Annotated in this window: 116 protein-coding genes, 1 tRNA gene and 3 pseudogenes (1 of these 120 cut by a window edge); 63 read left to right on the plus strand and 57 right to left on the minus strand. The window is 62.3% G+C overall.

Going from position 1 to position 111,920, the window contains the following annotated elements; all coding sequences use genetic code 11:
• Window positions 1-185 precede the first annotated feature (185 nt).
• Both upp and NMG70_RS04610 read left to right on the plus strand, forming a co-directional pair.
• Window positions 186-815, plus strand: coding sequence for a uracil phosphoribosyltransferase (upp, locus tag NMG70_RS04605; RefSeq protein ID WP_029348092.1), 630 nt, complete (start codon window positions 186-188; stop codon window positions 813-815).
• 107 nt (window positions 816-922) lie between these two features.
• A complete protein-coding gene (locus tag NMG70_RS04610; RefSeq protein ID WP_254023559.1) occupies window positions 923-1,486 on the plus strand; it encodes a TIGR02281 family clan AA aspartic protease in 564 nt (187 codons plus the stop codon).
• 81 nt (window positions 1,487-1,567) lie between these two features.
• Here NMG70_RS04610 and deoA read toward each other — a convergent pair whose 3' ends face one another.
• The 6 genes from deoA to NMG70_RS04640 form a co-directional block, all read right to left on the minus strand.
• Window positions 1,568-2,887: a thymidine phosphorylase gene (gene deoA / locus NMG70_RS04615; protein WP_254023434.1), complete on the minus strand. Its 1,320-nt coding sequence runs from the start codon at window positions 2,885-2,887 to the stop codon at window positions 1,568-1,570.
• A complete protein-coding gene (locus tag NMG70_RS04620; protein WP_254023435.1) occupies window positions 2,887-3,705 on the minus strand; it encodes a purine-nucleoside phosphorylase in 819 nt (272 codons plus the stop codon). The genes deoA and NMG70_RS04620 overlap by 1 nt, the downstream gene beginning before the upstream one ends.
• Window positions 3,706-3,718: 13 nt before the next feature.
• Entirely contained in the window at window positions 3,719-4,114 is a 396-nt protein-coding gene (gene cdd / locus NMG70_RS04625) for a cytidine deaminase (RefSeq protein ID WP_495663984.1), read from the minus strand.
• Window positions 4,115-4,248: 134 nt separating this feature from the next.
• Window positions 4,249-5,220, minus strand: coding sequence for an ABC transporter permease (locus NMG70_RS04630; RefSeq protein WP_254023437.1), 972 nt, complete (start codon window positions 5,218-5,220; stop codon window positions 4,249-4,251).
• A 1-nt stretch (window position 5,221) separates the two neighbouring features.
• A complete protein-coding gene (locus NMG70_RS04635; protein WP_254023438.1) occupies window positions 5,222-6,361 on the minus strand; it encodes an ABC transporter permease in 1,140 nt (379 codons plus the stop codon).
• The gene (locus tag NMG70_RS04640) at window positions 6,358-7,890 is read right to left on the minus strand and encodes an ABC transporter ATP-binding protein (protein ID WP_254023439.1); all 1,533 of its coding nucleotides are present in this window, start codon (window positions 7,888-7,890) and stop codon (window positions 6,358-6,360) included. Before NMG70_RS04640 ends, NMG70_RS04635 begins: the two co-directional genes overlap by 4 nt.
• A 164-nt stretch (window positions 7,891-8,054) precedes the next feature.
• Between NMG70_RS04640 and NMG70_RS04645 the strand changes: the two genes are divergently transcribed.
• Window positions 8,055-8,264 (plus strand): SlyX family protein, encoded by a 210-nt coding sequence (locus NMG70_RS04645; protein WP_254023440.1) that lies wholly within the window; start codon window positions 8,055-8,057, stop codon window positions 8,262-8,264.
• Window positions 8,265-8,545: 281 nt separating this feature from the next.
• On the opposite strand, the gene NMG70_RS04650 is transcribed toward NMG70_RS04645, so the two are convergent.
• From NMG70_RS04650 to NMG70_RS04660, 3 genes are all read right to left on the minus strand, one after another.
• Window positions 8,546-9,535 (minus strand): BMP family lipoprotein, encoded by a 990-nt coding sequence (locus NMG70_RS04650; protein WP_254023441.1) that lies wholly within the window; start codon window positions 9,533-9,535, stop codon window positions 8,546-8,548.
• A 208-nt stretch (window positions 9,536-9,743) separates the two neighbouring features.
• Window positions 9,744-10,406, minus strand: a complete 663-nt coding sequence (gene msrA, locus NMG70_RS04655; RefSeq protein ID WP_254023442.1) for a peptide-methionine (S)-S-oxide reductase MsrA — start codon at window positions 10,404-10,406, stop codon at window positions 9,744-9,746.
• An 83-nt stretch (window positions 10,407-10,489) separates the two neighbouring features.
• The gene (locus NMG70_RS04660) at window positions 10,490-10,807 is read right to left on the minus strand and encodes a hypothetical protein (protein ID WP_254023443.1); all 318 of its coding nucleotides are present in this window, start codon (window positions 10,805-10,807) and stop codon (window positions 10,490-10,492) included.
• A gap of 426 nt (window positions 10,808-11,233) precedes the next feature.
• Here NMG70_RS04660 and NMG70_RS04665 point away from each other — a divergent pair.
• Window positions 11,234-11,323, plus strand: a tRNA-Ser gene (locus NMG70_RS04665).
• Between the two features lie 767 nt (window positions 11,324-12,090).
• Complete coding sequence (locus NMG70_RS04670) at window positions 12,091-12,408, plus strand: hypothetical protein (protein ID WP_254023444.1); 318 nt, start codon at window positions 12,091-12,093, stop codon at window positions 12,406-12,408.
• Window positions 12,409-12,532: 124 nt separating this feature from the next.
• On the opposite strand, the gene NMG70_RS04675 is transcribed toward NMG70_RS04670, so the two are convergent.
• The 6 genes from NMG70_RS04675 to NMG70_RS04705 all read right to left on the minus strand — a co-directional run bounded on the left by NMG70_RS04675 (window position 12,533) and on the right by NMG70_RS04705 (window position 16,614).
• Window positions 12,533-12,775 (minus strand): hypothetical protein, encoded by a 243-nt coding sequence (locus NMG70_RS04675; RefSeq protein ID WP_254023445.1) that lies wholly within the window; start codon window positions 12,773-12,775, stop codon window positions 12,533-12,535.
• Between the two features lie 27 nt (window positions 12,776-12,802).
• Window positions 12,803-13,102: a DUF1236 domain-containing protein gene (locus tag NMG70_RS04680; protein ID WP_254023446.1), complete on the minus strand. Its 300-nt coding sequence runs from the start codon at window positions 13,100-13,102 to the stop codon at window positions 12,803-12,805.
• A gap of 491 nt (window positions 13,103-13,593) precedes the next feature.
• A complete protein-coding gene (locus NMG70_RS04685; protein ID WP_254023447.1) occupies window positions 13,594-13,875 on the minus strand; it encodes a DUF982 domain-containing protein in 282 nt (93 codons plus the stop codon).
• Window positions 13,876-14,567: 692 nt separating this feature from the next.
• Complete coding sequence (locus NMG70_RS04695; RefSeq protein WP_254023449.1) at window positions 14,568-14,735, minus strand: hypothetical protein; 168 nt, start codon at window positions 14,733-14,735, stop codon at window positions 14,568-14,570.
• 146 nt (window positions 14,736-14,881) lie between these two features.
• Complete coding sequence (locus NMG70_RS04700; RefSeq protein ID WP_254023450.1) at window positions 14,882-15,232, minus strand: hypothetical protein; 351 nt, start codon at window positions 15,230-15,232, stop codon at window positions 14,882-14,884.
• 485 nt (window positions 15,233-15,717) lie between these two features.
• Window positions 15,718-16,614, minus strand: a complete 897-nt coding sequence (locus tag NMG70_RS04705; protein ID WP_254023451.1) for an ATP-dependent DNA ligase — start codon at window positions 16,612-16,614, stop codon at window positions 15,718-15,720.
• 71 nt (window positions 16,615-16,685) lie between these two features.
• Between NMG70_RS04705 and NMG70_RS04710 the strand changes: the two genes are divergently transcribed.
• Window positions 16,686-16,874: a DUF3606 domain-containing protein gene (locus NMG70_RS04710; RefSeq protein WP_254023452.1), complete on the plus strand. Its 189-nt coding sequence runs from the start codon at window positions 16,686-16,688 to the stop codon at window positions 16,872-16,874.
• Between the two features lie 227 nt (window positions 16,875-17,101).
• Here the strand turns inward: NMG70_RS04710 and NMG70_RS04715 are convergent, their stop codons facing one another.
• From NMG70_RS04715 to NMG70_RS04725, 3 genes are all read right to left on the minus strand, one after another.
• A complete protein-coding gene (locus NMG70_RS04715; protein WP_254017801.1) occupies window positions 17,102-17,557 on the minus strand; it encodes a YybH family protein in 456 nt (151 codons plus the stop codon).
• 212 nt (window positions 17,558-17,769) lie between these two features.
• A complete protein-coding gene (locus tag NMG70_RS04720; RefSeq protein ID WP_254023453.1) occupies window positions 17,770-18,021 on the minus strand; it encodes a hypothetical protein in 252 nt (83 codons plus the stop codon).
• Between the two features lie 126 nt (window positions 18,022-18,147).
• Entirely contained in the window at window positions 18,148-19,038 is an 891-nt protein-coding gene (locus tag NMG70_RS04725) for a LysR family transcriptional regulator (RefSeq protein WP_254023454.1), read from the minus strand.
• Window positions 19,039-19,162: 124 nt separating this feature from the next.
• On the opposite strand from NMG70_RS04725, the gene NMG70_RS04730 reads away from it, so the two are divergent.
• The 14 genes from NMG70_RS04730 (at window position 19,163) to NMG70_RS04800 (ending at window position 31,922) form a co-directional block, all read left to right on the plus strand.
• Window positions 19,163-19,888: an SDR family oxidoreductase gene (locus NMG70_RS04730; RefSeq protein ID WP_254023455.1), complete on the plus strand. Its 726-nt coding sequence runs from the start codon at window positions 19,163-19,165 to the stop codon at window positions 19,886-19,888.
• A gap of 97 nt (window positions 19,889-19,985) precedes the next feature.
• Window positions 19,986-20,390: a carboxymuconolactone decarboxylase family protein gene (locus tag NMG70_RS04735; RefSeq protein ID WP_254023456.1), complete on the plus strand. Its 405-nt coding sequence runs from the start codon at window positions 19,986-19,988 to the stop codon at window positions 20,388-20,390.
• A complete protein-coding gene (locus NMG70_RS04740; protein WP_436798350.1) occupies window positions 20,387-20,740 on the plus strand; it encodes an Atu4866 domain-containing protein in 354 nt (117 codons plus the stop codon). The genes NMG70_RS04735 and NMG70_RS04740 overlap by 4 nt, the downstream gene beginning before the upstream one ends.
• 86 nt (window positions 20,741-20,826) lie before the next feature.
• Complete coding sequence (locus tag NMG70_RS04745; RefSeq protein WP_254023457.1) at window positions 20,827-21,588, plus strand: NYN domain-containing protein; 762 nt, start codon at window positions 20,827-20,829, stop codon at window positions 21,586-21,588.
• 538 nt (window positions 21,589-22,126) lie between these two features.
• Window positions 22,127-22,387, plus strand: coding sequence for a DUF982 domain-containing protein (locus tag NMG70_RS04755; RefSeq protein WP_254023459.1), 261 nt, complete (start codon window positions 22,127-22,129; stop codon window positions 22,385-22,387).
• Between the two features lie 425 nt (window positions 22,388-22,812).
• Entirely contained in the window at window positions 22,813-23,001 is a 189-nt protein-coding gene (locus NMG70_RS04760) for a DUF3606 domain-containing protein (protein ID WP_254023460.1), read from the plus strand.
• Complete coding sequence (locus tag NMG70_RS04765; RefSeq protein WP_254023461.1) at window positions 23,001-23,183, plus strand: hypothetical protein; 183 nt, start codon at window positions 23,001-23,003, stop codon at window positions 23,181-23,183. Before NMG70_RS04760 ends, NMG70_RS04765 begins: the two co-directional genes overlap by 1 nt.
• 496 nt (window positions 23,184-23,679) lie before the next feature.
• Window positions 23,680-23,769, plus strand: coding sequence for a K(+)-transporting ATPase subunit F (locus NMG70_RS04770; protein WP_036266998.1), 90 nt, complete (start codon window positions 23,680-23,682; stop codon window positions 23,767-23,769).
• A 34-nt stretch (window positions 23,770-23,803) separates the two neighbouring features.
• Window positions 23,804-25,507 carry a potassium-transporting ATPase subunit KdpA gene (gene kdpA / locus NMG70_RS04775; protein ID WP_254023462.1) on the plus strand — a complete coding sequence of 568 codons (1,704 nt, stop codon included), beginning with the start codon at window positions 23,804-23,806 and terminating at the stop codon, window positions 25,505-25,507.
• Window positions 25,508-25,531: 24 nt separating this feature from the next.
• On the plus strand, window positions 25,532-25,774 hold the full coding sequence (locus NMG70_RS04780; RefSeq protein ID WP_254023463.1) for a hypothetical protein: 243 nt from the start codon (window positions 25,532-25,534) through the stop codon (window positions 25,772-25,774).
• Window positions 25,771-27,864, plus strand: a complete 2,094-nt coding sequence (kdpB, locus tag NMG70_RS04785; protein ID WP_254023464.1) for a potassium-transporting ATPase subunit KdpB — start codon at window positions 25,771-25,773, stop codon at window positions 27,862-27,864. The genes NMG70_RS04780 and kdpB overlap by 4 nt, the downstream gene beginning before the upstream one ends.
• Before the next feature lie 12 nt (window positions 27,865-27,876).
• Window positions 27,877-28,446, plus strand: a complete 570-nt coding sequence (kdpC, locus tag NMG70_RS04790) for a potassium-transporting ATPase subunit KdpC (protein WP_254023465.1) — start codon at window positions 27,877-27,879, stop codon at window positions 28,444-28,446.
• A gap of 69 nt (window positions 28,447-28,515) precedes the next feature.
• Window positions 28,516-31,233 carry a DUF4118 domain-containing protein gene (locus tag NMG70_RS04795; protein WP_254023466.1) on the plus strand — a complete coding sequence of 906 codons (2,718 nt, stop codon included), beginning with the start codon at window positions 28,516-28,518 and terminating at the stop codon, window positions 31,231-31,233.
• Complete coding sequence (locus tag NMG70_RS04800; RefSeq protein ID WP_254023467.1) at window positions 31,230-31,922, plus strand: response regulator transcription factor; 693 nt, start codon at window positions 31,230-31,232, stop codon at window positions 31,920-31,922. Before NMG70_RS04795 ends, NMG70_RS04800 begins: the two co-directional genes overlap by 4 nt.
• A 210-nt stretch (window positions 31,923-32,132) precedes the next feature.
• Here NMG70_RS04800 and NMG70_RS04805 read toward each other — a convergent pair.
• Window positions 32,133-32,509: pseudogene (locus tag NMG70_RS04805) on the minus strand (IS5/IS1182 family transposase); the annotation flags it as partial.
• A gap of 224 nt (window positions 32,510-32,733) precedes the next feature.
• Between NMG70_RS04805 and NMG70_RS04810 the strand changes: the two are divergent.
• From NMG70_RS04810 to NMG70_RS04830, 5 genes are all read left to right on the plus strand, one after another.
• Complete coding sequence (locus NMG70_RS04810) at window positions 32,734-33,960, plus strand: CAP domain-containing protein (RefSeq protein WP_254023468.1); 1,227 nt, start codon at window positions 32,734-32,736, stop codon at window positions 33,958-33,960.
• Between the two features lie 78 nt (window positions 33,961-34,038).
• On the plus strand, window positions 34,039-35,799 hold the full coding sequence (locus NMG70_RS04815; RefSeq protein ID WP_254023469.1) for a type I secretion system permease/ATPase: 1,761 nt from the start codon (window positions 34,039-34,041) through the stop codon (window positions 35,797-35,799).
• Window positions 35,800-35,990: 191 nt separating this feature from the next.
• Entirely contained in the window at window positions 35,991-37,250 is a 1,260-nt protein-coding gene (locus NMG70_RS04820) for an HlyD family type I secretion periplasmic adaptor subunit (protein WP_367185499.1), read from the plus strand.
• Between the two features lie 316 nt (window positions 37,251-37,566).
• Window positions 37,567-37,863 carry a hypothetical protein gene (locus NMG70_RS04825; protein ID WP_254023471.1) on the plus strand — a complete coding sequence of 99 codons (297 nt, stop codon included), beginning with the start codon at window positions 37,567-37,569 and terminating at the stop codon, window positions 37,861-37,863.
• 119 nt (window positions 37,864-37,982) lie between these two features.
• Window positions 37,983-38,492 carry an NUDIX hydrolase gene (locus NMG70_RS04830; protein WP_254023472.1) on the plus strand — a complete coding sequence of 170 codons (510 nt, stop codon included), beginning with the start codon at window positions 37,983-37,985 and terminating at the stop codon, window positions 38,490-38,492.
• Here NMG70_RS04830 and NMG70_RS04835 read toward each other — a convergent pair.
• From NMG70_RS04835 to NMG70_RS04855, 5 genes are all read right to left on the minus strand, one after another.
• The gene (locus tag NMG70_RS04835) at window positions 38,468-39,319 is read right to left on the minus strand and encodes a citryl-CoA lyase (protein ID WP_254023473.1); all 852 of its coding nucleotides are present in this window, start codon (window positions 39,317-39,319) and stop codon (window positions 38,468-38,470) included. The two genes, NMG70_RS04830 and NMG70_RS04835, sit on opposite strands and share 25 nt — an antisense overlap.
• Window positions 39,320-39,332: 13 nt before the next feature.
• A complete protein-coding gene (locus NMG70_RS04840) occupies window positions 39,333-40,517 on the minus strand; it encodes a CaiB/BaiF CoA transferase family protein (protein WP_254023474.1) in 1,185 nt (394 codons plus the stop codon).
• A gap of 15 nt (window positions 40,518-40,532) precedes the next feature.
• Window positions 40,533-42,056 (minus strand): tripartite tricarboxylate transporter permease, encoded by a 1,524-nt coding sequence (locus tag NMG70_RS04845; RefSeq protein WP_254023475.1) that lies wholly within the window; start codon window positions 42,054-42,056, stop codon window positions 40,533-40,535.
• Between the two features lie 4 nt (window positions 42,057-42,060).
• Window positions 42,061-42,597: a tripartite tricarboxylate transporter TctB family protein gene (locus tag NMG70_RS04850; RefSeq protein ID WP_254023476.1), complete on the minus strand. Its 537-nt coding sequence runs from the start codon at window positions 42,595-42,597 to the stop codon at window positions 42,061-42,063.
• Window positions 42,598-42,726: 129 nt separating this feature from the next.
• Window positions 42,727-43,695: a Bug family tripartite tricarboxylate transporter substrate binding protein gene (locus NMG70_RS04855; protein ID WP_254023477.1), complete on the minus strand. Its 969-nt coding sequence runs from the start codon at window positions 43,693-43,695 to the stop codon at window positions 42,727-42,729.
• A 192-nt stretch (window positions 43,696-43,887) separates the two neighbouring features.
• On the opposite strand from NMG70_RS04855, the gene NMG70_RS04860 reads away from it, so the two are divergent.
• Entirely contained in the window at window positions 43,888-44,673 is a 786-nt protein-coding gene (locus NMG70_RS04860; protein ID WP_254023478.1) for an IclR family transcriptional regulator, read from the plus strand.
• Between the two features lie 45 nt (window positions 44,674-44,718).
• Here NMG70_RS04860 and NMG70_RS04865 read toward each other — a convergent pair whose 3' ends face one another.
• Complete coding sequence (locus NMG70_RS04865; protein WP_254023479.1) at window positions 44,719-45,258, minus strand: GNAT family N-acetyltransferase; 540 nt, start codon at window positions 45,256-45,258, stop codon at window positions 44,719-44,721.
• Window positions 45,259-45,484: 226 nt separating this feature from the next.
• On the opposite strand from NMG70_RS04865, the gene NMG70_RS04870 reads away from it, so the two are divergent.
• Window positions 45,485-45,940, plus strand: coding sequence for a DUF2214 family protein (locus NMG70_RS04870; protein WP_254023480.1), 456 nt, complete (start codon window positions 45,485-45,487; stop codon window positions 45,938-45,940).
• Here the strand turns inward: NMG70_RS04870 and nth are convergent.
• Window positions 45,934-46,737 (minus strand): endonuclease III, encoded by an 804-nt coding sequence (gene nth, locus NMG70_RS04875; RefSeq protein ID WP_254023481.1) that lies wholly within the window; start codon window positions 46,735-46,737, stop codon window positions 45,934-45,936. The two genes, NMG70_RS04870 and nth, sit on opposite strands and share 7 nt — an antisense overlap.
• 22 nt (window positions 46,738-46,759) lie before the next feature.
• Between nth and NMG70_RS04880 the strand changes: the two genes are divergently transcribed.
• Window positions 46,760-47,254: a DUF2244 domain-containing protein gene (locus tag NMG70_RS04880; RefSeq protein WP_254023482.1), complete on the plus strand. Its 495-nt coding sequence runs from the start codon at window positions 46,760-46,762 to the stop codon at window positions 47,252-47,254.
• On the opposite strand, the gene NMG70_RS32620 is transcribed toward NMG70_RS04880, so the two are convergent.
• A complete protein-coding gene (locus tag NMG70_RS32620) occupies window positions 47,251-47,373 on the minus strand; it encodes a hypothetical protein (protein WP_301555125.1) in 123 nt (40 codons plus the stop codon). The two genes, NMG70_RS04880 and NMG70_RS32620, sit on opposite strands and share 4 nt — an antisense overlap.
• Window positions 47,374-47,483: 110 nt before the next feature.
• On the opposite strand from NMG70_RS32620, the gene NMG70_RS04885 reads away from it, so the two are divergent.
• From NMG70_RS04885 to NMG70_RS04900, 4 genes are all read left to right on the plus strand, one after another.
• Window positions 47,484-48,362: a methylated-DNA--[protein]-cysteine S-methyltransferase gene (locus tag NMG70_RS04885; RefSeq protein WP_254023483.1), complete on the plus strand. Its 879-nt coding sequence runs from the start codon at window positions 47,484-47,486 to the stop codon at window positions 48,360-48,362.
• Window positions 48,363-48,467: 105 nt separating this feature from the next.
• Window positions 48,468-49,376, plus strand: coding sequence for a ribokinase (locus NMG70_RS04890; RefSeq protein ID WP_254023484.1), 909 nt, complete (start codon window positions 48,468-48,470; stop codon window positions 49,374-49,376).
• A gap of 9 nt (window positions 49,377-49,385) precedes the next feature.
• The gene (locus NMG70_RS04895) at window positions 49,386-50,834 is read left to right on the plus strand and encodes an amidase (protein WP_254023485.1); all 1,449 of its coding nucleotides are present in this window, start codon (window positions 49,386-49,388) and stop codon (window positions 50,832-50,834) included.
• 96 nt (window positions 50,835-50,930) lie between these two features.
• Window positions 50,931-51,545, plus strand: coding sequence for a LysE family translocator (locus NMG70_RS04900; RefSeq protein ID WP_254023486.1), 615 nt, complete (start codon window positions 50,931-50,933; stop codon window positions 51,543-51,545).
• Between the two features lie 42 nt (window positions 51,546-51,587).
• On the opposite strand, the gene NMG70_RS04905 is transcribed toward NMG70_RS04900, so the two are convergent.
• Window positions 51,588-52,529: a nucleoside hydrolase gene (locus NMG70_RS04905; RefSeq protein ID WP_254023487.1), complete on the minus strand. Its 942-nt coding sequence runs from the start codon at window positions 52,527-52,529 to the stop codon at window positions 51,588-51,590.
• 143 nt (window positions 52,530-52,672) lie between these two features.
• Here NMG70_RS04905 and NMG70_RS04910 point away from each other — a divergent pair, with 143 nt between their 5' ends.
• Together NMG70_RS04910 and NMG70_RS04915 are read left to right on the plus strand one after the other, a co-directional pair.
• Entirely contained in the window at window positions 52,673-53,098 is a 426-nt protein-coding gene (locus NMG70_RS04910; protein ID WP_023797450.1) for an Hsp20 family protein, read from the plus strand.
• A gap of 63 nt (window positions 53,099-53,161) precedes the next feature.
• Window positions 53,162-53,419: a BQ00720 family protein gene (locus tag NMG70_RS04915; RefSeq protein WP_254023488.1), complete on the plus strand. Its 258-nt coding sequence runs from the start codon at window positions 53,162-53,164 to the stop codon at window positions 53,417-53,419.
• A gap of 94 nt (window positions 53,420-53,513) precedes the next feature.
• Here the strand turns inward: NMG70_RS04915 and ptsN are convergent, their stop codons facing one another.
• From ptsN to lptC, 6 genes are all read right to left on the minus strand, one after another.
• Entirely contained in the window at window positions 53,514-53,978 is a 465-nt protein-coding gene (ptsN, locus tag NMG70_RS04920; RefSeq protein WP_023797448.1) for a PTS IIA-like nitrogen regulatory protein PtsN, read from the minus strand.
• An 83-nt stretch (window positions 53,979-54,061) separates the two neighbouring features.
• Window positions 54,062-54,646, minus strand: coding sequence for a ribosome hibernation-promoting factor, HPF/YfiA family (gene hpf / locus NMG70_RS04925; RefSeq protein WP_254023489.1), 585 nt, complete (start codon window positions 54,644-54,646; stop codon window positions 54,062-54,064).
• A 286-nt stretch (window positions 54,647-54,932) separates the two neighbouring features.
• On the minus strand, window positions 54,933-56,459 hold the full coding sequence (gene rpoN / locus NMG70_RS04930) for an RNA polymerase factor sigma-54 (RefSeq protein ID WP_254023490.1): 1,527 nt from the start codon (window positions 56,457-56,459) through the stop codon (window positions 54,933-54,935).
• Between the two features lie 319 nt (window positions 56,460-56,778).
• Complete coding sequence (lptB, locus tag NMG70_RS04935; RefSeq protein WP_254023491.1) at window positions 56,779-57,597, minus strand: LPS export ABC transporter ATP-binding protein; 819 nt, start codon at window positions 57,595-57,597, stop codon at window positions 56,779-56,781.
• Complete coding sequence (locus NMG70_RS04940) at window positions 57,597-58,226, minus strand: LptA/OstA family protein (protein WP_254023492.1); 630 nt, start codon at window positions 58,224-58,226, stop codon at window positions 57,597-57,599. The genes lptB and NMG70_RS04940 overlap by 1 nt, the downstream gene beginning before the upstream one ends.
• Entirely contained in the window at window positions 58,213-58,926 is a 714-nt protein-coding gene (gene lptC / locus NMG70_RS04945) for an LPS export ABC transporter periplasmic protein LptC (protein WP_254023493.1), read from the minus strand. The genes NMG70_RS04940 and lptC overlap by 14 nt, the downstream gene beginning before the upstream one ends.
• Window positions 58,927-59,247: 321 nt before the next feature.
• On the opposite strand from lptC, the gene sppA reads away from it, so the two are divergent.
• The 11 genes from sppA (at window position 59,248) to olsB (ending at window position 70,054) form a co-directional block, all read left to right on the plus strand.
• Entirely contained in the window at window positions 59,248-60,201 is a 954-nt protein-coding gene (gene sppA, locus NMG70_RS04950) for a signal peptide peptidase SppA (protein ID WP_254023494.1), read from the plus strand.
• A gap of 68 nt (window positions 60,202-60,269) precedes the next feature.
• Window positions 60,270-60,554: an integration host factor subunit beta gene (locus NMG70_RS04955; protein ID WP_023797441.1), complete on the plus strand. Its 285-nt coding sequence runs from the start codon at window positions 60,270-60,272 to the stop codon at window positions 60,552-60,554.
• 82 nt (window positions 60,555-60,636) lie between these two features.
• Entirely contained in the window at window positions 60,637-60,969 is a 333-nt protein-coding gene (locus tag NMG70_RS04960) for a DUF1049 domain-containing protein (protein ID WP_254017755.1), read from the plus strand.
• Between the two features lie 277 nt (window positions 60,970-61,246).
• The gene (gene lhpI / locus NMG70_RS04965; RefSeq protein WP_254023495.1) at window positions 61,247-62,224 is read left to right on the plus strand and encodes a bifunctional Delta(1)-pyrroline-2-carboxylate/Delta(1)-piperideine-2-carboxylate reductase; all 978 of its coding nucleotides are present in this window, start codon (window positions 61,247-61,249) and stop codon (window positions 62,222-62,224) included.
• 207 nt (window positions 62,225-62,431) lie between these two features.
• Window positions 62,432-62,917, plus strand: a complete 486-nt coding sequence (locus tag NMG70_RS04970; protein ID WP_254023496.1) for a DUF1772 domain-containing protein — start codon at window positions 62,432-62,434, stop codon at window positions 62,915-62,917.
• An 87-nt stretch (window positions 62,918-63,004) separates the two neighbouring features.
• Entirely contained in the window at window positions 63,005-64,048 is a 1,044-nt protein-coding gene (locus NMG70_RS04975; protein ID WP_254023497.1) for an RsmD family RNA methyltransferase, read from the plus strand.
• On the plus strand, window positions 64,049-64,906 hold the full coding sequence (locus tag NMG70_RS04980; protein WP_254023498.1) for a TrmH family RNA methyltransferase: 858 nt from the start codon (window positions 64,049-64,051) through the stop codon (window positions 64,904-64,906).
• Between the two features lie 8 nt (window positions 64,907-64,914).
• Window positions 64,915-65,415 (plus strand): signal peptidase II, encoded by a 501-nt coding sequence (lspA, locus tag NMG70_RS04985; RefSeq protein WP_254023499.1) that lies wholly within the window; start codon window positions 64,915-64,917, stop codon window positions 65,413-65,415.
• 77 nt (window positions 65,416-65,492) lie between these two features.
• On the plus strand, window positions 65,493-66,482 hold the full coding sequence (gene acuI / locus NMG70_RS04990) for an acrylyl-CoA reductase (NADPH) (RefSeq protein ID WP_254023500.1): 990 nt from the start codon (window positions 65,493-65,495) through the stop codon (window positions 66,480-66,482).
• A gap of 230 nt (window positions 66,483-66,712) precedes the next feature.
• A complete protein-coding gene (locus tag NMG70_RS04995; protein WP_254023501.1) occupies window positions 66,713-69,001 on the plus strand; it encodes a response regulator in 2,289 nt (762 codons plus the stop codon).
• 177 nt (window positions 69,002-69,178) lie between these two features.
• On the plus strand, window positions 69,179-70,054 hold the full coding sequence (olsB, locus tag NMG70_RS05000) for a l-ornithine N(alpha)-acyltransferase (protein WP_254023561.1): 876 nt from the start codon (window positions 69,179-69,181) through the stop codon (window positions 70,052-70,054).
• 112 nt (window positions 70,055-70,166) lie between these two features.
• On the opposite strand, the gene grpE is transcribed toward olsB, so the two are convergent.
• Complete coding sequence (gene grpE, locus NMG70_RS05005) at window positions 70,167-70,802, minus strand: nucleotide exchange factor GrpE (protein WP_254023502.1); 636 nt, start codon at window positions 70,800-70,802, stop codon at window positions 70,167-70,169.
• A 238-nt stretch (window positions 70,803-71,040) separates the two neighbouring features.
• Between grpE and NMG70_RS05010 the strand changes: the two genes are divergently transcribed.
• Together NMG70_RS05010 and NMG70_RS05015 are read left to right on the plus strand one after the other, a co-directional pair.
• Window positions 71,041-71,274, plus strand: a complete 234-nt coding sequence (locus NMG70_RS05010) for a hypothetical protein (protein WP_254023503.1) — start codon at window positions 71,041-71,043, stop codon at window positions 71,272-71,274.
• Window positions 71,275-71,425: 151 nt separating this feature from the next.
• Window positions 71,426-72,448 carry a fatty acid desaturase gene (locus tag NMG70_RS05015; protein ID WP_254023562.1) on the plus strand — a complete coding sequence of 341 codons (1,023 nt, stop codon included), beginning with the start codon at window positions 71,426-71,428 and terminating at the stop codon, window positions 72,446-72,448.
• Window positions 72,449-72,527: 79 nt separating this feature from the next.
• Here the strand turns inward: NMG70_RS05015 and NMG70_RS05020 are convergent, their stop codons facing one another.
• The 6 genes from NMG70_RS05020 to cysG form a co-directional block, all read right to left on the minus strand.
• Window positions 72,528-73,148, minus strand: a complete 621-nt coding sequence (locus NMG70_RS05020) for a DJ-1/PfpI family protein (RefSeq protein WP_254023504.1) — start codon at window positions 73,146-73,148, stop codon at window positions 72,528-72,530.
• 135 nt (window positions 73,149-73,283) lie between these two features.
• Window positions 73,284-73,820, minus strand: coding sequence for a DUF934 domain-containing protein (locus tag NMG70_RS05025; RefSeq protein WP_254023505.1), 537 nt, complete (start codon window positions 73,818-73,820; stop codon window positions 73,284-73,286).
• Between the two features lie 187 nt (window positions 73,821-74,007).
• Window positions 74,008-74,772, minus strand: coding sequence for a phosphoadenylyl-sulfate reductase (locus tag NMG70_RS05030; RefSeq protein ID WP_254023506.1), 765 nt, complete (start codon window positions 74,770-74,772; stop codon window positions 74,008-74,010).
• Complete coding sequence (locus NMG70_RS05035) at window positions 74,747-76,417, minus strand: nitrite/sulfite reductase (RefSeq protein ID WP_254023507.1); 1,671 nt, start codon at window positions 76,415-76,417, stop codon at window positions 74,747-74,749. The genes NMG70_RS05030 and NMG70_RS05035 overlap by 26 nt, the downstream gene beginning before the upstream one ends.
• A 47-nt stretch (window positions 76,418-76,464) precedes the next feature.
• Window positions 76,465-76,770 (minus strand): DUF2849 domain-containing protein, encoded by a 306-nt coding sequence (locus NMG70_RS05040; RefSeq protein WP_254023508.1) that lies wholly within the window; start codon window positions 76,768-76,770, stop codon window positions 76,465-76,467.
• Window positions 76,767-78,218: a siroheme synthase CysG gene (gene cysG / locus NMG70_RS05045; protein ID WP_254023509.1), complete on the minus strand. Its 1,452-nt coding sequence runs from the start codon at window positions 78,216-78,218 to the stop codon at window positions 76,767-76,769. Before cysG ends, NMG70_RS05040 begins: the two co-directional genes overlap by 4 nt.
• A gap of 435 nt (window positions 78,219-78,653) precedes the next feature.
• Between cysG and NMG70_RS05050 the strand changes: the two genes are divergently transcribed.
• Window positions 78,654-79,103, plus strand: coding sequence for a baeRF12 domain-containing protein (locus NMG70_RS05050; RefSeq protein ID WP_254023510.1), 450 nt, complete (start codon window positions 78,654-78,656; stop codon window positions 79,101-79,103).
• 198 nt (window positions 79,104-79,301) lie between these two features.
• Window positions 79,302-81,092 (plus strand): cation:proton antiporter domain-containing protein, encoded by a 1,791-nt coding sequence (locus NMG70_RS05055; RefSeq protein WP_254023511.1) that lies wholly within the window; start codon window positions 79,302-79,304, stop codon window positions 81,090-81,092.
• A gap of 109 nt (window positions 81,093-81,201) precedes the next feature.
• Here NMG70_RS05055 and NMG70_RS05060 read toward each other — a convergent pair whose 3' ends face one another.
• Both NMG70_RS05060 and NMG70_RS05065 read right to left on the minus strand, forming a co-directional pair.
• A complete protein-coding gene (locus NMG70_RS05060; RefSeq protein WP_065010150.1) occupies window positions 81,202-81,954 on the minus strand; it encodes an SDR family NAD(P)-dependent oxidoreductase in 753 nt (250 codons plus the stop codon).
• A 206-nt stretch (window positions 81,955-82,160) separates the two neighbouring features.
• A complete protein-coding gene (locus tag NMG70_RS05065; RefSeq protein ID WP_254023512.1) occupies window positions 82,161-84,416 on the minus strand; it encodes a transglycosylase domain-containing protein in 2,256 nt (751 codons plus the stop codon).
• 474 nt (window positions 84,417-84,890) lie between these two features.
• Here NMG70_RS05065 and NMG70_RS05070 point away from each other — a divergent pair, with 474 nt between their 5' ends.
• Complete coding sequence (locus tag NMG70_RS05070; protein ID WP_254023513.1) at window positions 84,891-85,517, plus strand: GDSL-type esterase/lipase family protein; 627 nt, start codon at window positions 84,891-84,893, stop codon at window positions 85,515-85,517.
• A gap of 207 nt (window positions 85,518-85,724) precedes the next feature.
• Here NMG70_RS05070 and NMG70_RS05075 read toward each other — a convergent pair whose 3' ends face one another.
• The 6 genes from NMG70_RS05075 to NMG70_RS05100 form a co-directional block, all read right to left on the minus strand.
• Window positions 85,725-86,114: a hypothetical protein gene (locus tag NMG70_RS05075; protein WP_254023514.1), complete on the minus strand. Its 390-nt coding sequence runs from the start codon at window positions 86,112-86,114 to the stop codon at window positions 85,725-85,727.
• Between the two features lie 207 nt (window positions 86,115-86,321).
• Entirely contained in the window at window positions 86,322-86,468 is a 147-nt protein-coding gene (locus tag NMG70_RS05080) for a hypothetical protein (RefSeq protein ID WP_254023515.1), read from the minus strand.
• A gap of 26 nt (window positions 86,469-86,494) precedes the next feature.
• A complete protein-coding gene (locus tag NMG70_RS05085) occupies window positions 86,495-86,749 on the minus strand; it encodes a GlsB/YeaQ/YmgE family stress response membrane protein (RefSeq protein ID WP_254023516.1) in 255 nt (84 codons plus the stop codon).
• Window positions 86,750-86,850: 101 nt separating this feature from the next.
• Window positions 86,851-87,099 carry a hypothetical protein gene (locus NMG70_RS05090; RefSeq protein WP_254023517.1) on the minus strand — a complete coding sequence of 83 codons (249 nt, stop codon included), beginning with the start codon at window positions 87,097-87,099 and terminating at the stop codon, window positions 86,851-86,853.
• A 50-nt stretch (window positions 87,100-87,149) separates the two neighbouring features.
• Window positions 87,150-87,770: a ribonuclease D gene (locus tag NMG70_RS05095; protein WP_254023518.1), complete on the minus strand. Its 621-nt coding sequence runs from the start codon at window positions 87,768-87,770 to the stop codon at window positions 87,150-87,152.
• A gap of 131 nt (window positions 87,771-87,901) precedes the next feature.
• Entirely contained in the window at window positions 87,902-89,287 is a 1,386-nt protein-coding gene (locus NMG70_RS05100; protein ID WP_254023519.1) for a M20/M25/M40 family metallo-hydrolase, read from the minus strand.
• Between the two features lie 403 nt (window positions 89,288-89,690).
• Here NMG70_RS05100 and polA point away from each other — a divergent pair, with 403 nt between their 5' ends.
• Window positions 89,691-92,657 (plus strand): DNA polymerase I, encoded by a 2,967-nt coding sequence (polA, locus tag NMG70_RS05105; RefSeq protein ID WP_254023520.1) that lies wholly within the window; start codon window positions 89,691-89,693, stop codon window positions 92,655-92,657.
• 153 nt (window positions 92,658-92,810) lie between these two features.
• On the opposite strand, the gene NMG70_RS05110 is transcribed toward polA, so the two are convergent.
• The 8 genes from NMG70_RS05110 to NMG70_RS05145 form a co-directional block, all read right to left on the minus strand.
• A complete protein-coding gene (locus NMG70_RS05110; RefSeq protein WP_254023521.1) occupies window positions 92,811-93,215 on the minus strand; it encodes a Fur family transcriptional regulator in 405 nt (134 codons plus the stop codon).
• Window positions 93,216-93,437: 222 nt separating this feature from the next.
• The gene (mgrA, locus tag NMG70_RS05115) at window positions 93,438-94,484 is read right to left on the minus strand and encodes an L-glyceraldehyde 3-phosphate reductase (RefSeq protein ID WP_254023522.1); all 1,047 of its coding nucleotides are present in this window, start codon (window positions 94,482-94,484) and stop codon (window positions 93,438-93,440) included.
• A gap of 385 nt (window positions 94,485-94,869) precedes the next feature.
• Window positions 94,870-96,033, minus strand: coding sequence for a Gfo/Idh/MocA family protein (locus tag NMG70_RS05120; protein WP_254023523.1), 1,164 nt, complete (start codon window positions 96,031-96,033; stop codon window positions 94,870-94,872).
• Window positions 96,034-96,045: 12 nt separating this feature from the next.
• Complete coding sequence (locus tag NMG70_RS05125) at window positions 96,046-96,792, minus strand: sugar phosphate isomerase/epimerase family protein (protein ID WP_254023524.1); 747 nt, start codon at window positions 96,790-96,792, stop codon at window positions 96,046-96,048.
• Between the two features lie 67 nt (window positions 96,793-96,859).
• The gene (locus tag NMG70_RS05130) at window positions 96,860-97,957 is read right to left on the minus strand and encodes an ABC transporter ATP-binding protein (protein WP_254023563.1); all 1,098 of its coding nucleotides are present in this window, start codon (window positions 97,955-97,957) and stop codon (window positions 96,860-96,862) included.
• A gap of 2 nt (window positions 97,958-97,959) precedes the next feature.
• Window positions 97,960-98,895: a carbohydrate ABC transporter permease gene (locus NMG70_RS05135; protein ID WP_254023525.1), complete on the minus strand. Its 936-nt coding sequence runs from the start codon at window positions 98,893-98,895 to the stop codon at window positions 97,960-97,962.
• Window positions 98,888-99,781 (minus strand): carbohydrate ABC transporter permease, encoded by an 894-nt coding sequence (locus NMG70_RS05140; RefSeq protein WP_023797405.1) that lies wholly within the window; start codon window positions 99,779-99,781, stop codon window positions 98,888-98,890. Before NMG70_RS05140 ends, NMG70_RS05135 begins: the two co-directional genes overlap by 8 nt.
• 101 nt (window positions 99,782-99,882) lie before the next feature.
• Window positions 99,883-101,115: an ABC transporter substrate-binding protein gene (locus NMG70_RS05145; RefSeq protein ID WP_254023526.1), complete on the minus strand. Its 1,233-nt coding sequence runs from the start codon at window positions 101,113-101,115 to the stop codon at window positions 99,883-99,885.
• Between the two features lie 389 nt (window positions 101,116-101,504).
• On the opposite strand from NMG70_RS05145, the gene NMG70_RS05150 reads away from it, so the two are divergent.
• From NMG70_RS05150 to NMG70_RS05200, 12 genes and pseudogenes are all read left to right on the plus strand, one after another.
• The gene (locus tag NMG70_RS05150) at window positions 101,505-102,554 is read left to right on the plus strand and encodes a LacI family transcriptional regulator (protein ID WP_254023527.1); all 1,050 of its coding nucleotides are present in this window, start codon (window positions 101,505-101,507) and stop codon (window positions 102,552-102,554) included.
• A gap of 417 nt (window positions 102,555-102,971) precedes the next feature.
• Window positions 102,972-103,205 (plus strand): twin-arginine translocation signal domain-containing protein, encoded by a 234-nt coding sequence (locus tag NMG70_RS05155; RefSeq protein WP_254023528.1) that lies wholly within the window; start codon window positions 102,972-102,974, stop codon window positions 103,203-103,205.
• Window positions 103,205-103,978: an ABC transporter substrate-binding protein gene (locus NMG70_RS05160; RefSeq protein WP_367185498.1), complete on the plus strand. Its 774-nt coding sequence runs from the start codon at window positions 103,205-103,207 to the stop codon at window positions 103,976-103,978. The genes NMG70_RS05155 and NMG70_RS05160 overlap by 1 nt, the downstream gene beginning before the upstream one ends.
• A gap of 550 nt (window positions 103,979-104,528) precedes the next feature.
• A pseudogene (locus NMG70_RS05165) lies at window positions 104,529-105,029 on the plus strand (hypothetical protein); the annotation flags it as partial.
• Between the two features lie 23 nt (window positions 105,030-105,052).
• Window positions 105,053-105,100: pseudogene (locus NMG70_RS32830) on the plus strand (hypothetical protein); the annotation flags it as partial.
• Between the two features lie 18 nt (window positions 105,101-105,118).
• The gene (locus NMG70_RS05170; protein ID WP_301555126.1) at window positions 105,119-105,568 is read left to right on the plus strand and encodes a histidine kinase dimerization/phospho-acceptor domain-containing protein; all 450 of its coding nucleotides are present in this window, start codon (window positions 105,119-105,121) and stop codon (window positions 105,566-105,568) included.
• A 141-nt stretch (window positions 105,569-105,709) separates the two neighbouring features.
• Window positions 105,710-106,717, plus strand: a complete 1,008-nt coding sequence (locus tag NMG70_RS05175) for an ABC transporter substrate-binding protein (RefSeq protein ID WP_254023531.1) — start codon at window positions 105,710-105,712, stop codon at window positions 106,715-106,717.
• A gap of 46 nt (window positions 106,718-106,763) precedes the next feature.
• The gene (locus NMG70_RS05180; protein WP_254023532.1) at window positions 106,764-107,759 is read left to right on the plus strand and encodes an ABC transporter substrate-binding protein; all 996 of its coding nucleotides are present in this window, start codon (window positions 106,764-106,766) and stop codon (window positions 107,757-107,759) included.
• Between the two features lie 163 nt (window positions 107,760-107,922).
• Window positions 107,923-108,339 carry an SCO family protein gene (locus NMG70_RS05185; RefSeq protein ID WP_301555127.1) on the plus strand — a complete coding sequence of 139 codons (417 nt, stop codon included), beginning with the start codon at window positions 107,923-107,925 and terminating at the stop codon, window positions 108,337-108,339.
• Window positions 108,305-110,959, plus strand: coding sequence for a GAF domain-containing protein (locus tag NMG70_RS05190; protein WP_254023534.1), 2,655 nt, complete (start codon window positions 108,305-108,307; stop codon window positions 110,957-110,959). The genes NMG70_RS05185 and NMG70_RS05190 overlap by 35 nt, the downstream gene beginning before the upstream one ends.
• Entirely contained in the window at window positions 110,956-111,321 is a 366-nt protein-coding gene (locus NMG70_RS05195) for a response regulator (protein WP_254023535.1), read from the plus strand. Before NMG70_RS05190 ends, NMG70_RS05195 begins: the two co-directional genes overlap by 4 nt.
• Before the next feature lie 13 nt (window positions 111,322-111,334).
• Window positions 111,335-111,920, plus strand: partial view of a response regulator gene (locus NMG70_RS05200; protein WP_254023536.1) — the 5' portion only. Its footprint extends 563 nt past the window's final position; 586 of the gene's 1,149 nt are visible here — the first part of the coding sequence; its start codon is at window positions 111,335-111,337; its stop codon lies beyond the right edge, outside the window.

Below are 111,920 nucleotides of genomic sequence, written 5' to 3' on the forward strand. Positions count from 1 at the left end.
GACAATGGTGAATGGTGAATGGTGAATGGTGAATGGTGAATGGTGAATGGTGAATGGTGAATGAATGGTTCACCCGGCGCTTCGGTCCGTCAACCGCGAGTTTTCCGCTGAACCAAGGACTCGCAAACCTATCCACTATTCACTATTCACCATTCACCATTCACCTGCGCAGCTAGGAGAACACCATGCAGGGCGTCACCGTCGTCGACCACCCGCTTGTCCAGCACAAGCTGACCATCATGCGCAAGAAGGAAACCTCGACGGCCGGGTTTCGGCGGCTGTTGCGGGAGATCTCGCTGCTGCTCGGCTACGAGGTCACGCGCAACCTCGAACTGACGACGACGACGATCGAAACGCCGATCGAGACGATGGAAGCGCCGACACTGGAGGGCAAGAAGCTGGTTTTCGCCTCGGTGCTGCGCGCCGGCAACGGCCTGCTCGAAGGCCTGCTCGACCTGGTGCCGGCGGCGCGCGTCGCCCATATCGGTCTCTACCGCGACCACGAAACGCTGGAAGCGGTCGAATATTTCTTCAAGGCGCCGAGCGATCTCGCCGACCGGCTGGTGATCGTCGTCGATCCGATGCTGGCGACCGCCAATTCGGCGATCGCGGCGATCGACAAGTTGAAAGGGCGCGGCGCCACCAACATCCGCTTCCTCTGCCTGCTGGCGGCGCCAGAAGGCCTCGAGCGCTTCATCAAGGCGCATCCCGATGTCCCGGTCTTCACCGCTTCCATCGACCGCCAGCTCAACGAGAAGGGCTACATCATGCCCGGCCTCGGCGATGCTGGCGACCGCATGTACGGGACCAAATGACCGTGCCGCTCGTTTACCGATCGTTTACGCAAACGGCCGCTTTCCGCATCTGTTAAAGTGGCAAACACCATGCCGCGATAAGCATGGGCTTTCACGAAGGCCGGACCATGCTGCGCAATTTTCTCATCCTTGGCGTGCTCGCCGTAGCATCGGCGTCGTTCCCGATGCTCTATCAGTCGAATCCGCAGATGTTCGAAGGCCTGCTGAAATCGGCGGTCGGGGCCAGGCCGGAGGTCGAAACGCAAACGGACCTGAACCTGGCTGCGGTTCCCGACAGACCGGCGGCGCCGCAGCCGCTTGGCCGCAAGGTCGTGGTCACCGCCGACGCGCGCGGGCATTTCACGTCTGCGTTCAAGCTCAACGGCCGTCAGGTCGACGGCATGATCGATACCGGCGCGACGCTGGTCGCCATCAACGGTTCGACGGCGCGCAGGATCGGAATTTCGCTGAACGCATCGGACTTCAAACACCAGGTCAACACCGCCAACGGCGCGATCAAGGCTGCCCTGGTGACCGTCGACCGGCTGCAGATCGGCAAGATCACGGTCGACGGCGTTCAGGCGGTGGTGCTCGACGACAAGGCGCTGCGCACCAACTTGATCGGCCTGAGCTTTCTCCAGCGGCTGGAAAAATACCAGGTCGAGAACGGCGCGCTGCTGCTCGTCCAGTGAACCATGATCCCGAACCGCAGGTCCGCGTCAGCGAAAAGTGGAAACCGGTTTTCGGAAAGATCATGGTCCAACAAAAGCGGATCACCCGCGCGGCAGGATCCGCCGGATGACGGTCTTTTCCGCGGGCGGCTTCGAAGCGCCGATCGCATAGGCCGAAAGCACGGCGGCCGCGGCCGCCTCGGCATCCCCGGCATTGCGGGCATGGACCAGCGCCAGCGCCTCGCCGGCCCGCACCTCCGCGCCGACCGGCAGCAGCCGGGTGATGCCGACCGCATGGTCGATCCTGTCGTCCGGCCGTATGCGCCCGCCGCCAAGCCCGACCACGGCGAGGCCGATGTCGCGGGTGGCGATGCCGGTGACAAAGCCGTTTTCGGTCGCCTCGACCGCAAACTCCGTCGCCGCCTTCGGCAGGTATTTTTCCGGATTCTCGACAAAATCGACCGGACCGCCGAGCGCCGCCACCATGCGCGCGAAGACCGCGGCGGCACCGCCGCCGGCAAGCGTCTCGGCGGCGCGCCGCATGCCGTCCTGGTTGGACGACACCAGCCCGGCCGACTGCAGCATGTCTGCGGCCAGTGCCAGCGTCACGTCCTCGAGGCGCCGGTCGCGGAAGCGGCCGGTGAGGAAATCGACGGCATTGCGCACCTCGACCGCGTTGCCGGCTGCCGACGCCAGCGGCTCGTTCATGCCGGTGACCAGTGCTGAGGTCTTCAGGCCGGCGCCATTGGCGACTTCGACCAGGCTATTCGCCAGTGTCGTTGCGTCGCGCGACCTTTCCATGAAGGCGCCGTTGCCGACCTTTACGTCGAGTACCAGCGACTGCAGGCCGGCGGCCAGTTTCTTCGACAGGATCGAGGCGGTGATCAGCGGCACCGATTCGACGGTTCCCGTCACGTCGCGGATCGCATAGAGCCTGCGGTCGGCGGGCGCGAGATCGGCGGTCTGGCCGATGATGGCGCAGCCGGCTTCAAGCACCGCCTTGCGGAAGCCCGCCACATCCGGCTGGCTGATATAGCCTGGGATGGCATCCATCTTGTCCAGCGTGCCGCCGGTATGGCCGAGACCGCGGCCGGAAATCATCGGCACATAAGCGCCGCAGGCGGCGACGATCGGCGCCACCATCAGCGAGACATTGTCGCCGACGCCGCCTGTCGAATGCTTGTCGGTGACCGGGCCCGGCAGGTCGGACCAGTCGAGCACGTCGCCGGAATCGCGCATCGCCAGCGTCAGCGCCACCGCCTCGTCGCGGCTCATGCCGTTGAAGAACACCGCCATGGCGAAGGCCCCGACCTGCCCGTCCGAGACAGTGCCGGCGGTCACGCCTTCGATGAAGCTGGCGATCTCCTGCGTCGACAGTTTTTGGCCGTCGCGCTTGCTGCGGATGATTTCCTGGGGAAGCATCAGGCCGGGACCTTACGCCCCGGCAGCCCGTCCTGGAAAGCACGCTGGAGGATTGTCGCCAGCCGCGCGCCGCCGACCGGCGCCATGTCCTTGGTCTCCTGGTGCGAAAGCTCCGCCCCGGTCATCCCGGCGGCGAGATTGGTGATGACCGAGCAGGCGGCGACGCGCAGGCCGAGGAAACGGGCGAGAATGACCTCCGGCACGGTCGACATGCCGACGGCATTGGCGCCCATGACGCGCGCCATGCGGATCTCGGCGGGCGTCTCGAAGCACGGCCCGGAAAACCACATATAGACGCCCTTGTGCAGCGCGGTAGCAGTCGCCTCCGCGGCCGTCTCGATCGCCGCGCGAAGGCCGGCATCATAGGCTTCGGTCAGGCCGACGAAGCGGCGGTCGCTCGGCTCGCCGATCAGCGGATTGGAGCCCGAGAAATTGATGTGGTCGGTGATCAGCATGACCGAGCCCGGCCCCATCTCCGGATCGACCGAGCCGGCTGCATTGGTGAGGATCAGTTGCGATATGCCGAGGCCGGCGAGCACCTCCAGCGCCGGCCGCATCGCAGCCGCGTTGCCGTGCTCGTAGTAGTGGGCGCGGCCGGACAGCATCAGCACAGGCGTGCCGGCAAAACGCCCCGCCACCACCTCGCCGGCATGGCCGCTGACGCCGCTTATGGGAAAGCCCGGCAATTCGCCATAGGGAATGCGGACGGGATCCTCGACCTGCTCGACAAGCCCGCCAAGGCCCGAACCCAGCACCAGCGCTGTGGCGGGCGCCAGCCCGTCCAGCCTTTCGACAAGACGATCAAGCGCTTCCTTCATTTCAACCAGCTCTTCATTTCAACATATCGCCCTGAAAGGCGTAGGGCAGCATCTCGCCCATGGTCACGGTCTCGACCACGCCGGCATCATCGCAAAGATAGAGCCTGGTTTCCGGCTGGCAGAATTCGGCCAGCCGCTGCCGGCAGCCGCCGCAGGGTGAGCACTTCGCCATGCGCTCGGCGATCACCGCGATCTCCGTTATCCTGCCGCCGCCGGCCATGATGTAGTGGCCAAGCGCCGTGGTTTCGGCGCACCAGCCTTCCGGATAGGAAGCGACTTCGACGTTGGCGCCGGTAAAGATGCGGCCGTCCTCGGTGCGCAGTGCCGCCCCGACAGGGAATTTCGAATACGGCGCATAGGCCTTGGCCATGGCGGCCCTGGCCGCTTCGAACAGATCATGCGACATGATTTTTTTCTCGCATGATCTTGTCCGAAAACCGGCTTCCACTTTTCGGGATCATGCTCATGTTTTGCCTCGCATGAGCTTGTCCGAAAACCGGCTTCCACTTTTCGCTGACGCGGACCTGCGGTTCGAAATCACGCTTAGCGTTCCTTGACATAGGGCACGCCGCCGGCGCGCGGCGGGATCGCCTTGCCGATGAAGCCGGCGAGCAGGATGACGGTGAGGATATAGGGCAGCGCCTGCATGAGCTGCACCGGCACCTTGCCGATCAGCGGCAGCGGCGTGCCCTGCAGGCGGATCGACAGCGCGTCGAGGAAGCCGAACAACAGGCAGGCGAACATGGCATTGACCGGCTTCCACTTGGCGAAGATCAGCGCGGCCAGCGCGATGTAACCCTTGCCGGCGGTCATGTCCTTGACGAAGCCGCCATTCTGCACCATCGACAGATAGGCGCCGGCAATGCCGGTGAGCACTCCGGTGCAGATCAGCGCCCGGTAGCGCAGCCAGGCGACCGAGATGCCGGCGGTGTCGACAGCGGCCGGGTTCTCGCCGACCGCGCGCATGCGCAAGCCGAAGCGGGTGCGGAACAGCACCCACCAGGTGAACGGAACGGCGAGAAACGCGACATAGACCAGCACGGAATGGCCGGAGATCAGTTCCGAATAGATCGGGCCGAGGATCGGCACGCCCCTGACCGCATCCGCACCCGGCCAGATGATCGCCCCGAACCGCTCGTCCGAGGCAAGGGCTGGGGTGCGACCCCCTTGCTGGAACCAGGCCTGGCCGAGCATGATCGTCGATCCGGCGGCGATGAAATTGATCGCCACGCCGGAGACGATCTGGTTGCCGCGATGGGTGATCGAGGCAAAGCCGTGGATAAGCGCGAAAGCGACCGAGATGAGAATGGCCATGCCGAGGCCGATATAGGCGGAATGGAAGACCGAGGCCGACGCGGCGCCGGCGAAGGCGCCGACCAGCATCTTGCCCTCGAGCCCGATGTCGAAAATGCCGGCCCGCTCCGAATAGAGGCCGGCGAGGCAGGCGAGCAGCAAGGGCACCGACAGGCGGATGGTCGAGTCCAGAACCTGGATGATGGCGTTGAACAGATCCATCTCAGGCACCCTTCCCCTTGATCGCTTCGATGCCGACAGATCTCGGGCTGAGCGAGGCGAACAGGGCCTGGACATAGGGCCGGAACATGTGCTCGAGCGCGCCGGCGAACAGGATGACCAGGCCCTGGATGATGACGATCATGTCGCGGCTGATCGCCGGCATTTCGAAGGCGAGCTCGGCGCCGCCCTGGTAGAGCATGCCGAACAATATTGCGGCGAGCACGATCCCGACCGGGTGCAGGCGCCCCATCAGCGCCACTGCGATGCCGACGAAACCGGCGCCCGAAACGAATTCGAGCGCGACATTGTGCTGGTCGCCCATCGTCGGGTTGAGCGCCATCATGCCGGCCAGCGCACCCGAAATCATCATCGCCATGATAATGATGCGGGTTTCCGAAATGCCGGCATAGCGCGCCGCTTTCGCGCTGTGGCCGTAGGTGCGCATCTCGTAACCGAGCCTGGTGCGCCAGATCAGCACCCAGACCAGAATGGCCATGGCCAGCGCCAGCAGGAAGCTGATGTTGAACGGCGCCGAGCGGATCTTGGCGCCGAACAGTTCGATGACCCAGTTGAGCTTCGGCAGTTGCGCGCCGTCGAGGAAGGTACGTGTCTGCGGCGCCATCGAAATGGCCGGCTTCAAGAATCCGACCAGCGCGTAGACCATGACGCTGGCAGCGATGAAATTGAACATGATGGTGGTGATGACGATGTGCGAGCCGCGTTTGGCCTGCAGATAGGCCGGGATGAGCACCCACAGCGCGCCCATCGCCGCGGCGGCGACGATCGCCAGCGGAAAAGTGAGCCACCATGGCAGCACGCTGTCGAAGGCGAGGCAGACGATGCCGATGCCGAGGCCGGCGATATAGCCCTGGCCCTCGCCACCGATGTTGAACAGGCCGCAATGCGCCGCAACCGCCACCGAAAGCCCGCTGAAGATGAAGGTGGTGGCGTAGAACAGCGTGAACGCAATGCCTTGCCCACGGCCGAAGGCGCCCTCGACCAGGACGACGGCCGCGCGGAACGGATTTTCGCCAACCAGGAGCACGACGAAGCCGGCGACGAGGAAGGCAACGGCGAGATTGATCACCGGGATCAGCCCGTAATCCGCCCAGGCCGGCAGCTTGGCGTAGGGCATGCTCATTCCGCCGCCTCCCGCTGCTCGACGCCGGCCATCAGCAGTCCAAGCTCGCCTTCGCTCGCCTCCGGGCCGCGCTCGCCGACGATGCGGCCGGCAAACATCACCAGGATGCGGTCGGACAGCGAGCGGATCTCGTCGAGCTCGACCGACACCACCAGCACCGCCTTGCCCTGGTCGCGCATGGCGATGAGGCGTTTATGGATGAATTCGATGGCGCCGACATCGACGCCGCGCGTCGGCTGGCCGACGATCAGCACGCCCGGATCCTGCTCCATCTCCCGCGCCAGCACGATCTTCTGCTGATTGCCGCCGGAGAAATTCGCGGTCTTGAGGCGGCAGTCCGCCGGGCGGATGTCGTATTTGGCGATCTTGTCCCTGGCGTCGTCGCGGATAGCGTCGATGTCGAGGAACGGCCCCCGGACATAGCGCGGATCGTCGTGATAGCCGAGTATCGAATTCTCGTTCTCCTCGAAGGCCAGCACCAGCCCGACATGATGACGGTCTTCCGGCACATGGGCGAGCCCGCGGTCGCGCAGTTCGCCGGGATCGGCGGCCCCGGTCAGATCGATCGGCTTGCCGTCGAGCATGACGGAGCCCGAGACGGCGCGCCTGATGCCGGAAATCGCCTCGAGCATTTCGGATTGCCCGTTGCCGGCGACGCCGGCGATGCCGACGATCTCGCCGGCGCGCACATCGAAGGAGACGTCGTCGACCATGGTGACGCCACGAGAATCCCGCACCGTCAGGTTCTTCACCGCGAGCTTGACCCCGCCGGCTTCCGCCTCGCCCTTCTCGACCCTGAGCAGCACGCGTCGCCCGACCATCAGTTCGGCCAATTCCCCGACCGTGGTCTTCGTGGTCTGTCTGGTCGCCACCATCGTGCCCTGGCGCATGACCGAGACCGTGTCGGTGATCGCCATGATCTCACGCAGTTTATGGGTGATCAGCACGATCGTTTTGCCCTGCTCCTTCAACTGCCTGAGGATGCGGAACAGATGGTCGGCTTCTGCGGGCGTCAGCACGCCCGTCGGCTCGTCGAGGATCAGGATCTCGGCGCCGCGATACAGCGCCTTGAGAATTTCGACACGCTGCTGCAGGCCGACCGGCAATTCCTCGATGATCGCATCGGGATCGACCTCCAGCCCGTATTCGCGCTCGAGCCGTTCCAGCTCGGACCGCGCCTTGGCGATGCTCTTCTTCAGCAGCGCATCGCTTTCGGCGCCGAGAATGACGTTTTCCAGCACCGTGAAATTGTCGACCAGCATGAAATGCTGATGCACCATGCCGATGCCGAGCGCGATGGCGTCGTTGGGCGATTTGATCGACGCCGGCTGGCCGCCGACGCGGATCTCGCCGCTGTCGGCCTGATAGAACCCGTAAAGAATTGACATCAGCGTCGACTTGCCGGCGCCGTTCTCGCCGACAATGCCATGGATGGTGCCGCGCGCGATCTCCAGGTTGATGTCGCGATTGGCGCGCACTGCGCCAAAACTCTTGTTGATGCCGATCAGCTCGATTGCGGCTTGCGCCATGCAGCCTGTCCCACTCGTATTTTTTATCGCTTGGTCAAAACGCCTAGCATGACGCCCCGTCTGTGCCAATTGCCGGAGCAGCGTTCACTCTCGACAAATCCCCGCGCGCTTGTCAATTTCGAACGTGGCCGCAGCCTGCACAATCGCCTGATCGAGGATTTCAAATGACCATGCCCGACGACCGGCTGACGACGCTGGAAATCCGCGCCGCCGAGCAGGAGCAGACCATCGAGGAACTGTCCGGCCAGATCGCCGAGCAGTGGAAGGTGATCGAGCGCATGCAGCGCAAGCTCGATGCGCTGACCGACCGCTTCCTGGCGCTGGAAGAACAGGCCGCATCCGACGTGCCTGTGACCAAGCCGCCGCATTGGTGAGCCTGCGGATAAGAAAACCGCCGGGCTTTCACCCGGCGGCTTCGATCAGATCCGCAATCTCGCGATCAGTAGCAGGGCTATCGCAGGTGGAAACCCGAGGCTTTCGCTCTACGATGTACCCCTAACCCCTCCCCACAAGGGGAGGGAGACTTCCGTTGGCGCTAACCTCGGCAAACTGCCCGCGTTTCGGCGCCAAAGGGGAAGTTAAAGGCGCGCGGCAGCGTTCCCTCCCCCTTGTGGGGAGGGTTAGGGTGGGGGTCCTCTTCGCAAGAATCCTGCAATCAATAAGGGCAGGAATTGTCCGACATGTAGTCGTGCACCTTGATGGTACCCGCGATGATGTCGGCCTTGGCCTTTTCGACCGCCGCTTTCATCGCGTCGTCGACAAGCGCCTTGTTGTTTTCGTCCATGGCGTAGTCGACGCCGCCTTCTTTGAGGCCGAGATCGTTGATGCCGCCGGTGAACTTGTCGTTCTTGGCGTCCATGAAGGTGTTGTAGACGGCAACGTCGACGCGCTTGACCATCGAGGTCAGCACCTTGCCGGGCTGCAGTCCATTCTGGTTGGAATCGACGCCGATGCCGAGCTTGCCGGCGTCGGCCGCCGCCTGCAGCACGCCAACACCGGTTCCGCCTGCCGCCGCGTAGACCACGTCGGCGCCCTGGTCGATCTGGGTCTTGGCGATCTCGCCGCCCTTGGCCGGATCGTTCCAGGCGGCCGGCGTGTCGCCGGTCATGTTCTGGATGACGTCGGTGGCGCCGGCCGCCTTGGCGCCGCCGACATAGCCGCAGCCGAATCGGCGGATCAGCGGAATGTCCATGCCGCCGATGAAGCCGACCTTTTTGGTCTTCGAGGCCATCGCCGCCATCACGCCGACTAGATAGGAGCCTTCCTGCTCCTTGTAGACGACGGAGCGCACGTTGGGCTTGTCGACGACCATGTCGATGATGGCGAATTTGGTCTCGGGAAACTCGACGGCGATCTTCTCCAGCGCATCCGCCCAGGAGAAGCCCGCCATGGCGATCGGATTGCGGCCATCCTCGGCGAAACGGCGCAGCGCCTGCTCGCGCTGGGTCGCGTTTGAGACCTCGAATTCCACATAGGCGATGCCGGTTTCGGCCTTGAACTTTTCGGCGCCGTTGAAGGACGCTTCGTTGAACGATTTGTCGAACTTGCCGCCGAGATCGTAGAGAAGTGCTGGCTGAATGTCCGCGGCGAAGGCCGGAAGAACCATCGCAGTTGCGGCCAGGAGGCCGAGAACAATACGTTTCATGTGATCCACACCCTGTCGGTTATTTTTTCCGTTATGCACCGCCTGCCTGCGCGGTTCTCCGGCAGGCATGCGACATCAGACAGGAGTGTCTTCCTCCCGCTTCGGGCCAATCTGGCACGGCCCGAAGCAAAATTCACGCGGAATTTTGACCCGTTGGAAAAGCCTGGCGCCGCATCCCGGCGCCACGGAAAATCGTCCCGCCAAGGCCTCAGGCGGAGACGGCAGCCGGGACGGCGCAGGCGACGCCGGTGCCCTGCAGATTGCAATAGCCGTAGGGATTCTTCGCCAGATATTGCTGGTGGTCTTCCTCGGCGAAGTAGAATGCCGGCGCCGGCGCGATCTCGGTGGTGATCTTGCCGCGCCCGGCGCCGCGCAACGAGGCCTCGTAGGCGTCGCGCGAGGCGATCGCCGCCTGGTATTGCGCATCACCGAACGTGTAGATCGTCGAGCGGTAGGTGGTGCCGACATCGTTGCCCTGGCGCATGCCTTGCGTCGGATCATGGCTTTCCCAGAACAGCTTCAGAAGCTGTGCATAGGACACGATCTCCGGGTCGTAGACGACCAGCACGACTTCGGCATGGCCGGTCAAACCGGTGCAGGTTTCCTGGTAGGTCGGGTTAGGGGTGACGCCGCCGGCATAGCCGACGGCCGTGACCCAGACGCCCTGGACCTGCCAGAACAGGCGTTCCGCGCCCCAGAAGCAGCCCAGCCCGAACATCGCCTTCTCCAGCCCCTCGGGATAGGGCCCGTTGAGCGGCCGCTTCGAGACAAAATGCCTGGATGCCGTCGGGATAGGGTCGGCGCGACCCGGCAGCGCCTCGGCAGGTTTTGGCAGGTTGAGCTTCTTGTTCAGCATGTCGCTGAGGAACATGTGCAGTCTCCCTTTCACTTTGTTTGGGGCTTTCTCTTTGTTTTTGGGAACCCCATAAGGTCATCGACAACAAATTATCAAGTCTAGGCGAACCGCCCGGTCGCTCGCTCCCGCCTGTAGCCGATCATGTAGAGAAGGAAGGCAAGCCCCGCGAACACCGCGAAACCGGGCTGGTTGAGCACCCAGGCGATGGCGCCGTCCCACAGCAGCGGACCAAGCTTGTCGCGGACGAAGCTTTCGAAGGCGCTTCGCGTATCCGGCGAGACGGCGAGCCAGCTGGTGTTGAGCGGGGTCATGACCGGGGCGGACGCCGCCACCGAGCGTGTCGCGTCGACCACCGCCATGATGACCGAAACCGAAAGCGTAACCATCGCGGCAAGACGGAAAAGAAAGCGGAACATCCAGACCTTGCCTCCCCGCAAGCTTATCAGAAATGTCTGTATCGGCCTGATAAATAGGTTCTGCGCGCTTTGTCCGCAATCGCGACACGCGAAGTTGAACCTGCGCCGCCGGTTTTCGCCGCTGAGGCGTCGGTCGGCCAGGACGCCGCCGCCGATCGCGGCAATCGGCTTACCTAACAGCGCTGGTGGCATGGACAGGGCATCGCTGTCCGACAAAGCGATTAGAGCGCCGTTATGTCTTGGCATTCGGCACCGGATCGACTAGATGAGCCCCGCGCCTGTTGCTTTGACGGCTCAGGTACGGGGGAAAAGGTGTCCGCTGGTTGACGGCGCCCACGGTGCGGAGTTTCGCACCGGAATTCCCCGAGGGAGACGGCATCTCCCCAACCCGCGCGGTGAAACCGGCCGCGGTGAAAATGCCAGGACGGAGAGGTGGCCGAGTGGTTGAAGGCGCACGCCTGGAAAGTGTGTTTACGGGAGACCGTAACGCGGGTTCGAATCCCGCTCTCTCCGCCAGATATAACGTTAAGCGTTTGTGATTGTTGCGCTTTTGTGAGTTGCTGCCTTTCCGTTCCTAACTTCCGCAAACGATGAAGCTCGGCCATCGTGCCGCCACCCCTTTTTTGACTTTGCTTGGGAATCGGAGTGTCCGGAAAAAAACCGCAGGGCAGCCCCCAGGAGCGTCTGCGGACCCCCATCCGCCCCGCCGCCGCCCTACAGGCAATCTACCCAACGCCCCCACAAGCGGCGCCGGCCACCCTCAGCCCCTTCGTTCGAAGGTTGGCTTCCAATCGCAATTGCGCGCCCGCTGCTGGCTTTCGTAGTCAGGAATGAATGTGAAAACACCTGCCGTCGGTCACGGCCGGCAGCCTTGCAATTTGAGCAAACAAAGAGCCCGACCAGGTCGTCATGCATCGAGCCGTGGTCACGGCCGAGCCTGTCAATCAGCGCCTGGATGTCGAGCTTCGTCGATTTGCCGCACATCGGGTGTCCACAATTGACATAGATGGTTTCGCGGGCGGCCAGAGTGTCGGCGAGAGTCTTTTGGGGCATGGCGATCTCCGGTTAAAGGGGTCGCCGCAATGGAGGATTATATTCCTGAAAACGAAGGCGTCGGCAATAGGGGACGCCCACTCTTTGCCATTGGGATGATATTAGCTCAGGGCCTCATTTCTTTCGGTCGGACTCTTTGCAACCTTCTCGCTATCGTGTGCCGCACCGGCGCGGCGTCTTGAAGCATCCGCTTCATCCGCTCGTTGCGTTTCGTCAATGTGAGCACGATAATGGAACGTCCAAAATCCGTATCGGAGATGATCGAGCGCTGCGACAGCGATTTTTACGAGCCGATAGGGCGCTTGATAATGCAGTTTGGATTTCTAGAATTCCATATCGATCATTGGCTGTCCGCGCTTGGCGCTGACCAACCGAAGCTGCGGAAAGCGAACAACTTGAATAACAAAATCACTCTGTATGGTCAGATCATCGACCAACACACCACCGAACCGAATGACCTTGCCGAGCGCGATCGCCTCGTCCAGCAGATGCGCGAACTCAACACCATATTCCACGCTCGACCTTTGCACATCGGCCGTCGAAATTGAACCCGGCGCGGCCTGCGGAGAGGACCGCGTCTTAGAGGGGTGCTAGGAGCTACGACTTCTTGGTCTTCCAATTCCTGTTCGGTTTCAGTGCCGATGTAGCAGGAAGAGCAGTTTCGGCCTTCAGTCATCGCTCCCGCAGCCGAGCTGTCTTTGCTTCTCGTGCCACGCGCTCAATGTCTGTCAATGCCCGTGCAGCATCCGACGTGCGCTCCTGTCTGTCGTGCTTTTCTTTATCAGTTAAACCTTGCTTTTCCTGCATTGCTTGTCCTCGATCTGACGGTGCGGCGCTTTTGTTGCCGACCCGAACCATTGTCGCCAGTTCGTGTTCCCCAAACACAACAAAAAAGCCCGCCGCACCTTTCGGCACGGCGGGTTGTCCTCTCAGTCGCTTAGGTCATTCGATGATTTTGATGATCTTGCGCGTGCCCGGATCAACGACAACGGTCCGGTTGTCGACGACAACGGTGCGGTATTTGGTGTCGGGGACTTCATGGAGTTCGACCGTCTCGGGTAGGGTTGAGCCGATATTGAGCTCCACTCCAGGGAGGTTCACCGATGCGAGCGGCTGCTTTTTCACGTATTCCCTGATGACCGTCTCCTGTTCAGGCTCGATGATGACGTCCTGAGCGGCAGCGACGCCGATACCTGCCAGCAGCAGAAGTCCCGCGGCTGCAGTGGAAAGACGCATTCTCATAAGTGGTGCCTCCTTTATGTGAGCTTTGGTCCGCTGAACGCGTCTTCGCGCGCCAGGCTCCCCAAACCTCATGCTGTTGCAAATGTTCCTTTTGCTGGGCTTTGGTCTGACGCGCGGCAGGACCTAAGTCTGACCTGTTTCGCGGTATAGCCGGGCAAGGCGCGCCACCCGGAACCGCCTTTGCGTACAGTCGTTGCTCGTTGCGAGTTCAAGGGAGAACCCGATGGAGAATAGTGTCCACCAAGCCCGCTGGTTACTCGCTCCGGTCTTCGCCGTCTCCATCACATTCCTGGCGATTGGAATAGTCGTTAGCTAGGGGACCCACTGGCCGTTGAGGCCGAAAATCGAAATTGAGATCTGCGCAGCTACGTCCCTTCCTGCGCCGATAAAGGACCACCCGCCATTCCTCGATTTGGCGGGTGGTCCGTGCGGCTGACCAAGTCCGCTCAGGAGGCCTGTCAGCGATTCAAGGTCGCGAGGGCAGCATCACCTCACATAAGGTCTTCGGCAACCCCGTCGAATTTCCTGAGGCCTGCGCTTGGAGGCTTTTGCCTGAGAAGCCCCTGTTCACTTGCGGCCGCCTTGAAGGCATCGAACGCGGCTTGTTGGGTGCAGTGTCCGGCCAGGCATTCCTCAATCATTCGAATTGCTTCAAGTCGGGACGGCTTGTCCATGAATGGCCACGGTTGCTGAAGCGCTTTCGCAGCATCAGGGATCGACGCAACCAGCATCGATCTGTCTAGGTAGATTGTAATCGGAATAAACGCCGGCATCTTCGTCGCTCTCCAGAATTGAAGTGGCTAAACGCGAAGACATGGCGGTGGTTGCATGAACGTTCGTCGGGGCTGTGGTGCTCTTATTTTAGCCGGCCCAGGCCGCGTTGCTCGATGCCAGAGGGGCCTGGCCGTCCGAAGAGCCCTTGATCGTTTCGGTCTCTGAACTGAGAAGCCCGCGCCTCACGGAGGGAGATCGGAGCATCACCCGACCGGCAGCAATCTTGAGAGGGAACCAAGACGATGCTGCCCGTCCCAAAGTTCCGGTTTAAACCTATGTTCCAGCGAAGGTCGAAAAAATGTGGTGAACGCAAGGGGCCTAATTGCGTTGCGTCTACCGGCCCAACGGCAGTTTCGACGCTGAGACAAGTTCGTCCTCGTCGGTGATACCGGCCGTATAATTTGCAAGGATCCGGGACGCGAGAGCCTCACGTAGATGTTCGGAGTCGCCATCCCTCTTGAGCCGGTCGAACACACGGCCCAGCGTAGCTACTTCGGATGCGCCGAAGACGCCAGCTTCTTTAGCTTTTCGATAAATCGGCATACCACCCCCTCGGGCTAAAGCACTCTGAGCAACTAATACGATTCAGGACATCTCGGACAACAAAAAAGATCAACGCGCCTTTTGACGCGGCGGGCGAGACGCCTTAGTCGTTCACCAAGCGCCGATTAATTTATCTGACTAAACCCGCCTACCGCTTGGCAGCTAGGGCCTTAGCTTCCCGGAGCAGCGATGCCCAATGGAGCCCGAGGAAGAAAATAAGCTCTCGGGCCTGTTCTTCGGTAATGCCGGTTTCTTTGACCAAGCGTCGAACGACGATTTCAGGGTTGTTCGGCGGTCTATCCTGTTCGTCAGCCATAGGAGAAACTCCTTACGCTGCTAACCTCGCTATCTGGCGCTTGTTCCCAAGCGCGTGACTAAAAAGGCACCGAGCTAGCCCTAGCCCGTACCGCTCCCTTTTCGCGCCATATTGAGAAAGTTGGCCCGCAAGGCAGCGATCTCGGATCAGCGGCGTTTCAGACGCGCGCTGTTGAACGCCAGCGGGTTGTCGCCTTGGCGCAACTTAACACGCTGGAACTCGGGATGGAGCCGATGGATCGAAGGCGCATCAAGCCCGAGAACATTTTTCCAGGGGCTAGGCTCCCTCGTGATGCAGTTGTAGATCGCGCCGACTACTTCTGCCTCGGTCGGGAACAGGAGGTCGGACCGGTAGAAATCGTCGTAGACGGCGAGGATCGCACGCTCATAGAGCAGCCGGTTCCCACCAGAGAAAACCGTAAAGACGTCCGGGCCGAGTTGACCGAAGAGTTGCGGACGCGATGCATCCGATACTGAAGATACTGCGGACTTTGCCAAGATTCCCACCCCTGACGAGGAAGTTGACGGGAGCCCGTCTAAAGGTCAAGTGCATAAGGATTATGCCTGCCGGTAAGGCACGGAAAATAGTTCCACCGGCTTCGGGCGGTGATGAACAAACGGCCGTTTTTGAGATATTGGACATCAGCGTTGGCGTCCAGAATGCTGCGCAAAGCGGCCATCCGTTCCCACCGCCAGTGATTCACCGCCTCCCTTGCTGACGCTTCGCCCCTGACTTCACGGACAGCGACGCACGGCTTGGGTTGATGTGGGGCGCTACTGCTTCATCGCAGTGCACTTTCACCACACATACTCCTTGTGGTCTCGCCGCGCTCCGACAGTGCACATTTGCCATAGTGGCCAGGCGGGATGCGCGGTTTGGGCAGCCAGTCGTTGGCCAGCCGCGTGATCCGCTCCCAGGTCATGGCGTCGTTCTGGCTGCGGCGCCGAAGCGTCCGTCGCTCAAAGGGCGCAGGCAAAGCGCGCTACTCCTCGTCACCGAAACCCAGCAGCGACGCGTTGCGCATCTGGCTGTGGTCGCCGCGAAGATGCTTGATGCGCAGCTTCACCCCGGGCCTGACCCATTGTGTCCCCGGCCGTTTCTTCATGGCCTCCGGCGGCGGCCCGGCGTGCTCCCGAACCCTCTTGAACAGCCGCTCCTTCATGTCGCGGCCCAGGCTGATCAGGGCGGAACCGACATATTTCCCGGTGCCGGGCTGTGCCAAAAGGGCGAAGGCTGCCTCGCCGGGCTGGCGCTCGACGCCCAACAGTTCGAATTCATCGACCGTGAAGCTCTTGGTCTTCAGCCAGTTCGAGGTCAGGCCGCTGCGATATTTGCTGTCGGCGCGCTTCGAGACAATTCCCTCAAGCTCGACCTCCTCGACGAGGTAGAAGAGCGACTGCGCGTCACCAGGCAGGGCCTCGCTGAACCGAATCCGGCTGTGCGGCTTGATGATACCGCTGAGAATTTCGCGGCGCGCCTTGCAGCCGATGTCGCGCAGATCACGCCCGTTGAGGTGCAGAATGTCGAATGCGCACAGGTACATGCCGTAGGGATTGTTGTCGACGGCGTTCTGGAGCGCGTTGAAGTCGGGCATGCCGGCCTTGTCGGTGACGACCGCCTCGCCGTCGATGATGGCGTTCTTGACCTCAAACTCCGCCGCGGCTTCCAAAATGCCCAGATATTTACGCGTCCAGTCCTTACCGGTTTCGGTATAGACGCGGATATCCTCGCGGCTGTTGATAATGATCTGGGCGCGGTAGCCATCCAGCTTGATCTCATGAATCCAGTCGTCACCCTCGGGCGGCATGGCCACCAGCCTGGGCTTCATCGGGGAAATGAACTCTAGCCGGCCGGTGCCGGCATCTGCCCGCCTACGCATGGAACCCAGTCTAGGTCATCGGCATATATTAGCTACAGTCAATATTAGAAAATTCTAAAGGAATGTGCGACATGGCAGACGACGAAAGCAAACGCGACTTTCGCGACCGCAACAAGATATCGGCGGACGATGATTACGAAGTGAATTTTTTCGCTCTACAGAACAACATCACGCCGGAGCAGGTGCGCGAACTGATCCGCAAGCACGGCAACGATCGGGCAACCCTGACCGCCGCCGCGAAGGCATTGCCGGCACAATGATGACCAAACGCTCAGACCTGGGGCCGCCGATCGCCGGCTGGCAGAAAAGCCCGCGCCCCGTGGGGGGAAGAGGACGCGGGCTGATCGGAGGGACGAGCCGATCTCGCAGCATGTCTGCACAGGAAATAATGCTGCGGAAGCCAAACTTTCTACCTAAGCCTTTGTTCCAACGGAAAAAACCCGCCGCACCTTTCGCCAAGCCGGTCAATGAGGCCGGATTTCAATCCCTATTGGGCCGCACCTAAATTCCAGATGTCCCGATGCAGGCGCCATGTCCCGTCGTCGCCCTTTTTCCAGACGACGATGTACTTGCCCGCAAGGGTGGAGAGGGCGCCGTCTTTGCTCGGCACATCGAGCGTAAATGCGCCAACTTCGTAGGCGAGGTTCGCGCTCTCTTCCACTTCCAGCGCCTTCAGGGTGAGATTCTTCATCCCGCCTTTGATCGCGCCCTGCCAGAATTCTTCCACGCCCTTGCGGCCATCGATGCGCTTGCCGTCGGGCGGCAGCAAGGCAGCGTCCTCGGTATACAATTGACCCACCGCCGCCGCGTTTCCGCTGTTGAAGGCGTCCGTGAATTTCGGCAGCGCCGCTTCGATGTCCTCGCGAGCCGACTGGGCGGCCGCAGACAATGCAGACGAAAGAAGCAGCACAGCAGCAAATGCGAATGACTTAACCGGTCTCATCTCGTCCTCCCTTTGCGTGATCGACATATCTACCGGATGAATAGCACGCCCAACCCGAGTGCGCCGCCGCGCCCGCTAAATCGGCCAGACCTGATTTGCATTAGGCTTATCTAATATTATGCACAAGCGCCAGACGCTCTCAGCCCACACCCCGATCGGCCCGCTTTCTCCGCCAGAGGCGCGGGCTTGGCTCAGCAATATCCTGACGCCGTTTAGCGTGGAACGGCAGGTATTCCCGAGACTGAGCGCGCCGTTTCGGCGGAGAAAACCACGAAGGCAAAGATGAGCACGCTGGCAGCGACGATCATCGATCCCGTGGCGACGATCGGCTCAAGCGCCGGATTTCCATGCAGCATCAAGTAGAGGGCCGGCAACCCAAGCCGTTGCGGGCGGCCCGGCAGCCTGTTGGGGGTGACCGGCTGGCCACCGGGCCTGACCGGCTTGCGGCCGGCTGACGGAAACATGCGCTCACACTAATATAATTGCAACATCGAGATACCGCTGCGCACAGCGAGTTTGACGATCTCCCGTCCCGAAGCGGATGATGGGGCCGGAAAGCGATTTCGGTTCGATCGTCCGCGTGAAAAACGCTAGCCACGACGCCGCAGGTGTTCGACAAGCGCGCGCAGCTTCGGCGCGACGTTGCGACGGCTCGGATAATACAGGTAGAAGCCGGCAAAGCGCGGGCAATAGTCGACGAGAACCGGCACCAGTTCGCCCCGACCGATCCACGGGCGAAAGCTTTCCTCCATGCCGAAAGTGATGCCGGCGCCGGCAATGGCGAGCTTTATCATCAACGCCATGTCGTTGGTCGTGATCTCCGACGCGACCGCGACGCTGAACTCCTTGCCGCCCTCGGCGAATTCCCAGCGATAGGGCGCGACCTTCGGTGCGCGGCGCCAGCCAATGCAGCGATGGCCCGCGAGTTCCTTCGGATGCGAAGGCGCCCCGAACCGATCGCGATAGGCCGGCGCGCAGACGGCCAGCTGCCGCTCGTCACCGGCGACAGCCACCGCGATCATGTCCTGCTCGATCACCTCGCCGAGCCTGACGCCGGCATCGTATCCCTCGGCGACGATATCGAATTCCTCGTCCGTAACCGTGATGTCGATCTGAACCTCCGGATTGGCTTCGGCAAAGGCCGCCAGGAACGGCCCTGAAAGAAAGCGCTCGGCGATCGATGAGACAGCGAGCCGCAACTGCCCGCGCGGACGCCCGCGCAGGTCCCCTGTGCTCTCCATTGCGGCGCGCATGTCGGCAATGGCGGGCGCTATCTCAGCGTAGAGGCGTTCGCCAGCCTCGGTAAGACTGACGCTTCGCGTCGTGCGCTGGACCAGCGCGATACCGAGCGTCTCTTCCAGCCGCTTCATCGTCTGGCTCACTGCCGAGCGGGTGACGCCCATTCGGTCCGCAGCCGCGCGGAAGCTCCGCTCCTCGGCGACGAGGGCGAAGACGGCAAGCGCATTGAGATCCGGCTGCATTGGTTAGCTGCGCTTTCGACGCTGTGAATGAATGGTCGTCTTATCGCAACAGTGAAACGGATCCATCTTCGTGGCAACCGCTGCATGGCGGTTCGCAAGATCAACCAGGCGGAGACGAAAAAACATGTCCCTCAACAAAGTCGTGCTCATCACCGGGGCCTCGAGCGGCATTGGCGCCGCCATCGGCCGGGAGCTCGGTGCCGCTGGAGCAAAGCTCATGCTCGGTGCGCGCCGCACCGATCGGCTGAATGCCCTCGCAGAAGAGATCAGGGCAAAGGGCGGGGAGGCAATGATACGCCGCCTGGACGTGACCGACCGCGACGATGTCGCCGCCTTTGCCGAGGCGGCGCGCCAGGCCTGGGGACGCGTCGATGTGATCGTCAACAATGCCGGCGTCATGCCGTTGTCGCTGATGGTCTCGATGAAGGTCGATGAATGGGACCGAATGGTCGACGTCAACATCAAGGGCGTGCTCCACGGCATCGCTGCGGTGCTGCCGGAGATGACGGCCCGAGGCTCCGGCCATGTCGTCAACATCGCCTCCATCGGCGCGCTTTCGGTGTCGCCGACAGCCGCGGTCTATTGCGCAACCAAATACGCGGTCCGCGCCATCTCCGATGGCCTGCGGCAGGAGCACGACAACATCCGCGTCACCTGCATCCATCCCGGCGTGGTCGAGAGCGAGCTCGCTGACACGATCACCGATCCGGTCGCGGTGGAAGCGATGAAGACCTACCGCGCCATTGCGCTGCAGCCCGACGCGATCGGCCGTGCCGTGCGCTTTGCCATCGAACAGCCGGACGATGTCGACGTGAACGAGATCGTCATCCGGCCGACAGCCACCAAATAGGGAGGCAACAATGGATTTTCGTGTTCACAATTCGTGCATCTCGATTGCCGTCGCGTTGCTGCTCGCCGCGGTTCCTCAAACCGCCAGATCGCAGACGATGGAAGAGCGGCTGCAACGCGGCGACGCCGTCGTCAGAAGCCTGAATAATGGCGCTCCGCAGCCTGCGCTGGAACGCATGAGACAGGAGTTTCCGTTCCTTGCGGGAGCAACCCAGTTCTATGCGCTGGGCGACGTCTGGTCCCGCCCGGGGCTTGATGGCCGCACACGCCAACTCGCCGCCGTCGCGGTTTTCGCAGCCATGGGTGAGACTGCCTTCATGAAAATCCATGCCGGTTATGCGCTCAACATCGGCGTGTCCGAGGAAGAGCTGAAGGAAGTCATCTACATGGTGACGGTCCCGGCCGGATTCCCGCGCGCGATCGCAGCATCGCAAACGCTTTCCGAGCTGTTCACTGAACGTCGCGCCGCTCCCGGCAAACAACCCGGAGGAGCTGTCCCATGAAACAGATTTATCTACTTGCCGCTGCCGTGCTTGTTGCCGGCTTGGCCGGCTTATCCCTACAGAAAGGCCTCGCCCAGATGAATATCGAGCAAAATTCCGTTACCCCACCTTCGGCAAGCCACTCCTATGTCGGGATGTGGGTCACGGCCGATGGCCATATCCGCCACAACTTGCTTCCAAACGGTCGCTATGACGAAGCGCGCGGGAACCGTGACAGCGCATACCAGGGGCGCTATGAGATCCGGGGAAATCACATCGACTACTGGGACGACACCGGCTTTACCGCTGACGGAACGTTCATCGACGGCGTGCTGCACCACGCCGGCATGATCTTGTATCGGGAGTGGTAGATGACGTCCGTATCTCGATAAAAAGGTTTCGCATGGCGCCGCTGCACCATATGTCTCTTGGTGCGCAGCCAAAACAGGGGCTCACCTTGCCAACCGAACCACGTTCTCCACGGCTTGCAGTGCTGATCGACGCGGACAATACCTCGGCCAAGATTGCCGACGGCTTGTTCGAGGAAATCGCCAAGATCGGCGAGGCAAGCGTCCGTCGCATCTACGGCGATTTCTCCAGCACCCGCTCAAAGGCATGGGCCGATGTGCTGTCGAAGCATGCGATCATCCCGCAGCAGCAATTCGCCTACACCACCGGCAAGAACGCATCCGACATCACGCTCGTCATCGACGCCATGGACCTTCTCCACAGCGGGCGGTTCGAAGGCTTCTGCCTGGTGTCGTCCGACAGCGACTTCACCCGCCTTGCCGCTCGCATCAGAGAGCACGGCATCGACGTTTATGGATTTGGCGAGCAGAAGACGCCTGAGAGTTTCCGGCAGGCATGCCGCCGCTTCGTATACACCGAGAACCTGCTTCCGACTGCGTCAGCCAACGCGAACGACGCGGCGCCGGCGAAATCCTTGCAGCCGCCCAGCGCGGCGACGCCGGTCATCACCAGGGTCATTTCACAGATGGGAACCGAGGACGGCTGGGTGCCGCTCGGGATTGTCGGCAATCAGCTCGCCAATCTGGCATCGGACTTCGACCCCAGGACCTTCGGCTTTCGCAAGCTGAGCGATCTCGTGCGCAAGACCAATGCCTTTGAGATCGATCATCCCGAGGGCGGAGCGATGCGCATAAGGGTCAAGCCAGCTGCGAAGAGCCGAGAGAAATCGAAGTCGGCAGCATCGCGCTGAGCCCTGCAAAAAGCTAGCTGTCCCAAGACCGATTGGTGTCCGGATTGGTGTCCGATTGGCCTCTGGTCGGACCACAATTTCGCTGGCGAAAAACCGCCATTCGGCGTATTATTCTCGTGGCAGAGAGTTCATGGTGGAGGATGCCAATGAACGTCGTTTCGAGAGCGCCTGTCGTCGACTTGCCGACCCATGAACTTGTTTCCTCTGCGCTTTCAAAATTCCGCGCCGGCGACACCATATCGACCAGAGCCGCAATAGATACCATCCGCCGGGCAGGCCCGGCTTGTGCGGACAGCGACGACCAACTGGTCGAGCTTATCGTGATGACCGCAATTGGTAGGACCATGGGGATCGTGTTCGACCATCGGTGCCGCTAATGCACATCGCCCTCAATTGGCTTGCGCACTGTCTAAAATGAGACTGGCCACCTAAGCCACTCAGTAACCATGAATTGTGATCGGGATGGATCGCGCCATTCGCTATCGGAACGGATAATCCGCTGCGCCGTTGCTGCCGTTGGAGTCAGGGAGTGGCGATAATGCGTGATGAACAATTCGACGTTCCGGTGACGATCGAGAGCGAACGGACCGGGCGCCGGCTTTCGGTGACGAGGACGGTCCAGGCGGCCTCGCTTCTGGTCGACAGATGGCCAGACGAAAAGCGCGGGCCGAAATATCGCGCGGCCTTGAAAGCCATGATGGATGCGATGGAGCAGCGGCGGGCGGTCGGCAGTGCGCGGCGGGCATTCACGGCCGCCGCCAAGGAAGCCCATGTGTTTGTGCGCGAAGGCCGGCATTGAAACGCGTCACGTCTGAAGGCCTGGCGACGCGCCTTTAGTTCTTGTTTTTTAGGGCATATCCTGGTCCCAAACCGCTGCGCAGCTTTGGGCGACATGTATTGCTGTTGTTTATGCATGTCGTTGTCCCAAAACCGCTGCGCACTTTTCGGCGACATGTATTGCTGTTGTGTATGCATGTCGTTGTCCCAAAACCGCTGCGCACTTTTGGGCGACATGCATCAAGGAACCTCACGAAATCTCCGCCGTTATGCTCCAAGTCCAAGAGACTGTTTCGAAAGTCGCTCCGGCGAGTCATATGGTGGTGGTTTCGAGAACCGGAGCGCAGCGGACGTTTGGGTCCGTGAGCACCGGAAGCGCAGAAAACGCCATCAGATGGCCGCCGGAGTAGACTTTCCAAACAGTCTCTAAGTGAGGAGAGAACTGCCATGCCCGACGACAAATCCAAGACCGACAACCGCGATCGCTCACAGGTAGCCGGCGACGAAGACTATGAGGTGAGGCATCTCGCTGAGGAAGCCGGCATTACTCCCGAACAGGCACGCACTTTGATCAAGCGCCACGGCACCAATCGCAAGGTGCTGCACGAAATCGCCGAGAGCATAAAGGCGTCGTGATGACTGACAAGCGAACCGCAATGGCCGATCGGAAGAAACGCAAACCGGACGACAAGGAGGCCCTGCGCCTGGCCGAGACCACCGACGTATCGCCCAACCAGGCGAAGGACCTGATGCGCAAGCACGGCAAGGACAGCGCCAAGGTCGAGAAGGAAGCGAAGAACTTCAAGGCCGAAGGCTGAGCCGCCGACTTGGCGGCGAGTCCACTCTCGACGCCCCGCATCGGCTTCGCACGCGCCTGGTTGCGTTGTGGGCGGGTTGAGCGGCTTATCAATTTAAACTCGGCCTATTCCCGTTCTAACCATGCGGACGACTATACGCTGATTTTCGGCGGCTTCGCGCCGGCGTACGACTCGTGGTTGAGCGCCGCGCGCTGAGAACCGCGACGGCAAATCCTTTATAGGATTCTTATTTCTTTCCTCTTCGCCACGTCTCGAACCTTTATGGGGTTTGGATCCATATTCCGTCGCGAAGGACATGTCTCGCTCGCCATTATCATCGCGACAGAGTGTCTTCACATGACTTCAACGCTGCCGGCTGCAGGCAAGCCAGTGCAAAACCGAACATAAGGTACAAATCCGATGGACATCATCGTTCTCGGGATAGGGTTTTTGTTTTTCGCCCTGTTCTTCGCCTTCGTCAAAGCCTGCGACAGTCTTTAGGCGGAAGGACAGCAACATGCTTGTCGACTATATCCTCGGTGGCGCTGTGACCCTGTTCCTTCTCGCCTACCTGACATACGCCCTCGTTCGCCCAGAACGTTTCTGAACGGCAACTGGCGAAGGCACGGAAAGCTGTTTCAATGACATTCAACGGATGGATACAGATCCTCGTCTATTGCGGGATCGTCGTTTTGCTGGTGAAGCCGCTCGGCGGCTACATGTTTCGCGTTTTCAGCGGCGACCGCACATTGCTCTCGCCGATTTTGGCTCCTGTCGAGCGGAGCCTTTATCGCATCTCGGGGACCAGCGAGCGTGAGGAGCAGCACTGGACCACCTATGCCGCGGCCTTGCTGTTCTTCAACCTCGCCGGCTTCCTGGTGCTCTACGTCCTGCAACGGCTGCAGGGCAGCCTGCCTTACAATCCGGCCGGCATGAGCGGCGTCGAACCCGGACTCGCCTTCAACACCGCCGCCAGCTTCATGACCAACACCAACTGGCAGAACTACGGCGGTGAAAGCACGATGTCCTATCTCGTGCAGATGGCCGGCTTCACCGTGCAGAACTTCCTGTCCGCAGCGACCGGCATCGCCATCGCAATCGCGCTAATCCGCGGCTTCACCAAGGCTTCCGGCAAATCGATCGGCAATTTCTGGGTCGACATGACCCGCTGCACGCTTTACCTGCTGTTGCCGCTCTGCATCGTGCTGACGCTGGTCTATGTCTATCTCGGCATGCCGCAGACGCTCAGCGCCTATCTCGACGCCACAACCTTGGAGGGCGCGCGGCAGACGATCGCGGTCGGCCCTGTCGCCTCGCAGATCGCCATCAAGATGCTCGGCACCAATGGTGGCGGCTTCTTCAACGCCAATGCCGCGCATCCGTTCGAAAATCCCGACGCGATCTCGAACCTGATCCAGATGGTTTCGATTTTTGCCATCGGTGCCGCGCTGACCAACGTCTTCGGCCGCATGAACGGCGACCAGCGCCAGGGCTGGGCGATCTTGACTGCGATGGGCGTCCTGTTCATCGCCGGCGTCGCCGTCTGCTACTGGGCGGAAGCATCAGGCAACCCGCTGGTGCATGCGCTGGGCATCGACGGCAGCAATATGGAAGGCAAGGAAACGCGCTTCGGCATCGCCTTGTCGGCGCTGTTTGCGGTGATCACCACTGCCGCGTCCTGCGGCGCCGTCAACGCGATGCATGACAGCTTCACAGCGCTTGGTGGCATGATCCCGATCATCAACATGCAGCTCGGCGAGGTCATTGTCGGCGGTGTCGGCGCCGGTCTCTACGGCATCCTGATGTACATCGTGATCGCCGTCTTCGTCGCCGGACTGATGGTCGGACGCACGCCCGAATATCTCGGCAAGAAGATCGAGGCCAAGGAGGTCAAGATGGCGATGCTCGCCATTCTCTGCCTGCCGCTGGCGATGCTGATCTTCACCGCCATCGCGGTGGTGCTGCCGACCGGCGTCGCTTCGATGGCCAATGCCGGCCCGCACGGCTTCTCCGAGGTTCTCTATGCCTACACCTCGGCTGCCGCCAACAACGGCTCGGCTTTTGGCGGCCTGACCGGCAACACGCCCTGGTACAACATCACGCTCGGCATCGGCATGCTGATGGGCCGCTTCCTGGTCATCATCCCGGCTCTGGCGATCGCCGGCTCGCTGGTCGCCAAGAAGACGGTGCCAGCCTCCGCCGGCACCTTCCCGACCGACGGGCCGCTGTTCGTCGGGCTGCTGGTCGGCGTCATTCTGATCGTCGGCGGCCTCACCTTCTTCCCGGCGCTGGCAGTCGGACCGATCGTCGAGCACCTGGCTGGCATCCACGGGCAGATGTTCTGAACCGTCCCACCTTGGATCAAAATCATGTCCTGGCTCGAAACCATGCGTCGCAAGATTCGGCATCGCGCCGATCAGGAAGAGGCAACCCCGCCGCCTTTCCCGACCCCAAAGCCTTTCCCGACCCCGAAGCCTTTCCCGACCATGTCGACGTTCTTCGGCATTGCGGCAGTCATGATCGTGATCTGGCTGCTGGCCTCCGGGCTGCCGCATCTTCTTTCGGCCTACGATCGACCGGTCAACAACATCGATACTGGAGCCACTAAATGAGCCAGTCCAAATCCGCTGTCATCATGGATGCCCGCATCCTGCTGCCGGCCATCGACGGCGCCTTCCGGAAACTGAACCCGCGCACCTTGATGCGCAATCCAGTGATGTTCGTCGTCGCCGTCGTCTCGGCGCTCACGTCAGTCCTGTTCGTCAAGGATCTCGTTACTGGCGGCGGCGATCTCGGCTTCTCGCTGCAGATCATCATCTGGCTGTGGTTCACCGTGCTTTTCGCCAACTTCGCCGAAGCGGTCGCCGAAGGCCGAGGCAAGGCGCAGGCCGATTCGCTGCGCAAGGCTCGCACCGAGACCCAGGCCAAGCTGTTGAGCGGCGACGACCGCACCAGATTCAAGCTGGTGCCCGGCACCAGCCTGAAGGTCGGCGACGTGGTGCTCGTCGAGGCCGGCGACATCATTCCATCGGACGGCGAGGTGATCGAAGGCGTCGCTTCGGTCAACGAGGCGGCGATCACCGGCGAATCCGCTCCGGTGATCCGTGAATCCGGCGGCGACCGTTCGGCGGTGACCGGCGGCACGCAGGTTCTGTCCGACTGGATCCGCGTGCGCATCACCGCGGCCTCCGGCCAAACGTTCCTCGACCGCATGATCTCGCTGGTCGAAGGCGCTGCGCGCCAGAAGACGCCCAACGAGATCGCGCTCACCATCCTGCTCGTCGGCATGACGCTGATCTTCGTGCTGGCGACGGCAACGATCCCGAGTTTCGCCGCCTATTCGGGCGGCCACATTTCGGTGACCGTCCTCGTCGCCCTGTTCGTCACCTTGATCCCAACGACGATCGGCGCGCTGCTTTCGGCCATCGGCATCGCCGGCATGGATCGCCTGGTGCGGTTCAACGTGCTGGCGATGTCGGGCCGCGCCGTCGAGGCGGCGGGTGACGTCGACACGCTGCTGCTCGACAAGACCGGCACGATCACGCTCGGCAATCGCCAGGCGACGGCATTCCGCCCGGTCAAGGGCGTCACCGAGCAGGAGTTGGCCGACGCGGCGCAGTTGGCCTCGCTTGCCGATGAAACGCCGGAAGGCCGCTCGATCGTCGTGCTGGCGAAGGAGAAATACGCCATCCGTGCCCGCGACATGGCAACACTGCATGCCGCTTTCGTGCCCTTCACCGCGCAAACCCGCATGAGCGGCGTCGACATCGACGGCTCATCGGTTCGCAAGGGCGCGGTCGATTCGGTGCTCGCCCACGTCAATCAGTCGACCGTCGCCACGCATGGTGCGCGCCCCAGCAGCGACACCGTCCGCGACCTGCAGGCGATCGCCGACGACGTCGCCAAATCCGGCGGCACGCCGCTGGCGGTCGAGCGCGATGGACGCCTGCTCGGCGTCGTCCATCTCAAGGACATCGTCAAGGGCGGCATCAGGGAACGCTTCGCCGAACTGCGCAAGATGGGGATCCGCACGGTGATGATCACCGGCGACAACCCGATGACGGCGGCGGCGATCGCGGCCGAGGCCGGTGTCGACGATTTCCTTGCCCAGGCGACGCCCGAGGACAAGCTGAAGCTCATCCGCGACGAACAGGCCAAGGGCAAGCTCGTGGCCATGTGCGGCGACGGCACCAATGACGCGCCTGCCCTTGCGCAGGCCGATGTCGGCGTTGCCATGAACACCGGCACGGTCGCCGCACGCGAAGCCGGCAATATGGTCGACCTCGACAGCGATCCGACCAAGCTGATCGAGATCGTGGAAATCGGCAAGGCGCTGCTGATGACGCGCGGCTCGCTGACGACCTTCTCCATAGCCAACGACGTGGCCAAGTATTTTGCCATCATCCCGGCCATATTCGCCGTCTTCTACATCGCGCCGGGGCAGACATCAGGTCCGCTGCAGGCGCTTAACATCATGCATCTGGCGACGCCGCAGAGCGCCATTCTCTCGGCCATCATCTTCAACGCACTGATCATCATCGCGCTGATCCCGCTGTCGCTGAGAGGCGTCAGGTATCGCGCGATCGGCGCGGGCGCGCTGCTCAGCCGCAACCTTCTTGTCTACGGCCTCGGCGGCATCATCGTCCCCTTCGTCGGCATCAAGGCGATCGACATGGCCATCACCGCGCTTGGCCTCGCATAAGGAATTAAGTCCATGCTCAAGCAAATCAGACCCGCGATCACCATGATCGTTTTCTTCACCATCCTTACCGGCCTGATCTATCCGATCGGCATGACCGGCATCGCCCAGGCCTTGTTCCCGCGCCAGGCCAATGGCAGCCTGATCGAGAGGGACGGCAAGGTCGTCGGCTCCGAACTGATCGGCCAGGCTTTTGCCAGCGAGCGCTATTTCCATGGCCGGCCGTCGGCTGCGGGCGACGGCTACAACGCCGCCGCTTCGAGCGGCTCGAATCTCGGACCGACCAACGCCAAGCTGATCGACCGCGTCAAGGGCGATGCCGACAGGCTGAAAGCGGAGAACCCGAACGTGCCGGTGCCGATCGATCTGGTCACGACCTCAGGCAGCGGCCTCGATCCACATATCAGCCCCGAGGCCGCCTATTTCCAGGTCGCCAGGGTGGCCAATGCCAGGGGCGTCGACGAAGCCAGGGTCAAGTCCCTTGTCGACAGCCATTTGGAGGACCGCGAGCTCGGCTTGATGGGAGAGCCTGTGGTCAATGTGCTGGCGCTTAACCTGGCGCTGGACGAGGCCATCAAGCAATGAATGGTGGGAAGCAATGAGCGGTCGGCTGGGGATCGACACCATCCCCGGCGCCATTCATGATCGATTGTGATGCCGGACGACAGAAGCAACGAAACCCGACCCTCACCCGACGCCCTGCTTGACCGTGCGGAGCGGGAGGCGCGCGGTCGTCTGCGGATTTTTCTGGGCGCCGCACCCGGTGTCGGCAAGACCTATGAAATGCTGATGTCGGGCCGTGCAAGATTGGCCGATGGAGTGGACGTGGTGATCGGCGTCGTCGAGACGCACGGCCGCAAGGAAACCCAGGTGCTGGTCGACGGCTATGAGGTGATTCCCCGTCGTCGGGTCGACTACAAGGGGCGCATCCTCGAGGAAATGGACCTCGATGCCATCCTTGCCCGGCGCCCGGCGCTGGTCCTCGTCGATGAGCTTGCCCATACCAACGCGCCGGGCAGCCGCCATCCCAAGCGCTATCTCGACGTTCAGGAAATCCTGACGCATGGCATCGACGTCTACACCACGCTCAACATCCAGCATGTCGAAAGCCTGAACGATGTCGTGGCGCAGATCACGCGCGTCAGGGTGCGCGAGACGGTTCCAGACTCCATCATCGACCAGGCCGACGACATCGAGATCATCGATCTCACGCCCGACGACCTGATCAAGCGGCTCGAGGAAGGCAAGGTCTATATCCCCAGCACCGCCCGGCGCGCGATCGAGAATTATTTCTCGCCGGGCAATCTGACGGCGCTCAGGGAACTGGCGCTGCGCCGCACCGCCCAGCGCGTCGACGAGCAGTTGCTGACCCACATGCAGGCCCACGCCATACCCGGGCCCTGGGCGGCGGGGGAAAGGGTTCTCGTCTGCGTCGATGCACGTCCGGGCGGGGCGGCCCGCGTCCGCTATGCGCGGAGATTGGCCGACCGGCTCCGCGCCCCCTGGACGGCGCTTCATGTCGATACCCCTCGTTCAGCCGCCACGTCCGAGGAGGCCAAGGATCGGCTGGCGACGCTGCTGCGCCTTGCCGAGCAACTCGGCGCCGAGGTAACGACCATTCCAGGTCAGAACGTCGCGCAGGACATCGTTCGCCATGCGACCGCGAACAACTTCACCCATATCGTGATCGGCAGGCCGACCCGATCGCGCTGGCGGGAATTGATCGAAGGCTCGTTGACTTATGATCTCATCCGCAATGCCGGCGACATCAGCGTCCATGTCATTTCGGGAAACGAACGCAACGCCGAGGCGACGTCAAGGACCGTCAGGGCGGCGGACGAGCAGTCGCAATTCGAGATCTGGCCCTATCTCAAGGCCACGGCCTATGTTGTTGGCTCGCTCGCCTTCGCCGCCCTTCTCCACCAGTTTCTCGACGTTCGCAATCTGGCGATCATCTTTCTCATCGGGGTTCTGACGTCGGCGGTGACGGGCGGTCTCTGGCCGGCCTTGTATGCCTGCCTCATCAGCGCCATTGCTTTCAACTATTTCTTCCTGGAACCACGTTACACGCTGACGATCCAGGATCCGGAGAGCATCGTGGCGCTGGCTGCCTTCCTGGTTGTTGCGGTCATTGCCAGCAATCTGACAGTGCGCGTGCAGCGACAGGCGGTCGCTGCCCGCTCGCGGGCACGCGCCACGGAAGATATCTATCTTTTCTCGAAGAAGCTCGCCGGCGCCGGCACGCTTGACGACGTGCTCTGGGCGACTGCCTTCCAGATAGCCTCGATGCTGAAGTTGCGCGTGGTGCTGCTGCTGCCGGAAAACGGCACGATCACCGTCAAGGCTGGTTACCCACCCGACGACACGCTGGCCGAGGCCGACATCGCGGCCGCCCGTTGGGCCTGGGAGCACGATCGTCCCGCGGGCCGCGGCGCCGACACGCTTCCCGGAGCAAGACGCCTGTATCTACCGTTGCGGACCGGGCGCACCGCCGTCGGCGTCGTCGGCCTCGACAACGACAAGCAAGGCCCGTTGCTGACTCCCGAACAGAAGCGCCTCCTCGACGCGCTTGCGGATCAAGCGGCAGTCGCCATCGAGCGCATCCAGCTTGTTGCCGACGTCGACCGGGCCAAGCTCGAGGCCGAGGCGGACCGCCTGCGCTCGGCGCTGCTGACCTCGATTTCCCATGACCTGAAAACGCCGCTTGCCGCCATCATGGGCGCCGCCGGCACATTGCGGGAATTTGCGCCGGCGCTTCCCGAAACGGACCGGGCGGACCTGCTGTCGACAGTGCTCGACGAATCGGAACGGCTGAACCGCTTCATCGCCAATTTGCTCGACATGACCAAGATCGAGTCCGGTGCGATGGAGCCGAACTACGCATTCCACTATGTCGGCGACATTGTCGGCACCGCCTTGGATCGAGCCCGAAAAATCGTCGGCGAACACAAGGCCGAAATGGACATTCCCACGGATCTGCCGATGCTGAGGGTCGACCCCGTCCTATTCGAGCAGGCGCTGTTCAATCTGCTCGACAATGCCGCCAAATTTGCGCCGCCTGGTTCGACGATCCGCCTGCAGGGCTGGGCCGACAATGGATCCGTCATCTTGCAGATCATGGACGAGGGGCCAGGCATTCCGCCAGCGGATCTGGAACGCATTTTCGACACGTTCCACCGGGTGCGCAAGGGCGATCAGGTCCGTGCCGGCACCGGGCTCGGGCTGTCGATCTGCCGTGGCTTCATCGAGGCGATGGGCGGGACGATTTCGGCGGCCAACAGGACCGACCGCTCGGGTGCGGTTTTTACCATCAGGATGCCGGTACCGGCAGACCAACATGTGGACGACCCCGACATGGATGACCTGCCATGACGAACCTGGACGTCAGGATATTGGTCGTCGATGACGAACCGCCGATCCGCAAACTGCTTCGCGTCGGTCTTGGCAGCCAGGGCTATGCGATCAGCGAGGCGCCGAACGCCAGGACGGCAATCGAGCTCATGGACACGGAAAAGCCGGACCTGATCCTGCTCGATCTCGGCCTGCCCGGCATGGACGGCCACGAATTGCTGCGCAAATGGCGCGACGACGGCCTGGATGTTCCCGTCGTCATCCTTTCCAGCCGAACCGACGAGGCCGGCATCGTCTCGGCACTTGATCTCGGCGCCGACGACTATGTCACCAAGCCGTTCGGCATGAACGAGCTTGTCGCGCGCATCCGCGTGGCGCTCCGCCACAAGTTCCAGCAGCAAGGCGAGAAGCCGGTCTTTCACACCGGCGATCTCACGGTCGACCTGGTGAAGCGCATCGTCATGATCGAGGGCAGGGAGATAAAGCTCTCGCCGAAGGAGTACGACATCCTGCGTATCCTCGTGCAGCACGCCGGCAAGGTTCTCACCCACCAGTTTCTTTTGAAGCAGGTCTGGGGCGATTCGACCGACGTGCAGTATCTCAGGGTCTATGTGCGGCAGCTCAGGCAAAAGATCGAGAAAACGCCAGACCAACCGCGTTACATCACGACCGAAACCGGCGTCGGGTATCGCCTGCGCGAAGTGGACTGAATGCTGGAAAGCATGACTTTACGACCAGGCTCAATCGGCTGAGAGTTCCGCGGTCCGGACAAGCGCGCCGCTGAAGCCGGCCAGCGAGATGGAAAAGGCGGGATCCGCTGCGCAACCGCATTGATCTCCAACGTGGAGGCGGACTCCAGCAGCGGCGTGATTTTCGTATCGAGTGCCATGTAGGTCAGACGCGGCGGGCCCGTCTAACCCCACTGCAGGGCGCGCGTCTACCATCAGCCGCCTGTTGCGGCTGATCCAGCGCTCCACAACCAGGGGTCCCGGTCGCACGGCGAAGCCGACTTGATCAGCTTTTCGTTTAACGATCTTGACAGCGATCGAGATGGCTTCGGCCACACGCGGTCCGTGATGTCCAGGATCGGCGAACAACCTTCGGTTAATGGGAACGGTCGACGCGAGGCGTTCAGGACCGGACCCGGCGCCGTCCCGACCTGGATGCTGGCGGCGCGCGGATAAGGCACGAGAGCCCGACCTTCGGTGTAGACCAGCCGATGGCGCGCTTGCGGCCTTTGATCTCCTTGCCGGCGGCATAGCTGCGGCCGCCAGTCCTCGCAGGTCCTCACGGTCTGGCGCAAGTCGCGCGTCGCGAGTACGCGCATAATTGAATATCAGATTGGTTGCATTACAGTATGAAACTTTGCGTTATCACGCCTCAACAAATTCTCTTTAACAAAATCCAGGGTTAACAGCTGCCTGCCCCAGCTTAGCCACAGTCGGTTTTTACCAAGCATGATGGGGGAATTCTACAGCTTGGCGGGAACGTCCAAAAACGAAACAGTGGAGCGACAACCTGATGCCGCAACATAGCGCACATGAACAATATCTACTTGAACTTATCAACGCAGGGAGGGCTAAGGCCGGCGTGCAGCCGCTGGCCTTTGACAATGATCTCAGCGAGGCGGCTGAGGGGCACAGCAGATGGATGCTTGCAACCGACACCTTTTCTCACACGGGGTCGGGAGGCTCCACGCCCACCCAGCGTATGAAGGCTGCTGGCTACACCCTCGCGGGCTCCTGGGCGACAGGGGAGAACATCGCATGGGCTACGACCAGATCACCGACAGGCTATAATGACGAAATACTGCTTCTGCACAACAACCTGATGAACTCCTCGGGTCATCGTGCCAACATCCTCAACGGGAACTTCCGCGAGGTAGGTCTTGGCTTCGAGGTTGGCGATTACCGGGGACGCTCCAGCGGTTTCGTGGCGGAGAATTTCGCCAAGACTGGATCAGACCTGTTCCTGACCGGTGTGGCGATCGACGACAAGGACGGCGACAGGTTCTACGATCCCGGTGAAGGTCTATCCGGTCTCACCATCACAGCGAAGAGTTCGACGGGCACGACGTTTACGACCAAGACCATGACCGCCGGCGGTTACGACCTCGCTCTCAAGCCGGGCACCTACACAGTAACCTTCTCGGGGGCGGGCATCGAAGCTTCGACGCGCACCGTCTCTGTCGGGAGCAAGAACGTCAAACTCGATCTCGTCGACCCGAAACAGGGAGCCGTCGCTGCCGTTCAGGATGAACCGGCGACCGTTTCCGATCCGGCGCCGCAGCAGGACCCGACGCCAACGGCGCAAGCTGAACCGGCCCCGACAACCCAGCCGGATTCTGGGCGGCCGGATTCTGGGCAGCCGGTTTCTGGCTCCGAGTGGCTTGCAACCTTCTTCAGCAAACACGGCACAAACTTCCGCTCTGGCCAGACCTTGGCCGAACATGAGGAGGGTGAAGGAACGCCTGGCACGGCTAAGGAGAGTGGTGCACAGGTGGCGCTTGAGGGCGATAACATCGTGTTTCCACAACTCGGGAACGCTCTGGGCCAACTCGACGACGCTATCGAGCAGGTCCGCGACGATGCATCGACCGCGTTAGCAACTGCGGGCGATCCGAAACCGTCATTTGATTGGGCAGAGTACGCACATACGCAAGCGGGCGATGGCGACGCGCTGGTTGCGAAGCTCATCGAGCAACTGTCTGCGCATAACAACAGCACGATCGCCGATCAGGCCGCGTAGCCGATGCCGGACGATGCGGGCTTGCAGCTATTGGCCCGCATCGCCTGCTGACGCGCGCGGCTGTTCGAGGGGACATCAATGTCACAATCCGGTTCAGAGAGGCTCCGCCCGCCGAGGGCGAAGTCCGAATTGGCTGCCTGCCTGGCGCATTTCCGGCGCGCCTTTTTGGCGGTGGCAGGTTTCAGCGGCCTTATCAACGTGCTGATGTTGTCCGGCTCGGTGTTCATGCTGCAGGTCTACGACAGGGTCCTGCCCAGCCGTAGCGTGCCGACGCTGGTGGCTCTGATCCTCCTGATTTCGATCCTTTATGTTTTTCAAAGTGCACTCGACGCGATCCGCGGCCGGGTGCTGGCACGTATCGGCAGCGGACTCGACGAGCGCCTGAGTGAACGGACCTACCGCGTGATGTCGCAATTGCCCTTGGCCAGAGGCCGTTCGGGCGAGGGCATGCAGCCGGTGCGCGATCTCGATCAAATCGGCGGCTTCCTGGCCAGCGGCGGTCCCGCCACTCTTTTCGACCTGCCGTGGATGCCGCTTTATCTCGGACTTTGCTTTGCCTTCCATCCTTGGCTCGGTCTGGCTGCGCTGATTGGGGCGATCCTGCTATTGGCATTGACCGTGCTCACCGAGAAAACGGTCCGCCGTCCAGCAACCGAAATGTCTGGATATGCCGGAGCGCGCAGCAATATCGCACTGGCAAGCATCCGTAACGCCGAAGTGCTCGAAGCGATGGGCATGAGATCGACCCTGGCCGCGCGCTGGGCGGAAGCAAACGGCAAATACAGGCAGGCGCAGATGCGCGCCAGCGATGTCACAGGTTCATTCGGCGCGCTTTCCCGCGGCTTTAGGATGCTGCTGCAATCAGTCGTTCTGGCGATCGGAGCCTATCTGGTGATCGGCGGGGAAGCCACGCCTGGCATCATCATCGCCAGTTCTATTCTCACTGCGCGAGCGCTGGCGCCAGTCGAACTCGCAATTGCGCACTGGAAGAACTTTCTTGCCGCCAGACAAGGCTGGCACCGGCTGAGCGAACTTTTCACGCAGTTCCCTGCCACAGAGGACGGCTTGCAGCTACCGCCGCCGCGCGCACAACTTTCGGTTGAAGGGGTCAGCGTCGTTCCGCCAGGCGAGCGCCGTTTTGTCGTACAGGACATTGCGTTTTCGCTGAGCGCCGGCACCGCGCTCGGTGTCATCGGTCCGAGTGCATCGGGTAAATCGTCGCTGGCGCGGGCGCTCGTCGGCGTCTGGCCGGCAGCGCGCGGCAAAATCCGCCTGGACGGAGCCGCCATGGAACAGTGGCCGGCTGAGGCACTGGGGCGACAAATCGGGTATCTGCCGCAAGATGTCGAACTTTTCGCAGGCACCATTGCTCAAAACATTGCCCGATTTGATCCTTCTCCGGATCCGGCAACCATTATCGCGGCGGCCAAGACCGCGGGAATGCACGAAATGATCCTGCGCCTGCCTCGCGGGTATCAGACCGAGATCGGCGAAGGCGGCGCATCGCTCTCAGCAGGACAGCGGCAGCGCATCGGACTGGCCCGCGCGCTTTATGGTGATCCTTTCCTCGTCGTTTTGGATGAACCGAACTCGAATCTGGACGCCGGAGGCGAACAGGCTTTGACCCAGGCGATTCTTGCAGTCAAACAGCGGCACGGCGTGGTCGTCGTAATAGCCCATCGTCCAAGTGCCTTGGCGGCAGTGGACCTTTTACTGGTTCTCGACTCCGGCCGTCAGCACGCATTTGGGGCCAGGGATCTGGTCGTCCGGGGCGTGATGCCAAATCCCCCCGTCGGAACGCTTCAAGCAGTTGCCGCGGAGGAAAAGGCATCAGGATGAATTTATTTCATGATCGATCGTGGTTTGGCGCGCGTAACGGCGCGAGGGAGATGATGCCGCATCTTCGTGCCGGAGCGAGCCATCTCGCAGGTGTCAGCGGCAAAATCGGCGGGCTGCTGTCCCTTCGGGCCAGCCTCCACACCGAAGTGCGATCGCAGCCGACGCAGAACGACTTGTCGCTTCGCCGGTATATGCTTCTTGGCGCCGCTACCGTGGCGCTGCTTGTCGGCGGCCTTGGTGCATGGGCCGCAACCACGGAATTGTCAGGCGCGGTAATCGCGACCGGCCATATCGCAGTGGAATCCAACGTCAAGGCGGTTCAGCATCCAAGCGGCGGCGTTGTCGGTGCAATCAACGTGCGCAACGGCGATGAAGTCAAAGCAGGCGATATTTTGCTTCGTCTCGACGACACGCTTACACGCGCCAATCTCGCCGTCATAACCAATACCCTGGACGAACTCTCGGCGCGGGAGGCACGCCTCACAGCGGAGCGTGAGGGTTCCGAGGCGATATCCTTTTCCGAGGATCTCACCAGCCGCTCCTCTGCTGGACATGTGGCGCGTGTCATCGGCGGGGAGCAGAAGCTTTTCGCTTTGCGCCGGGGAGCTTACCGTGCCCAAATCGAGCAACGCAGGCAACGGATGAGCCAGCTCAAGGAGGAGATAGCGGGCCTCGAGGCACAAAGGGCGGCCAAGGAGCACGAGATTGTATTGGTCCGCGACGAGATCAAGGGCGTCAGGGGCCTATGGGAGAAAAAGCTCATTCAGCGGTCGCGACTGCTGGACCTGGAGCGGAGCGAGGCCCAGATCGAGGGAGGGCGCGGCCAGCTCGTCGCTGCGATAGCCGAAGCGAACGGCAGAATCAGCGAAACGGAAATGGCCATCATCCAGATCGAGCAGGATTGGCGCAGCGAGGTCGCGAAAGAATTACGCGAAACGGAAGCTCGCACTGCAGAATTGGAAGAACGAAAGATTGCCGCGGAGGAATTGCTGAGGCAAACCGACATTCGTTCACCCCAGAACGGACGGGTGCATCAGCTTGCGATCCATACCGTCGGCGGCGTCGTCATCGCCGGCGAGCCAATTATGATGATCGTCCCGACCGCTGACGAATTGACTGTGGACGCACGCATCGCGCCTCAAGACATCGATCAGGTCCAGCCCGGCCAGCTTGTCCATCTGCGGCTGTCGGCGTTCAGCCAGCAGGTCACGCCGGAAATCGAAGGACATGTAGCAACGGTTTCTCCCGACCTCGTCGAAGACGAGCAAAACGGGATATCCTACTACAGCGTGCGGATCAGGCTTGACGAAGGCAAGCTTGGCTCGTTGGACCCGGAAAGCCTCAAGCCGGGCATGCCGGTGGAGGCATTCATGCGCACGACCGATCGCACCGTCATCTCGTTTCTGATGAAGCCATTGACCGACCAGATCAGCCGCGCATTCCGCGAATAGTCGCGCAGCTGGGCTATCGCCGCGCCGTGGCCAACGGCTCCGGGGAACGCAGCGCCGCCCCCGAGCTTTTCAACTGTGCGATGTTGCGGTTCAAATTATCTAATCTAGGCCTGAAAAGGTATGGAACTGCAGGATGCCCTCCAGCTTCTTGTCGTCGGCCTCGTATTGGTTCCCTTCGCCAGCACACATCGGTCAACGGGCTTTGCGCCCTGACTGGCTAAGCCGCCAATTCCGCTCCTGCGAGGCTTTAGCCATGGCATCATCAGACAAACGCCCTATATAATCGCAAGGTTCTGTTTCATGTGGGAATGGATGGATGTCGCCGCTTCGCATTTCGATGATATTGATGTCGGTAACCCTGGCAACAGCGATGCTGTCGGGCACGGCTGTCTCCGCGCAGAACGTCACTCCCGCCAATCGCAATACTCTGGTCCTGCAAGGCGAATTGCAGATGCTGGAGAACAGGCTGCGGCGGCAGCAATATCAGCAGCAGCAACAGCAGTTCCGTGCCCAGGATCGCGTGGTCGTGCCGCAACGGCCGGATGTGCCGCAGATGGCGCCCACTTGCCAGTTGCAGCGCTCGGGCAGCCGCTTTATCAGGACCTGCCGATGATGAGCTTTTCATTTATTTAGCCGATTATGTTCTTGCACGCCACTCGCCTTCAAGTAGCATCAAGGCGGTTTTGATTTCGCAACGTGCGCTTTGGCACTGCCCTGATTGGATCGTCGTCAATGGCAGCCACCAAGAAGAAGGTCGTACGCAAGGCGAGGAAGGGCGAGCGGATCCGTCAGGTCGCGGCGATTCCCTTTCGGCTGGGCGAGCATGGCGGCGTCGAGGTGATGCTGGTCACCTCGATATCGACAAGGCGCTTTATCGTGCCCAAGGGCTGGCCGATGAAGGGCAAGAGTGGGCGCAAGGCAGCCACCATCGAAGCGCAGGAGGAAGCCGGCGTCCTCGGCAAGACGCTGAAGCAGCCGGCCGGCACCTATTCCTACTGGAAGCGGCTGACGAACCGTTTCGTCCGCGTCGACGTCACCGTCTACCTGCTGGCGGTTACGGACGAGCTGGCCAACTGGCAGGAAGCCAAACGACGGCAGCGGGCATGGCTGGCGCCGGCAGACGCAGCCGTGCTTATCGACGAGCCCGATCTTTCAACACTGCTGAAGAACCTGAAAATTCCCCAGCCAGCGCCCGCTGGCGAACTTGAACCAAGGCCTCATTTGGCGTCGTCTTCTCCCTGAGGAAAAGGCCGCACCGGCGTGCCCGTATAGGCCCACAACCATTCGCGCGGCAGTGGTCCCTTGTTGCGGTCGCTCTGTTGCGACTGTTCCCACGCATGCGCCAATATGCCGACCGAGCGCGACAGCACGAAAAGGCCGCGTGTCAGCGGCGGCGGAAAGCCGAGTTCGCCATAGATGACGGCGGTGGCGCCGTCGATGTTGAGCGGGATCTTCTTGCCCTTGCGCCGCGCGACCTCGGCCTCAACAGCCTCGGCGATGTCGGCGAAACGTCCACTGACGATGCCGCGCGCGGCAAAATCGCGCGTCAGCTCGATGAGGCGCGGCGCCCGCGGATCGACCGGATGGAAGCGGTGCCCGAGCCCTGGCACATAAGACTTTTCCTCGGCGAAGAAACGATCGAGCCGCGCCACGACGGCATCGCCAAGCAATACTCCTTCGTCCACTGCCGCAGCGATGTCACCATAGAAGGCAAGCGCTTGCTCACCGGCGCCGCCATGCACGTCGCCAAGCACGTTGATGGCTGAGGCCATGGCACTGTTGATGCTGACGCCGCAGGTAGCCGCCATGCGGGCAATGGCGATCGACGGCGCCTGCGGCCCGTGGTCGACGGCGGCCCCCAGCGCGATGCCGAGCAGCGCCGCCTGCTCCTCACCAGGCAGTTCGCCGCGCAGCATCAGCCAGATCATGGCCGGAAAGCTGACGCGGCCGATCAGGTCCTGGACCTCATAGCCGCGCAGCCGGATCACGCCAGGGCGCATTTCGATGATATCGGTCTGCCACCATTCCTCGCCGCGCTCGCGGCCGTTTTTTTTCCCACCGTCGCTCATGTTCTCGCGTCGCTCATGCCTGCGCCCTTTTCTTGACGCGCGGCGGCAGGCTGGCAAACACCTCGTCCATATGCTCGCCCAGCGCCGGCGGCGGCCTGGTCGGCAACGGTGCTGCACCATCGACCATGAACCCGCCGCGCACGACCGTCAGCGGTCGGTCGATGTTCGGCATGCCATCGAAGCGGGCGGTCATCTCGCGCGCGATCACTTGCTGCTCGGCCAGCACCTGCGGGATGGTCAGCACCCTGCCCGCTGGCACGCCTGCGCGATTGAGGGTCTCCTCCCAGGCTACGGCCGATCCGCTCGCCAGTGCGCCCTCGATCAGCGCCTTCAAGGCGATGCGGTTGCGCTTGCGCGTCTCGCGCTCGGCAAAGCGCGGGTCCGACGCCAGCTCCGGCAGCCCGACCAGCCGGCAGAGCGTGACGAACTGCTCCTGCTTGTTGGCGGCGATGTTGAGCAGGCCGTCGCCGGTGCGAAACGTGCCTGAAGGTGCCGCCGTCATGTTCTCGTTGCCCATCGGCTGCGGCTCGACGCCTGCCGTCAGATAGTTGGAGACCGGCCACCCCAACGCGGAGAGTGTGCATTCGAGCATCGACACGTCGAGGAAAGCGCCCTCGCCTGTCGTCTTCTGCTTCACAAGTGCTGCGGTGATGGCGAACGCCCCGACCAGCCCACCCAGCGTGTCGGCGACGGGATAACCGACACGCAATGGCGCGGTCTCCTGTGTACCGGTGATGCTCATGATGCCCGAAAGGCCCTGGATGATCTGGTCGTAGGCCGGATTGTCGCGCATCGGCCCGGTCTGGCCGAAGCCCGAAATCGCGCAATAGACAAGACTGGGGCGGACTTCTTTCAGCCTGGCATAGCCGAGCCCCAGCCGATCCATCACGCCGGGGCGGAAATTCTCGACCAGCGCATCGGCGGAGGCGACCAGATTGAGGAATCGTTCGCGATCGGCCTCTTTCTTGAGATCGAGCACCACCGATCGTTTGCCGGCGTTCTGCGCCAGGAACGAAGCGCCCATGCCGGTGCTGTTGAGTTCCGGCGAGCCGCCGAGCTGGCGCGCCAGATCACCGCCTTGCGGCGCCTCGACCTTGATCACATCGGCCCCGAGCAGCGCCAGCTGATAGGCACAGTAGGGGCCAGCCAGAACATTGGTCAGGTCCAGGACGCGGATGCCGGACAGCAGATCGGTCATGATGTCACAAACAGGTCAGGCATCGCCCGGCACGTGTTCCGGTCCGCGCGTACGCCGGCGTTCGATGAAAGCGTAGATATGCGGCCCAATCAGCCCGATGAACGCCAGCGTCAGCAGCGTCAGCGACAGCGGATGTTTGTAGAACACCGACCAGTCGCCGTTCGAGATGGTCATCGCACGGCGGAACTGGGTTTCGGCGAGCGGCCAGAGGATCATGCCGATGATGACCGGCGCCGTTGGAAAATCGAAGCGCCGCATCAGGAATCCGGCCCCGCCAAGCAGATAGAGGATGACGAGGTCGGTCGGCGATTGAGAAATACCGTAGGTGCCGACCGTGGCGAACACCAGGATACCGGCATAGAGTTGCGGCGCCGGGATTTTCAGCAGCCTCACCCACAACCCGATCAGCGGCAGGTTGAGGATGACGAGGATGATGTTGGCGATGAACAGGCTGGCGATCAGCCCCCAGACCAGATTGGCCTGCGTCATGAACAGCATCGGCCCAGGATTGATGCCATAGCTCTGGAAGGCCGACAGCATGATCGCGGCCGTCGCCGAGGTCGGCAGCCCAAGCGTCAGCATCGGCACCAGCACGCCGGCGGCCGACGCGTTATTGGCGGCTTCCGGTCCGGCAACGCCTTCGATGGCGCCGACCGTGCCGAACTCCTCCTTGTGCTTGGAGAGCTTCTTCTCGATCGCATAGGACAGGAAGGTCGGGATTTCGGCGCCGCCGGCCGGCAGGGCGCCGATCGGGAAGCCGAGCAGGGCGCCGCGCAGCCAAGCCTTCCACGAACGTGCCCATTCGGCCGCCGTCATGTAGAGCGAGCCCTTCAGCGGCACGATCTCGTCCTTGCCGGCATAGCGGCGCGAGGCCATGTAGAACGTCTCGCCGACCGCAAAGAGGCCGACGGCGACGACGATCACGTCGACGCCATCGAGCAATTGGCTCATGCCGAAGGTGAAGCGCGGCTGCCCGGTCTGCAGGTCGACGCCGATCATGCCGATGACGAAGCCGACGAACAGGCTGGTCAGGCCGCGCACCGACGACGAGCCGAGCACCGCCGAAACCGTGATGAAGGCCAGCACCATCAGCGAGAAATATTCGGCCGGGCCGAAGGACAGCGCGAATTTGACCACGACCGGGGCCAGGAATGCGACGCCCAGCGTTCCGAGTGTGCCGGCGACGAAGGAGCCGATCGCCGAGGTGGCAAGTGCAGCGCCGCCGCGACCGGAACGGGCCATCCTGTTGCCCTCCAGCGCAGTGACGATGGTCGCGCTTTCTCCCGGCGTGTTCAGCAGGATCGATGTCGTCGAACCACCATACATGGCGCCGTAATAGATGCCGGCAAACAGGATGAAGGACGCTTCCGGCGCCACCTGGTAGGTGATCGGCAAAAGCAGGGCGATGGTCAGCGCCGGTCCGAGGCCGGGCAGCACGCCGATCGCTGTCCCAAGCGTCGTGCCGAGCAGGCACCACATCAGATTGACCGGCGTAAAAGCGACCGAGAACCCGTGCGCGAGATGGCTGAGCGTTTCCATGGCTTCAGCCTCTCAACATACGGATAATCGAATCGAGACCCGTGTTCAGCTGGTTCTCGATGAAGCCGGCGCCGATATTGACACCAAGCGCCCTGGCGAAGCCGAAATAGGCGGCAAGCGCCAGGATCAGGCCGAGCAGCACGTCACGCAGCGGATGTCTGCTGCCGAACCCGTGGCAGATGAGAACGAACATGATCACCGAGGCTGCGGTGAAGCCAAGCGGCTGGATCAGAACAAGGTTCGCGACCAGTCCGACGGCGACGATGCCCATCGCCTTCCAGTCGGTCGGCGTTTCCTTTTCTTCCTCCAGCTGCCAGCCTCCCCGTAGGGCGGCGACGATCAGCAGCAGGGAAAGGATCGTCATGCCGACCATGGTGATGTAGGGGAAGACGGTCGGGCCGACTTTGGAGTAGAGCGGCGACACCGGAATCGACAGCGTCTGCCAGGCGACCGCGCCGGCGCAGGCAAGAAGCCCGATGCCGATCAGCAATTCGGGCACGGCAAGGCGCGGCCGCGCCGCCTGCTGGTCGCTGGTGCTCATGATCGTCCTCCCTGGATAGCCGGTCTCCCACAGCCGACCTCACCGCAGTTTCACTCGCGCCGGATCGTATGTCCATGCGGCTGGCGAACATCGGAAAGGGGCAGTGCAGACCGCCCCTCTCCGAGGACATCAGGCAAGGCCGAGGTCCTTGAGTATGGCTGCGATGCGCGCCGTGTCTTCGGCGAGAAATTTCGCATAGTCGTCGCCGGTGAGCAGGATCTGCGTCCAGTTGCGGTTTTTGCATTCGGTGGCCCAGGCATCGCTCTTAGCCATTGTCTCGACCAGCGTGATCATCGCCGCCTTGTCGGCGTCGGAAACGCCCGGCGGTGCGAAGACGCCGCGCCAGTTGAACAGTTCGACATCGATGCCGGCTTCCTTCAGCGTCGGTGCGTCGATGCCTTCCTGGCGCTTGTCCGCGGAAATGGCGAGCAGCCGAAGCGCGCCTGCCTTGACCTGTTCGGAGAACTCGCCATAGCCGGAGATGCCGGCCGCGACCTGGTTGCCGAGAAGCGCCGACAGTGCCTCGCCGCCGCCGGCGAACGGCACGTAGGAGAGGTTAGCTGCCGGAACACCGACCGTCTTCGCGATAAGGCCGAACAATATGTGGTCCGAGCCGCCGGCCGAACCGCCTGCCACCGGAACCTTGGTCGGATCGGCCTTGAGGGCGGCGACGAAATCGGCTGCTGTCTTGAACGGCGAGGCCGCCGGCACCACCAGCGCCTCGAATTCGCCGGTGAGACGGGCGATCGGCGTGACCTCGGTGAGATTATTGGCCGATTTGTTGGCAATGATTGCGCCTACCATGACCATGCCGGCAACCATCAGCGAATTGCCCTTGCCGTTCCACTGGCTGATGAATTGCGGCAGGCCGACCGTGCCGCCGGCGCCGCCGACATTGGTGATCTGCGAACCGGAGATCAGCTTCTCACTGCGCAACACCTGGTCCATCGTGCGCGCCGTCTGGTCCCAGCCGCCGCCGGGTGCTGCGGGCACGAAGATCTGGATCTGCGGTGCATCCTGCGCGAAAGCGGGCGAGAGATGCAACGCCGCGAAACCGGCGGCGCCGGTGCTCGTTAAAAATCTGCGTCTGTTCAGCATGGGATTCCTCCAATCACGACACCTCCTCCGGTGCCTGCCAGCAACGTAGCCTGAATTCAGACCCGCTCGACAAAAATTCATGCAGTCTTTGCATCGTTCTGTCAACCGGAATGGCATTCTGCTGGACAGAACTGTCCGGATGCGGCACTATTGTTCCGATCGGCCCTTCTGTCCAACTGGGAACGGAACGACGTGGTCAAGCGGACAACCGTAACACAGTCCAAGCCTGCGTCGACCAACGGCGTTGCCGCGCTCGACCGTGCGATCGCGATCCTCGATGCTTTCGCTGCCGCCGACCGGTCGCTCAGTCTGGCCGAAATCGCGGCGCGGACCGGCCTCTACAAGAGCACGATCCTGAGGCTGGCGAACTCATTGCTGCGCGGGCAGTTGCTGGAGCGACTCGACGACGGCCGCTACCGCGTCGGCCCTGCCACCTTCCGGCTGGGCGCCCTATACCAGCGATCGGTCGTGGCGATCGACATCCTGCTGCCGATCATGCGCGATCTGGCTGAGCGAAGTTGGGAAAGCGTCGCTTTTTATGTCCGTTCGGGCGACGTACGCACCTGTCTCTATCGCGTCGAGTCCAAGCATCCCATCCGCTACACCATACGGGAAGGCGACGTGCTGCCCCTGCTGGCTGGTACGGGCGGCCGCGTGCTCGCGGCGTTTTCCGGTCAGCAAGGCGAGCCTTACGAGACGATCCGCAAAACCTACCATTGTTTGTCGGTCGGCGATCGCGACCCCGAGACGGCGGGCGTTTCGGCACCAGTGTTCGGGCCGGGGCACACCTTGCTCGGTGCATTGACGCTGTCAGGCCCGAGCACGCGCGTCGACGCGGCCTTTCTGCAGCGCATGAAAAATCCGCTGATCGAGGCGGCCGCGCGCGCCACCCGCGCTTTCGGCGAAGACGCCTCGATGCTCGAACAGGCGGCCCTAAAGGCCGAAGCGGAAGGCCCGGTGCTGAAGCGGCAGGCCTAGAAAGATTCGGCCCGATCAGAACCACAGGATGACAGGGGGTAGCCCCTAGGGCTGCCGTTCCAGCAGGATCGTCGCACTGTCGTGATAGGTGGTCCGCAACACTTCGCTGTAGCCGCATTTGGCCGCGACGCTCAGCGAAGCGGTGTTTTCCGGATCGATGATGCAGACAGTCCTTGCGCGCCCGAATGCCTCGTCGCCCCAGGCGAGAACCCGTCCGACGACTTCGCTGGCGAACCCTTGGCCATGTGCGGTCGGGACCAGCGCCCAACCGGCTTCCGGAACGCCTTCGATCGACGGCACCATGTTGCGCTTCAGATCGTGGAAGCCGGCCTCGCCGATGAAGCGGCCGGATGCCTTGTCCTCGATCGCCCAGAAGCCGTAGCCCAGCAGCGACCACAGGCCGGCATGACGCAGGAAGCGCATCCAGCTTTCCTCGCGCGTGCGCGGCTTGCCGCCGATGAAGCGGGTGACGTCCGGATCGGCCCACATGGCGACATAGGCACCGAAATCATCGAGCTGGTGTGGTCGCAGCACGGTGCGCGGCGTTTCGATGACGGGAGCGACGAGCGTCAATGGATCACCCATGTGTCATGCCTCGGTTGCGTTTGCCTGTGCTTAGTGCATGTCGCCCAGTGCTCGGCGGTTTTGGGAAAAACGATATGCGACAGAGATCCAAATTGCCTGCACCAGACAAGAGACAAAGCCTGTGCAGATCATCTTCCAGCCCAATGTGAATCCTGCCGAGCGGTGCTACTTTTCACCAGCAGCTGATTCAGCGTCTGCTGTGCCGGCCGACGGAGGGAAAAGGGGCATGGATACCACCGATCTTCTGCTTGCCATCCTTCATCATCTGCTGGTGTTTTCGCTGGCGGGCATCATCGGCGCCGAATTTGTCCTGATCCGCGGCGACCTGCCCGCGGCGACGCTCCGGCGGCTTGTCGGCATCGATCGCCATTATGGCATCATTGCCATGCTGATCATCGTCGTCGGCATCGGCCGCGTCATCTACGGCCTGAAGGGTTGGGAATTCTACATCTACAACTGGGTGTTCTGGGCAAAGATTGCGGCCTTCGTCATCGTCGGCCTGTTGTCGATCATCCCGACGGTCCGCTTTGTTTCCTGGAACAGGCAGGCCTCGGCCAGCCCCGGTTGTCAAGTGCCGGCGGCGCAACTTGCATCCGTCCGAACTTATGTCCGCGCCGAAGCCTTCATCTTCCTGCTGATCCCGGTCTTCGCCGCGGCGATGGCGCGCGGCTACGGCTACTGAATTTCGCTTAACGGTTCGAGCGGCGCAATTTCGACCAGCGGCGCCGGAACATCATTCGTCTTCTCCTCGGCCTTGCAGATGTCGGCGATGACACAGACCGGGCAATCCGGTTTGCGCGCCTTGCAGACATAGCGGCCATGCAGGATCAGCCAGTGATGCGCATGGCGCATATATTCGTCCGGAATGATCCTCAACAGCACCTGCTCGACCTGTTCCGGCGTCTTGCCGGGCGCCAGCCGCAGCCGGTTGCCGATGCGAAAGATATGCGTGTCGACCGCCATGGTGTGCTGGCCGAAGGCCATGTTGAGCACGACATTGGCGGTCTTGCGCCCGACGCCCGGCAGCTTGACCAGTTGGTCGCGGTCGTCGGGCACTTCGCCGCCATGGTAGCGGATCAGCGCCTCCGACAGCGCGATGACGTTCTTGGCCTTGTTGCGCCAGAGCCCGACGGTGCGGATATAGTCGCCGACCTTGGCCTCGCCGAGCGCCAGCATCTCTTGCGGGGTATCGGCGACCTTGAACAGCGCCCGCGTTGCCTTGTTGACGCCGACATCGGTCGCCTGTGCCGAAAGCACCACCGCCACCAGCAGCGTGAAGGCGTTGACATGTTCGAGCTCGCCCTTCGGTTCGGGCCGCTGAACGGAGAAGCGTCGGAAAATCTCGTGCACTTCGGCCGGGCTGTAGAGCGAATGGGACCGCACCGGCCGGGTACGCGGTTTGGCGTTCGATCCGTCGCGTCGGCCGCGGAGCAGTTCATTTTTGGGTGTAGAGGAATTTTTGGGCTTGGGGCTCGTCATCCCCTTCCTATAATATCCCGGCATGAGCGACACAAACGCCTCATATCCGGCCGACGAGCCATTCTTCCAGGCGTTGCTGATACCGCATCGGTCGCTGGGCAAAACCGGCTTTGCCATCCTAATGGGCGCTCTGCTGTTCGGCTCGTCGGTCACCGGAGCGTTTTTCCTGTCGCGCGGCGCCTGGCCGGTGTTCGGCTTCCTCGGTCTCGACGTCATCGCCGTCTACGTCGCCTTTCGCGCCAACTATCGTGCCGCCCGCGCCCGCGAGGAAGTGTCGGTCTCGCGTACCAGCCTCGACATCCGCAAGACGGCGCCATCAGGCAAATCGGAAGCACATCGCTTCAATCCGTTCTGGGCGCGCTTTTCGGTCGCCCGCCACGCCGAGATCGGCATCACCAGGATGGCGGTGGAAGCACAAGGCCAGAATGTGCCGATCGGCGGCTTCCTCAATCCCGACGACCGCGAGAGCTTTGCGTCAGCCTTTTCGCGCGCCCTGGCGACCGCGAAAGCGCGCTAAGACCGATACCGCAATATCCTGCCGATCTTGCGCAGCGGCGGAATGTAGCTCCAATGCCGGATGAACAGGCGCAGCATCGCTTTCTCCTTGGTGAGATGCGCCTTTTCGCCAGCCATCATCGGGTCCTTCCTCGAAGCCAATCCTGTCCGGGTATGGGCCGCGAGAAGGCAAGTTTCGGGTGGTGATCGGAGGCGCGAAGGGCGATATTCGCGCTCAAGGAGATGGTCCGATGAACGCACAGACAGCTATTCTGAAGAAAGACATCACACCCGGAGGCGGTGACTACGAAGTTGTTCGGCGCGCGATCGAGAAGATCAGCCTTGACTATCGTGACCAGCCGTCGCTCGAAATATTGGCGGAGGAAGTCGGCGAGACGCCGACCGGGTTGCAGAAGCTCTTCACCCGCTGGGCCGGCCTGTCGCCCAAGGCGTTTCTGCAGGCGGTCACGCTCGACCACGCGCGCAAACTGCTCGATTCCGGCATGCCGCTGCTCGAGGCTTCTTTCGAGGTCGGCATGTCGGGCCCCGGCCGGTTGCACGACCTTTTCGTCACCCACGAAGCGATGTCGCCGGGCGACTACAAGACGCGCGGTGCCGGGCTGACGATCCGCTACGGCTATCATATCTCGCCTTTCGGCATCGCCCTGATCATGGTCACAGACCGTGGGCTTGCCGGCCTCGCCTTCAGCGATGCCGGCGACGAGCGCGCAGCCTTCGCCGACATGTCCGGCCGCTGGCCGAACGCAAACTATGTCGAGGACATGGCCGCGACGGCGCCCTATGCGGCGCGCATCTTCGATCCGGCGCTGTGGCGCGCCGACCAGCCGCTGCGCGTCGTCTTGATCGGCACCGACTTCCAGGTCCGCGTCTGGGAAGCCCTGCTGCGCATCCCGATGGGCAAGGCCTGCACCTATTCCTCGATCGCTGCCGGCATCGGCGCACCGAGCGCCAGCCGGGCGGTGGGTGCCGCGGTCGGCGCCAATCCGATGTCCTTCGTGGTGCCGTGTCACCGGGCTCTCGGCAAGTCCGGCGCGCTCACCGGCTACCACTGGGGCCTGACGCGCAAGCGCGCCATCCTCGGCTGGGAAGCGGGACAGGTCGGCTCTTGATGAGACGCCCGTAGATCGGGCCGGCGACGCGCGGGTTTATGTCGCGCGGTCTGGCAAGCGGCGGCCTTACGGAGTAGCTTCCCGCAGTCAGCAGGGAGGCACCACTTGATCATCGTTGTCGGCTCAATCAACCTCGACCTTATCGCCAATGTCGACCGCTTGCCCGCACCCGGCGAGACGGTCCGTGGCTCCGGCTTTACCACCGCACCCGGCGGCAAGGGCGCCAACCAGGCGCTGGCCGCCGCGCGCGCCGGCGCCAAGGTGCGCATGGTCGGCGCGGTCGGCAAGGACAATTTCGCCACCGAAGCGCTGGCGCTGTTGCGCGACGGCAAAATCGACCTGTCCGGTGTCGGTGAAACCTTCGCCTCGACCGGCACGGCATTGATCATGGTCGCCGGCGACGGCGAGAACGTAATCGCCGTGGTGCCGGGCGCCAATGATTCTGTCGTGACAGGCGACCTCTCCAAGGCTTTCATGAAGAAGGCCGATGTCGTGCTCCTGCAGCAGGAGATCCCGCTTCAGACTGTCGAAGCAGCACTGGACGCGGCACGGGCGGCAGGCGCGGTTACCGTGCTCAACACGGCACCGTTCCGCGCAGAGGCGGCCGCCTTCCTCGGCAAGGCCGACCATGTCGTCGCCAACGAGACCGAATTCGACCTCTATGGCGAGGCACTGTCGCTGAGCGGCCGCGATCGCCCGGCGCGGATGCGCGATTACGCCGGGAAGACCGGCCGTACAATTGTCGTCACGCTCGGCGGTGACGGCGTTCTGGCTGCCACGCCAGCCGATCTTCTGATGGTTCCAGCGCTGAACATCACCCCTGTCGATACGGTCGGTGCCGGCGACACGTTTTGCGGCTATTTCGCTGCCGGGCTGTCGTCCGGCCTGCCGCTCGATCAGGCGCTCGCCCGTGCTGCAGCCGCTGGTTCGCTCGCTTGCCTGAAGCCCGGCGCCCAGCCGGCGATCCCGCTGGCGAAGGAAGTCGACGCGGCGCTGCAGAAACCTGCCAGCTAGGTGAGAGCCATGCGTCCGGCCACAAAACATGCCCTGCCGCCTGCCGGTGATATCTGCCGCCTGTCCGCCGTGGACCTTGCCGACGCGATCAAGCGCCAGCAATTGTCCGTGCGCGAGGTGGTAACGGCATTCCTCGACCGGATCGACGCCGTAAACCCGCTGGCCAATGCCATCGTTTCGCTACGCGACCGTGCCGACATCCTGCGCGAGGCCGACAGGGCGGACGCCCTTCTGGCGCATGCAGGGCATGCCGGACCGCTGTTCGGCCTGCCGATCGCCATCAAGGATCTCGCGCAGACCAAGGGCCTCAGGACCAGCTTCGGCTCGCCGATCTTCGCCGATTTCGTGCCGCAGGAAGACGATTTCTTTGTAGAGCGCATCCGCAAGGCCGGCGCCATCATCATCGGCAAGACCAACGTTCCCGAATTCGGCCTGGGCTCCAACACCTACAACACCGTGTTCGGCCCGACACTCAATGCTTTCGACCCGGCCTTGACCGCCGGCGGTTCGAGCGGCGGCGCGGCGGTCGCACTGGCGCTCGACATGGTGCCTGTTGCCGACGGCAGCGACTTTGGCGGCTCGCTGCGCAACCCGGCCGCCTACAACAACGTCTATGGCTTCCGTCCGTCGCAGGGGCTTGTTCCGGCCGGCCCCGAGCTTGACGTCTTCCACGCCCAGATGGGCGTCGAAGGGCCGATGGGCCGCAGCGTGCGCGATATGGCGTTGCTGCTCGACGAGCAGGCTGGCTACGACCCTCGCGCGCCGCTCTCACATCATAAGCCTGGGTCGTTCCTCGAAGGGCTGCAAACGCCGACGGCCGGCGGCCGCATCGCCTGGTTCGGCGATCTCGGTGGTCATCTGCCGGTCGAACCCGGCATCCTTGATCTTTGCGAGGCCGCTCTCGGCCGGTTCGCCGAGGCATCCTTTCAGACCGAAGCGCTGGTGCCGGATGTCGACTTCGAAGCGCTGTGGCAGGCCTTTGTGACGCTGCGCCAGGCGAGCAGCGGTTGTGCGCTCAAGGCGCACTACGACGATCCCATGAAACGCAGTCTTCTGAAGCCGGAGGCCGTGTGGGAGGTGGAACAGGCGCTGCTACTCACGGCGCCGCAGATCCACGCCGCCACGGTGAGGCGCTCGTCCTGGCATCGAACTCTGCTGTCACTCTTCGACCGCTTCGACCTGATTGCGCTGCCTACCGCCCAGGTTTTTCCCTTCGATGTCCTCACCCACTGGCCAACGGAAGTGGCCGGGCGCGCCATGGACAGCTATCACCGCTGGATGCAGGTTTCAGCGCTCGCCACGCTGGGCGGCTGCCCGGCGGTCAGCGTACCGGCCGGCTTCGATGGCAGGGGCAGGCCGATGGGCATGCAGCTGATCGGGCGGCCGCGCGGCGACATGGCCGTGCTGAGAGCGGCGGCAGCCTACGAGAAGACGCTGCCGTGGCAGGCCGGAGCCTAAATCCAGGTCAACATATCCTGCCGCTTGCAGCCGCGTTACTGTCATGCATTGATCGCGATCAGCCGTGTCGCAAAACCGCATACTGTCGAGGAAATCATGTCGCTGGAACTCTATGCCACTTATCTCGTCGCCTGCCTCGTCATAATCCTGGTGCCCGGACCGACGGTCACGCTGATCATCGCCAACAGCATCCGCCATGGCTCTCGCGCCGGCCTCGCCAACGTCGCCGGCACGCAGGCCGGACTGGCGATCATGATCGCCATTGTCGGCATCGGATTGACCTCGCTGATCGCGGGAATGGGCCATTGGTTCGAATGGGTCAGGCTGATCGGTGCCGCCTATCTGATCTGGATGGGTGTGCAGATGTTCCGCTCCAAGGGCAAGCTGAACGCCGACGGATCGGCGAAGACACCGCGCGGCGGCTTCTTCCTGCAGGGCCTGCTGGTGGCGATCAGCAATCCCAAGACGCTGGTGTTCTTCGGCGCCTTCTTTCCGCAGTTCATCGCCCCTGACGGCAACTATGGGTTGCAGATCGGCGTGATGGGCCTCACCGCCATGACCTTTGCCGCCGTGTCGGATTCGGCCTACGCGCTGGCCGCCGGCCGCGCCGGACGCCTGCTTTCGGCCGGCCGCGTCAAGCTGCTGTCGCGGATAAGCGGCAGCTTTCTGGTCGGCGGCGGCCTGTGGCTGGCGTTTTCAAAGGCGAAGTGAGCGGCACCTTTCCTTCCCCCTCTTGTGGGGAAGGAAAAAACCCTAAAGCCGGCCCAGCCTTTCCAGCAGCAGCGCGAAAAACGCATCATGGTCGATGTCGCGCATCACCATGGCGTTGTTCGGCCGCTTGGTCACGCCCCACCAGTCGATCACGGTCATGCCCATGGTGAGCTCCGAGGCGGTTTCCACGGTGACGTTGCAGTTGCGGCCCCTGAACAGCTCGGGTTTCAACAGATAGGCGATAACGCAAGGGTCGTGCAGCGGGCCGCCGTCGGTGCCGTATTTCTCCTCGTCGAAGCGCTCGAAGAATTCCAGCATCTCCGTCGTAGCCGTGCCGACCCTGGTGCCGAGCTTGCGGAAGGCCTGGGTCCGCTTGGCCGTGGTCAGCGCCTTGTGGGTAACGTCGAGCGGCATCATGACGATCGGAATGCCGGATTTTAACACGACATCGGCGGCATGCGGGTCGACATAGATGTTGAATTCGGCGGTCGGTGTGACGTTGCCGCCTTCGAAGAAGCCACCGCCCATCAGCACGATTTCCTTGATGCGCGGCGCGATCTTCGGCTCGCGGATCAGCGCCAGCGCGATGTTGGTGAGCGGACCGAGCGCGCAGAGGGTGATCGTGCCGCTCACTTCCTTCATCAGCGTCTCGACGATGAAATCGACCGCATACTGGTCCTGCAGCTCCATTGTCGGTTCGGGCAATTGCGGTCCGTTGAGACCGGTCTCGCCATGCACCTCCTCCGCGGTGACCAGTTCGCGCGCCAGCGGCCGGATGGCGCCGGCAAAGACCTTGATATCTGGCCGCCCGGCCAGTTCGCAGATCTTGCGTGCATTCTTTTCGGTGAGCCTCAGCGGCACGTTGCCGGCGACGGCGGTCATGCCGACGATCTCCAGCTCGGCGCTGCTGAGCGCCAGCAATATGGCGACGGCATCATCCTGGCCGGGATCCGTGTCGATGATGATCTTGCGGGATTGGGGCATTTCAATTCCTTGTTTAGGGAGTCTTTTTGGGCGGGGCTTTTGACGGCTTGAACTCGACCGCCGGGCGGACCATATCAAGACCATCGGGAAAAATGCCATCCGGGTTTTTCCACTTTATGTCGCTCTTGAGAGGACAATGTAACATGAGCCGAATGACGCCTTTTTCCAGCCCGCTTCTCCTAGGTTTCGACGCGATGGAAAAGACCCTGGAGCGTCTGGCGAAGTCGGGTGACAGCTACCCTCCCTACAACATCGAGCGCCTCAGCGGTGCCGACGGCAAGGCAGAAAGGCTGCGTATCACGCTCGCTGTCGCCGGTTTCGCCGAAAACGATCTCGATGTGACCACGGAGGAGAACCAGTTGGTCGTGCGCGGCCGTCAGAACGACGATACCGAGCGCGAATTTCTTCATCGCGGCATTGCCGCGCGCCAGTTCCAGCGCTGTTTCGTGCTGGCCGACGGCATGCGGGTGATCGCGGCGGAGCTGAAGAACGGTCTTTTGTCTATCGATCTCGATCGGCCCGAGTCCGAACGGCTGGTACGGAAAATAAACATATCGGTGAAAGACTGATTTTTACCGATTGCTCTTATGCGAGGCGGCCTTGAACGGGGTCCTCGCGGCAAGGAGGCTTAAATGACCAGAACTGACGAAAATCTTATCATGACCAGCGGCGAATTCGCGCATCTCGGCGAAGGCTCGGTCGCCTATCTCAGGAAAATCTCGAGCGACGATCTGCGCGGCCGTTTCCCGGGCCTCGGCGAAATCGCGCCCGGGCTGGAATTGTGGGCCCTGTTTGCCGCCAACGGCCAGCCGATCCTGCTTTCGGACGCTCGCGACCGGGCGCTGGCCGGCGCCCTGGAAAACGACCTGACCCCAGTCTCCATCCACTAAGTCGCCATCTACTAACAATACGGCGCAGCGATCTGGTTAGAAACGGACGGGGCCGCTCGCGGCGGCCCAATTAACGGAACTGATCGAACAAGCTTCAGGCCGCGTGCGAGGCTTGCGTATCCGATAAAAGCGCATGGATCGCGGCGGCGTCGCGGGTGCCCCTGATCTTGGCCACTGTGTCGGCGTCGCGCAGCACCCGCGCGATGCGCGACAGCGCCTTGAGATGGTCGGCGCCGGCGCCTTCGGGCGCCAAAAGCAGGAACACCAGATCGACCGGCTGGTCGTCCAGCGCCTCGAAATCGACCGGCGTCTCCAGCCGGGCGAAAACCCCGGCGATCCGCTTCACCCCGGCCAGCTTGCCATGCGGAATGGCAATGCCGTTGCCGACACCGGTCGAGCCCAGCCGTTCACGCTGCAGGATGGTGTCGAACACCTCCCGCTCCGGAATGCCGGCAATCGCCGCCGCCCTTTCGGACAGCATTTGCAGCAGTTGCTTCTTGGAGTTCGCCTTCAACGCCGGCAAGATTGCCGGAACGTTGATAAGATCGCTCAGGTCCATACTTGAAATCCCTTGTTCGCCTGCCGTCGCCAGCCCTCACTCGCGCGTGCGACTGGTGCCTTATCCCAGTGCGGCTTTGGCCGTCACCCCTGCGCGACCTTGGTCGTAGACGGGTCGATCCAGCCGATGTTTCCGTCCGGCCGGCGATAGACGATATTGAGATGCTCGTTTCCGGCGTTGCGGAAGACGAGAACCGGGCTGTCCTTGGTGTCGAGTTCGATCACGGCTGACGCCACCGACATGGTCCGCAGCGTCATGGTTGATTCGGCGACGATGGCTGGCGCGAAATTCTCCGGTATTTCTTCGTCATCGTCGGCAAGCGGCGCCATCACCGTATAGGCGACGTCGGTGGGTTCGCCATTGGCGTTGCCTGAATTATGCGACTTCAACCGACGCTTGTAGCGGCGAAGGCGGGTCTCGAGGCGATCCGCCGCCGCCTCGAAAGCGAGCGTCGGGTCCTGCGCTTCACCGGTCGCCTGCAGCGAAGCGCCGGAATCCAGCCGGATCATGCAATCGGACGTGTAGCGCGACCCGGATTTGACGACTACAATTTGCCCTGAAAAGCCCCGATCGAAATATTTCCCGATCACTTCTCCGACACGGTCGTTGATGCGCGTACGGAACGCATCGCCGATATCCATGTGTTTTCCTGATATGCGCAGTGTCATCTGAATACTGACCTTCCTTGCTCAGGCTTCAAACTGTCCCGAGTTTATACCCGTGGTCTGAGCGCACAAGCTTTGCGGCGTCACTTGCGCCGATTTAAATCCGAACTTTTCCGATTGATCACAAGCCGCCTTCTTGACCGTCCCGTGGCCAACGTCGTGACGGACCATCCGCATGCGGGCAGTAGCCCGTCCCATGCGGGCGGGCTTCTAGCCACTTCATTGCGGCTTGTCAATGAAGTGCGAAAGCTGTTGGGAAGTGCGAAAGCTGTGGAAGTTCCGTCGGAGATCAACGTCCGGCGCTGGCCATAGCGCGTTTTTCACGACGCCGCTGCACCGACGAGGGAATATTCATGCCCTCCCGATACTTGGCGACCGTGCGCCTGGCGATATCGACGCCGCTTTCCCGCAACATATCCACAATCGCGTCGTCGGAAAGCACGTCGGCAGGTTTCTCCTCGTCGATCAACTGCTTGATGCGGTCGCGCACCGCTTCCGACGAATGCGCGTCACCGCCACCCGACGAGGCGATCGAGGCGGTGAAGAAATAGCGCAGTTCGAACACGCCGCGGGGCGTCAGCATGTATTTGTTGGCGGTGACCCGGCTGACGGTCGATTCGTGCATGCCGATGGCGTCGGCCACCGTGCGCAGGTTGAGCGGCCTCAGGTGACGCACGCCATGGACGAGGAAGGCGTCCTGCTGGCGCACGATTTCTGAGGCAACCTTGAGGATCGTCTTCGCCCGCTGGTCGAGGCTGCGCGTCAGCCAATTGGCGTTTTGCAGGCATTCCGCCAGGAAATCCTTTTCCGTCTGATTTTTCGCATGCGGCGAAACCCGGGCGAAATAGATATGGTCGACCAGCACGCGCGGCAGCGTTTCGGGGTTGAGTTCGATCACCCAACTCCCGTCATTGGCCGCACGCACTTCGACATCGGCGATGATCGCGTCGCTGGCGCCGCCCGAAAACGCCATCCCCGGGCGCGGATCGAGCGCACGTATCTCGGCCAGCATGTCGAGCAGATCCTCCTCATCGACCCCACAAATCCGTTTCAGGGTCAGGAAATCGCGCCGGGCCAGGAGTTCGAGATTGGCAATCAAAGCCTTCATCGCAGGGTCGAGACGGTCGCGGACGGCAAGCTGCAGCGACAGGCATTCGGCGAGGTCGCGGGCAAACATGCCGGTGGGCTCGAATGTCTGGCAGACGGCGAGTGCATTTGCCACCGCCGCTCTGTCGGTGCCGAGACGGGCGGCGATCTCAGCCATGTCGGCGCGCATGTAGCCGGCCTCGTCGAGGCCATCGGCCAGTTCGCTGGCGATCAGGCGTGCTGCCGGGTCGGCGAAGGCCAGCGCAACTTGTTCGGCGACATGCTCGCGCAGCGTGATGGCTCCGGCCGCCATGTCTCCGACGTCAAAACCGTCGGAAGAGGATGCCGAACCATTGCCGGATGCCGATTTCCACTGGGCCGTCAGGTCGGGACCGAGCCGCTCGCTGGTGCCGGGATCGTCGGGAAACAGGTTTTCCAGCGAAGTATCGAGCTTTTCCGAGATCGCCTCGGCGCTCCACGCCGTGTCCTTCTCGAACCAGTCGCCGGCGGTGGCCGTTTCCGGCGCGGCATCGATCTTCTGTGCCTGGTCGCTGACGGCATCGTCCTGCGGCTCGGCACGCTCGAGCAAAGGATTGCGCTCGATCTCGTCGTCGATGAAGCGTTCCAGCTCGATGTGGGTGAACTGCAGCAGCCGTATCGACTGCATGAGTTGCGGCGTCATCACCAGCGACTGGGACTGTCGTAGCTGTAGTTTTGCCGCCAACGCCATGGTTCGGTTTCAAACGCCCTGTCTACGCGTCCGGACTGCCGGAAGGAGTTGGGCATAGAAACTGGCCCGGCTTTTGCTTGTCAAGGCGACGGCGATCAAAACTCGCCTGTCCGTGCGTATTCCGACGAGAAATCGAAGAAAAAGCTCCGCCTCGCGTCAAAAACCGCGTTTGGACAGAAATTTCACGCTCAATGCATGTCGCGCAAAAGCATGCCCTCGGGCTTGAACCAAGGGTGCGCAGCGGTTTTGCGATAACGACATGCACAAGAAACAAGAACTTAAAAGCGCGTCGCATGAATCCCTTCAAATGCGACGCGCTTTAGAGTGTAAACCCCTCACCCAGATAAAGCCGCCGCACATCCGGGTTTGCGACCACTTCGTCGGCCCGGCCATGGGTCAGCACCTGGCCGGCATGGATGATGTAGGCGCGGTCGATCAGGCCGAGCGTCTCGCGGACATTGTGATCGGTGATGAGCACGCCGATGCCGCGCGCCGTCAGATGGCGCACCAGTTGCTGGATGTCGGCGACGGCGATCGGATCGATGCCGGCGAAAGGCTCGTCGAGCAGCATGTATGCGGGGCGGGTCGCCAGGGCGCGCGCGATTTCAAGGCGCCGCCGCTCGCCGCCGGAAAGCGACAGCGACGGGGCCTTGCGCAGATGGCTGATGTGAAACTCCTCGAGCAGTTCGTCGAGAATGCGTTCGCGCTCCTTGCGGCTCTTTTCGACCACTTCGAGCACGGCACGGATGTTTTGCTCGACGCTCAAGCCGCGAAAGATCGACGCCTCCTGCGGAAGGTAGCCGATGCCGAGGCGGGCGCGGCGGTACATCGGCATCGAGGTGACATCAAAGCCGTCGATTTCGATCGTGCCTTCATCGACCGGCACCAGGCCGGTGACCATGTAGAAGCAGGTGGTCTTGCCGGCGCCGTTGGGCCCGAGCAGTCCGACCGCCTCACCGGCGCGCACGCCGATCGTCACGCCGCTGACGACTTTGCGGCCCTTGTAGCTCTTGGTCAGCCCTTTGGCGATCAAGGTTCCCTTGAATTTTACCTGATCGAGGTTAATCGCGGCCGGCGCCGCAAGTTTGCTGGCGGCGCGTCCTCGAAGACGCGCCATCAGCGGTGCTACGTCGACCATCAGGGGTTCGCCGCTCCCGAATTCGCCGGCGGCGTTATCGACATCATGACGCGTCCACCGCCGCAGGGGTCAACCTGGGCCAGACCGCTCTTCATCTGCACGGTCAGCTTGCAGCCGACCAGTACATTGTCGCCTTGCGAGAGCACGACCTTGCTGCCTGAAAGCACCAGCACTTCCGTCTTCATGTCGAAGGTGCCGCTGTCGCCGGTGGCGACTTGGTCGTCCGATTTGATATAGACCTTGTTGGCGACCTCCAGACGGTCGATGTCGGCCGAGCCGGTCATCGCGGCACCTGCGGCCTGCTCACCCTTGGCGGCAGCGTCGGCGTCCTTGACGTAATAGACCGTCATCTTGCCGGCCTTGAGCAAGGTCGGACCCTGGACGACGCTGACATTGCCTGTGAACACGGCGACGCTGTCCGCCTGGCGGACCTCGAGCTTGTCGCTTTCGATCTGGATGGGCTTGTCGCCTGACAGTTTGAGGCCCGACAGCTGGCTGGTGGTCCTGGACTGCGCCAGAGCCGGCGCCGCCGCCAAAGCCAGCCCCAAAGCCAGCCCCAGGGCGGCCAGCCCAACAGCCGGCAACGCCGAAGCCGCGGCCACGAGCCGTGTCGAACTACTGAACCGCATTGGATTCTCCGCTCATTGCCTCTGCCGCCTTCAAGCTGGCGGGATCGATGTTAACACGCACTCTGTTCTCGAAAACCACGATCTTGCCGTTGTCCTGGACAGACATCGAATCCGCGGTAATCCGCGACCCGCCACGGCTGACGTCGACCGGATCATTCGTCTTCATAGTGCCTTTGCCCATGTCGAGAAAGACCGATTTGAACTTTGCCGCCAAGCCATCTGTGGTGGTTATGGTGACATCGCTGGTCAGGCTCATCGTGTTGCCATCACGATTGAAGGTACCGTGCGGGGCATTGATGGCCGCCACATTTTCGGTTGATATCGGCAGCTTGGCGTCGATACCCTCCAGATTGATGATGCCTTGCTTGCTCACGTCCTGTATGGCCCGCAAAGCCGTCATGGAATAGGGCAGCTTCTGCTTGGTGAACCCGTTGAGCTTGGGGTTGGCCATCACCAGCTTGCCATTGGCGAATGCGCTGGCATCGGCCTGGACCTGGATTGAGCCAGGCGCCACGAGATAGGAATAGACCGGGACGGCGACCGCAATCGCGGCAGCGGTCAGCGGCACCGCCAGCTTCAAGATACGCACGCGGCGCGAGTGGCGCTGGGCGATGCCGAAGGCGTCGACTCGCGCCGGGCCTACGTCCGGGGGAGCCAACCCCGTCTCGGTGTTGGTCGGTTCGATCGGTCGCGCTAACATAACTGCTTTCTTTTAAACCCCTGCCGCCAAGCACCCCTATAGGTGGGATGCCGGCGCCCTCAAGCAAGCACAAGCGGAGGAAAACCGCAAAAGTGTGACGGTTGCTGTTGCACAAACGAAAATGAAACCGGCACAACTTGCACGTCATACCAGATACGGGCCGACAGCGTTAGGGGCTGTGGATTGGTCTTTTATGTTGTCTCGAAACGTCGGCTCGCCAACGTCGAGACCTTGTCTTTGGCACAAGCTCGTCAGGAATCGGTAGCCGGGCGCGGGCGGTTGCTTTAAAAGCATCTGCTCCCACCGACTATGAGGCTGACCATGGTACTGAGAGCCGACGACCTGATCGACCGCCGCCGCTTGCGCCGCAAGCTGACATTCTGGCGCGTTGCAGCGCTTGTTGTCGCAGCAGCCGGGCTGATTGCCTTTTCGACCTGGATTTACGGCGACGACTTCACTGGCGCGGCGGTCGACCATATCGCCAAGGTCAAGATCGAGGGCACCATCACCGAAGACGAAGACCTGATCAAGCAATTGGAGGCCATCCGTGAATCCTCGAGGGTGAAAGCTGTGATCCTGTCGATCGATTCACCGGGCGGCACCACCGTCGGGGGCGAATCGATCTACGAGGCAGTGCGCAAGCTGGCCGCCGACAAGCCGGTGGTGGCCGAGGTCGGCACGCTGGCCGCATCGGCGGGCTACATGATCGCCACCGCGGCCGATCATATCGTCGCGCGCAAATCGTCAATCGTCGGCTCGATAGGCGTGCTGATCCAGTATCCGGACGTCAGCGGCCTTATGGACAAGCTCGGCATCAAGCTCGAGGAAGTGAAATCCTCGCCGTTGAAAGCCTCGCCATCGCCTTTCAAGCCGACCAATGACGACGAGCGCACCATGATCCGTAAGCTCATCCTCGACAGCTACGACTGGTTCGTTGGCATCGTCGCCGAACGCCGCAAGATGACCAAGACAGAGGTGCTGGCGCTGGCCGACGGGTCGATCTTCACCGGCCGGCAGGCCGTTGCCAACAAACTGATCGACGCGGTCGGCGGCGAGGCCGAAGCGATCGACTGGCTCGCAACCAAGGGCGTTGACGCCAAGCTCAAAGTGGTGGAGTGGAAGGACGCGGAAAGCGGCGGCTTCCTGTTCTCGAAGGCGATGGCGCGAACCATCGGCAGTGCGCTCGGCCTGCCCGACTATGGCGGCGACATCATTCAAGAGCTTGGTGCCGATCGCTTGTTTCTTGACGGTCTTGTTTCCGTCTGGCACCCTTGAGACGAGTGAAAAAGCAAATAAAATCATCCTCATAATTTGACCGCAGTGTTTTCACGGGGAGCCTTCTCATGATCAAATCCGAACTTGTGCAGATCATAGCCACACGCAACCCGCACCTTTTCCTGCGTGACGTCGAAAACATTGTCGGCGCGATTTTCGACGAGATCACCGACGCGCTTGCCGAAGGCAACCGGGTCGAGCTGCGCGGTTTCGGCGCTTTCTCGGTGAAAAACCGCCCCGCCCGCACCGGCCGCAATCCGCGTACCGGCGAATCCGTCGAGGTCGAGGAGAAATGGGTGCCGTTCTTCAAGACCGGCAAGGAATTGCGTGAAAGGCTGAACAGCGGCAAATAAGCGCCGCGCGGGCTCATCCGCCATGCCGGCCTTTTCAGGTGGGCCCGGCCTTCGGTAGAGCCCGCCTTCGACAGGAAATTCTATGTTCAATCGTTTCATGCTCATCGTGGTCTTCGTGCCGCTGGCCGTCATTCTGATTGCGCTGGCGGTCGCCAACCGCGATCCGGTTGCCTTCACCCTGGACCCATTCAACCCCGGCAATCCGGCGCTGACGATGACGCTGCCGCTTTTCATCTTCCTGTTCCTGGCCCTCGCCGTCGGCATGGTCGTCGGCAGCCTGGCGACCTGGATCAAGCAGGGCCGCTATCGCAAGCTGGCGCGCCAGCGCGGCGTCGAGGCCGAGAACTTGCGCCAGGCGGTCAGCCGGGCACCGGCCGCGCAACAAGGCCCCTCCTTGCCGAAGCCGACGAGCTGAGCCGGAATCGCCGCACGTCCTTTTTGGACGCGCAAAGGACGCTGTACCATTTTGATTGCGCATGAGCTTTGCGGAAAATCGCTTCTGATTTCGCGGTCATGCGTCAGAGACTGTTTCGAAATTCGCTCTGGCGAGTCGTATGGTGGTGGTTTCGAGAACCGGCGCGCAGCGGACATTTGGGTCCGTGAGCAGCGGAAGCGCAGAAAACGCCATCAGACGGCCGCCAGAGTAGAGTTTCCAAACGGTCTCGGGCTTATTTCTCTCGACGGAGTTTCCCATGCTGAGCATTTCGGTGGCCGAGGTCGATCAGGCGCTGACCTTTCCCGGCCTGGTCGAAACGCTGCGCGCGGCTTTTCGCGATGGCGCGGTACAGCCGGTCAGGCACCACCATACGGTCGAACGGCCCGACGGCGCGGCCTCGACCCTGCTCCTGATGCCAGCCTGGACCGACTTCAATGCCGCCGGCTCGTCGGCAGGCGGCCATATCGGCGTCAAGATCGTCACGGTGTCGCCCGACAACAACGCCGTAGGCAAACCCGCGGTGATGGGACTTTACCTCCTGCTCGACGGTGGGACGGGCGAGCCTGAAGCCATGATCGACGGCCAGCGGCTGACGCAGTGGCGCACGGCCTGTGCCTCGGCGCTCGCCGCCTCCTATCTGGCCCGCGAGGATGCTTCGCGGCTGCTGGTGGTCGGCGCCGGCGCGCTGTCGCCGTTCCTCGCCAGGGCGCACTCAGCGGTGCGGCCGATCACCGCCATCCGCATCTGGAACCGCACGCCGGCCAATGCCGAAAAGGTTGCGGCGGAATTGCGCGCCGAGGGCTTTGCGGCCACCGCCGCGAGCGATCTCGACGCCGAACTCGGCCAGGCCGACATCGTTTCGTCGGCGACGATCACGACCACGCCGCTGATCAAGGGCGCGCTGTTGAAGCCGGGGACCCATGTCGATCTGGTCGGCGGCTTCACGCCGGCTATGCGGGAAAGCGACGACGATGCGATTGCCCGTGCCCGCGTCTACGTCGATACAAGGGCAGGCGCCACCAAGGAGGCGGGCGACATCGTGCAGCCGCTGGCCTCGGGCGTGCTGAAGGCGCAAGCCATCGTCGCCGACCTGCATGAATTGGCGCGCGGCCAGAAGAAGGGCCGTCAGAGCCCCGGTGAGATCACGCTGTTCAAATCGGTCGGCGCAGCCCTCGAAGACCTCGCCGCCGGGATTGCAGTGTACAAGGCAATGAAGAGAGGCAGTAGGCAGTAGGCAGTAGGGGAATCCGTCCCAATCGTGTGGCTTCGTGCAAGTCATACTTCCCTATTTACTTAATCCTTTACTCTTCCCCCACTCCCTTACTGCCCTTACTGCCCTTACTGCCCCTACTCCCCTACTCCCCTACTGCCTACTGCCTACTGCCTACTGCCTACTGCCTACTCGGGAACGCCTCCGGCGTCATGCCGTTGTTCGGGCGTTATGGAAACACGTGGGTTCCTGTTGTTCTGGTCCATCTTGGCCGCCGTTGTCGCGGCGCTCAGCCTTGGACCATCTTTCGCCCATGTCCTGGAATCGGCTCCTCGGCTGACGATATGGTCGTCTTCGCTCTGGCGCGAGGCGACTGTTTTCAACGCCCAGTTCCAGCTGTTTGGCATCATTGGCGCGCCACTGGACCTCGCCGCGATCGGCTGTCCGGGACTTCTCGCTTGGATGCTGCGCAATGACCGTCCGGCGTTCTGGTACGCGTTGGCCGCTGCCGTGATCTATGCGGTGTCTCTTGCGATGTGGTTTGCTCTCGTAAAGCCGGCAAACGATATTCTAGCCACCTGGGTGCCTGGACCGATTCCGGAGAATTTCGAAGCGATCCGGCTGCGCTGGGAAACCGGCCATATGATCGTCGCCGGCTTCAAGTCCGTCGGTTTCGTATTGCTGGTTGTCGCCCTGCTTTTCATCAAGCGCGGCTGACCGTTCGGAAATGTCCAGCGCCGCGTTTGTTGCGCCGGTGAATGTGCTGTGGCAGAAGCGGGCCACGTCGCCCCGGAGATGCCCTGCTTGAAACCTTTTCGCGACAAACGCCGCGACAGCCGCTCGCATCAGCTCGCAAAGGGCGGGGCGGAACAGGCGCGCGGAAGCGGCACAGTATCGGGCAATCGCACCGAGCCGAAAGCCGCGCCGCGCGTCCTTTCCCGCCGCGATGGCGCCCTGCCCGCCGAACACCTGCCGCTGATCCTCGAAGTGGCGCCCAACGCCGACTACGCGTTGCTCGACAGCGGTGCCGGACAGAAGCTCGAGCAGTACGGCCCCTATCGTATCGTTCGGCCCGAAGGCCAGGCGATCTGGCAAAAAGCGTTGCCGGCCAAAGACTGGGACCGCGCCGACGCCATTTTCACCGGCGACACCGACGAGGAAGGCATCGGCCGCTGGCGTTTCCCCAAGACGCCGCTCGGCGAAACATGGCCGATGAAGCATGACGGCATCGATTATCTCGGCCGCTTCACCTCGTTTCGCCATGTCGGCGTGTTCCCCGAGCAGGCCTCGCACTGGGATCACATGGCCGGGCTGATCGCGGCGGCGAAGCGGCCGGTCAAAGTGCTGAATCTGTTCGGCTATACCGGCCTTGCCTCGCTGGTGGCGGCGCGCGCCGGCGCCGAGGTCACCCATGTCGATGCGTCCAAGAAGGCGATCGGCTGGGCCAGGGAGAACCAGGAGATGGCGGGCCTGTCACAAAAGCCGATCCGCTGGATCGTCGACGACGCCATAAAATTCGCCGAGCGCGAGGAGCGCCGTGGCAGCCGCTACGACATTGTCCTGTTCGATCCGCCCGCCTATGGCCGTGGCCCCAGGGGCGAGGTCTGGCAATTGTTCGAGGATCTGCCTGATCTGACCGACCTCTGCCGCTCGATCCTGACGCCGAAGCCGCTCGCTGTCGTGCTGACCGCCTATTCGATCCGCGCTTCCTTCTTCGCCATGCATGTCTTGATGCGCGACACTTTTGCCGGCATGGGCGGCACGGTCGAATCCGGCGAACTGATTATCCGCGAGAAATCCGCCGGCCGGGCGCTGTCCACCTCGCTGTTCTCGCGCTGGGTGGCCTGAATGAGCGATCGGCACGCCGGCGCGCCAGGGCAGGTGAAGGAAGTCACCAGCCTTGCCAATCCGTTGATCAAGGACATCAAGGCTCTCTCGCTGAAGAAATACCGCGACCAGCAGAACGCATTCATGGCCGAGGGGCTGAAGCTGGTCATCGACGCGCTCGACCTCGGCTGGTCGATCCGGACGCTGGTCTTCGCCAAGGCCGGACGCGGCAACGCAGCGGTCGAAAAGGTCGCGGCACGCACAGTTGCCGCCGGCGGCACCGTGCTCGAAGTTTCGGAAAAAGTGCTCGTCACCATCACCCGCCGCGACAACCCGCAAATGGTGGTCGGCGTCTTTTCGCAAAAGTTCCTGCCGCTGAAGGACATCCGCGCTCAAGACGGCGATGTCTGGGTGGCGCTCGACCGTGTACGCGACCCCGGCAATCTCGGCACCGTCATCCGCACCGTCGATGCCGTTGGCGCCAAGGGCATCATCCTGGTCGGCGAGACCACCGATCCTTTTTCCGTCGAGACCGTGCGCGCCACGATGGGCTCGATCTTCGCCGTGCCGGTCGCCAAGGCGACGCCGGAAGCCTTCCTTGCGTGGCGAAAAAGCTTTCCTGGCCTCGTTGCCGGCACACATCTGAAGGGTGCGGTCGATTACCGTTCGGTCGACTTTTCCAAAGGCCCAGTGCTGCTGATGATGGGCAACGAACAGCAAGGCCTGCCCGAAAGCCTGGCCGAAAGCTGCGACAGATTGCTGCGGATTCCACAGGCCGGTCGGGCCGATTCGCTCAACCTCGCGGTGGCCACCGGCATTATGCTGTTCGAGATCCGGCGCCGCGCGCTGAAACTTGCTCCGGAGGGCGCCCGACCGTGACATTCCGAATGGTGAAATCCCCAACGGCAAAATCATGGTTGCCCTACGTCGTGCTGGTCGCCGCCGCGGTAACGCTCGATCAGTGGGTGAAATATCTGGTCGAGACCGGCCTCCCTTTTCAGGAAAAGGTCGATCTTGTCCCGTTCCTGGCATTGTATCGCACCTACAACACCGGCATTGCCTTCTCGATGTTTTCGTCCTTTGGCGACACCGGCCTGGTTGTCATCGCCGCTTTTGTCATCGCCGTCGTGCTCTATCTCGCGGCTCGCACTCCGTCCGGCCACGTGCTTACCCGCTTCGGCTTTGCGCTGATCGTCGGCGGCGCGCTCGGCAATCTGTTCGACCGCGTTACCTATGGTCACGTGATCGACTACATCCTGTTTCACACCCCAATATGGTCCTTCGCCATCTTCAACCTCGCCGACGCCTTCATCGCGGTCGGCGCGGTGGTGGTCGTCCTCGATGAACTCATTGGTTGGCGGCGCGAGGCCAAGCCCTCAAGCGATTGACCTGGCGATTGGCCTGGCGATTGACCTGGCCTTCTGCCGCCATACAGTGTCCCATTCAAGGAGCCCGAGGAGAAGACATGCCCGAAACCTTCAAAGCCATCCTCGTTTCGCGCGACGCCGAGAAGAAGCAGTCAGTCGCGATCACCGACCTTACCGAAGCCGACCTGATGGAAGGCGATGTCACCATCGCCGTCGAGGCGACGACGGTGAACTACAAGGACGGCCTCGCAATATCTGGTAAGGCGCCGGTGATCCGCCGCTGGCCGCTGGTGCCGGGCATTGATTTCGCCGGCACCGTCATCTCGTCTTCCCATGCCGACTGGCGCACGGGGGACAAGGTGATTTTGAACGGTTGGGGCGTCGGCGAGACGCATTTTGGCGCCTATGCCGAGCGCGCCCGTGTCAAGGGCGACTGGCTGGTGCCGCTACCCCAGGGCATGAGCCCGCATGGTGCGATGGCGGTCGGCACGGCAGGTTACACCGCCATGCTTTGCGTCATCGCGCTGGAACGGCACGGCATCGTGCCGGATCGCGGCCCCGTCGTGGTGACGGGCGCGGCCGGCGGCGTCGGCTCGGTCGCGGTTTCGATCCTGTCGAGCCTCGGCTATCACGTCATCGCCTCGACCGGCCGCAGCGCTGAAAGCCCATACCTGACCGATCTGGGTGCTTCAGAAGTGATTTCGCGCGACGAGCTTGCCCAGCCGGCAAAGCCGCTCGCCAAGGAACGCTGGGCCGGCGGCGTCGACGCGGTCGGCAGCCACACGCTGGCCAACGTCCTTTCGATGACCTCCTATGGCGGCGCCGTCGCCGCCTGCGGCCTGGCCGGCGGCATGGATCTGCCGGCGAGCGTGGCCCCGTTCATCCTGCGCGGCGTTTGTCTGCACGGCATCGATTCGGTGATGGCGCCAAAAACGGTCCGCATGGAGGCGTGGCGCCGCATCGGCACGGACCTCGACCTCCAGAAGCTCGCCAGCCTGTCCACGACCATTGGCTTCGATGGCATCATCGACGCCGCGCACGACATCGTCGAGGGCAAGATCCGCGGTCGCGTGGTGGTGGACATGTGAGCTCTTCCTTCTCGCATGTCGCGCAAAAGCATGCCCTCGGGCCTGACCCGAGGGCGTGCAGCGCTTTTTGCGATAACGGCGTGCGTAAAAACAACAACCTGAAGTGCGTCGCATGAGGCCGACCAAATGCGACGCCCATTGGGAGCGGAGAGGCAAAAACCACGCGGACCGCTAAAATTCGAACGATCCGCCGCAGTTTTCCATAATCTCTGTCTGGCAAGGGTTTCCGCATGGTCACGGAATCCGGCATCAGAGAAACGGAGAGCGCCGAAAGCGTCGACGGGATCGGCCCGGAGGCGCCAAGCCGGCAGCATATCGCGGCGCCACCGCTGGCGCCTGAATTGCCCGCCGCCAATCGCGAAGGCCTGCCGTTCCTGATGCTCGTCGCCATCGTCGTGCTGGCAGGCCTGTCGCGTCTGACCGGCGCGCCGATCTTCATCACCGTCGGCCTTTTGGCGACTGGCATGGCAGGCCTCGCCGTGCATCTGCGTGCCAGGCGCACGCAGCGTCGCACGGTTGCGCTCCTTGGCGAGACCGCAGCGCGCAGCCGCGCCGAGGTTGAGAGCCTGGCCGACCGCGTGTGGGAGATGCAGGAGAGCGAGGAACGCTTTCGCGGGCTGATCGACGCGCTTGGCGATCTCGTCGTCCATCGCGACCGTGACGGCCACATCGTCTATGCCAACAAGGTTTTCGCCGAGCTTGTCGGAGCCGACCAGCGCGACCTTGCCGGCAGGGCCCTGGCCGAACTCGGCATCGACGTCGGCATCGTTCCCGATGCCGCTTTTTCCGACCATGAATGCCTCAGCTCCACCGACGTCGCCATTAGCACACGGAGCGGCCCGCGCTGGTTCTCATGGATCGAACTGTCCGTGCGCGACAAGGAGAGCGGTGCTGTCTCGCATCGCGCCATCGCCCGCGACATTACCGCCCGCAAGCACGCCGAAACGTCGCTCATCACCGCCCGCGAGCGAGCCGAATATGCAAGCCAGGCCAAATCGCGCTTCCTCGCCACCGTCAGCCACGAGATCCGCACGCCGATGAACGGCATCATGGGCATGGCTAAGCTTCTGGCGGACACCGGGCTCTCGCCGCAACAACGGACCTATGTCGGCGCCATCTCGACCTCGGCCAGCGCGCTGCTGGCGCTGATCGAGGACCTGCTCGACTATTCCAAGATCGAGGCCGGCCGCTTCGATCCCGAACCGCAGCCAATGTCGGTGCGCGAGATCGCCGACAACATCGTAGAACTCCTGGCGGCGCGCGCCTTCGCCAAGAATATCGGCCTTGGCTGCCATGTCGAACCCGACGTGCCGCAGATGATATCAGCCGATCCTGGAAGAGTCAGACAGGTGCTGCTCAACCTCATCGGCAACGCCATCAAGTTCACCGACAGCGGCGGCGTGTTGGTGAGCATCGCTCGTGTCCGCACCGAAACCACCGACCGCATATGCTTCACCGTCACTGACACCGGTCCCGGCCTGCACGAGGACGACATGGAGCGCATCTTCGAGGAATTCGAACAGGCTGACGGCACGTCGACCCGCGCCCATGGCGGCGCCGGGCTCGGCCTTGCCATCTCCAGGCGCCTGGTGATCGCCATGGGCGGCACGATCTCGGTGTCGAGCCAGCTTGGCCAGGGTTCGGAATTCGTCTTCGAAATCCCGGCAATATCGGCCACCGAGCCGCCGCAGAGCCGTGAGAATGCGCTGTCAGGGCGGCGCGCCGTGATCCTGTCGAAGAACGCCATCGAGGCCGACGCCATCGCCCGCACCATCCGCGCCAATGGTGGCAAGGTCGATCTGGCCGCGACCGCCGCCCAGGCAGCGTCCTTCGCCGAAGGCTGCGACGTGCTTTTGGTCGATGCGGCCATGGAGGAAGGCGACGGCAGATTGCTCAAGCGCCTTCGCCAGAGCGGCTTTGCCGATTGCGAGGCGATCACACTGATCGCGCCGACCGACCGCGGCATGCTGGGCGACTTCCGCGCCAGCGGCTACGCCACCTTTCTGGCAAGGCCGGTGCGTGGCGAAACGTTGCTTCGCGTGCTTTTGACCAGCAGCGTGCCTGCCCTCACCCAGCCGCAGCCGGAAAAGCGTGGCGCACCATCGGCCCGCGCCACTGGCAGCCGGCGGCGGGGCCTGTCCGTGCTGATCGCCGAGGATAACGACATCAATGCTATGCTAGCCCGTGCCACGCTGCTGAAGGCCGGGCACCGCGTGAAAGTGGTCGGCAACGGCAAGGCCGCCGTCGAGGCCATCACCGGCACCGATCACAAGTACCGCTTCGACGTGGTGCTGATGGACCTGCACATGCCTGTCATGGATGGGCTGGACGCGATCGCCGCCATCCGCCGGCACGAGGAGGAAACCGCCGTGCCGCCGGTTCCGATCATGGTGCTATCGGCCGACAGTCAGGAAAAGACCCGCCACGCAGTGCTCGCCCATGGCGCCAGCGGCTTCGTCACCAAGCCGCTCGACCCCGACGAGCTTGTCCATGCGGTCGAGGGCCACATGGCCGCTTGACCCGCCTACTGTCCTTCCCTTGTTTACCTGCAGAACATAGCCGGTTGAAGAGTTGCCCAGCCGACGAAGTATTGCCCGCAGCGCCGTATCACGGTACTGTCACAATCCTGTTGCACCTACACCGTATCCCCGTGCCAAGAGGGATGGCTCGAAGGAGAATCACTCGTGCATACAGTTATGCCGGAATGTGACGCTCGGCCGAACGCCAGCGGTGCTTTGCTCACCGGGCGCAACGTCGATGCCGTCATAAAAGGCGAAGCGCTCGGCCGTATCGGCAACCTCGAAGTGCGACTCGCGCGCAACGAGGCCGAGATCGCCGCCGCGCAGGAAGTGCGCTACCGGGTGTTCTATGACGAGCTCGGCGCCAGGAAAACCCTGTTTCAGGTGCATGACCGCCGCGACGCCGACCATTTTGATCCGCTCTGTGATCATCTGCTCGTCTTCGACACTTCGCTGTCCGGTCCCGAGCATCGCCGCATTGTCGGCACCTACCGCCTGTTGCGGCAGGAAATCGCAGCAGCGGCCGGCGGCTTCTATTCCGAGGGCGAGTTTGAGCTGACCAATCTTATCGCCCGACACCCCGGCCAGCGTTTCCTCGAGCTCGGCCGCTCCTGTGTCTTGCCGCAATATCGCTCGAAGCGCACCATCGAGGCGCTCTGGCAAGGTATTTGGGCCTATATCAACCATTATGGGATCGGCGTGATGACCGGTTGCGCCTCGTTCCCCGGCACCGTGCCGGCGGCGCACGCCGAAGCGCTGACCTATCTCGCCCATCACTGCCGGACGAATTCGGCCTGGGACGTGCGCGCGGTCGCCGGGCGCTACTGCTGCATGGATTTGATGCCAATCGAGGCGGTCAACGCCAAGGCCGCGATCGCGGCGATGCCGCCGCTGGTCAAGGGCTATCTGCGCGTCGGCGCGCGCATCGGCGACGGCTGCGTCATCGACCGCGAATTCTCGACGGTCGACGTGTTCGTGGTAATGCCGGTCAAGGAGATCGGCGCCCGCTACGTCAATTATTATGGCGGGGAAGCCCAGCGCTTCGCCGCCTGAGTATGGCGGTAGGGGAATAAGGCAGTAGGGCAGTAGGGCAGAGAAGGCAACATCGATAGCGTATTCCCTACTGCCGTACTGCCGTACTGCCCTACTCCCGTACTCCCCTAACTCACGCATCCTTCTCAGCTTGCTCATTCACCGGCCCTGGCTCGACCGGCGCTTCACCAGCCACATGCTTGGGACCGCCCTTGGCAACGCCAACCATGGCCGGCCGCAGCACCCGCTCGCCGATCGAATAGCCTGGCTGCACGACCTGGACCACCGTGTTGGCCGGCACCTCCGGATTGGGCACCTCGAACATCGCCTGGTGGAAATTCGGGTCGAATTTCTCGCCTTCCGGCTCGAGCTTCTTCACTCCGTGCCGCTCGAGCGCCGATAGCATGGCACGCTCGGTGAGCTCGACGCCCTCGATCAGCGCCTTGAAACCGGCATCGCCCGACGCCTTGGCCTCATCCGGGATCGCGTCCAGCGCCCGGCGCAGATTGTCGGATACCGACAGCATGTCACGGGCAAAATTGGCCACCGCATAAGCACGCGCATCGTGGACGTCACGGGCGGTACGGCGGCGCAGATTCTCCATCTCGGCTGCGACGCGGAGCGCGCGGTCCTTCAACTCGTCGTTTTCCTTCAGCAACCGCACAAGCGCTTCATAGTCGCCGTCGGCACTGCCTTGCGTGTGTTCGGTGGCAGCCCCGGTCGTCTCGGCTTCATCGGGCGCGCGTTCGTCTTTTGCCTGGTCGCTCATCGCCGTTTCCCGTCATTTCGAATGATGTGGATTTTGTGCCCGATATCGAGGTTTGGCGGCCAAAAATCAAGGGGCAAGCGATCCTGGAGAGGCCGCGCGCGCTTTGACGACGCATCATGGAGACCTTTCGATATTAATTCAAATTTTACTGTAAACACTGGCTTTGCTTGCCAAGATGCTGCGATGGGGGAACCATTCGTCTGCTGGAAGAGTTTCGAAGCCGACACAGGATTTTGAAATGACCCGCAACAATGGCGACCGTGGCAAGAATGGCGCGCGCAACGATGACGAAAGACGTGAACGGCTCGCGGCCGGCCTCAGGCGCCAGTTCGGCACCGAGGCTACGATCCGCTTTCTGCGTGCGTTGCCGGCGTTCCGGACTGAGAACGACATTCCCGACCGTTTCAAGGAATTGCTCGACCGCCTGGACGGCATCGAACGCAGCGTAGCCGCCAGTCGCCTCCGGCGGTAGTCGAATACACTCGCCTGCCGTTGCGTACCGGCCCGGAAGCCAAGCATGCCCTTCCACATTGCAGCACCTTGCGCGTCGCGCGACAATTACCCGCAGTAACTTTGCGTGATGCCTGCCTTGCGGCGACGGAATGGTCCGTCTATGCTTCCTGATGAACATGATTTCCCCCGAAGCTGTGGCGAACAGCAAGCGTGCCTGGTTGAAAATCCTGGCGCGCTACAAGAAACCTGACAGGCGGCGCAGCACCGTCGAACTGGCCATCACTCTCATCCCCTTTGCCACCCTGTGGGCACTGTCCTCGGCTGCCTATGCCTATGGCCATTGGTGGGGTCTGATCCTCATCCTTCCGGCCGCCGGCTTTCTGGTGCGTATCTTCATGATCCAGCACGATTGCGGCCACGGTTCCTTCTTCGCCAACCGCACCGCCGACGACTGGATCGGCCGCGGCCTGGGCATCCTGACGTTGACGCCTTACGATTGCTGGCGACGTGCCCACGCAACCCATCACGCCAGCGCCGGCAATCTCGATGAGCGCGGCACGGGCGACATTAAGACGCTGACTGTCGCGGAATATCGGCAAATGTCCTGGCGGGGCCGCCTTGCCTATCGTCTCTATCGCCATCCGCTCGTCATGTTCGGCCTCGGCCCCATTTGGCTTTTCATTTTTGAGCAGAGACTGCCGGTCGGCATGATGCGAGGCGGCCTCACGCCCTGGGTGTCGTCGATGGCCACCAACGTGGCCATCGCGGTCGTCGCCGCCGCCCTCGTCTGGTTCGTCGGTATCGAAGCTTTCCTGGTCGTCCATTTGCCCATCGTCGTTCTCGCCGGTTCCGCCGGCATCTGGCTGTTCTATGTCCAGCACCAGTTCGAAGAGACAGAGTGGGCAAAGGACTCCGAATGGGAGTTCCAGCATGCGGCCCTGCACGGCTCGTCCTATTACGACCTGCCGCCGGTACTGAACTGGTTCACCGGAAATATCGGCGTCCATCACGTGCACCACCTCTCCGCCAAGGTGCCGTGCTATCGTCTGCAGGAGGTCCTGAGGGACTATCCGGAACTGCGCGAAATTGGCCGCGTCACGCTTCTCGACAGCCTGCGCTGCGTCAAGCTGGCGCTGTGGGATGAGAGCCGCAGCAAGCTGGTGTCGTTTCGCGAAGCGCGGATGATCGCGTAAAGCGTCTCCCAAAAAGGACGCGCGGCGCTGTAAAGCCGCCGCACCACAGGTGCGGCGGCTTTCCATTCCAAGATCTAGTTCAAGCCGCCTTGCGTTCGTCGCGCATCAGGATCTCGCCGTGGCGGATCTCGGTGCCGAGCACTTTCAGGCATTCGCGCATGAAGGCGGCGAGGCCCGGCCAGCCTTTGGCCGAGACCAGATTGCCGTCGACATGGGCGCCACTCGGCGCGACATCGATGTAGGTGCCGCCGGCGAGCGTGACTTCCGGCTCGCAATACTGCAGCGCCGCGACCTCCCTGCCACGCAGCACGCCGTCGACCGCCATCAGGATCTGGGCACCGTGGCAGATGGTAAAGATCGGCTTGCCGGTCTCGTGGAAATGCCGCACCAGCGCCTGCACGCGCTTGTCGATGCGGATATATTCCGGGCCGCGCCCGCCTGCCGCATAGACGGCATCGTATTCAGCCGGATCGACCTCGGAAAACGTCTTGTTGAGGATGTAGTCGTGGCCGAGCTTTTCCGTATAGGTCTGGTGACCCTCGAAGTCGTGCAACGACGTCTTCAGGATGTCGCCCGCCTTCTTGTCGGGACACACGACGTGAACAGTGTGGCCAACCGCATGCATGGCCTGTTCAAAGACGAAAATCTCGTATTCCTCGCTGAACTCGCCAACGAGCATCAATATCTTCTTACCAGCCATTCCCGGTTCCTCCCTTAGTGGCGATATTTATTTCGGATCGCGAAATAATGGAATTACCCTAACGTGCGGACGCCGAAAAATAAAAGACAGAATCTGCAATGTGGTCCGACCAGACGTGCCCCCAAACGGAGGCGATCAGCTGGCGCGTACCCGCCGCCACGAATATTTGGGACCTTTGGCCTCCGGCTTCACGGCTGGCTGATAGGAGAGCGGCAGGCCGCCGGTGCGGCCTTCCTCGAGCCGTTTCAGCAACACTGGATTTGACACTTCGAACTCGTCGAAGCCGAGGCGCAGCATGTGCGGAAGCTGGTCGACCAGAACTTGCCCGGTGGCGCGGACCGCGCCCTCGAAATGGTAGCGGCTGCGCAGCAGTTCGCCCTTGGAGAAGGAGCGGCCGTCACTGAACGCCGGGAAGGCCAGCGCCACCAGCGATATCTGGTCGAGCAGGTCCGCGATCTTTTCAAGCTGATCGCCGGGCTGAAGCAGCACGCCGAGGCGCTCCTTCGACGACCGGCGCACCGCCGGATCGAGGTCGAGAAACGCCTGCAGCGGCAGAATGAAGCGGCCATTGCCGGACAGTGCATCGGCGCTCTCGGCATGTGTCCATTCGTCCTCGCCAAAACCCGCCGGGGTCCAGAGGCGGGTGGCGTTTTCCACTATCGATTCACTCATCGAGAAATTCCCAAGTCCACAAAATTCTAAAGTTCAAAACGCTCGAGGGTGTGTTGAGATTCAGGTCAGGCCGAGCCGAGAATGGTGGCTTCCGAGAACCGGAGCGGAGCGTACTTTGGGTACGTGAGCACCGGAAGCGCACGAAGCCGCCATTCGCAGGCCGGCATCACCTGAATATCGACATACCCTAAAGCGATGCGTCGGTCAGCGACTTTTCCAGTCCCGACAAATGGATGCCGCACTCGGTCTTGGCGTGCCCTGCCCAGCGGCCGCTGCGGGCGTCATCGCCCGGCTGCACCGGCTGCGTGCACGGGAAGCAGCCTATCGACAGATAGCCATAGGCGACCAGCGGATTCTCACGCAGCGCATGCGCGCGCATATAGTTGGCCTGGTCTGATGTCGTCCAATGCGCCAGCGGATTGATGCGAATGCGCGAGCCGACCGCCTCGAACACCGGAAGGGATGCCCGCGTCGTCGCCTGAAAACGCTTGCGGCCGGTGAACCAGGCGCGGAACGGCTCGACGCCGCGCGCCAGCGGCTCGACCTTGCGGACGTCGCAGCAGGCGTCGGTGTCGGTTTCGTTCAGATTACCGGTCGGATCAATCCGTTCGAGCGCCGCTGCTTCGGGCGTGATCACCCTTATATCGGTCAGCCCGAAATCGGCAACGAGCGCGTCGCGGTAGCCGAGCGTCTCCTCGAAGTGCTTGCCGGTGTCGAGGAAAATGACCGGCAGCGTCCGGTCGATCTTGGCGATCATGTGCAGCAGCACCGCCGAATCCGCCCCGAACGACGAAACCACGGCGATTTCACCGTGAAAGAATTCCCGGGCCGACCGCTCGATGATCTCCAGCGGCTTCAGATGGCCATAGAGCGCATCGAGCCCCGCCGCTTCTGCGGCGATGCCGGCCTCGACGTCGACGATACGATCAAGCGGCCTTGGCTTCGCCAGCATAGAGCGCCTCCTTGAACGGCGCGGGACCGACACGGCGGTAGGCGTCGATGAATTTTTCGTTTCTGTCGAGCCGGAGGCCGAGATAGGTCTCGACGATCTGCTCGATGGCGTCGGTGATCTCTGCCGAGCTGAAGCCGCGGCCGATGATCTCGCCGACCGAGGTGTTCTCGTCGGCCGAGCCGCCGAGCGTGACCTGGTAGAGTTCGGCGCCCTTCTTCTCGACGCCGAGGATGCCGATATGGCCGACATGGTGATGGCCGCAGGCATTGATGCAGCCGGAAATCTTCAGCTTCAATTCGCCGATCTCGCGCTGCCGTTCGAGCGAAGCGAAACGAAGCGAGATTTCCTGCGCCACCGGAATGGAACGCGCCGTGGCCAGCGCGCAATAATCGAGGCCAGGGCACGAGATGATGTCTGATATCAGGTTGGAATTGGCCGTCGCCAGTCCGATGTTGACCAGCGCGTCATAGACCACCTTGAGGTCGGCGCGCGCGACATGCGGCAGGATCAGGTTCTGCTCATGGCTGACGCGCATCTCGTCGAAGGCATATTTTTCGGCAAGGTCGGCGACCGCTTCCATCTGGCTGTCGGAGGCGTCGCCCGGCGCTTCGCCAATGCCCTTGAGCGAGATGGTCACCGCGGCATAATCGGGGTGGCGGTGGGTCACCACGTTCTGGTCGAGCCATTCCGAAAAGCTCTTGGAATCGAGGCGGGCGAGCTTGACCGCCTCGTCGCCTTCCGGCCGGTCGGCCAGCGCCGGCGGCGCGAAATAGGCATCGATGGCGCGGATGTCGGCTTCCGGCAGCTTGAGATCCGCATCCTTCAGTTCCTGCCATTCGGCCTCGACCTGGCGGGTGATCTCCTCGACGCCGGTCTCGTGGACGAGGATCTTGATGCGCGCCTTGTATTTGTTGTCGCGGCGGCCGTAGAGGTTGTAAACGCGAAGGATCGCCGTGCAGTAGGACAGAAGGTCCGCCTCGGGCAGGAAGCCGCGGATCTTCTTGGCGATCATCGGTGTACGGCCCTGGCCGCCGCCGACATAGACGGCAAAACCGAGTTCGCCGGCAGCGTTCTTCTTCAAATGCAGGCCGATGTCATGCGTCTGGATGGCGGCGCGGTCGCGCTCGGCGCCGGTCACCGCGATCTTGAATTTTCTCGGCAGAAACGAGAACTCCGGATGCACCGACGACCATTGGCGCAGGATTTCCGCATAAGGACGCGGATCGGCCACCTCGTCGGCGGCGGCACCGGCGAAGTGGTCGGCGGTGACGTTGCGGATGCAGTTGCCGCTGGTCTGGATGGCGTGCATTTCCACACTCGCCAGATCGGCCAGGATCGCCGGAATGTCCGACAGCGCCGGCCAGTTGAACTGGATGTTCTGGCGCGTCGTGAAGTGGCCGTACCCCTTGTCGTATTTGCGTGCGATGTGGCCGAGCATGCGCAGCTGCTTGCTGTTCAGCGTGCCGTAAGGCACCGCGATGCGCAGCATGTAGGCGTGCAACTGCAGGTAGACGCCGTTCATCAGCCTCAGCGGCCGGAACTGATCCTCGGTGATCTCGCCGGCAAGCCGCCGCGTGACCTGATCGCTGAACTCGGCGACGCGGGCCTGGACGAAATCGTGATCGAACTCATCGTAACGGTACATGTCTGGTCTTTCCGGGCGCGTCCGCCCGTTTTCTTCAATGTGGTCGTTTACGCCGCCCGGGCGGCTTCCGGGCGGGCCTGCTTGCCCAGATCGTTGCGGTTAGTCGGGCCGGCGGCGCGGATCTTTTCGCGCAGCCGGACCGGCTCAACGACACCATTGGCGACGGTCACGTCGATCAGATTGACGTCGACCACTTCATTGTTGGCGGAGGCCGTGGCGCCGATCGCCTCCAGCCGGTCTTCAGCCGCCTTGTCATGGGCGACGTCGGCATGGTCGATGGTCTCGGCCCAGCCGCCATTGGCGTACCAGACGGCTTCGCCATCGGCGAGGCGGTTTGCGGTCAGAACTTTCATCGTTCAGCTCCTTCGGCGGCTGTTTGGGCGGCGCCTTCATGCCTGTATGCCGCGAGCGGCTCGGAACGTTCAAAGTTGGCGCCGGCAACCGCATCGCCGATGATCGTCATGACCGGGCCGATAAGGTCGGCGCGGACCTCCAGCGACGGCAGGTCGGCGAGCGTGCCATGGAAACGGCGGCGGTTGGCAAGGCTGGCATTCTCGACCACGGCGACCGCCGTATCCGGCGACAGGCCAGCCTCGATCAGCCGGCCGGCAACCTCGGCCGCGACCGAGCGACCCATATAGACGGCAACCGTCGCGCCGGAAATGGCGAGCTTGGCCCAGTCGGGCAGCGAATTTCCCTTGAGGTCGTGGCCGGTGGTGAACACCATCGACGACGACACGCCGCGCAGCGTCAGCGGCAGGTCGAAATCGGCGGCGGCGGCGAAGGCCGCGGTGACGCCCGGAACCACCTCATAGGCGATGCCGGCATCGCGCAGCGCTGCCATTTCCTCGCCCGCCCGCCCGAACACCAGCGGATCGCCGGATTTCAGCCGCACGACGCGCTTGCCGTCGCGGCCCAGTTCGATCAGCAGCGCGTTGATTTCGGCCTGGCTCTTGGTATGGCAGCCCTTGCGTTTGCCCACCGGCAGACGCTCGGCGTCGCGACGGCCCATGGCGACGATCGCCTCCGGCACCAGCGCATCATGGACGATGACATCGGCTTCCATCAGCAGGCGGTGGGCGCGCAGCGTCAGCAGGTCTTCGGCGCCCGGGCCAGCTCCTACCAAGGCAACATGGCCCGATGCCGGCGCATTCGAAAGCAACAGGTCGACGGCGGCATCATGCGCCTGCGAAAGCTGGCCGGCGTCGATGGCGCGAGCCGGTGCGCCGCCGAAAAAGTCGCTCCAGAAGCGGCGGCGGGCATCGCCTTTCGGCAGCAATCTCTCAGCGGTGCCTCGCAGCGAGGCAGCAAGCGAAGCAAGCGGCCCGAGCGACGGCGACAGCATGCGGTCGATGCGGCTGCGCAGCATCTGGGCAAGCACCGGGCCGGCCCCTTCCGTGCCGATGGCAATGGCAACCGGCGCGCGGTTGACCAGCGCCGGGGTGAAGAAATCGCACAGCTCCGGCCGATCGACGGCATTGACCGGAATGCCCAGCCGGCGCGCATCTTCGGCAACGCGGCGGTCGAGCGCCTCATTGCCGCTGGCGGCAAACACCATCACCGCGCCTTCGAGATGCGCGGCCTGGTAGGCGGCAGCGATGTGGACGGCGCCATTAGCGGCGATGAGGGCCAGCAACTCATGCTCCGGGGCATCGGCTATGATGCGCAAGACGGCGCTTGACTGGCCGATCAGGCGCGCCTTGGCCAGAGCCTCCTCGCCGCCGCCGACGATGGCAACGGCTTCGCCCGCGACCCGCAGAAAGACGGGAAAGGCGTTGAGCTTGGTGGGGGCCTGCGGCATGGCGAGCGGAATCCTGAATACACTGGCAGTTCTACGCGCGAGCGCGAACAAGCAGAAGGAACGCACTCGCGCATCGCTTCGTGCGAAGCAATCGCTTTTCTGCATGCACCAGAGGCAGGAGAAAAAAATTCCACACCCACGAGTGGAGCGGATCCAAGCCGCTGTTACGAGCCCTGATCTGCGGCCGTTCTAGCGACAAGCGAAGTATATTACAAAACACTTTTTTCTAAATTCTACCAATCTAGTAGATTAAAGCCGACATGCGCTGAACACTGTCATCCCAGTTGGTTGGCGCGCTCGCCGTGCTTGTCGTCCGGAACATTCCTGCCTCGGCGCGCGTTTGCCTCTTCGAATCCGAGCCTGGCTGTTCAGCTACGGCAATGGCTCCAGAGACGGGCCTAGAAAACCATGAAAAACAGAAAAAGGAGCGCTCCGGTGAATAACCTCAAGCTGAAACGCGGACTGTGGGTCGTGGTGGCCGACGGCGAGAAGGCACTGTTCCTTGAGAACCGTGGCGACACCCAATATCCCGACCTTCAGGTCGTGCAGGAGATGGAACAGGAAAATCCGGCGACGCGAGAGCAAGGTTCGGACCGCCCCGGCCGCTACAGCGACGGCCCGTCCGTCCACCGCAGCGCAGTCGAGGACACTGACTGGCATCGCCTCGGCAAGGAGCGTTTCGCCGACGAAGTTGCCGAGCGGCTGTACAAGCTCGCGCATCGCGGCGCCTTCAAGGAGATGGTGCTGATCGCACCGCCGCAGGTATTAGGTGACATGCGTCGAAAACTGCACAAGGAGGTTGCCGAGAAAATCACAGTGGAAATTCCCAAGACGCTGACCAACCACACCATCGTCGACATCGAAAACCTGCTGCAGGCCGCCTGATCGGGCATCAGGCGCGCAGGCCGTTTCTTTTTAGCGGCAACCATTGCCAGTTCGAGGCGGCCCGCCTTCTGCCGACCCTTGTCGTATTCCATGGCATTTGCGGGTTGCCTCGCGGCCATCCCGGCCGCCATATTGCAAGGCGGCTGCTTCGGGCGGTGCATATCCGACATCGTGATTTTGAAAGGCGCTCCATAGACCATGCCGCATGACACGCCCCTTATCGCCACCATCGTCGCCGGTTTGGGGCTGGCGTTTGTTTTCGGCGCAATTGCCAATCGCTTCCGCATCCCGCCGCTGGTCGGTTATCTCATCGCCGGCGTGTTCGTCGGGCCGAACACGCCGGGCTTCGTCGCCGATGCCGGTCTCGCCAATGAACTCGCCGAAATCGGCGTGATCCTGTTGATGTTCGGCGTCGGCCTGCATTTCTCGTTGAAAGATTTGCTATCGGTCCGCGCCATCGCCGTGCCCGGCGCCATCGTGCAGATCGGCTTCGCGACGGCGCTCGGCGCCGGCCTTGCCTGGATGCTGGGCTGGTCGATGGGCGCGGGGCTGGTGTTCGGGCTGGCGCTTTCCGTCGCCTCGACCGTAGTGCTGCTGCGTGCCTTACAGGAGCGGCGGCTGATCGAGACCGAGCGCGGCCGCATCGCCGTCGGCTGGCTGATCGTCGAGGATCTGGCCATGGTGCTGGCGCTGGTGCTTTTGCCGGCGCTGGCCGGTGTTCTGGGCGGTCAGGAGCAGGTGGAGGGCCACAGCAGCGGCCTGCCGTCGCTGTCGGCGAGCTACGGCGTTTGGGGTGTCGTCGGCATCACATTGGCCAAGGTCGCGGCCTTTGTCGTCGTCATGCTGGTGGTCGGCCGCCGTGTCATCCCCTGGATCCTGCACTACGTCGCCCATACCGGGTCGCGTGAATTGTTCCGGCTGGCGGTGCTGGCCATCGCGCTCGGGGTTGCCTTCGGCGCGGCCAAGCTATTCGGCGTCTCGCTGGCGCTGGGCGCATTCTTTGCCGGCATGATAATGAGCGAATCCGCGCTCAGCCATCGAGCGGCCGAGGAATCGCTGCCGCTGCGCGACGCCTTTTCCGTGCTGTTCTTCGTTTCGGTCGGCATGCTGTTCGACCCGTTCAGCCTGATCAGCAATGGCTGGCCGGTCCTGGCGACACTGGCCATCATCGTCATCGGCAAATCATTGGCCGCCTTCGTCATCGTCGTCGCCTTCCGCTATCCGATTGCGACCGCGTTGATGATTTCGGCAAGCCTGGCCCAGATCGGCGAATTCTCGTTCATTCTGGCCGAGCTCGGCGTCGGGCTGAAGCTGCTGCCCGAACAAGGACGCGACCTGATCCTCGCCGGTGCTATCCTGTCGATCGTTCTCAACCCGCTGATGTTCCTTGCCGTCGACTGGATGAAACCCTGGCTGGAAAGGCGCGCCGGCAAGACGGCGCCGCTCGACGAGGCAAAGCCGATCGGCCCCGCGACGGAGCCAGGCCAACTGGCTTCGGTTGCGGCACCGGTGAAAGAGGACGGTCCGCCGCCCAGGACAGCGCTTACCGGGCACTCCATCCTGGTCGGCTATGGCCGTGTCGGCAGCCTCGTCGCCGCGTCCTTGAAGAAGGCCGCCCTGCCCTTCCTCGTCATCGAGGATGCCGACAAGACGCTGGCGAAGCTTAGGGACGACGGCATCGAAACCGTATCCGGCAACGCCGCGAGCAGCGAGGTATTCGCCGCAGCCAATCCCGAGGGCGCGAGCCGGCTGATCCTCGCCATCCCCAACGCCTTCGAGGCCGGACAGATCGTGCTGCGCGCCCACGCCGCCAACCCGAAGATCAACGTCATCGCCCGCGCCCATTCCGATGCCGAGGTCGAGCATCTAAAGGGGCTCGGAGCCGACACGGTCATCATGGGTGAGCGCGAGATCGCCCGTGGGATTGTGGAAGAGGTGATTGAAGGCAGAGCAGAGACGGCCGAAGAGCCGAAAGCACCGATTACTTAATGCATGTCGCGCAAAAGTGTGCAGCGATAACGACATGCATAAAACAACAACCTAAAGCGTGTCGCCGGTCAAACGCGACGCGCTTTAGCCCTCGGTCGCCAGCGTTCGCTCACACGTGCTGGCCGCCATTGATGTGGATTTCCGAGCCCGTCACATAGGACGCCTGCTGCGAGCATAGGAAGAAGATGATGTCGGCGACTTCGGCCGTGGTGCCCAGCCGCCGCAGCGGGATCGTCTCGACGATCTTTTCCGTGCCCGGCGACAGGATCGCCGTGTCGATCTCGCCGGGTGCGATGGCGTTGACGCGGATGCCGTGCGGGCCGAAATCATGCGCCATTTCCCGCGTCAGCGAGCCGAGCGCGGCCTTCGACGTCGCATAGGCGGTGCCGGCGAAGGGATGCACGCGAGTGCCGGCGATCGAGGTGACGTTGACGATCGAGCCTTTGGCCGACGCCAATTCCCTGAACAATCCCCGCGCCAGCATGATCGGGGCGAAGAAATTCACCTGGAACACGTCGCGCCAGACATGCATCGGCGTGTCGATCGAATTCATGCGGCTGTTGCCGTCCTTGAGCTTCGGCGAGATACCGGCATTGTTGACCAGCGCATGGAGCTGGCCGCCATGCGCCTCCAGCCGATGGCGGATCTCCGAGATCGCGATGCCGACATCCTCCTGGTCGGCGAGATCGACCTTGATATGGTCCTCCGGACCGGCCGGCCACGGGCAGTCGTCGGCAAAGGCCTGGCGCGAGCAGGTGATGACGCGCCAGCCTTCGCGCGAAAAGCGCTTGACCGTGGCATGGCCGATGCCGCGGCTGGCGCCGGTCAGCACGATGGTCTTTCTGGTGTCGGTCTCGGCCATTCACGATCTCTCTAATGCATGTCGCGCACGTGCGCAGCGGTTTTGCGACTACGACTTGCATAACAACAATAACTTAAAGCGCGTCGCATGAATCCATTCAGCCGCGACGCCCTTTACAGCGACGTGTGTCGCTTTGGACGCACAAAGTACGCTCTAGCACTTTTGACCCGCAGATGTAGCGGAACACGGCAGCGATGACGAGGGGGTCAGCCGCCGGTGAGGATGTCGAGGATCGAGGTCTGCCGCTTCTTGACCGGGCCGCCGACATCGCCGGGCGGCACCGGGCGCTTGATCGATGCGGTGGTTCCGCCACCGCCCCGCATGCCGAAGCCGCCGGCATCGATCGTTTCGGCGGGACGCACGGCGCGGGGCGACGACGCTTTTTGGGCGGACGGCGCCGATTGGCCAACCGAAGCAGACGGCACCGGCGCCGGTTGCGCCGTGTTGGGCGGCAATTCGTCCTGCACGATCGTATCGGCAGGCGTCGACCTCCATGTTCCAGGCAACGGCCGCACCGGCACGCCTTCATGCGCGGCGACCATGAACTCGTGCCAGGCTTGCGCCGGCAGCGCGCCGCCGGTGACCTTCTTCATCGGACCGCCATCGTCATTGCCGAACCAGACTCCGGTGGTGAGGTTGGCGGTATAGCCGATGAACCAGGCGTCGCGCGAATTCTGGCTGGTGCCGGTCTTGCCGGCGGCCGGCCAGGCAAACGCCGCCTTCCTGGCAGTGCCGATTTCAACCGTGCCGGTCATCATCGAGTTCATCATGCCGACGATCTCGGGCTTGACGACGCGCGGGGCGCCGCCGCCATTGTTGTCGTAGAGCACCTTGCCGCCGGCTGTCGTCACGCGGCGGATGAAATGGACCTCCGGCCGGTAGCCGCCATTGGCGAAGGGAACATAGGCCGACGTCAGTTCCAGCGGTGTCACTTCAGAGGTGCCGAGCGCGATCGAGGTGTTGGCCGTGAGGTCGGACTGGACACCCATGCGATGCGCCGCCTCGACGACCGCGTCAGGCCCGACTTCCATGGTCAGCTGGGCGGCCACCGAGTTCAGCGACTTCGCCAGCGCCGTCGCCAGCGTCACCTTGCCGAAATACTTGCCGCCGTAATTGGTTGGCGTCCATCTGCCAATTTTGATCGGCGCGTCGTTGCGGACGCTGTCGGGCGTGCGGCCGGCCTCCAGCGCCGCCATGTAAACAAAGGGCTTGAACGCCGAGCCCGGCTGGCGGCGCGCCTCCGAGCCGCGGTCGAACTGGCTGGTCGAATAATCATAGCCGCCGACCATGGCACGTACCGCGCCGGAATTATCGATCGAAACCAGCACGCCCTGGCTGGCATTGAGCTTTTTGCCGCTGCCGTCGATCAGCCGGCGGATCGATTGTTCGGCGAGCTTCTGCAGCGTCAGGTCGACGGTGGTGTCGACGATGATGTCGCCGCGCACGTCGCCGATCAGGTCGGGCAGTTCTTCCACGATGGCGTCGGCGACATAGTTTTCCGAGCCCGTCCAGTAGGATGCCACCCGCGACGCCGGCGCGCTCATCGCCGTGGTCAGTTCCTTGGCGCTGATCTTGCCTTCGTCGCGCATGGCGGCGAGAACAAGCTGCGAGCGCCGCTCGGCGGCCTGCGGGTCACGCGCCGGAGACAGTCGCGACGGCGCTTTCAACAGGCCGGCAAGGAGTGCGGCTTCGGGGAGGGTGACGTCGCGCGCGCTCTTGCCGAAATAGCGGCGCGAGGCCGCTTCGACACCATAGGCGCCGGAGCCGAAATAGACCCGGTTGAGATACATTTCGAGGATCTGGTCCTTGGTGTGCTTGTGCTCGAGCCACAGCGCCAGAAGTACTTCCTGCACCTTGCGTTCCAGCGTGCGGTCGGGGGTCAGGAACAGGTTTTTCGCCAATTGCTGGGTCAGCGTCGAGCCGCCTTGCGAAAAACGCCCGCCGACGATGTTGGCCACCATGGCTCTGGACAGGCCGATCGGGTCGATGCCCAGATGCGAATAGAAGCGGCGATCTTCTATGGCGATGACGGCCTCGGGAATATAGGTCGACATTTCATGCAGGCCGACGGCTTCGCCGCCGCTCATGCCGCGATTGGCGAGCAGTTTTCCGTCGACCGAGACGATCCTGATATTGGGCGCGCGGTCGGGGATGGCCCAGGTGGTGGCCGCCGGCATTTTCGCGCCGTAATAGACGACGATGCCGGCGGCGGCGATGCCGCCCCAGATGGCCAGCACGAAGCACCAGTAAGACAACCGGCCGAGCACGCCGAACAGGCCGCGCCGGCTTTTGCCGCGCCCGCGACGCGACGGTTTTGTCCTGGCCGATTGGCGCTTTGCAGAGGTCTTGCGGTTGCTCGGCACGACGCGATCCTCCTCGCTCACCGAAAAACCGGCCGAGGATTTCGCCCGTGGCGGTCCCTCGAAGCTCGGTTCGATGCGGCTGTCTCTGCGGTTCGCCATGCGCTGTGCTGTCTGTCCCGATGCCTGTCGCATCGGCCCGAAAATCGGAATCGATCTTCGAAAAGCACGAGGCGAAGCTTCAAAGTCTAGAGCGTATTGTGCCTCCGAACGGACGCACGTCGCTCCATGGCGTTCGGGGTGAAGAGTAGTTGCGGCGATTTAAGGGCGGGTTAAAATGACCGTTCAGCAGGCCTTTGAATTCCAAACGAATTTCTAAATCTGTTATCGCCTGTCACCGCTCTGTTCGCGTCGCCTGATTCTGGCATCGGCAAAACGGTCCGCGGCCTCAAGCACGGCGCGGTCATATTTTCTCTGTCGTGCTGATGTCGGAGTGGCCGGCGACCTTGCGGGCGTCATCCAGGCTGGCGTCAGATGAAGCGGCTGATGACCTACAGGCCCATGAAGATCGATGGCAAGATCCATTGGACCACCGAGCGGTTACGGAGCGAGCTATGACTACCTTGCTAGGTTGACATGAAGAAGATGCTGATCTTCAGCACAGTGCTAGCGATGCTGCTAGTGACCCTCTTTGCAACACGCTCCGATAACGCTCACTGGCAAGCGAAAGTCGACGAATTCCGTCAATTCAAAGGACATGCCGACATCGTCATGTTTGGCGATTCTCTCACTGCGAGTGGCCATTGGCAGGAGATGTTTCCCAGACTGTCAATAATCAATCGCGGCATATCTGGTGAACGCGTCGACAGCGCGCTCCTAAGGCTCGACCAGATTACGGCAGCAGAGCCCCGCCTCGTTTTCATCATGCTAGGGGTGAACGATATTAGCAGGTCAGCTAGCCCTGACGACGTCGCTACATCCTACGGCAAGATCATTGAACGCTTGGCGAATGTGGACAGCATCGTTGTCCAGTCAACGTTGTTTACGAGCAGCGAGGTTCACAACGCAGCAATAAAGCGGTTGAACAGCGCACTCATGGCTCTTTGCTCAAACGCCGCCAACTGCCGGTTTCTGGACCTCAACGCATCCCTCTCCCGAAACGATAGCCTCCGGCCGGAGTTCACGACCGATGGGGTCCACCTTAACGGCGACGGCTACCGGGTCTGGGAGAACCAGATTCGCCCAATTATGGCTGCATCCTGAGGCGCTAGATCCAGGCGATTTCTCACCCCGCCCCCTCTGGTGGTTGCGAACCTGGCCGCGCACGAAAAGCGTCTATGAAGGTAGCCGCAGTCTATGCTCGTCATTAGAGCGCGACCGGTAAAGTAGGTTTGCGTCCGATCGCGCTCTAAACCATTGAATTGGCGCATGACCTTGTCACAAAGTCATTCAACCCTGGCGGATCATGCGTTAGCCAATCGCAGCACGAATGGAAAGCGCTGCCCAGGATGATTGCATCGTCTCGCCCACATGGCAGTAGCAGACAATTTCGTGGAGCTCATCGTCGGTCAATTCGAAGAAACGCTTTGCTTCGCCATAAGTGTCGTCTTTCAGCCCCTCATCGCGCAGGATCGGATCCTCGAAGGCAACCGATATTGGCGAGCCGTCGCCACGCATGACGTCGCGCTCGGGTGACGATTGATATTCGGTCCCGATAAGTGCGGTAAGGAGTCGATTGGGCTGCCGTTCAAGAAGTTTTGACCAACGTTCGAGACGCTGGGTTCGGTCCATTCCAGGAGGTGTTGGGTCTCTGTGTACCTTTGCCACCGTATGCAGTTGGTCCAGTGTTTGGTGCCTCATGGCAACCTCCTAATAGTAGGTGGGTTGGCCCCAAACTCCCTGTACCAAGATCATACCGCGGATGCGCCGATACGTCACTCTCATTCCATATCCAGCTTGGCTTCTGTCTCCGGACTCATCGAAGGACAGACCGGCCCTGCCTTGGCGTCAATTTTCGGCCTGATTGGGGTAGGTCCTCAGGACTTTTGCCACGCCAACCCGGCGCGCTCAATTCTGCTGGATCGATATACCCTTGTCGTCGATCTTGAGTTCTACGCCCTCCGGCCTGGTTTGCTCGCGATAAACATAGACGCCGAGCGCCATGACCACCACGACGAGCCCGCCGATGATGAGATAGAGCATGTTCTGTTTCATGGCGCGCCCTTGATGTGCTTCGAGGATCAGGCCTGCTTCACCAGCTTGATCAGCACGAGCAGGATGACCGCGCCGATGGTGGCGTGGATGATCGACGCAAGTATGCCACCGCCTATGGCGAAGCCGAGCCTTGGGAAGAGCCAGCCGGCGATGAAGGCGCCGACGATGCCGACGGCGATGTTGCCGACCAGGCCGAGGCCGAACCCCTTGACCATCAGGCCAGCGAGCCAGCCGGCGATGGCGCCGATGATGATGAAGACAAGCAGACTCTCAGTACCCATTGCAGGTCCCTCCCGAATGGTCGCGGAGCAGAAAGCTCCGAATCGACCTCCGATTGCAACAGGTCCAACCTATTGGAAAGAAGCCGGCGCCGCCAGCGGCGTCATTCGTCGTCGTCATCCCCGGATGCAGGCCGCCAGCTGATCGGTTCGATCTTCCTTTGCGTCTGGCCGTCGGTATACGCCCACCAGCCGGTGTCGTTCTCGTCCCAGTCACCGCCGGCCGCTTTCAACCGGCCGAGCGACCTGTACTGCGCGATGGATTCGTTAATCACCCCGTCGCTGTCCTTCCAGTAGACGGTGACCTTCGAGCCATCCTTGGGCGCTGTTTCGATTGGTTTTCTGGCAGCCATTTCATCCCTCCATCGACCGACAGAAAGTCGCGGCGAACACCTGGTTCCACTTAGCTGTGGGCGAAGATGTCTGCCTCATCCCAGCCCATCAGGTCGAGTTTTGCACGCGTCGGCAGGAAGCGGAAGCAGGCCTCAGCCTCCTTGGTCCGGTTGTCGCGCGCCAGCCGCATCGTCAGCACATCGCGTAGCTGGTGCAGATAGAGCACGTCGGAGGCTGCATATTCGAGTTGTTCGGGCGACAGCGTCTCCGCCGCCCAGTCTGACGATTGCTGCGCCTTCGACAGGCCGACGCCGAGAAGCTCAAAACAGATGTCCTTCAGCCCGTGCCGGTCGGTGTAGGTTCGGGTCAGCCGCGAGGCGATCTTGGTGCAGAACACCGGCTCCGGCATGACACCGAAGGCGTGGTAGAGCACGGCGAGATCGAAGCGGCCGAAATGGAACAGCTTGGTTATACTGCGGTTCCGGAGCAGGCTGACGAGGTTTGGCGCCTTCTTCTGGCCGGGCGCGATCTGGATGATGTCGGCGGAACCGTCGCCCGGCGAGATCTGCACCACGCAAAGCCGGTCGCGATGCGGGTTCAGCCCCAGCGTCTCCGTGTCGATGGCAACCGCCCCGACGTCGTAGTGCAGGAGCCCCGGCAGGTCGTTCTTGTGGAAGCGGATATCGCTCATCGTCTTCTCCGGTCGCGGCCTGTAGCGCCGCGTGTCCCCTCGGACGCGCTAAGACGCTGGCACTCGGTGCCAAGTTGTCCGTCCTCGCCGCGATCCGATGAAAAATCAACAGAAAGTTGAATTCTCGCCCCTCAGCGTGTCAGCGCATCGAGAATGCGCGCCCAGGAGCGTTGTCCCTTGTGGAAGGAACTCATCTCGTATTTTTCGTTCGGCGAATGGATGCGGTCATCGTCGAGCCCGAAACCGACCAGCAAGGATTCGATGCCGAGATAAGTCTGGAAATCGCCGACCACCGGGATCGAGCCGCCGCTTCCCGTGGTCACCGCCGGCTTCGGCCATTCGTCGGACAGCGCATCCTTGGCCTTGGCGAGAAATGGCGAGTCGTAGGAAAGCTGGATCGCCGGCGAGCCGCCATGCGGGTGGAAATCGACTGAGCAGTCGGCCGGGATGCGCTCCCTGACGAAGGCCTGGAAAGCGGCGCGGATCTTTTCCGGATTCTGCTTGTGGACGAGGCGGAAAGACACTTTTGCCGAGGCTTCCGCCGCGATCACCGTCTTGAACCCTTTGCCGGTATAGCCACCTATAATGCCGTTGAACTCGGCAGTCGGCCGCGCCCAGGTGAGTTCGAGCACCGAGCGGCCGTGTTCGCCGGAAGGGACCGACAGGCCGACAGGCCCAAGGAACGTCTCAGCGGTCTCGCCGAGCGCCTCCCACGACTTCAGGATCTGCGAAGGCGTCTCCTCGACACCGTCATAGAAACCGGGAATGGTGACGCGGCCGTCCTTGTCGTGGATGTCGGCCAGGATCCTGGCCAGGATGCGAATCGGATTGGCGGCAGCACCGCCATAGAGACCGGAATGCAGGTCGCGGTCGGCGGCTTTCACCGTGATCTCCTCGCCGACCAACCCGCGCAGCGCGACGCAGATGGACGGTGTATCGCGGTCCCACATGCCGGTGTCGCAGACAAGCGCGAAGTCGGCCTTGAGTTCGGCCGCATTTGCCTCGAGGAAGGGCTTCAGCGATGGCGAGCCGGACTCCTCCTCGCCCTCGAACAGAATTGTGATGCGGCACGGCAGCTCGCCATGCACCTGCTTCCAGGCGCGGCAAGCCTCGACGAAGGTCATCAACTGCCCCTTGTCGTCGGCCGAACCACGTCCCGCGATCACCTGACGGCCGGGCTCGATCTCCTTTACCGAGGGCGCGAACGGATCGCTTTCCCAGAGCTCGATCGGGTCGACCGGCTGCACGTCGTAATGGCCATAGAACAGGACATGCGGTGCGCCCGCCGGCCCGTCATGGTGCGCCACCACCATCGGATGGCCTGGGGTGTCACGCATGCTCGCGTCGAACCCGATCAGTCTGAGCTGCGCCACCAGCCATTCCGCCGCCTTGCGGCAGTCTGCGGCATAGGTCGGATCGGTGGAGATCGACTTGATCCTGAGCAGGCCGAACAGGCACTCCAGGCTCTCGTCGAGGTTGTTGTCGAGGCGGTCGAGGACGGGAGAAATTCTGGACATTTTTATCAGGCCTTTCGATTCTGAGCGGCAACCCTAAAGCTGCGAGGCGGAAACGAAAAGCCGGCGGTCGTTGGACCACGGGCTTCAAAGGGCAAAAAAATGCCGCCGTGGTGGAGGGGGAACCACGGCGGCCTTTACTCGAAACGATGCGGCAGCCCGGAGAGGGGGATAGGCTGCCGCAAGTGTCCGGGATAGGCGGGGGACGGGCCTTGCTCCGGACCTCGGCGAAAAATGCCGATGGCGTTTATTTGTGTCTCCGAACGTGGCGATTCAAGGGCACGAAAATTACACTTTCGTAACATACCCGTGATCGGATCGACGTGTCAGGGATGTTGCCGGAACCGGTGGTTGAGGCCGCCTTTGGCATGGACCACGACGCCGCGCCGCGCTATCCCTTCGTCCCATGAGAAAAGGCGATCATCTGTTCCTTGTCGACGGCTCCGGCTATATCTTCCGTGCCTATCACGCGCTACCCCCACTGACCCGCAAATCCGATGGGCTGCCGACCAGTGCCGTCCTCGGCTTCTGCAATATGGTGTGGAAGCTGACGCAGGACGCCCGCAACACCGATGTCGGCATCGTGCCGACGCATTTCGCCGTCATCTTCGACTATTCGTCGAAAACCTTCCGCAACGACCTCTACCCCGGATACAAGGCCAACCGCTCGGCACCGCCGGAAGATCTGATCCCGCAGTTCGGCCTGATCCGCCAGGCGACCAGGGCCTTCAACCTGCCCTGCCTCGAGACGGAAGGCTACGAGGCCGACGACCTGATCGCCACCTATTGCCGGCTTGCCTGCGAAGCTGGCGCCGACACCACCATCATCTCCTCCGACAAGGATCTGATGCAGCTGGTCGGCCCTTCGGTCGCCATGTACGACCCGATGAAGGACCGCCAGATCGGCGTTCCCGAGGTCATCGAGAAATGGGGCGTGCCGCCGGAAAAAATGATCGATCTGCAGGCGCTGACCGGCGATTCGGTCGACAATGTGCCGGGCGTGCCCGGCATCGGGCCGAAGACCGCGGCGCAATTGCTGGAACAGTTCGGCAATCTCGACACGCTGCTCGCCCGTGCCACCGAGATCAAGCAGGACAAGCGCCGCGAATCGATCATCGCCAATGCCGACAAGGCGCGCATCTCGCGTGAACTGGTGACGCTGAAGAACGACGTGCCGGTGAACGGCGGGCTCGATGATTTCGTGTTGCACCCGCCCGACGGACCGAGGCTGATCGGCTTCCTCAAGACGATGGAATTCTCCTCGCTGACCCGCCGCGTGGCGGAAGCGACCGGAACAGAAGCGGCTGACGTCAAACCCGTTCCCGTCATTATCGAGCGCGCCGACACCGCGCATGGTCCCGATATGGGGTTTGGCGTGCCTGCAGCCGCCGAAAGCGCGGCAGGCGCGGTGACAGACGAAGCCGGGGAAGCGGTGCCGGCCACCGTCAAGGTGGAACCCAAGCAAGGCGACACCCCTTCGCTTCTCTCGGCGCTTCGCTTCGAGGACGCCACTGCCAGCAAGATCGACACCAGCGCCTACGTTTCCATCCGCGACACTAAAGTGCTGAAGGCATGGGTGGCCGTGGCGATGGAGACCGGCATCGTCGCCTTCGACACCGAGACCACTTCAGCCGATCCGATGCAGGCCGAGCTGATCGGCCTGTCCATAGCCACCGCGCCCGGTCGCGCCGCCTATGTGCCGCTCGCCCACAAAAGTGGCAACGGCGACCTGCTCGGCGGCGGAGTGGTCGAAAACCAGATTCCGATCCGTGAGGCGCTTGGCATCCTGAAGCCGTTGCTGGAGGACAGGTCGGTTCTCAAGATCGTTCAGGAGCTGAAATACGACCTCGTCGTCATGAGCCGCCACGGCATCGATATCGCCCCCTTCGACGACACCATGCTGATTTCCTACGTGCTCGACGCAGGCACCTCCGGCGGCCACAGCATGGCGGCTCTGTCGGAAAAGTGGCTCGGCCACTCGACCATTGCCCTCAAGGAACTGGCCGGCTCTGGAAGAAGCTTCGTCGGCTTCGACCAGGTCGACATCGACAAGGCAACGGCCTATGCCGCGGAGCACGCCGATGTGACGCTCAGGCTCTGGCGGGTGCTAAAGCCACGGCTTGCCGCCAAGGGCCTGATCTCGGTCTACGAGCGGCTGGAACGGCCGCTGGTGCCGGTTCTGGCAAGAATGGAGCAGCGCGGCATCTCCGTCGACCGGCAGATCCTGTCGCGGCTCTCCGGCGAGCTGGCACAGGGCGCCGCGCGGCTGGAGGACGAGATCTACCAACTCGTCGGTGAGCGCATCAATATCGGCTCGCCAAAACAGCTCGGCGATATCCTGTTCGGCAGGATGGGCCTGCCCGGCGGCTCCAAGACCAAGACCGGCCAATGGTCGACCTCGGCGCAGCTCCTGGAAGACCTCGCCGCAGAAGGCCACGAGTTGCCACGCAAGATCGTCGACTGGCGCCAGCTGACCAAATTGAAATCGACCTATACCGATGCGCTGCCCGGTTTCGTCCATCCCGACACCAAGCGCGTCCACACCTCATACGCGCTTGCCGCAACGACGACGGGCCGGCTGTCGTCCTCCGATCCCAATTTGCAGAACATTCCGGTACGCACCGTCGAGGGGCGAAAGATCCGGACGGCCTTCATCGCCGACAAGGGCAACAAGCTGGTTTCCGCCGACTACAGCCAGATCGAGCTGCGTGTGCTCGCCCATGTCGCCGAGATCCCGCAGCTCAAGCAGGCGTTTGCCGACGGCGCCGACATCCACGCCATCACCGCCTCCGAAATGTTCAACGTGCCGGTCGAGGGCATGCCCTCGGAGATACGCCGCCGCGCCAAGGCGATCAATTTTGGCATCATCTACGGCATTTCCGCCTTTGGCCTGGCCAACCAGCTGTCGATCCCGCGCGAAGAGGCCGGCGCCTATATCAAGAAATACTTCGAACGCTTCCCCGGCATCCGCGATTATATCGACGCGACCAAGGCCTATGCCCGCGAATACGGCTATGTCGAAACGATCTTCGGCCGCCGCATCCACTATCCGGAGATACGGTCGTCGAACCCGTCAGTCCGTGCCTTCAACGAGCGCGCCTCGATCAACGCCCGGCTGCAGGGCACAGCGGCCGACATCATCCGCCGCGCCATGATACGCATGGACGACGCGCTGGAAAAGGCGAAGCTTTCGGCCCGCATGCTGCTGCAAGTGCATGACGAGCTGGTCTTCGAGACGGCCGAAGCGGAGGTCGAGGCGACGATCCCCGTCGTGCGCCATGTGATGGAGAACGCCGCGATGCCGGCGGTGTCGATGTCGGTGCCGCTGCATGTCGACGCACGCGCCGCCGACAATTGGGAAGAGGCTCATTGATGCCCCCAAGCCAGGTGTGTTGAGATTCAGGTCAGGCCGAGTCGAAAATGGTGGCTCCGAGAACCGGAGCGGAGCGTACTTTTGGGTACGTGAGCACCGGAAGCGCAGGAAGTCACCATTTGCAGGCCGGCATCACCTGAATATCAATACACCTTAAGCCGCCTCGGCCAGGCATTTGGCACACGTCCCGCGAAATTCTATCACCGCCTTCTTGGCGGCAAAGCCGGTCGAGCGCACCCATTCGTCGAGCCGGTGCCCGACATCATGGTCGGAAAATTCGGTCACCTGTCCGCATGTGTCGCAGATGGCAAAGGCGGTCATCGAATGGCTGTGGTCGTGCGGCTCGGCGCAGGCGACAAAGGAATTGAGGCTTTCGAGCCTGTGCACGAAGCCGGACTTCACCAGCGTGTCGAGCGCGCGATAGACCTGCAGCGGTGCGCGAAAACCCCGCTCGCGAAGCTGGTCGAGCAATGTATAGGCGCTGAGCGGCCCGCTGGCGGCCTCGAGTTTCTCGAGCACGCACAACTGGTTCTTCGTCAGCCCATTCCTTGCCACCATGATCCTGTTTCCAACCCGTTTTGCGCCGGCTGCAGGTCATTTCCGCATGCAAACGCTTCAATTCCATCCAGATAGCGACGAACCGGCCTTTTTGCTACTGTTTCTGTGCCGGCACGGCCAGAAGCCGGCTAACTCCGAGCAGACGCAAACTCGATGAAACCGGCGGGAGCAGTCCCCGCCGCACCTGTTAGGCTATGCGTTGCCATCATTTCCGGGTTGGGATCACTTCCGTGGTGGACCCTTGCGCTCGGCGGAGGCGGCCCACAGATTGATGTCGGCTTCGCGCGCGTAGGTGTCGATTTCGGCGAGCTCGGCATCGCTGAAGTCGAGCGCCTTCAGCGCGCCGACGCAATCCTCGACCTGTTCCGGCCGGCTGGCGCCGATCAGCGCCGAGGTCACCCGGCCCCGGCGCAGCACCCAGGCCAGCGCCATCTGCGCCAGCGTCTGCCCACGTCGGCCGGCTATCGCGTTCAGCGCCTTGATGTTGGCGATGGTCTTGTCGTTGATGAAGGCCGGCCGCAGCGACTTGCCCTGGCTGGCGCGGCTGCCCTCAGGGATGCCGCCGAGATATTTGTCGGTCAGCATGCCTTGCGCCAGCGGCGTGAACACGATCGAGCCGACGCCGAGCCCCTCCAGCGTGTCGAGCAGACCATCGTCCTCGACCCAGCGGTTGAGCATCGAATAGCTCGGCTGATGGATGATGCAAGGCGTGCCGAGCTGCTTCAATATGTCGGCGGCCTCGCGCGTGCGCTGCGAATTGTAGGAGGAGATGCCAGCATAAAGCGCCTTGCCCGAGCGCACCGCGTGATCGAGCGCACCCATCGTTTCTTCCAGCGGCGTATCAGGGTCGAAGCGGTGCGAATAGAAGATGTCGACATACTCGAGCCCCATCCGCTTCAGGCTCTGGTTGAGACTGGCCAGCACATATTTACGCCCGCCCCATTCGCCATAAGGTCCGGCCCACATCTCATAACCGGCCTTGGTCGAGATGATCAGCTCGTCGCGATAGGAGGGGAAATCCGTCCGCAGGATTTCGCCAAAAGCCGTCTCCGCCGAACCGGGTGGCGGGCCGTAATTGTTGGCGAGGTCAAAATGTGTGATGCCGAGATCGAAGGCCTTGCGCGCTATCGCCTGCTTGGTCCGGTGCGGCGTGTCGTCACCGAAATTGTGCCAGAGCCCGAGCGAGATCGCTGGCAATTTCAGGCCGGATCGCCCGCAGCGATTGTAGACCATGTTCTCGTAGCGGTTTTCAGCAGGCACATAGGGCATGGGGGATCCTCAAATCATAAGCGAGCCAGGCAGCTGCCACCGCGAAAAAAGGGTGAGTCGGCTCTGCCTCTCACCCTTAGCCTCTCCCCGTTCCAATGGGGAGAGGGTCGACATGTCGCAACCACTGAAGCGCTTAGAGGCTTGTTAGGAAAGTCGCTCCGGCGAGTCATATGGTGGTGGTTTCGAGAACCGGAGCGGAGCGGACATTTGGGTCCGTGAGCCCGCATGACCCCGAAAATCGGAAAGATTTTCGGAAGGGATCATGCGCAAAATCAAAAGTGCTACAGCGTCCTTTGCGCGTCCAAAGGACGCGCGGCGCTGTAGGTAAGCGCAGAAAACGCCATCATGGCCGCCGGGAGCAGAGTTTCCAAACAGTCTCTTGCACCTATTTCTTCTTCGCCGAAGGTCCTTTCTTCTTCGCTAACAGCCCTTCCGCATCCTTGACGCCCAGTGCCGCAGGCCGTTCGCAGGTGGTCTGCATGGCAACGAACTTTCCGCTCGCGCCCGACCGCAACATGCCGGTCATCACATCGACGGCATGCAGCGCCAGTTCCATCGAGCAGCGATGCGGTCGACCTTCCGCAATCGCCAGCGCCATGTCGGCGAGACCGGCGGTGCGGTAATTGGCCATCATGCCGTGCGAATGCATCTGGTTGGCCACGCCGAACGGATGCTTCCACTTCGGCAACTTCTTGACCGGCTTGGCGGCATTGGTGAAGCGAACGTCGCCGCCGAAGAAATTCGGATCCGGCAAGAACACCGTGCCCAATTCGCCGTAGAGTTCCATCGGCGCATGGCCATGGCTCCACACGTCCCAGCTGCTATTGAGCGTCACCACGGCGCCATTCTCGAACTCCATCACGCCGTGGATCGTCGTCGGAGTGGCGACCAGGATTTTTTCGCCCGCGCGCGGCTTCGAACTGATGGTGCGTTCTGTCGAGGGGATCGAAGCGAAGGCCGCCACCTGCTTCACCGGTCCGATCAGCTGGATCAGGTTGGTGATGTAATAGGGTCCGATATCGAGCACCGGACCAGCGCCAGGCTGGAAGAAGAAGTCCGGATTGGGGTGCCAGTGCTCCATCCCATGGCTCATCACGTGGCATGTGCCGCTGGTGATCTTGCCAAGCTTGCCAGTGTCGATCAGGTTGCGGACAAGCTGGTGCGCGCCACCGAGGAAAGTGTCCGGCGCCGAGCCGATGCGCAGTCCGTCTCTCTCCGCCAGTTTCTTCAGGTCGAGCCCTTCCTTGACCGACAGCACGAACGGCTTTTCCGAATAGACGTGCTTGCCGGCATCGAGGATCTGTTTCGACACCTCGTAGTGCACCGCCGGAATGGTGAGATTGACGATGATGTCGATGTCGCCGGCCTTGAGCAGCCCTTCGACTGTCTCGGCGCGCAACTTGAACTCCTTCGCCCGCGCCTTCGCCGCATCCATGTTGATATCCGCGCAGGCGCGCATCTCGATGCCGCGAAACAGCGGCGCCAGTGAAAAATACGCCTTCGAGATGTTGCCGCAGCCGATGACGCCGACCCCAAGTTTTCTTGCCATGCTGGTTTGCTCCTAATAGGTCTTGGCGGCTGCGATCGAGCGGCGGGCGAAGCGCTCGATGTCATTGGGATTGTCCTGTTCCATGACGTAGTATTTGGCGGCGCTGTTGGCGCGCAGCGCCTGGATCAGACCGGCCCAGTCGATCGTGCCGTGGCCGACATCGGACCAGCCGTCCTCGTCGAGGCCCTCGCCGGGCTTGGCGATGTCCTTGACATGGACGGCGGCGATACGTTTGCCATACTTCTCGATCCAGGGCAGCGGATCGCCGCCGCCGCGCACCACCCAGGCGACGTCTATCTCCCAGCCGACGTCGGGCGCTGCCGCCAGGATGTGGTCCTGCGGCACCGAGCCGTCGGCAAGCCTCTTGAACTCGAAGTCATGATTGTGCCAGGCAAAGCCGTAGCCGGCTTTGTCAGCCGTCTCGCCGACCTTGGCCAGGCGTGCGCCGAAGCTGCGCCAGCCGGCGGCGTCGGTCGGCCTGCTCTCGGCGACCAGATAGGGGCAGATGAGCAGCGTGATGCCGAGCGCGTCGGCAATTTTGCGCACGCCGTCAAAATCGTTCTCAAGCGCATCGATCGAGAAATGGCCGGTCGGCATGGCGAGCCCGTTCTTGTCGAGTTCGGCACGAATTGCCTTGGGATCGTCATAGACGCCGCCGAACCCCTCGACCTGCGCGTAGCCGAGCTCGCCCAGCATCTTGAGCACCCCTGCCCAAGGTTGGAAGTTGCGGGCGCTGTAAAGTTGGAATGACCAATTCATCGTCTCTGTCCGTTCTCTGGGGATGGATGTTTTGAGGGTGAAATTCCCGGGGTCTTACAGGCGGGTGTTACAGGCGGTTGCCGGTTGCAGCGTCGAACAGCGAAGCGCGCATCGGGTCAAAACCGATGCTCACGCTGTCGGCGTTGTTTGGCGTGCGCTCGGATGTCACCCGCACGGTGAAATTCTGATTTCCGAGCTTCAGCCAGACCAGTGTGTCGGAACCCATGGGCTCGACGACCACGACATTTGCCGTGGCTGTGAACGGCCATCCGGAGCCGCTGTTGAACGCGACATGCTCGGGCCGGATACCGAACACCGCCGCTCCCGGCACGGGCTCCTTTTCAAAAGCGTAGGTGGCAAGCGGGATCCGCACATCCTCGACGGCGAAGTGCCAGTTGCCATCATTTTTCTCCAGCCGGCCGTCGAGGAAATTCATCGCCGGCGAGCCGAGGAAGCCGGCGACGAAACGGTTGACCGGGCGATTGTAGATCTTCTGCGGTGCGTCGAGCTGCTGGATGACGCCGCCCTTCATCACCGCGATGCGGTCGGCCAGCGTCATCGCCTCGATCTGGTCGTGGGTGACATAGATCATCGTGTTCTGCAGCTTGCTGTGCAGCAGCTTGATTTCGACACGCAGCTCGGCGCGCAGCTTGGCGTCGAGATTGGAAAGCGGCTCGTCGAACAGGAAGACGTCGACGTCGCGCACCAGCGCCCGCCCGATCGCCACACGCTGGCGCTGTCCGCCCGACAGCGCCGAAGGCTTGCGCTGCAGCAATGGCTCGATCTGCAGGATTTCGGCGGCCCTTGCGATGCGCTTGGCGATCTCGTCCCTGGGGATACCGGCAACGCGCAGCCCGAAGGACAGATTCTTCTCCACCGTCATCTGCGGGTAGAGCGCATAGGACTGGAACACCATGCCGATGCCACGGTCCTTGGGCTCCTCCCAGGTGACGTTCTTGCCCTTGATGAAGATACGGCCGTCCGAAACGTCGAGCAGGCCGGCGATGCAGTTGAGCAAGGTCGACTTGCCGCAGCCGGACGGCCCGAGCAGCACGATGAACTCGCCCTCGGCGACATCGATGTTGAGCGTCTCCAGCACCGAAATTGCGCCGAAATTCAGCGACAGGTCCTGGATTGAGACGCTGGGATTTTCGAGACTTGTCATCATCATCCTTTCACCGCGCCGGCGGCGATGCCACGCACGAAAAGCTTGCCGGAAACGAAGTAGACGACGAGCGGTACCAGGCCGGTCAGGATGGTGGCGGCCATGTTGACGTTGTATTCCTTCACGCCTTGCACCGAGTTGACGATGTTGTTGAGCTGCACCGTCATCGGATAGGTATCGGGGCGGGTGTAGACGACGCCGAACAGGAAGTCGTTCCAGATGCCGGTCACCTGCAGGATGATGGCGACGACGAAGATCGGCAGCGACATCGGCAGCATGATGCGGAAATAGATGCCCCAGAAGCCGGCGCCGTCGACGCGCGCCGCCCGGAACAGTTCTTCCGGCATGGAAGTGAAATAGTTGCGGAACAACAGCGTCAGGATCGGCATGCCGAAAATGGAATGGACGATCACCAGGCCGCTTAGGCTGCCGTAGAGGCCGATCTCGCGCAGGATGATGACGATCGGATAGATCATCACCTGATAGGGGATGAAGGCGCCGACGATCAGGATCACGAAGAAAGTGTCGGCGCCCTTGAAGCGCCAGTTGGCAAGCGCGTAGCCGTTCACCGAAGCGATGGCGATCGACAGGATAACCGACGGAACGGTGATGCGCACCGAATTCCAGAAGCCGCGCGAGAGCCCGTCGCAGTTGAGGCCGGTGCAGGCGCTGGACCAAGCCTTTACCCAAGGCTCGAAGGTGATCTCGAGCGGCGGCGAGAAGATGTTGCCGAGGCGTATCTCCGGCATGCCCTTGAGCGATGTCACCACCATCACGTAGAGCGGCAGCAGATAATACAGCGCCACCACGATGAGCGTGCCATAGAGGAAGATGTTGCGACGCGAGAACACATGCCGCGGCTTCGGCCCTCGCGGCCCGGATGCCTCAAGCCCGATAGAGCCCGTACCGGCTGGCAGGGAAACGGCAAGGTCAGCCACGCTTCTTGCCTCCGAATTCGAGATAGGCCCAGGGAACGATGACGACGACCACCGACAGCAGCATCATGGTCGAGGCGGCGAAGCCCTGGCCGAGGTTCTGGGCGAAGAACATGTAGTCATAGACATATTTGGCCGGCACTTCGGAGGCGATGCCCGGACCGCCGCTGGTCTGGGCGACGACCAGGTCATAGACCTTGACGATGCCGGCGGCGATGATGACCAGCGCGGTGATGAAGACCGGCCGCATCATCGGGATGATGATGAAGAGATAGGTCTTCAGGGTGGGTATCCCATCGACCCGGGCGGCCTTCCAGATATCCTCGTCGATGCCGCGCAGGCCCGCCAGCATCAGGCACATGATCAGCCCGGTGCCTTGCCAGAGCGCGGCGATCAAGATGCCGTAGATGACGATGTCGGAATTGTAGAGCGGATCGAAGCTGAAGCTTTCCCAGCCGAGGCCGCGCACCACCCCCTGGATTCCGAACTCCGGGTTGAGCAGCCACTGCCAGACCAGGCCGGTGACGATGAAGGAGAGCGCGAATGGGTAGAGGAAGATGGTGCGGAACGTGTCCTCGAAGCGGATCTTCTGGTCGAGCAGCGCCGCCAGTATGAAGCCGATGACGAGAGAGAACACCAGCGACAGCACGCCGTAGACCAGCAGGTTCTCGATCGAGACCAGCCAGCGCGGCGTCGACCACAGCCGATAATACTGGTCGAGCCCGACGAAGTTCAGCCGCGGCAGCAGTTTTGAATTGGTGAAGGAATAGAGCACCGTCCACGCGCTGCCGCCGACGAAGATCACCAGTGCGGTGAGGACCATCGGAATAGAGGCGACCTTGGCGTTAAGGTTGCGGAAGAGTTGGTTGGGGCGTTCGCTCTTGCTCATCTGCACAGCCGGGCTGGATCGGGTAAGGCCGAAGGGTCAAGACTTGACCCGGAGCTCCCGGCCCCGCGGTCGCGGGCCGGGAGCGAGCGGTTCGTCGATCGTCAGTCCGCTGAGGCGACGATGTCGGCGAAGCGCTTTTGCGCCTCTTCCACGGTCATGTCCGGCTTGGCGAAGAACTCGGAGAAAAGGTCCTCCTTCTGCTTTTGGGTGTCCTGCGACAGCAGCTGGTCGGTCCAGGGCATGACGCTGCCCTTGGCCAGGATGTCGAGCCCTTTCTTCATGCAGTCGTTCGCCGCCTTGAGGTCGATATCGCCGCGCACCGGCAGCGAGCCCTTCTTGAGGTTGAAGGCGACCTGCGTCTTGGGATCGAGCAGCGTTTCGGCCAGCGCTTCCTGCGCCTTGGACTTTTCAGCGTCCTGCAGCAGCGGGAAGTAGAAGGCATCGCCGCCAGTGGCGATGACCTCGTTCAGACCAAGGCCGGGAAGGCACGTATAGTCCTTGCCGGCGATCTGCCCGGCAACCCTAAACTCGCCCTGCGCCCAATCGCCCATGATCTGGCCGCCGGCCTTGCCGGAGATGACGAGATTGGTGGCCTGGTTCCAGTCCTGCACATTGGTGTTTTTCGCCATCTTGCGGGCATCGTCCGCGGCCTTGAACACCTTGGCGACCTCGGGCCCGGCGGCGAATTCGGCATCCTTGTCGCGATAGACCTTCAAGAAAGCGTCCGTACCACCGACCGCCGTAAGCAGCACGTCAAAGGCGCCCGAGGATTGCCAGGGCTGCCCGCCGACCGCGAGCGGTATGATGCCTGCCTTCTCCAGCGCCGGGGCTGCCGCGACATATTCATTCCAATTCTTCGGCACCGGCACACCGGCCTTTTCGAAGGCCGCGTTCGACAGCCACAGCCACTGCCAGGAGTGGATGTTGACCGGCACGCAATAGATCTTGCCGTCGAGGGTACAGCCGTCGAGCAGGCTCTTCGGCTGCACGATTTCCGTCCACTTGTCCCTGGTGGCGAGCTCGGTCAAATCGCGCATCAGACCGGCCTGCACCAATTCTTCCGCTTGCCTTCCGTGGTTGAACTGGGTGGCGCCCATAGGGTCGCCGCCAGTGATGCGGCTGATCATGATCGGCCGCGCCGTGCCGCCGGAGCCGGCGATGGCGCCGTCGACCCAACGGTTGCCTGTCGCGTCGAACGCCTTGGCGAATTCGGCGACCGCCGCCGCCTCGCCGCCCGAAGTCCACCAATGGGTGACTTCCAGATCCGTCGCTGCCGCCGGGGCGGCGAGCGCGGCTGTCACCGCCAACGCAGCGGTCATCAATTGGTATCGCATTTCGGCTCCTCCCAGAATCTGAAACGTTACAGATTTTCGATACGGCAATTGTTGGAAGCGCGCAACCCCTGAACTGGAGCAGTCAGGCATTTTTTCGAGCCGCGAACAAACTCGCCGCGCAATGTCCGCCCACTGCGCCGCAGCAAGACAGGTCGCATTGCAAAAATGAAGCTGCAATGGGTGAAATTCGGCAAAACCTTGCGCCACGGGCAAGTCCTTGCCGCCGCACACCGAACTTTGTATCGAACGGAGCGCCACTCATCCAAGGCTTAGCTTTACTGGCCGCCGCGCGATGGCAAGTGACAATCTGTAACGTTTCAGTATATAGGGTGTTCATCACCGATTGCCTACCTGCACGGCAACTGCTATGCGCCTGACGGGCGGGATGAATGGACAGAGATCAGACGGAAAAGGACGACGAGGCGTCGGGACTGGGCCGGCCGACATTGAAGACGCTTGCCTTCATGACTGGCCTCGGCGTCACCACAGTGTCGCGGGCGTTGAAGGACGCGCCCGAGATCGGCGCCGAGACCAGGCGGCGCGTCCAGCTCGTCGCCAAGCAGATCGGCTACCGCCCCAACCGCGCCGGTGTGCGGCTGCGGACCGGCAAGACCAACGTCATCAGCCTCGTGCTCAACACCGAGCGCGAGATCATGAGCTTTGTCTCGGACATCATCTACGGCGTCTCGGAAGTCATTGCCGACACACCCTACCACCTGATCGTCACGCCCTATTCACGCTCGCAGGATCCTTTGGATCCGATACGTTATCTGGTGGAGACCGGCTCCGCCGACGGCGTCATCATTTCGCGCACCCAGCCGAACGACCCCAGGGCCCGTTACATGCTCGAGCGTGGCATCCCCTTCGCCACGCATGGCCGCACCGACATGGGGCTGATCCACCCCTATCATGATTTCGACAATTACGCGTTCGCCACAGAGGCTGTGCGCCACCTGGCCGGCATCGGCCGCCGCAGGCTGGCTTTGCTGGCGCCTCCAGTCGAGCTGACCTACCACAGCCATACGCTGAACGGCTTCACCGATGCGCTGAGCGAGGTCGGCGCCAGCGAGATCCCGTTCAACACCGTTTCGGTCGACCATTCGATCGAGCAGATCAGGATGAGGACCGCGCAGCTGATGCGCCGCGACGTCAGGCCTGACGGTTTCGTCAGCAGTGCCGCTGCCGCGACACTCGCCATCGTCGCCGGCATCGAGGACGCCGGCCTCAAGCTCGGCCGTGACGTCGACGTGGTGTCCAAGCAGTCGTCCGACCTGCTGCACCTGTTCCGCAGGGAACTGCTGGTCGTCAACGAGAACTTCCGGCTGGCCGGCGCCGAGCTCGCCCGCTCGGTGCTGGGCTGGATCGGCGGCGCAACACCTGGCTCCTTGCAGAGCCTGAGCAAGCCGACCGGGGTTCTGGCCTATCGCCGTCCCGACTAGAGCGGATACGTTCAAATTGAACTGGCATCCCTCTCCATCTCTTTGTCGTAGCCGCATTTCTGCGGCGCCAAGTGATTCCACTTGGCTGCAAAATGCGTGCTGCTGACTGGCAGCCTTGGGCCGACAGCAGACCGACAGCTTTGGGTCCGGGATCTTAAATAGCGGACCCTCAGCTCGGTGCGAATATTGTCGTGACGTGATCCGATCCGGTCGTTCCGGGATGGGTAAGCTCGGCCGTCCAGAAGCAGCTCGAAGCCGCCACTGACAGTCGCCGAAATAAGGCGTATGAATGCTTATCGCTGGCTAGCGCGCCCTAGCTCACAAGCCTTCGGGCGCGCCGACAAGATGTCACCCTCTGCCGGATTTCTTTGCTCGATTCCGGTCCAGGCTCATTTTCGCGGTTCGGAGAGCGTTCTGATGCAGATCATCCAAAGCCGCCGCCGCTTTCTGGCCGGCCTCTCGGCAGCCGGTGCTGTCGGCCTCGTCGGCGCCGCGACCCCGGCCAGCGCCGAGCCGCCGCCCGAGACCAGCCGGATTCGTCTGAGCAGACCTTCGGCATCTGCCTCGCACCGCAATTTGTCGCGGAGGATCTGCTGTATGCCGAGGGTTTCACGCATGTGGATTATGTCGAGACCCAGCCTGGCACTGTGATGGCGACAGACACGGCGAGCGGCAAGATCGATTTTGGCCTGAACTTCATCGCGCCCACGATTGTCGCCGTCGATCAGGGGCACAGGCTGACATTGATGGGCGGCGTTCATCCGGGCTGTTTCGAGCTGTTCGTCCAGCCAGGCATCGACAGCATCCTCCAACTCAGGGGCAGGAAAGTCGGTGTCCAGGCACTCGGATCCAGTCCGCATCTATTCATCGTCAGCATAGCGGCCCATGTCGGGCTGGACCCGGTGCGCGACATCGTTTGGGTGAGCGATCCCGACGTGAAGCCGAAGGAATTATTCCTGCGTGGCGATGTCGATGCCTTTCTCGGCTTTCCGCCGGAGCCGCAGGAGCTGCGCGCCAAGGGGGCTGGCCGCGTCCTCCTCAACAGTGCGCTCGATCGGCCGTGGTCGCAGTATTTCTGCTGCCTGCTGGCCGGCAATCCCGGCTTCGTCGCCGCCAATCCCGTCGCGTCGAAGCGGGTGATGCGTGCCATTCTCAAGGCAGCCGATCTGTGCGTGGCCGACCCCGCCATGGTCGCGCGCCGTCTCGTCGAGGGAAAATTCACCGCTAATTATGACTATGCGCTCCAAGCCCTTGGCGAGGTCCCCTACAAGCGGTGGCGGGACTATGACGCGGAAGACACGGTGCGCTTCTATGCACTGCGCCTGCGCGAGGCCGGCGCTATCACCGCGAGTCCCCAGGAGATCATCGCCAAGGCCACGGATTGGCGCTTCCTCAATGAGCTCAAGCGCGAGTTGAAGACATGAATATGTGGCCGGCACGCGTCTTGTTATTGGCGCTGCTCGTTGCTTGGCCGGCGCATTCACATGACGCGGCGCACGACGAACGGTTGCTGATGATTGCGCCAGCGCCCAATCGCATTCTTGTCGATCGCCGGCCTTCTGATCGCGTTTGGGGCCGTCAGCCTGCAGGTGCTGAGCGGGGTCAATAATCAACAAATGAGCTGACCAGGCTGTAGCGCAAGATCGCAGCTTATCGCCAAGGTTCAGCACGACACGACAAACCAGCTCAACAGCATCTCCACCGCCCTGTTGCTTCAGGACGACCGGATGCTGGATGCGGCCCTCCGCCAGCTCAGCCGGTTTGGGTACGACCTTGACCGTATGGAGTTCGTCCCTACGGAAGATGCGGAACTACTCGGGCAAGTCCGACAGGACTACGACCGGTTAACAGACGAAGTGACGCATGTGGTAGACCTTGTCCGCGCGGTACATACGGACGAGGCGCGCAGACGCAAATGGCCCAGATCGTCCCATTGGCCGACCGACTTGAGCGTAAGATCGAAACGCGTCTTCCCAGATGGCGGTTGGAGAGTTTGCGCAACAGGTCATCGTCGCAAATCGTGACGAGCTTGGAGTGCTTGCCAGCAATGTCAACCAGACGTCCGAGCAGCTGGGGCTACTCTATCAAGAGGTGGAGGCACGCACGGCCGAGCTTGCACGCTCGGTCGGCGAACTGGAAGCGCTCGGCGAGCTCAGCAAAGCGGTCAATTCGACGCTCGATCTCGACACGGTGCTGCGGACGATCGTAGCGAAGGCGGTGCAACTATCGGACACGGATGCGGGCACTATTTACGTGTTCAGTGGCACGAGGCAACAATTGCGCCTGGGCGCGACTTTTGGGATGAGTGATGAGCTAATTGCCGCGATTTTCGACCAGGCCATCGGGCTGAACGACCTGGGGATCGGCGATGCCGCATGGCGCCGCGCACCTGTCCAAGTACCCGATCTCAGCGAAGGAACACCCTCTGCCGTTCAGAAGATCGTCCTCGGCGCCGGATATCGCGGCGTCTTGTAGTCCCACTGCTCAGGCCGAACAAGATCGTAGGCGCGCTTGTCGTCACGCGCCGTAAGCCAGGAGAATTCGACGAACGAGTCGTCCACCTGATGGAAACCTTTGCGGCCCAATCGGTACTTGCTATTCAAAACGCGAAGCTGTTCCGCGAGGTTGAGGAAAAACGCCGAGAACTGGAGGCAGCCAGTCGCCACAAGTCCCAGTTCCTCGCCAACATTAGTCACGAGCTCAGGACGCCGCACAATTCAGTACTCGGCTTCACCGAACTGTTGGTCGTTGGGATTTACGGCGAGCTCCCGGACAAGGCAAAGACGACGGTGGCGCGCGTGCAAGCAAACGGCCGACATCTCTTGGGACTCAACGTCGATGACTCGGTCCGGCCGCGCGGTAAACTCGAGGTGGCATTCGCAACCGCGCAAACGGTCTCCTGGCCGCGAGGCGGTGGCAGGATGTTTGGCGGAGTAAGTTTTGCGCTCGCAACTAACGCGAATTGGGCGTATCGTGGCATATCGTCGGTTGCTAATGCATGGGCCGACGACTGAGAGCGCAAGACTCCCGCATCAGACTGGGCGCGCTCGAATCCACAGCTACTCGTCGCGCTCACGAGACCATCTGCCTCTGCCGAAACCTCTTTTGCTCGGTTCCGGCCGCAATCGATTTTTGCAATTCGGAGGAGCGTTCCGATGCAGATCATTCAGAACCGCCGCCAATTTCTGGGCGGCCTGACGGCGGCCGGTGGTGCGGGGCTATTCAAGGTTGGACCATCCAATGCCACAGGGAAGCCGGCCCCGGAGACGACAACCGTCCGCCTCGGTCGGTGGGTCGGTGGCGCCTACTGCTGGGCGTCCCTGTATCTCGCGGGAGAACTGCTCCGCGCCGACGGCCTGACCGATGTCCGCTACGTGGAAGGCGACACCAAGGTCGACAACACCGAGTGGCTCGCCGGCGGTGTGACGGATTTCGATTTCAACATGCCGTCGATGCATATCCGGTCTATCGATGCAGGAGCGCGCATCAAGATATTGACCGGCGTGCACACGGGTTGCTGGGAGTTGCGGGCCGATAACAGTGTCAATGGCATTGCCGACCTGAAGGGAAAGCGGGTGGGGATTTGGGCCCTCGACGACCATCCGCACGTATTTCTCACGCTGATCGTCAACTATGTCGGGCTCGATCCCGATCACGACATCGAATGGGTGGTAGGCTCCCCGATGCAGGACTTCATCGATGGCAAGGTCGATGCGTTCCTCGCCGGCACCAGCGAGTTCCCGAAGATTCGTTCAGAGAAAATAGGCCACACGATTGTCAGCAACCTGATCGACCGTCCGTGGTCGCAGTACTTCTGCTGCATGGTCGCAGGCAGCGTCGACTACGTGGAAAAATACCCGGTCGCGACCAAGCGTGTGCTCCGAGCCATCCTCAAGTCCGCAGATTTCTGCGCGTCGGACCCGATGTCGGCGGCACACGAGCTGGTCGATCGAGGCTTCCTGCCCAGCTACGACGAAGCCCTGCTGACGCTGCAGGAGACCCAACACGACAAGTGGCGGGACTACGATGCCGAGGACTCGGTGCGCTTCTATGCGCTCCGTATGCAGGAGACGGGCATGATCAAGTCGAGCCCGCAACAGATCCTCGCCAACGGCGCGGATTTCCGTTTCCTCGACGAGCTGAAGCAGGAGTTGAAGATGTGAGCAGACGGGGCCACGCATTTCTTTTTCGATGGGAGGGGAGAACCCCATGAAGATCATTCAAAATCGCCGCACTTTTCTAACAGGCCTGTCGGCGGCGGGCAGCGCGGGGCTGTTCAAGGTTCCATCTATTGCCGCAGGGGAGCCACCACCGGAGACGACCACCATTCGCCTCCCCATGCCGAGTGCCGCCTGCCTCGCGCCCCTATCATTGGCCGAGGAACTGCTTCACGAGGAGGGTTTCACCGACGTTCGATATGTGCCTTCGTCCATGACTGCCGCGGCCATGGTGCCAGACGGTGTAGTCGATTTAGACATGCAATCTTGGTCCGATTACTTGCCCCTAGTGGATGCCGGGAGACCATTAACGGTGCTTGCCGGCATTCAGGTGGGATGCATGGAACTACGTGCCAACGACAGCATCCGTAGTGTCGCGGATCTGCGTGGCAAGAGAGTTGGCGTAAACGCGATAGGCGCTACCGATCATATGTTGGTGAGCATGATGGCTGCCTATGTCGGACTTAAACCCGCCTCCGACATCAACTGGGTCGTGAACCCGACAGCGACTCAAGCCGAGCTCTTCACCTCCGGCGAGGTCGATGCATTCATTGGCTTTCCGCCCGAGCCCAAAAAGCCGTGCCCGCGGGACGTCGGGCACGTCATCGTCAACATCACCAATGATCGCCCGTGGTCTAACTATTTCTGCTGCATGGCTGTCGCCAATACCGATTTCATCCGCAGCAATCCGTTGGCAACAAAGCGCGCCTTGCGTGCTCTCCTCAAGGCGACCGATATTTGTCACCAGCAACCTGAACGGGCGGCGCAATGGATGGCAGATGTGGGTTTCTCTCACGAGTGCGCCATGATGACCATGAAGGACACCCGCTATGACCTTTGGCGCGAGTACGACCCCGAAGACACTGTCCGCTTCTTTGCGCTTCGGCTGAACGAATTGGGAATGATCAAGAAGACCCCGAACGAGGTCATCTCCGGATTCACCGATTGGCATTTCTTTCGGGAGATCAAGCGCGAGTTGAAGATGTGAGAGCGTGGCCCGCACGCTTTCTGCTATTTGCGCTGATGGCCGGGCCGGCGCATGCCCACGAGGAGCCGCACGACCAGCGTCTGCCGACGATTGGGCCGGCGCCCGACTTTACCCTGACCTCACAGGATGGGGCGCGCGTGTCGCTCCACGACTTTCGCGCAAGGTGGTCGCCGTCACTTTCATCTATGCTTCCTGCACTGATATCTGCCCGATGCTGACCGCCAACATGGCGCATGTGCAGGACAAGCTAGGTTCTGCGTTCGGGCCCAGGGTTGCCTTCGTTTCGATCACCGTCGATCCGGAGCACGATACTCCCGAAGTGCTGAAGCAATATGCACAGGACTTCGGCGCTGATCTGGACGGTTGGGCGTTTCTTACCGGCGATCCGACGATCATCCGTGAGGTCGGACGCAAGTACGGCATCTTCGCGAGGAAGGTGGCGGAGGGAGACGTCGATCACACATTCCTGACGTCGCTCATAGACTCGATTGGCACCTTGCGCGTACAGTATCTCGGCGTCCGGTTCGACTTGGAGGAGTTCCGGGGTGACCTTCTCAGCCTCTTGGACGAATCCAAATAACATCACAAACCGGCTGGTGGGCTGGGTTGCGCGGCTGCCGGCCCGCGTCCAGACCAAGCTGCTGATCGCGTTTCTGTCGATCGTCGGCCTGCTGATCGTGCTCGGGGCCGTCGGGTTGCAGGTGCTGAGTGGGGTGAACGATCAGACCAACGAGCTGATCAAGCTGCAGCGCAGAATCGCGGCCTACCGCCAGGTACAGCACGATACGACCACGCAGCTCTACGGCATCTCCACCGCCCTGTTGCTTCAGGACGACCGGATGCTGGATGCGGCGCTGCGCCAGCTCAATCAGTTCGGCTACGACCTCGACCGCATGGAGTTTGTCGCCAAAGCCGAGGTGGAAGTGCTTGGCCAGGTCAGGCAAGAGTACGAACGGCTGACGGCCGGGGTGACGCACGTGGCAGAGCTCGTCCGCGCCGGCCGCCCTGAGGAGGCGCGCAAGGTTCAGCTTGATGAAATCATACCGTCGGCTGATAGCCTAGAGCGGCTGACAAACCAGCTGGTCAACATGGCCGAAGCCGACATGGTGGCGGCAATCGAAACGACCGAGGGGGCGTACGGGACCTCCCGACTGATCGTGGTCTCGTTTGCGGTGGGCAGTATCCTGCTGGCGTTGGGGCTCGGCTACATTATCTCCTGGTCGTTGATCGAACCGGTCAAGAAGATCGAGACGCGTCTCAGCCAGATAGCGGCCGGCGACTTCGCCCAACAGGTTGCCGTCGCCAATCGCGACGAACTTGGAGTACTCGCCGCTAACGTCAACCAGACCTCCGACCAGCTGGGGCGCCTGTATCAGGAGATTGAGACGCGCACCCAGCAGCTCGACGAAGCCCTTCAGCAGCAGACAGCCACCGCAGACGTTCTGAAGGTCATCAGTCGCTCTACCTTCGATCTGCAGGTCGTGCTCGATACGTTGGTGGCATCGGCTGTCAGGCTCTGCCGTGCCGACAAGGGTGGTATCGTGCAGTTGCTGGATGGCGTATTCCGCTATGTGTCGACGCATGGCTACCCGCCCAGTTTCCGTGCTTATGTCGACGCCAATCCACTTCCAGCGCTTGCCGCAGGCCGAGGCTCCGCCGTAGGGCGCGTAATCGAAGAACGGCGGATCGTGCAAATCGAAGACGTGACCGCTGATCCGGACTACCGCGTTGCCTTGATCGCTGAGGCAGGCGGATTCCGCACCGTCCTCGCTGCCCCGCTGTTGCGGGAAGGTGATCTCGTTGGCGTATTCGTCATGACGAGGGTTGAGCCGCAACCTTTCAATCCCAAGGAGATCGCGCTCGTCGAGACATTCGCCGACCAGGCGGTGATCGCCATCGAGAATGCGCGGCTCTTCGAGGCGGTGCAGTCACGGACGCGCGAGCTCGCCGCGTCTGTTGGTGAGCTCGAGGCGCTTGGTGAGGTGAGCAAGGCGGTCAATTCGACGCTGGATCTCGACACGGTGCTGAAAACGATCGTCGCCAAAGCGGTCCAGTTGTCGGAGACGGATGCTGGCACCATCTACGTGTTCAGCAGCACGCGGCAGCAATTCCGTCCGCGCGCAAACTTCGGTATGAGCGATGAGCTTGTCGCCGCAGTCTCACACCAGACGATCGGGCTGGCCGACATGGGGATCGGCGACGCACCCGGGCGCTGCATGCCGGTGCAGTTTCCCGACCTCAGCGAGGAGGCCTCATCCTTCCTTGTAAGAAAGACGATCGTCGAAGCCGGATATCGCGGTATCCTGATCGTTCCGCTGCTGAGGCCCAACAAGATCGTCGGTGCACTGGTCGTCAGGCGCTACAAGCCAGGTGCCTTCCATGAGCAAGTTGTCCACCTGCTGGAGACCTTCGCAGCCCAATCGGTGCTCGCGATCCAGAATGCCAAGCTGTTCCGTGAGATCGAGGAGAAAGGCCGGGAGCTGGAGGCAGCCAGCCGCCACAAGTCCCAGTTCCTTGCCAATATGAGCCACGAGCTCAGGACGCCGCTCAATTCGGTTCTGGGCTTCACCGAACTGTTGGTCGACGGAATCTACGGCGAGCTTCCGGAGAAGGCAAAGACGACCGTTGCGCGCGTGCAGGCAAACGGCCGTCACCTCCTCGGGCTCATCAATGACGTGCTCGACCTTTCAAAGATCGAAGCCGGCCAGCTCACTCTGACGCTTGAGGACTATTCCATCGGGCAAGTGGTGCGATCGACCGTTGCGGCCGTAGAGCCGCTGGCGCGAGCAAAAGGTCTCAATCTCGCTGCGACAGTCGGCGAGAACCTTCCAATTGGCCGCGGAGACGAACGCCGCCTGGCCCAGGTCCTGCTCAATCTCGCAGGCAATGCGGTCAAGTTCACCGAGACGGGCGCAGTCGACATTCTTGCCAGTGCAGTCAATGGTCACTTCGAGATCACCGTGCGGGACACCGGTCCCGGCATCGCGTCCACGGACCAGGCTCTCATCTTCGAAGAATTCCAGCAGGTCGACAGCAGCAGCACCAGGCAAAAGGGTGGCACGGGGCTGGGCCTGGCGATCTCGAAGCGCATAGTCGAAATGCATGGTGGAACCATAGACGTCGAGTCCGTGATCGGGTCAGGGTCGACATTCCGCCTGAAGGTACCAATCCGCGTGAATGAGGACGTGAGGGCCGCATGAGCAAACGAATCCTGATGGTGGAAGACACCGAGGACAACCGCCAGATCATCCGCGATCTCATCGCCACTACCGATTACGAACTGATCGAAGCGGCGGACGGTGCCGCCGGCATCGCTGCGGCCAGAGCGCACATGCCGGACCTGATCCTTATGGACATTCAGCTTCCGGTGATCGACGGGTATGAAGCTGCCCGCCGCATCAAGGCTGACCCGGTGCTCCGGCACATCCCGATCATCGCCGTCACCTCTTACGCGTTGTCGGGCGACGAGGCGAAAGCCCTTGCTGCAGGGTGCGATGGCTACATCGCCAAGCCATTCAGTCCGCGCCAGCTGCTTTCCGAGATCCGCGGGTTCCTTTCCTGAGGGAGGCAGCACCGTGCACGATCCGCCTCGAATTCTCGCGGTCGACGATACGCCGGAGAACCTTGAGATCCTGCGCATGCGTCTCGAAGCGAACGGCTACGAAGTGGCGACCGCCGCCGATGGTGAAGAGGGACTTGCGAAAGCCCGCGACCTCAAGCCGGATCTGATTCTGCTCGACATCATGATGCCGAAGCTCGACGGCATCGCTGTGGTGCGGATACTCAAGCAAGACGACTCGCTGCGATCGATCCCGGTTATCCTTGTCACCGCCAAAGCCGATACGCGCGACGTGGTCGAGGGGCTGGATGCCGGTGGCGACGATTATCTGACGAAGCCCTTCGAGCACCAGGCGCTGCTCGCGCGGGTGCGCTCGATGCTGCGCCAGAAGGCGCTTCACGACACTGTCGCGAGCCAAGCCAAACGCCTTGAGGACCAAGCCGCGCAACTTTCCGACTGGAATCGCTCGCTCGAGCAAACCGTGGCTGAGCAGGTGACGGAGCTCGAGCGAATGGCGCGGCTTAGGCGATTCCTGCCCGAACAAGTCGCCGACCTTATCGTTGCGGCGGGCAATGGAGATGCGCTCTTGCAAAGCCACCGTC

It is taken from the genome of Mesorhizobium ventifaucium, from assembly GCF_935822925.1.
Classification (GTDB): domain Bacteria; phylum Pseudomonadota; class Alphaproteobacteria; order Rhizobiales; family Rhizobiaceae; genus Mesorhizobium; species Mesorhizobium ventifaucium.

Coding starts and splice junctions, on each gene's coding strand:
- NMG70_RS04970 (WP_254023496.1), top strand. CDS start 62,432: ATGGAAACACGTGGGTTCCTGTTGTTCTGGTCCATCTTGGCCGCCGTT.
- mgrA (WP_254023522.1), bottom strand. CDS start 94,484: ATGCCCTATGTGCCTGCTGAAAACCGCTACGAGAACATGGTCTACAAT.
- kdpA (WP_254023462.1), top strand. CDS start 23,804: ATGACATTCAACGGATGGATACAGATCCTCGTCTATTGCGGGATCGTC.
- NMG70_RS04715 (WP_254017801.1), bottom strand. CDS start 17,557: ATGAGACCGGTTAAGTCATTCGCATTTGCTGCTGTGCTGCTTCTTTCG.
- NMG70_RS04685 (WP_254023447.1), bottom strand. CDS start 13,875: ATGCCGGCGTTTATTCCGATTACAATCTACCTAGACAGATCGATGCTG.
- polA (WP_254023520.1), top strand. CDS start 89,691: ATGAGAAAAGGCGATCATCTGTTCCTTGTCGACGGCTCCGGCTATATC.
- NMG70_RS05060 (WP_065010150.1), bottom strand. CDS start 81,954: ATGGCCGAGACCGACACCAGAAAGACCATCGTGCTGACCGGCGCCAGC.
- NMG70_RS04710 (WP_254023452.1), top strand. CDS start 16,686: ATGGCAGACGACGAAAGCAAACGCGACTTTCGCGACCGCAACAAGATA.
- upp (WP_029348092.1), top strand. CDS start 186: ATGCAGGGCGTCACCGTCGTCGACCACCCGCTTGTCCAGCACAAGCTG.
- lptB (WP_254023491.1), bottom strand. CDS start 57,597: ATGGTCGACGTAGCACCGCTGATGGCGCGTCTTCGAGGACGCGCCGCC.
- NMG70_RS05040 (WP_254023508.1), bottom strand. CDS start 76,770: ATGAAAGTTCTGACCGCAAACCGCCTCGCCGATGGCGAAGCCGTCTGG.
- NMG70_RS05075 (WP_254023514.1), bottom strand. CDS start 86,114: ATGAGGCACCAAACACTGGACCAACTGCATACGGTGGCAAAGGTACAC.
- NMG70_RS05065 (WP_254023512.1), bottom strand. CDS start 84,416: ATGGCGAACCGCAGAGACAGCCGCATCGAACCGAGCTTCGAGGGACCG.
- NMG70_RS05025 (WP_254023505.1), bottom strand. CDS start 73,820: ATGAGTGAATCGATAGTGGAAAACGCCACCCGCCTCTGGACCCCGGCG.
- NMG70_RS04960 (WP_254017755.1), top strand. CDS start 60,637: ATGTTCAATCGTTTCATGCTCATCGTGGTCTTCGTGCCGCTGGCCGTC.
- NMG70_RS04635 (WP_254023438.1), bottom strand. CDS start 6,361: ATGAGCATGCCCTACGCCAAGCTGCCGGCCTGGGCGGATTACGGGCTG.
- NMG70_RS04910 (WP_023797450.1), top strand. CDS start 52,673: ATGAGCCGAATGACGCCTTTTTCCAGCCCGCTTCTCCTAGGTTTCGAC.
- NMG70_RS04610 (WP_254023559.1), top strand. CDS start 923: ATGCTGCGCAATTTTCTCATCCTTGGCGTGCTCGCCGTAGCATCGGCG.
- NMG70_RS05175 (WP_254023531.1), top strand. CDS start 105,710: ATGCAGATCATTCAGAACCGCCGCCAATTTCTGGGCGGCCTGACGGCG.
- NMG70_RS04825 (WP_254023471.1), top strand. CDS start 37,567: ATGTCGCCGCTTCGCATTTCGATGATATTGATGTCGGTAACCCTGGCA.
- NMG70_RS04870 (WP_254023480.1), top strand. CDS start 45,485: ATGGATACCACCGATCTTCTGCTTGCCATCCTTCATCATCTGCTGGTG.
- NMG70_RS05110 (WP_254023521.1), bottom strand. CDS start 93,215: ATGGTGGCAAGGAATGGGCTGACGAAGAACCAGTTGTGCGTGCTCGAG.
- NMG70_RS04630 (WP_254023437.1), bottom strand. CDS start 5,220: ATGGATCTGTTCAACGCCATCATCCAGGTTCTGGACTCGACCATCCGC.
- NMG70_RS04780 (WP_254023463.1), top strand. CDS start 25,532: ATGTCCTGGCTCGAAACCATGCGTCGCAAGATTCGGCATCGCGCCGAT.
- msrA (WP_254023442.1), bottom strand. CDS start 10,406: ATGTTCCTCAGCGACATGCTGAACAAGAAGCTCAACCTGCCAAAACCT.
- lspA (WP_254023499.1), top strand. CDS start 64,915: ATGGTGAAATCCCCAACGGCAAAATCATGGTTGCCCTACGTCGTGCTG.
- NMG70_RS32620 (WP_301555125.1), bottom strand. CDS start 47,373: ATGATGGCTGGCGAAAAGGCGCATCTCACCAAGGAGAAAGCGATGCTG.
- NMG70_RS04865 (WP_254023479.1), bottom strand. CDS start 45,258: ATGGGTGATCCATTGACGCTCGTCGCTCCCGTCATCGAAACGCCGCGC.
- NMG70_RS05035 (WP_254023507.1), bottom strand. CDS start 76,417: ATGTACCGTTACGATGAGTTCGATCACGATTTCGTCCAGGCCCGCGTC.
- NMG70_RS04645 (WP_254023440.1), top strand. CDS start 8,055: ATGACCATGCCCGACGACCGGCTGACGACGCTGGAAATCCGCGCCGCC.
- NMG70_RS04820 (WP_367185499.1), top strand. CDS start 35,991: ATGCTTCTTGGCGCCGCTACCGTGGCGCTGCTTGTCGGCGGCCTTGGT.
- NMG70_RS05140 (WP_023797405.1), bottom strand. CDS start 99,781: ATGAGCAAGAGCGAACGCCCCAACCAACTCTTCCGCAACCTTAACGCC.
- NMG70_RS04680 (WP_254023446.1), bottom strand. CDS start 13,102: ATGAGAATGCGTCTTTCCACTGCAGCCGCGGGACTTCTGCTGCTGGCA.
- NMG70_RS05120 (WP_254023523.1), bottom strand. CDS start 96,033: ATGGCAAGAAAACTTGGGGTCGGCGTCATCGGCTGCGGCAACATCTCG.
- NMG70_RS04955 (WP_023797441.1), top strand. CDS start 60,270: ATGATCAAATCCGAACTTGTGCAGATCATAGCCACACGCAACCCGCAC.
- olsB (WP_254023561.1), top strand. CDS start 69,179: ATGCCGGAATGTGACGCTCGGCCGAACGCCAGCGGTGCTTTGCTCACC.
- kdpC (WP_254023465.1), top strand. CDS start 27,877: ATGCTCAAGCAAATCAGACCCGCGATCACCATGATCGTTTTCTTCACC.
- NMG70_RS04850 (WP_254023476.1), bottom strand. CDS start 42,597: ATGAGCACCAGCGACCAGCAGGCGGCGCGGCCGCGCCTTGCCGTGCCC.
- NMG70_RS05155 (WP_254023528.1), top strand. CDS start 102,972: ATGCAGATCATCCAAAGCCGCCGCCGCTTTCTGGCCGGCCTCTCGGCA.
- grpE (WP_254023502.1), bottom strand. CDS start 70,802: ATGAGCGACCAGGCAAAAGACGAACGCGCGCCCGATGAAGCCGAGACG.
- hpf (WP_254023489.1), bottom strand. CDS start 54,646: ATGACACTGCGCATATCAGGAAAACACATGGATATCGGCGATGCGTTC.
- NMG70_RS04855 (WP_254023477.1), bottom strand. CDS start 43,695: ATGCTGAACAGACGCAGATTTTTAACGAGCACCGGCGCCGCCGGTTTC.
- deoA (WP_254023434.1), bottom strand. CDS start 2,887: ATGCTTCCCCAGGAAATCATCCGCAGCAAGCGCGACGGCCAAAAACTG.
- NMG70_RS04895 (WP_254023485.1), top strand. CDS start 49,386: ATGCGTCCGGCCACAAAACATGCCCTGCCGCCTGCCGGTGATATCTGC.
- NMG70_RS04640 (WP_254023439.1), bottom strand. CDS start 7,890: ATGGCGCAAGCCGCAATCGAGCTGATCGGCATCAACAAGAGTTTTGGC.
- NMG70_RS04755 (WP_254023459.1), top strand. CDS start 22,127: ATGCGTGATGAACAATTCGACGTTCCGGTGACGATCGAGAGCGAACGG.
- NMG70_RS04735 (WP_254023456.1), top strand. CDS start 19,986: ATGGAAGAGCGGCTGCAACGCGGCGACGCCGTCGTCAGAAGCCTGAAT.
- NMG70_RS05015 (WP_254023562.1), top strand. CDS start 71,426: ATGAACATGATTTCCCCCGAAGCTGTGGCGAACAGCAAGCGTGCCTGG.
- NMG70_RS04810 (WP_254023468.1), top strand. CDS start 32,734: ATGCCGCAACATAGCGCACATGAACAATATCTACTTGAACTTATCAAC.
- rpoN (WP_254023490.1), bottom strand. CDS start 56,459: ATGGCGTTGGCGGCAAAACTACAGCTACGACAGTCCCAGTCGCTGGTG.
- NMG70_RS05195 (WP_254023535.1), top strand. CDS start 110,956: ATGAGCAAACGAATCCTGATGGTGGAAGACACCGAGGACAACCGCCAG.
- NMG70_RS05145 (WP_254023526.1), bottom strand. CDS start 101,115: ATGCGATACCAATTGATGACCGCTGCGTTGGCGGTGACAGCCGCGCTC.
- NMG70_RS04650 (WP_254023441.1), bottom strand. CDS start 9,535: ATGAAACGTATTGTTCTCGGCCTCCTGGCCGCAACTGCGATGGTTCTT.
- acuI (WP_254023500.1), top strand. CDS start 65,493: ATGCCCGAAACCTTCAAAGCCATCCTCGTTTCGCGCGACGCCGAGAAG.
- sppA (WP_254023494.1), top strand. CDS start 59,248: ATGGTACTGAGAGCCGACGACCTGATCGACCGCCGCCGCTTGCGCCGC.
- NMG70_RS04980 (WP_254023498.1), top strand. CDS start 64,049: ATGAGCGATCGGCACGCCGGCGCGCCAGGGCAGGTGAAGGAAGTCACC.
- NMG70_RS05090 (WP_254023517.1), bottom strand. CDS start 87,099: ATGGCTGCCAGAAAACCAATCGAAACAGCGCCCAAGGATGGCTCGAAG.
- NMG70_RS05080 (WP_254023515.1), bottom strand. CDS start 86,468: ATGAAACAGAACATGCTCTATCTCATCATCGGCGGGCTCGTCGTGGTG.
- NMG70_RS04660 (WP_254023443.1), bottom strand. CDS start 10,807: ATGTTCCGCTTTCTTTTCCGTCTTGCCGCGATGGTTACGCTTTCGGTT.
- NMG70_RS05150 (WP_254023527.1), top strand. CDS start 101,505: ATGGACAGAGATCAGACGGAAAAGGACGACGAGGCGTCGGGACTGGGC.
- NMG70_RS04730 (WP_254023455.1), top strand. CDS start 19,163: ATGTCCCTCAACAAAGTCGTGCTCATCACCGGGGCCTCGAGCGGCATT.
- NMG70_RS05085 (WP_254023516.1), bottom strand. CDS start 86,749: ATGGGTACTGAGAGTCTGCTTGTCTTCATCATCATCGGCGCCATCGCC.
- NMG70_RS05180 (WP_254023532.1), top strand. CDS start 106,764: ATGAAGATCATTCAAAATCGCCGCACTTTTCTAACAGGCCTGTCGGCG.
- NMG70_RS04885 (WP_254023483.1), top strand. CDS start 47,484: ATGAACGCACAGACAGCTATTCTGAAGAAAGACATCACACCCGGAGGC.
- NMG70_RS04830 (WP_254023472.1), top strand. CDS start 37,983: ATGGCAGCCACCAAGAAGAAGGTCGTACGCAAGGCGAGGAAGGGCGAG.
- NMG70_RS05125 (WP_254023524.1), bottom strand. CDS start 96,792: ATGAATTGGTCATTCCAACTTTACAGCGCCCGCAACTTCCAACCTTGG.
- NMG70_RS04995 (WP_254023501.1), top strand. CDS start 66,713: ATGGTCACGGAATCCGGCATCAGAGAAACGGAGAGCGCCGAAAGCGTC.
- NMG70_RS04720 (WP_254023453.1), bottom strand. CDS start 18,021: ATGTTTCCGTCAGCCGGCCGCAAGCCGGTCAGGCCCGGTGGCCAGCCG.
- NMG70_RS04915 (WP_254023488.1), top strand. CDS start 53,162: ATGACCAGAACTGACGAAAATCTTATCATGACCAGCGGCGAATTCGCG.
- NMG70_RS04845 (WP_254023475.1), bottom strand. CDS start 42,056: ATGGAAACGCTCAGCCATCTCGCGCACGGGTTCTCGGTCGCTTTTACG.
- lhpI (WP_254023495.1), top strand. CDS start 61,247: ATGCTGAGCATTTCGGTGGCCGAGGTCGATCAGGCGCTGACCTTTCCC.
- NMG70_RS04815 (WP_254023469.1), top strand. CDS start 34,039: ATGTCACAATCCGGTTCAGAGAGGCTCCGCCCGCCGAGGGCGAAGTCC.
- NMG70_RS05100 (WP_254023519.1), bottom strand. CDS start 89,287: ATGTCCAGAATTTCTCCCGTCCTCGACCGCCTCGACAACAACCTCGAC.
- NMG70_RS04800 (WP_254023467.1), top strand. CDS start 31,230: ATGACGAACCTGGACGTCAGGATATTGGTCGTCGATGACGAACCGCCG.
- NMG70_RS05055 (WP_254023511.1), top strand. CDS start 79,302: ATGCCGCATGACACGCCCCTTATCGCCACCATCGTCGCCGGTTTGGGG.
- lptC (WP_254023493.1), bottom strand. CDS start 58,926: ATGTTAGCGCGACCGATCGAACCGACCAACACCGAGACGGGGTTGGCT.
- nth (WP_254023481.1), bottom strand. CDS start 46,737: ATGACGAGCCCCAAGCCCAAAAATTCCTCTACACCCAAAAATGAACTG.
- NMG70_RS04765 (WP_254023461.1), top strand. CDS start 23,001: ATGACTGACAAGCGAACCGCAATGGCCGATCGGAAGAAACGCAAACCG.
- NMG70_RS05070 (WP_254023513.1), top strand. CDS start 84,891: ATGAAGAAGATGCTGATCTTCAGCACAGTGCTAGCGATGCTGCTAGTG.
- NMG70_RS04905 (WP_254023487.1), bottom strand. CDS start 52,529: ATGCCCCAATCCCGCAAGATCATCATCGACACGGATCCCGGCCAGGAT.
- NMG70_RS05030 (WP_254023506.1), bottom strand. CDS start 74,772: ATGCTGGCGAAGCCAAGGCCGCTTGATCGTATCGTCGACGTCGAGGCC.
- ptsN (WP_023797448.1), bottom strand. CDS start 53,978: ATGGACCTGAGCGATCTTATCAACGTTCCGGCAATCTTGCCGGCGTTG.
- cysG (WP_254023509.1), bottom strand. CDS start 78,218: ATGCCGCAGGCCCCCACCAAGCTCAACGCCTTTCCCGTCTTTCTGCGG.
- NMG70_RS04940 (WP_254023492.1), bottom strand. CDS start 58,226: ATGCGGTTCAGTAGTTCGACACGGCTCGTGGCCGCGGCTTCGGCGTTG.
- NMG70_RS04880 (WP_254023482.1), top strand. CDS start 46,760: ATGAGCGACACAAACGCCTCATATCCGGCCGACGAGCCATTCTTCCAG.
- NMG70_RS04740 (WP_436798350.1), top strand. CDS start 20,387: ATGAAACAGATTTATCTACTTGCCGCTGCCGTGCTTGTTGCCGGCTTG.
- NMG70_RS05170 (WP_301555126.1), top strand. CDS start 105,119: ATGGAAACCTTTGCGGCCCAATCGGTACTTGCTATTCAAAACGCGAAG.
- NMG70_RS04620 (WP_254023435.1), bottom strand. CDS start 3,705: ATGAAGGAAGCGCTTGATCGTCTTGTCGAAAGGCTGGACGGGCTGGCG.
- NMG70_RS04835 (WP_254023473.1), bottom strand. CDS start 39,319: ATGAGCGACGGTGGGAAAAAAAACGGCCGCGAGCGCGGCGAGGAATGG.
- NMG70_RS04695 (WP_254023449.1), bottom strand. CDS start 14,735: ATGGCTGACGAACAGGATAGACCGCCGAACAACCCTGAAATCGTCGTT.
- NMG70_RS05160 (WP_367185498.1), top strand. CDS start 103,205: ATGGCGACAGACACGGCGAGCGGCAAGATCGATTTTGGCCTGAACTTC.
- NMG70_RS05010 (WP_254023503.1), top strand. CDS start 71,041: ATGACCCGCAACAATGGCGACCGTGGCAAGAATGGCGCGCGCAACGAT.
- NMG70_RS04840 (WP_254023474.1), bottom strand. CDS start 40,517: ATGACCGATCTGCTGTCCGGCATCCGCGTCCTGGACCTGACCAATGTT.
- NMG70_RS05020 (WP_254023504.1), bottom strand. CDS start 73,148: ATGGCTGGTAAGAAGATATTGATGCTCGTTGGCGAGTTCAGCGAGGAA.
- NMG70_RS04760 (WP_254023460.1), top strand. CDS start 22,813: ATGCCCGACGACAAATCCAAGACCGACAACCGCGATCGCTCACAGGTA.
- NMG70_RS04725 (WP_254023454.1), bottom strand. CDS start 19,038: ATGCAGCCGGATCTCAATGCGCTTGCCGTCTTCGCCCTCGTCGCCGAG.
- NMG70_RS04795 (WP_254023466.1), top strand. CDS start 28,516: ATGCCGGACGACAGAAGCAACGAAACCCGACCCTCACCCGACGCCCTG.
- NMG70_RS04705 (WP_254023451.1), bottom strand. CDS start 16,614: ATGCGTAGGCGGGCAGATGCCGGCACCGGCCGGCTAGAGTTCATTTCC.
- NMG70_RS04770 (WP_036266998.1), top strand. CDS start 23,680: ATGCTTGTCGACTATATCCTCGGTGGCGCTGTGACCCTGTTCCTTCTC.
- NMG70_RS05130 (WP_254023563.1), bottom strand. CDS start 97,957: ATGACAAGTCTCGAAAATCCCAGCGTCTCAATCCAGGACCTGTCGCTG.
- kdpB (WP_254023464.1), top strand. CDS start 25,771: ATGAGCCAGTCCAAATCCGCTGTCATCATGGATGCCCGCATCCTGCTG.
- NMG70_RS04900 (WP_254023486.1), top strand. CDS start 50,931: ATGTCGCTGGAACTCTATGCCACTTATCTCGTCGCCTGCCTCGTCATA.
- NMG70_RS05095 (WP_254023518.1), bottom strand. CDS start 87,770: ATGAGCGATATCCGCTTCCACAAGAACGACCTGCCGGGGCTCCTGCAC.
- NMG70_RS04670 (WP_254023444.1), top strand. CDS start 12,091: ATGGAACGTCCAAAATCCGTATCGGAGATGATCGAGCGCTGCGACAGC.